The 108,127-nt window shown below is 71.9% G+C and carries 97 protein-coding genes, 2 tRNA genes and 1 riboswitch; of the genes, 39 read left to right on the top strand and 60 right to left on the bottom strand.

Features of this window, described 5'->3' with window-relative positions; translation table 11 throughout:
- Positions 1–94 precede the first annotated feature (94 nt).
- Positions 95–1,354 carry a hypothetical protein gene (locus ACZ4MF_RS17335; RefSeq protein WP_467492820.1) on the bottom strand — a complete coding sequence of 420 codons (1,260 nt, stop codon included), beginning with the start codon at positions 1,352–1,354 and terminating at the stop codon, positions 95–97.
- Positions 1,355–1,775: 421 nt separating this feature from the next.
- On the opposite strand from ACZ4MF_RS17335, the gene ACZ4MF_RS17330 reads away from it, so the two are divergent.
- Positions 1,776–3,032 carry an SLC13 family permease gene (locus ACZ4MF_RS17330; RefSeq protein WP_467492835.1) on the top strand — a complete coding sequence of 419 codons (1,257 nt, stop codon included), beginning with the start codon at positions 1,776–1,778 and terminating at the stop codon, positions 3,030–3,032.
- A gap of 301 nt (positions 3,033–3,333) precedes the next feature.
- Here ACZ4MF_RS17330 and ACZ4MF_RS17325 read toward each other — a convergent pair whose 3' ends face one another.
- Together ACZ4MF_RS17325 and ACZ4MF_RS17320 are read right to left on the bottom strand one after the other, a co-directional pair.
- Positions 3,334–3,573, bottom strand: a complete 240-nt coding sequence (locus ACZ4MF_RS17325) for a hypothetical protein (RefSeq protein ID WP_467492819.1) — start codon at positions 3,571–3,573, stop codon at positions 3,334–3,336.
- A 17-nt stretch (positions 3,574–3,590) separates the two neighbouring features.
- Positions 3,591–4,745: an inorganic phosphate transporter gene (locus ACZ4MF_RS17320; protein WP_362818601.1), complete on the bottom strand. Its 1,155-nt coding sequence runs from the start codon at positions 4,743–4,745 to the stop codon at positions 3,591–3,593.
- Positions 4,746–4,902: 157 nt separating this feature from the next.
- On the opposite strand from ACZ4MF_RS17320, the gene ACZ4MF_RS17315 reads away from it, so the two are divergent.
- From ACZ4MF_RS17315 to ACZ4MF_RS17305, 3 genes are all read left to right on the top strand, one after another.
- Positions 4,903–5,304 carry a helix-turn-helix transcriptional regulator gene (locus tag ACZ4MF_RS17315; RefSeq protein ID WP_071384220.1) on the top strand — a complete coding sequence of 134 codons (402 nt, stop codon included), beginning with the start codon at positions 4,903–4,905 and terminating at the stop codon, positions 5,302–5,304.
- A gap of 65 nt (positions 5,305–5,369) precedes the next feature.
- Positions 5,370–5,786, top strand: a complete 417-nt coding sequence (locus ACZ4MF_RS17310; protein ID WP_071376507.1) for a VOC family protein — start codon at positions 5,370–5,372, stop codon at positions 5,784–5,786.
- 89 nt (positions 5,787–5,875) lie between these two features.
- Complete coding sequence (locus tag ACZ4MF_RS17305; protein WP_467492818.1) at positions 5,876–6,637, top strand: VOC family protein; 762 nt, start codon at positions 5,876–5,878, stop codon at positions 6,635–6,637.
- A 256-nt stretch (positions 6,638–6,893) separates the two neighbouring features.
- On the opposite strand, the gene ACZ4MF_RS17300 is transcribed toward ACZ4MF_RS17305, so the two are convergent.
- The 3 genes from ACZ4MF_RS17300 to ACZ4MF_RS17290 all read right to left on the bottom strand — a co-directional run bounded on the left by ACZ4MF_RS17300 (position 6,894) and on the right by ACZ4MF_RS17290 (position 10,187).
- A complete protein-coding gene (locus ACZ4MF_RS17300; RefSeq protein WP_467492817.1) occupies positions 6,894–7,226 on the bottom strand; it encodes a DUF952 domain-containing protein in 333 nt (110 codons plus the stop codon).
- Between the two features lie 248 nt (positions 7,227–7,474).
- Positions 7,475–8,668 (bottom strand): family 2 encapsulin nanocompartment cargo protein polyprenyl transferase, encoded by a 1,194-nt coding sequence (locus ACZ4MF_RS17295; protein ID WP_467492816.1) that lies wholly within the window; start codon positions 8,666–8,668, stop codon positions 7,475–7,477.
- Between the two features lie 112 nt (positions 8,669–8,780).
- Complete coding sequence (locus tag ACZ4MF_RS17290) at positions 8,781–10,187, bottom strand: family 2B encapsulin nanocompartment shell protein (RefSeq protein ID WP_467492815.1); 1,407 nt, start codon at positions 10,185–10,187, stop codon at positions 8,781–8,783.
- A 194-nt stretch (positions 10,188–10,381) separates the two neighbouring features.
- Between ACZ4MF_RS17290 and ACZ4MF_RS17285 the strand changes: the two genes are divergently transcribed.
- Positions 10,382–10,975: an N-acetylmuramoyl-L-alanine amidase gene (locus tag ACZ4MF_RS17285; protein ID WP_467492814.1), complete on the top strand. Its 594-nt coding sequence runs from the start codon at positions 10,382–10,384 to the stop codon at positions 10,973–10,975.
- Between the two features lie 41 nt (positions 10,976–11,016).
- Positions 11,017–11,916, top strand: a complete 900-nt coding sequence (locus tag ACZ4MF_RS17280) for a 1-aminocyclopropane-1-carboxylate deaminase/D-cysteine desulfhydrase (RefSeq protein ID WP_467492813.1) — start codon at positions 11,017–11,019, stop codon at positions 11,914–11,916.
- On the opposite strand, the gene ACZ4MF_RS17275 is transcribed toward ACZ4MF_RS17280, so the two are convergent.
- Positions 11,913–13,508, bottom strand: a complete 1,596-nt coding sequence (locus ACZ4MF_RS17275; RefSeq protein ID WP_467492812.1) for a Na+/H+ antiporter — start codon at positions 13,506–13,508, stop codon at positions 11,913–11,915. The two genes, ACZ4MF_RS17280 and ACZ4MF_RS17275, sit on opposite strands and share 4 nt — an antisense overlap.
- 61 nt (positions 13,509–13,569) lie before the next feature.
- Here ACZ4MF_RS17275 and ACZ4MF_RS17270 point away from each other — a divergent pair, with 61 nt between their 5' ends.
- The 3 genes from ACZ4MF_RS17270 (at position 13,570) to ACZ4MF_RS17260 (ending at position 15,639) form a co-directional block, all read left to right on the top strand.
- The gene (locus ACZ4MF_RS17270; RefSeq protein ID WP_356028922.1) at positions 13,570–13,830 is read left to right on the top strand and encodes a UBP-type zinc finger domain-containing protein; all 261 of its coding nucleotides are present in this window, start codon (positions 13,570–13,572) and stop codon (positions 13,828–13,830) included.
- A gap of 262 nt (positions 13,831–14,092) precedes the next feature.
- Positions 14,093–14,509, top strand: coding sequence for an ATP-binding protein (locus tag ACZ4MF_RS17265; RefSeq protein ID WP_031163342.1), 417 nt, complete (start codon positions 14,093–14,095; stop codon positions 14,507–14,509).
- Positions 14,510–14,529: 20 nt separating this feature from the next.
- Positions 14,530–15,639 carry an RNA polymerase sigma factor SigF gene (locus ACZ4MF_RS17260; protein ID WP_467492811.1) on the top strand — a complete coding sequence of 370 codons (1,110 nt, stop codon included), beginning with the start codon at positions 14,530–14,532 and terminating at the stop codon, positions 15,637–15,639.
- Positions 15,640–15,667: 28 nt separating this feature from the next.
- Here ACZ4MF_RS17260 and ACZ4MF_RS17255 read toward each other — a convergent pair whose 3' ends face one another.
- Entirely contained in the window at positions 15,668–16,123 is a 456-nt protein-coding gene (locus ACZ4MF_RS17255) for a hypothetical protein (RefSeq protein WP_467492810.1), read from the bottom strand.
- A gap of 140 nt (positions 16,124–16,263) precedes the next feature.
- Between ACZ4MF_RS17255 and ACZ4MF_RS17250 the strand changes: the two genes are divergently transcribed.
- Together ACZ4MF_RS17250 and ACZ4MF_RS17245 are read left to right on the top strand one after the other, a co-directional pair.
- Positions 16,264–17,232 carry a diacylglycerol/lipid kinase family protein gene (locus ACZ4MF_RS17250; RefSeq protein ID WP_467492809.1) on the top strand — a complete coding sequence of 323 codons (969 nt, stop codon included), beginning with the start codon at positions 16,264–16,266 and terminating at the stop codon, positions 17,230–17,232.
- A 320-nt stretch (positions 17,233–17,552) separates the two neighbouring features.
- Complete coding sequence (locus ACZ4MF_RS17245) at positions 17,553–17,810, top strand: WhiB family transcriptional regulator (protein ID WP_003992873.1); 258 nt, start codon at positions 17,553–17,555, stop codon at positions 17,808–17,810.
- A gap of 196 nt (positions 17,811–18,006) precedes the next feature.
- On the opposite strand, the gene ACZ4MF_RS17240 is transcribed toward ACZ4MF_RS17245, so the two are convergent.
- Positions 18,007–19,473 carry a sensor histidine kinase gene (locus ACZ4MF_RS17240; RefSeq protein WP_356029123.1) on the bottom strand — a complete coding sequence of 489 codons (1,467 nt, stop codon included), beginning with the start codon at positions 19,471–19,473 and terminating at the stop codon, positions 18,007–18,009.
- A 360-nt stretch (positions 19,474–19,833) separates the two neighbouring features.
- Entirely contained in the window at positions 19,834–20,463 is a 630-nt protein-coding gene (locus tag ACZ4MF_RS17235) for a TetR/AcrR family transcriptional regulator (RefSeq protein WP_467492808.1), read from the bottom strand.
- A gap of 203 nt (positions 20,464–20,666) precedes the next feature.
- On the opposite strand from ACZ4MF_RS17235, the gene nagB reads away from it, so the two are divergent.
- The 6 genes from nagB to ACZ4MF_RS17205 all read left to right on the top strand — a co-directional run bounded on the left by nagB (position 20,667) and on the right by ACZ4MF_RS17205 (position 28,276).
- On the top strand, positions 20,667–21,452 hold the full coding sequence (nagB, locus tag ACZ4MF_RS17230; RefSeq protein WP_467492807.1) for a glucosamine-6-phosphate deaminase: 786 nt from the start codon (positions 20,667–20,669) through the stop codon (positions 21,450–21,452).
- 164 nt (positions 21,453–21,616) lie between these two features.
- A complete protein-coding gene (locus tag ACZ4MF_RS17225; RefSeq protein ID WP_467492806.1) occupies positions 21,617–22,381 on the top strand; it encodes a GntR family transcriptional regulator in 765 nt (254 codons plus the stop codon).
- A 140-nt stretch (positions 22,382–22,521) separates the two neighbouring features.
- Positions 22,522–22,785: a DUF3311 domain-containing protein gene (locus ACZ4MF_RS17220; RefSeq protein ID WP_356028936.1), complete on the top strand. Its 264-nt coding sequence runs from the start codon at positions 22,522–22,524 to the stop codon at positions 22,783–22,785.
- On the top strand, positions 22,782–24,398 hold the full coding sequence (gene mctP / locus ACZ4MF_RS17215; protein WP_467492805.1) for a monocarboxylate uptake permease MctP: 1,617 nt from the start codon (positions 22,782–22,784) through the stop codon (positions 24,396–24,398). The genes ACZ4MF_RS17220 and mctP overlap by 4 nt, the downstream gene beginning before the upstream one ends.
- A 150-nt stretch (positions 24,399–24,548) precedes the next feature.
- Positions 24,549–24,708, top strand: a riboswitch (cobalamin riboswitch).
- A gap of 125 nt (positions 24,709–24,833) precedes the next feature.
- Positions 24,834–27,203 carry a ribonucleoside-diphosphate reductase subunit alpha gene (locus ACZ4MF_RS17210; protein ID WP_467492804.1) on the top strand — a complete coding sequence of 790 codons (2,370 nt, stop codon included), beginning with the start codon at positions 24,834–24,836 and terminating at the stop codon, positions 27,201–27,203.
- Between the two features lie 116 nt (positions 27,204–27,319).
- Positions 27,320–28,276: a ribonucleotide-diphosphate reductase subunit beta gene (locus ACZ4MF_RS17205; RefSeq protein ID WP_467492834.1), complete on the top strand. Its 957-nt coding sequence runs from the start codon at positions 27,320–27,322 to the stop codon at positions 28,274–28,276.
- Here ACZ4MF_RS17205 and ACZ4MF_RS17200 read toward each other — a convergent pair.
- A complete protein-coding gene (locus ACZ4MF_RS17200) occupies positions 28,189–28,431 on the bottom strand; it encodes a hypothetical protein (protein WP_467492803.1) in 243 nt (80 codons plus the stop codon). The genes ACZ4MF_RS17205 and ACZ4MF_RS17200 overlap by 88 nt on opposite strands.
- Positions 28,432–28,536: 105 nt before the next feature.
- On the opposite strand from ACZ4MF_RS17200, the gene ACZ4MF_RS17195 reads away from it, so the two are divergent.
- Entirely contained in the window at positions 28,537–29,499 is a 963-nt protein-coding gene (locus ACZ4MF_RS17195; protein ID WP_467492802.1) for a GlxA family transcriptional regulator, read from the top strand.
- Between the two features lie 32 nt (positions 29,500–29,531).
- On the opposite strand, the gene ACZ4MF_RS17190 is transcribed toward ACZ4MF_RS17195, so the two are convergent.
- The 10 genes from ACZ4MF_RS17190 to ACZ4MF_RS17145 all read right to left on the bottom strand — a co-directional run bounded on the left by ACZ4MF_RS17190 (position 29,532) and on the right by ACZ4MF_RS17145 (position 39,480).
- The gene (locus ACZ4MF_RS17190; protein ID WP_467492801.1) at positions 29,532–30,902 is read right to left on the bottom strand and encodes a bifunctional albaflavenone monooxygenase/terpene synthase; all 1,371 of its coding nucleotides are present in this window, start codon (positions 30,900–30,902) and stop codon (positions 29,532–29,534) included.
- The gene (gene cyc1, locus ACZ4MF_RS17185) at positions 30,899–31,999 is read right to left on the bottom strand and encodes an epi-isozizaene synthase (RefSeq protein ID WP_467492800.1); all 1,101 of its coding nucleotides are present in this window, start codon (positions 31,997–31,999) and stop codon (positions 30,899–30,901) included. The genes ACZ4MF_RS17190 and cyc1 overlap by 4 nt, the downstream gene beginning before the upstream one ends.
- A 289-nt stretch (positions 32,000–32,288) precedes the next feature.
- Positions 32,289–32,939: a peptide deformylase gene (gene def, locus ACZ4MF_RS17180; protein WP_467492799.1), complete on the bottom strand. Its 651-nt coding sequence runs from the start codon at positions 32,937–32,939 to the stop codon at positions 32,289–32,291.
- A 73-nt stretch (positions 32,940–33,012) separates the two neighbouring features.
- Positions 33,013–33,993: a hypothetical protein gene (locus ACZ4MF_RS17175; RefSeq protein WP_467492798.1), complete on the bottom strand. Its 981-nt coding sequence runs from the start codon at positions 33,991–33,993 to the stop codon at positions 33,013–33,015.
- 100 nt (positions 33,994–34,093) lie between these two features.
- On the bottom strand, positions 34,094–35,386 hold the full coding sequence (locus ACZ4MF_RS17170; RefSeq protein WP_467492797.1) for an HD-GYP domain-containing protein: 1,293 nt from the start codon (positions 35,384–35,386) through the stop codon (positions 34,094–34,096).
- Positions 35,383–36,678: an HD-GYP domain-containing protein gene (locus ACZ4MF_RS17165; RefSeq protein WP_467492796.1), complete on the bottom strand. Its 1,296-nt coding sequence runs from the start codon at positions 36,676–36,678 to the stop codon at positions 35,383–35,385. Before ACZ4MF_RS17165 ends, ACZ4MF_RS17170 begins: the two co-directional genes overlap by 4 nt.
- A 107-nt stretch (positions 36,679–36,785) precedes the next feature.
- Positions 36,786–37,088, bottom strand: a complete 303-nt coding sequence (gene rsrA, locus ACZ4MF_RS17160; protein WP_467492795.1) for a mycothiol system anti-sigma-R factor — start codon at positions 37,086–37,088, stop codon at positions 36,786–36,788.
- Positions 37,085–37,780, bottom strand: a complete 696-nt coding sequence (gene sigR, locus ACZ4MF_RS17155) for an RNA polymerase sigma factor SigR (RefSeq protein WP_467492833.1) — start codon at positions 37,778–37,780, stop codon at positions 37,085–37,087. The genes rsrA and sigR overlap by 4 nt, the downstream gene beginning before the upstream one ends.
- A gap of 256 nt (positions 37,781–38,036) precedes the next feature.
- A complete protein-coding gene (locus ACZ4MF_RS17150; protein WP_467492794.1) occupies positions 38,037–38,663 on the bottom strand; it encodes an alpha/beta hydrolase family protein in 627 nt (208 codons plus the stop codon).
- 1 nt (position 38,664) lies between these two features.
- Positions 38,665–39,480, bottom strand: coding sequence for an SOS response-associated peptidase (locus ACZ4MF_RS17145; RefSeq protein WP_356028965.1), 816 nt, complete (start codon positions 39,478–39,480; stop codon positions 38,665–38,667).
- A 50-nt stretch (positions 39,481–39,530) separates the two neighbouring features.
- Between ACZ4MF_RS17145 and ACZ4MF_RS17140 the strand changes: the two genes are divergently transcribed.
- From ACZ4MF_RS17140 to ACZ4MF_RS17125, 4 genes are all read left to right on the top strand, one after another.
- Positions 39,531–40,253: a M50 family metallopeptidase gene (locus ACZ4MF_RS17140; protein ID WP_467492793.1), complete on the top strand. Its 723-nt coding sequence runs from the start codon at positions 39,531–39,533 to the stop codon at positions 40,251–40,253.
- A 29-nt stretch (positions 40,254–40,282) separates the two neighbouring features.
- Complete coding sequence (aroA, locus tag ACZ4MF_RS17135; RefSeq protein WP_467492792.1) at positions 40,283–41,599, top strand: 3-phosphoshikimate 1-carboxyvinyltransferase; 1,317 nt, start codon at positions 40,283–40,285, stop codon at positions 41,597–41,599.
- An 11-nt stretch (positions 41,600–41,610) separates the two neighbouring features.
- Entirely contained in the window at positions 41,611–42,621 is a 1,011-nt protein-coding gene (gene rsgA / locus ACZ4MF_RS17130) for a ribosome small subunit-dependent GTPase A (RefSeq protein ID WP_467492791.1), read from the top strand.
- An 84-nt stretch (positions 42,622–42,705) separates the two neighbouring features.
- On the top strand, positions 42,706–43,029 hold the full coding sequence (locus ACZ4MF_RS17125; protein ID WP_356028973.1) for a DMT family transporter: 324 nt from the start codon (positions 42,706–42,708) through the stop codon (positions 43,027–43,029).
- Here ACZ4MF_RS17125 and ACZ4MF_RS17120 read toward each other — a convergent pair.
- Complete coding sequence (locus ACZ4MF_RS17120) at positions 43,026–43,688, bottom strand: TetR/AcrR family transcriptional regulator (protein WP_467492790.1); 663 nt, start codon at positions 43,686–43,688, stop codon at positions 43,026–43,028. The genes ACZ4MF_RS17125 and ACZ4MF_RS17120 overlap by 4 nt on opposite strands.
- A 234-nt stretch (positions 43,689–43,922) precedes the next feature.
- On the opposite strand from ACZ4MF_RS17120, the gene hisN reads away from it, so the two are divergent.
- Both hisN and ACZ4MF_RS17110 read left to right on the top strand, forming a co-directional pair.
- Positions 43,923–44,723, top strand: coding sequence for a histidinol-phosphatase (gene hisN, locus ACZ4MF_RS17115; RefSeq protein ID WP_467492789.1), 801 nt, complete (start codon positions 43,923–43,925; stop codon positions 44,721–44,723).
- Between the two features lie 140 nt (positions 44,724–44,863).
- The gene (locus ACZ4MF_RS17110; RefSeq protein ID WP_356028979.1) at positions 44,864–45,259 is read left to right on the top strand and encodes a CBS domain-containing protein; all 396 of its coding nucleotides are present in this window, start codon (positions 44,864–44,866) and stop codon (positions 45,257–45,259) included.
- A gap of 129 nt (positions 45,260–45,388) precedes the next feature.
- On the opposite strand, the gene ACZ4MF_RS17105 is transcribed toward ACZ4MF_RS17110, so the two are convergent.
- Complete coding sequence (locus tag ACZ4MF_RS17105; protein ID WP_467492788.1) at positions 45,389–46,840, bottom strand: catalase; 1,452 nt, start codon at positions 46,838–46,840, stop codon at positions 45,389–45,391.
- A gap of 145 nt (positions 46,841–46,985) precedes the next feature.
- On the opposite strand from ACZ4MF_RS17105, the gene ACZ4MF_RS17100 reads away from it, so the two are divergent.
- A complete protein-coding gene (locus ACZ4MF_RS17100; RefSeq protein ID WP_031224898.1) occupies positions 46,986–47,402 on the top strand; it encodes a Fur family transcriptional regulator in 417 nt (138 codons plus the stop codon).
- Positions 47,403–47,515: 113 nt separating this feature from the next.
- Here the strand turns inward: ACZ4MF_RS17100 and ACZ4MF_RS17095 are convergent.
- The 4 genes from ACZ4MF_RS17095 to ACZ4MF_RS17080 form a co-directional block, all read right to left on the bottom strand.
- Positions 47,516–47,589, bottom strand: a tRNA-Met gene (locus ACZ4MF_RS17095).
- 76 nt (positions 47,590–47,665) lie between these two features.
- Positions 47,666–49,486, bottom strand: a complete 1,821-nt coding sequence (locus tag ACZ4MF_RS17090) for a tetratricopeptide repeat protein (RefSeq protein ID WP_467492787.1) — start codon at positions 49,484–49,486, stop codon at positions 47,666–47,668.
- 203 nt (positions 49,487–49,689) lie between these two features.
- Positions 49,690–49,763 (bottom strand) — tRNA-Met (locus tag ACZ4MF_RS17085).
- 41 nt (positions 49,764–49,804) lie between these two features.
- On the bottom strand, positions 49,805–52,693 hold the full coding sequence (locus ACZ4MF_RS17080) for a UPF0182 family membrane protein (protein WP_467492832.1): 2,889 nt from the start codon (positions 52,691–52,693) through the stop codon (positions 49,805–49,807).
- Between the two features lie 167 nt (positions 52,694–52,860).
- Between ACZ4MF_RS17080 and ACZ4MF_RS17075 the strand changes: the two genes are divergently transcribed.
- Positions 52,861–53,406: a PPA1309 family protein gene (locus tag ACZ4MF_RS17075; RefSeq protein WP_467492786.1), complete on the top strand. Its 546-nt coding sequence runs from the start codon at positions 52,861–52,863 to the stop codon at positions 53,404–53,406.
- Positions 53,407–53,481: 75 nt separating this feature from the next.
- On the opposite strand, the gene ACZ4MF_RS17070 is transcribed toward ACZ4MF_RS17075, so the two are convergent.
- The 4 genes from ACZ4MF_RS17070 to ACZ4MF_RS17055 form a co-directional block, all read right to left on the bottom strand.
- Positions 53,482–54,579: a YlbL family protein gene (locus tag ACZ4MF_RS17070; RefSeq protein ID WP_467492785.1), complete on the bottom strand. Its 1,098-nt coding sequence runs from the start codon at positions 54,577–54,579 to the stop codon at positions 53,482–53,484.
- 51 nt (positions 54,580–54,630) lie between these two features.
- Positions 54,631–54,804 (bottom strand): hypothetical protein, encoded by a 174-nt coding sequence (locus ACZ4MF_RS17065; RefSeq protein ID WP_177235520.1) that lies wholly within the window; start codon positions 54,802–54,804, stop codon positions 54,631–54,633.
- 147 nt (positions 54,805–54,951) lie between these two features.
- On the bottom strand, positions 54,952–55,410 hold the full coding sequence (locus ACZ4MF_RS17060; protein WP_467492784.1) for a molybdenum cofactor biosynthesis protein MoaE: 459 nt from the start codon (positions 55,408–55,410) through the stop codon (positions 54,952–54,954).
- A 111-nt stretch (positions 55,411–55,521) separates the two neighbouring features.
- Positions 55,522–56,643 carry an SDR family oxidoreductase gene (locus ACZ4MF_RS17055; protein WP_467492783.1) on the bottom strand — a complete coding sequence of 374 codons (1,122 nt, stop codon included), beginning with the start codon at positions 56,641–56,643 and terminating at the stop codon, positions 55,522–55,524.
- Positions 56,644–56,835: 192 nt separating this feature from the next.
- Here ACZ4MF_RS17055 and ACZ4MF_RS17050 point away from each other — a divergent pair, with 192 nt between their 5' ends.
- A complete protein-coding gene (locus ACZ4MF_RS17050; RefSeq protein ID WP_467492782.1) occupies positions 56,836–58,251 on the top strand; it encodes a zinc-dependent metalloprotease in 1,416 nt (471 codons plus the stop codon).
- Entirely contained in the window at positions 58,248–58,763 is a 516-nt protein-coding gene (locus ACZ4MF_RS17045; protein ID WP_467492781.1) for an NUDIX hydrolase, read from the top strand. Before ACZ4MF_RS17050 ends, ACZ4MF_RS17045 begins: the two co-directional genes overlap by 4 nt.
- A gap of 44 nt (positions 58,764–58,807) precedes the next feature.
- On the opposite strand, the gene ACZ4MF_RS17040 is transcribed toward ACZ4MF_RS17045, so the two are convergent.
- The 4 genes from ACZ4MF_RS17040 to ACZ4MF_RS17025 all read right to left on the bottom strand — a co-directional run bounded on the left by ACZ4MF_RS17040 (position 58,808) and on the right by ACZ4MF_RS17025 (position 62,771).
- Entirely contained in the window at positions 58,808–59,563 is a 756-nt protein-coding gene (locus ACZ4MF_RS17040; protein WP_467492780.1) for an AIM24 family protein, read from the bottom strand.
- Positions 59,564–59,580: 17 nt separating this feature from the next.
- Entirely contained in the window at positions 59,581–60,261 is a 681-nt protein-coding gene (locus ACZ4MF_RS17035) for an AIM24 family protein (protein WP_467492779.1), read from the bottom strand.
- An 11-nt stretch (positions 60,262–60,272) separates the two neighbouring features.
- The gene (locus tag ACZ4MF_RS17030; RefSeq protein ID WP_467492778.1) at positions 60,273–62,045 is read right to left on the bottom strand and encodes a TerD family protein; all 1,773 of its coding nucleotides are present in this window, start codon (positions 62,043–62,045) and stop codon (positions 60,273–60,275) included.
- Between the two features lie 129 nt (positions 62,046–62,174).
- Positions 62,175–62,771 carry a M48 metallopeptidase family protein gene (locus tag ACZ4MF_RS17025; protein ID WP_467492777.1) on the bottom strand — a complete coding sequence of 199 codons (597 nt, stop codon included), beginning with the start codon at positions 62,769–62,771 and terminating at the stop codon, positions 62,175–62,177.
- Between the two features lie 367 nt (positions 62,772–63,138).
- Between ACZ4MF_RS17025 and ACZ4MF_RS17020 the strand changes: the two genes are divergently transcribed.
- Both ACZ4MF_RS17020 and ACZ4MF_RS17015 read left to right on the top strand, forming a co-directional pair.
- The gene (locus ACZ4MF_RS17020; protein ID WP_467492776.1) at positions 63,139–64,365 is read left to right on the top strand and encodes a TOMM precursor leader peptide-binding protein; all 1,227 of its coding nucleotides are present in this window, start codon (positions 63,139–63,141) and stop codon (positions 64,363–64,365) included.
- Positions 64,358–65,740 carry an ABC1 kinase family protein gene (locus tag ACZ4MF_RS17015; RefSeq protein ID WP_467492775.1) on the top strand — a complete coding sequence of 461 codons (1,383 nt, stop codon included), beginning with the start codon at positions 64,358–64,360 and terminating at the stop codon, positions 65,738–65,740. The genes ACZ4MF_RS17020 and ACZ4MF_RS17015 overlap by 8 nt, the downstream gene beginning before the upstream one ends.
- An 82-nt stretch (positions 65,741–65,822) precedes the next feature.
- On the opposite strand, the gene ACZ4MF_RS17010 is transcribed toward ACZ4MF_RS17015, so the two are convergent.
- The 5 genes from ACZ4MF_RS17010 to ACZ4MF_RS16990 all read right to left on the bottom strand — a co-directional run bounded on the left by ACZ4MF_RS17010 (position 65,823) and on the right by ACZ4MF_RS16990 (position 69,765).
- A complete protein-coding gene (locus ACZ4MF_RS17010; RefSeq protein ID WP_467492774.1) occupies positions 65,823–66,035 on the bottom strand; it encodes a hypothetical protein in 213 nt (70 codons plus the stop codon).
- A 138-nt stretch (positions 66,036–66,173) separates the two neighbouring features.
- The gene (locus tag ACZ4MF_RS17005) at positions 66,174–66,497 is read right to left on the bottom strand and encodes a hypothetical protein (RefSeq protein ID WP_071376555.1); all 324 of its coding nucleotides are present in this window, start codon (positions 66,495–66,497) and stop codon (positions 66,174–66,176) included.
- Positions 66,494–66,862, bottom strand: coding sequence for a WhiB family transcriptional regulator (locus ACZ4MF_RS17000; protein ID WP_053664703.1), 369 nt, complete (start codon positions 66,860–66,862; stop codon positions 66,494–66,496). The genes ACZ4MF_RS17005 and ACZ4MF_RS17000 overlap by 4 nt, the downstream gene beginning before the upstream one ends.
- A 172-nt stretch (positions 66,863–67,034) precedes the next feature.
- Positions 67,035–67,349, bottom strand: coding sequence for a hypothetical protein (locus ACZ4MF_RS16995; RefSeq protein ID WP_467492773.1), 315 nt, complete (start codon positions 67,347–67,349; stop codon positions 67,035–67,037).
- A gap of 163 nt (positions 67,350–67,512) precedes the next feature.
- Positions 67,513–69,765 carry an ATP-dependent DNA helicase UvrD2 gene (locus ACZ4MF_RS16990; RefSeq protein WP_467492772.1) on the bottom strand — a complete coding sequence of 751 codons (2,253 nt, stop codon included), beginning with the start codon at positions 69,763–69,765 and terminating at the stop codon, positions 67,513–67,515.
- 146 nt (positions 69,766–69,911) lie between these two features.
- On the opposite strand from ACZ4MF_RS16990, the gene ACZ4MF_RS16985 reads away from it, so the two are divergent.
- Positions 69,912–70,154 carry a mycoredoxin gene (locus tag ACZ4MF_RS16985; RefSeq protein WP_071376557.1) on the top strand — a complete coding sequence of 81 codons (243 nt, stop codon included), beginning with the start codon at positions 69,912–69,914 and terminating at the stop codon, positions 70,152–70,154.
- A 48-nt stretch (positions 70,155–70,202) separates the two neighbouring features.
- On the opposite strand, the gene ACZ4MF_RS16980 is transcribed toward ACZ4MF_RS16985, so the two are convergent.
- From ACZ4MF_RS16980 to ACZ4MF_RS16955, 6 genes are all read right to left on the bottom strand, one after another.
- Entirely contained in the window at positions 70,203–70,817 is a 615-nt protein-coding gene (locus ACZ4MF_RS16980; protein WP_467492771.1) for a class I SAM-dependent methyltransferase, read from the bottom strand.
- Positions 70,818–70,829: 12 nt separating this feature from the next.
- The gene (gene nudC, locus ACZ4MF_RS16975; RefSeq protein ID WP_467492770.1) at positions 70,830–71,774 is read right to left on the bottom strand and encodes an NAD(+) diphosphatase; all 945 of its coding nucleotides are present in this window, start codon (positions 71,772–71,774) and stop codon (positions 70,830–70,832) included.
- A 67-nt stretch (positions 71,775–71,841) separates the two neighbouring features.
- The gene (locus ACZ4MF_RS16970) at positions 71,842–73,245 is read right to left on the bottom strand and encodes a dipeptidase (RefSeq protein WP_467492769.1); all 1,404 of its coding nucleotides are present in this window, start codon (positions 73,243–73,245) and stop codon (positions 71,842–71,844) included.
- Between the two features lie 47 nt (positions 73,246–73,292).
- A complete protein-coding gene (locus ACZ4MF_RS16965; RefSeq protein ID WP_467492768.1) occupies positions 73,293–76,889 on the bottom strand; it encodes an ATP-dependent DNA helicase in 3,597 nt (1,198 codons plus the stop codon).
- 114 nt (positions 76,890–77,003) lie between these two features.
- Positions 77,004–80,375 carry an ATP-dependent helicase gene (locus ACZ4MF_RS16960; protein WP_467492767.1) on the bottom strand — a complete coding sequence of 1,124 codons (3,372 nt, stop codon included), beginning with the start codon at positions 80,373–80,375 and terminating at the stop codon, positions 77,004–77,006.
- Positions 80,376–80,632: 257 nt separating this feature from the next.
- Positions 80,633–81,019: an MGMT family protein gene (locus ACZ4MF_RS16955; RefSeq protein ID WP_467492766.1), complete on the bottom strand. Its 387-nt coding sequence runs from the start codon at positions 81,017–81,019 to the stop codon at positions 80,633–80,635.
- Positions 81,020–81,204: 185 nt separating this feature from the next.
- Here ACZ4MF_RS16955 and ACZ4MF_RS16950 point away from each other — a divergent pair, with 185 nt between their 5' ends.
- The 3 genes from ACZ4MF_RS16950 (at position 81,205) to ACZ4MF_RS16940 (ending at position 87,268) form a co-directional block, all read left to right on the top strand.
- Positions 81,205–84,069 (top strand): lysylphosphatidylglycerol synthase transmembrane domain-containing protein, encoded by a 2,865-nt coding sequence (locus ACZ4MF_RS16950; protein WP_467492765.1) that lies wholly within the window; start codon positions 81,205–81,207, stop codon positions 84,067–84,069.
- 73 nt (positions 84,070–84,142) lie between these two features.
- On the top strand, positions 84,143–85,687 hold the full coding sequence (locus ACZ4MF_RS16945; RefSeq protein WP_467492764.1) for an alpha/beta hydrolase: 1,545 nt from the start codon (positions 84,143–84,145) through the stop codon (positions 85,685–85,687).
- A 132-nt stretch (positions 85,688–85,819) separates the two neighbouring features.
- Complete coding sequence (locus tag ACZ4MF_RS16940; protein ID WP_467492763.1) at positions 85,820–87,268, top strand: alpha/beta fold hydrolase; 1,449 nt, start codon at positions 85,820–85,822, stop codon at positions 87,266–87,268.
- A 17-nt stretch (positions 87,269–87,285) separates the two neighbouring features.
- Here the strand turns inward: ACZ4MF_RS16940 and ACZ4MF_RS16935 are convergent, their stop codons facing one another.
- From ACZ4MF_RS16935 to ACZ4MF_RS16875, 13 genes are all read right to left on the bottom strand, one after another.
- Positions 87,286–87,945, bottom strand: a complete 660-nt coding sequence (locus ACZ4MF_RS16935) for an NADPH-dependent FMN reductase (protein WP_467492762.1) — start codon at positions 87,943–87,945, stop codon at positions 87,286–87,288.
- A 216-nt stretch (positions 87,946–88,161) separates the two neighbouring features.
- Complete coding sequence (gene moeZ / locus ACZ4MF_RS16930; RefSeq protein WP_071372914.1) at positions 88,162–89,340, bottom strand: adenylyltransferase/sulfurtransferase MoeZ; 1,179 nt, start codon at positions 89,338–89,340, stop codon at positions 88,162–88,164.
- A gap of 63 nt (positions 89,341–89,403) precedes the next feature.
- Positions 89,404–90,153 (bottom strand): spherulation-specific family 4 protein, encoded by a 750-nt coding sequence (locus tag ACZ4MF_RS16925; RefSeq protein ID WP_467492761.1) that lies wholly within the window; start codon positions 90,151–90,153, stop codon positions 89,404–89,406.
- Positions 90,141–91,100, bottom strand: a complete 960-nt coding sequence (locus ACZ4MF_RS16920; RefSeq protein WP_356029036.1) for an NAD-dependent epimerase/dehydratase family protein — start codon at positions 91,098–91,100, stop codon at positions 90,141–90,143. Before ACZ4MF_RS16920 ends, ACZ4MF_RS16925 begins: the two co-directional genes overlap by 13 nt.
- 198 nt (positions 91,101–91,298) lie before the next feature.
- Positions 91,299–92,687, bottom strand: a complete 1,389-nt coding sequence (locus ACZ4MF_RS16915; RefSeq protein ID WP_467492760.1) for a hypothetical protein — start codon at positions 92,685–92,687, stop codon at positions 91,299–91,301.
- The gene (locus ACZ4MF_RS16910; RefSeq protein ID WP_467492759.1) at positions 92,678–94,417 is read right to left on the bottom strand and encodes a DUF3492 domain-containing protein; all 1,740 of its coding nucleotides are present in this window, start codon (positions 94,415–94,417) and stop codon (positions 92,678–92,680) included. Before ACZ4MF_RS16910 ends, ACZ4MF_RS16915 begins: the two co-directional genes overlap by 10 nt.
- 201 nt (positions 94,418–94,618) lie before the next feature.
- Entirely contained in the window at positions 94,619–96,211 is a 1,593-nt protein-coding gene (locus ACZ4MF_RS16905; RefSeq protein ID WP_467492758.1) for a dipeptide ABC transporter ATP-binding protein, read from the bottom strand.
- A complete protein-coding gene (locus ACZ4MF_RS16900) occupies positions 96,208–97,206 on the bottom strand; it encodes an ABC transporter permease (RefSeq protein ID WP_467492757.1) in 999 nt (332 codons plus the stop codon). The genes ACZ4MF_RS16905 and ACZ4MF_RS16900 overlap by 4 nt, the downstream gene beginning before the upstream one ends.
- Positions 97,203–98,261, bottom strand: coding sequence for an ABC transporter permease (locus ACZ4MF_RS16895; protein ID WP_467492756.1), 1,059 nt, complete (start codon positions 98,259–98,261; stop codon positions 97,203–97,205). The genes ACZ4MF_RS16900 and ACZ4MF_RS16895 overlap by 4 nt, the downstream gene beginning before the upstream one ends.
- 4 nt (positions 98,262–98,265) lie before the next feature.
- The gene (locus ACZ4MF_RS16890; protein WP_467492755.1) at positions 98,266–99,984 is read right to left on the bottom strand and encodes an ABC transporter substrate-binding protein; all 1,719 of its coding nucleotides are present in this window, start codon (positions 99,982–99,984) and stop codon (positions 98,266–98,268) included.
- A gap of 191 nt (positions 99,985–100,175) precedes the next feature.
- Positions 100,176–100,271 (bottom strand): Ms4533A family Cys-rich leader peptide, encoded by a 96-nt coding sequence (locus ACZ4MF_RS16885; protein ID WP_467492754.1) that lies wholly within the window; start codon positions 100,269–100,271, stop codon positions 100,176–100,178.
- A 56-nt stretch (positions 100,272–100,327) separates the two neighbouring features.
- Complete coding sequence (locus ACZ4MF_RS16880; protein ID WP_467492753.1) at positions 100,328–101,803, bottom strand: DUF3152 domain-containing protein; 1,476 nt, start codon at positions 101,801–101,803, stop codon at positions 100,328–100,330.
- A 7-nt stretch (positions 101,804–101,810) separates the two neighbouring features.
- The gene (locus ACZ4MF_RS16875; protein WP_467492752.1) at positions 101,811–102,854 is read right to left on the bottom strand and encodes an alpha/beta fold hydrolase; all 1,044 of its coding nucleotides are present in this window, start codon (positions 102,852–102,854) and stop codon (positions 101,811–101,813) included.
- A 169-nt stretch (positions 102,855–103,023) separates the two neighbouring features.
- Between ACZ4MF_RS16875 and ACZ4MF_RS16870 the strand changes: the two genes are divergently transcribed.
- The 4 genes from ACZ4MF_RS16870 to ACZ4MF_RS16855 all read left to right on the top strand — a co-directional run bounded on the left by ACZ4MF_RS16870 (position 103,024) and on the right by ACZ4MF_RS16855 (position 104,848).
- Complete coding sequence (locus ACZ4MF_RS16870; RefSeq protein WP_467492751.1) at positions 103,024–103,248, top strand: hypothetical protein; 225 nt, start codon at positions 103,024–103,026, stop codon at positions 103,246–103,248.
- A gap of 156 nt (positions 103,249–103,404) precedes the next feature.
- Positions 103,405–104,046, top strand: coding sequence for a TetR/AcrR family transcriptional regulator (locus tag ACZ4MF_RS16865; protein ID WP_071372924.1), 642 nt, complete (start codon positions 103,405–103,407; stop codon positions 104,044–104,046).
- 134 nt (positions 104,047–104,180) lie between these two features.
- Positions 104,181–104,405 carry a DUF3107 domain-containing protein gene (locus ACZ4MF_RS16860; protein WP_071372925.1) on the top strand — a complete coding sequence of 75 codons (225 nt, stop codon included), beginning with the start codon at positions 104,181–104,183 and terminating at the stop codon, positions 104,403–104,405.
- 176 nt (positions 104,406–104,581) lie between these two features.
- Positions 104,582–104,848 (top strand): hypothetical protein, encoded by a 267-nt coding sequence (locus tag ACZ4MF_RS16855; RefSeq protein WP_467492750.1) that lies wholly within the window; start codon positions 104,582–104,584, stop codon positions 104,846–104,848.
- Positions 104,849–104,943: 95 nt separating this feature from the next.
- Here the strand turns inward: ACZ4MF_RS16855 and ACZ4MF_RS16850 are convergent, their stop codons facing one another.
- The gene (locus ACZ4MF_RS16850) at positions 104,944–105,681 is read right to left on the bottom strand and encodes a ferritin-like fold-containing protein (protein WP_356029060.1); all 738 of its coding nucleotides are present in this window, start codon (positions 105,679–105,681) and stop codon (positions 104,944–104,946) included.
- Between the two features lie 505 nt (positions 105,682–106,186).
- Between ACZ4MF_RS16850 and ACZ4MF_RS16845 the strand changes: the two genes are divergently transcribed.
- Positions 106,187–108,127, top strand: a 1,941-nt coding sequence (locus ACZ4MF_RS16845) for a DEAD/DEAH box helicase (RefSeq protein ID WP_467492749.1), incomplete at its 3' end; no start/stop codon positions are given.

Below are 108,127 nucleotides of genomic sequence, written 5' to 3'. Positions count from 1 at the left end.
TGCGCATCCGTGAGCTCATGTCGCCGCACCATGAAGCGCACCTGCCCAGCCGAAGAGCTGATCCACCAAACCAGCAAGAGCCATCAGAAACGGCCTAAGGCGTCGCCGTGGCCTGTTCGGTGGTCAGGCGGGCCCGCCAGTCACGGACGTAGTCATGGGAGATGGAGGCCAGGCGGGCTATCTCCGCGTCGTCGCGGCCGTCGGCCCACGCCAGTATCCGGGTCACGGTGCGGTTCCGCGCGGCGCGGAAGTCCCTGAGCATGCTTTCGAGACGTTCGACCTCCTCGCCTTCGTAGACAAGTTGCCGGTCGACGGAGGCCCGTTCGTCGGCGCGCAACCGCTGCAGATAGGCGGACAGGCCCGTCAGGACCAACCCCTCCTCGTGCGCGGCGCTCTGGAAGCGTTCGGCCAAGGCCGCCAGCACACAGTCCGGCACATCGGCGAGCGTGGCGCCGGGGGGCTTGGCCGCCTCCCAGGTGCCCCTGCCGGCCTCTGTTGTCTCCAGCCAGGTGCGGGCCTCCGTCGGGGAACGGTCGCCGCACGCCCGGGCGCGATAGGCGTACAGGGCGGCGCGGTGGCCGTAGAAGGTGAAACCGTCCTCGATCTGCCGGTCGGCGGGGCGGCACATCCGCCCCGGGACACCGCCGTAGCCCGAGTCGGGCCGGTAGTCGGCGTAAGCCTCCAGTTCCGCGTCGGTGGCCACTCCCCAGGACGGGTCGCACAGGTCGGGGTTGCTCGCGAGGAACGCGCCGACCTCGACCCGCCACGCTGGGACCGGGCTCATCCGGAGCCTGGGCCAGACGACCGCTCCGGAGGGAGCGAAGGTGTAGGTGGCGGCCTGCTCGATGTCGTCCCAGGCGGTGGCGGCCTCGGCGGACCACTCCAGTTCGCCGGCCGGTCCCGTACGGTGTATCGAGTCCACGAGCCGCTGTACGGCGGGGAGTATGCGCAACGCGAGCGCATGCAACTCCTCGGCGGTGAAGAAGCGCCAGGAGTAGCCGCGCTGCCCGTCGTGCGCAAGGTGGGTCAGCAGGTACACGAGAACGCCGGGGGCCGGCAGCGTCCCGTCGCCGAGTGCGCTGCGCGGGACACCGGGGAGCTGGCGCTTCAGGTCCTCGCGCGAGGCCCGCCAGTCGACGTCCCCGAACCAGACCGCACCGCTCTGCGCGTCGATGGCCAACCATTGGTGGTATCCCACGCCCGGGCCGTACCGCTCCTCTTGCTGCTCGGCGTCTTCGTCGTGCCAGACGTATTCGGCGGGGGGCGGGTTCAGCTCCACGGCCACGAAGCCGTCCTCCGGGCGGTAGCCGGTGAGGATGCGGGCCGTGATCGGTGCGCTGTCGGCGGCGGTCATGAGGGGTTTTCCTCTCGGTGGAACAGCAACCGCCGCAAACCGTAGTGCGCCCGTCGACCATTAGTTCAATTTCCAGTCATTTACGCCTGGCCCGACACGGCGGGCGGGCACCGCCGGGGCCTCGGTGTCACGCGAGGTTTACGCGCATGCAAGTGGCCACCAGGTTGGCCATATTTCACATGACCTCCACGTTTTGCTCACTTCACGGGATGCTTCCGCAGCCCGCCCTCGATCGATTCGAAGGCATGTCAGGCGCATACGGCCACATTGAACACCGGGCGCCAGGTCGGACCCGCTAGTTTAATATTCTACTACTTGCCAGGGGTGCGGCACGCTCCCCACGAACGCGACGTGCTCGACGCCAGCCGCCGCCGACCCGGCGCGACCTTTCACCACCGGCATCGCCCGAAAGGCTCTGACCCTGAACACCGCACTCGCAGAAGCCTTCTCTGTCGCCCTGCTCCTGGTGGTGCCGGCCTGCGCGGTGATCCGGCCGTGGGGGTGGCCGGAGGCGATCGTGGCCGTCCCTGCCGCCGGAGTGGTCATCGCCACGGGTGCGATCTCCCTCGACCATGCGGCGGCCGAGGTCATCCGACTGGGCCCGGTGATCGGCTTCCTCGCGGCCGTCCTGGTCCTGGCCCAGCTCTGCGACGACGAGGGCCTCTTCCACGCCTGCGGTGCCTGGATGGCCCGCAGAGCGGCCGGCCGCCCCCGTCGCCTGCTGGTGCTGGTGTTCGTGGTCGCCTCGTTGATCACCGCGGTGCTCAGCCTGGACGCCACGGTGGTGCTGCTGACCCCGGTCGTGTTCGCCACCGCCGCGCGACTGGGCGCCCGCGCCAAACCGCACGTGTACGCCTGCACCCACCTGTCCAACACCGCCTCGCTGCTGCTGCCCGTCTCCAACCTCACCAACCTCCTGGCGTTCGCCGCCAGCGGCTTGAGCCTCACCCGCTTCGCCGCTCTGATGGCACTGCCCTGGCTGGTCGCCATCGGTGCCGAGTACATGGTCATCCGCCGCTTCTTCGCCACCGACCTGGACGTCGGCGCCCAGCCCCCGCCCACCGACGAAGCCCGCGAACTGCCGCTGTTCGCCCTGGTGACGGTGGCGGGCACCCTTGCAGGCTTCGTCCTGACCTCGGCGGTCGGCATCAACCCGGCCTGGGCGGCAGCTGCGGGCGCGGCCGTTCTGGCGGCCCGCGCGCTGGCCCGGCGCCGCACCACGCCCACCGCGATCGTCCGGTCCGCTGCCCTGCCGTTCTGCGCCTTCGTCCTGGCCCTGGGCATCGTGGTCCGGGCCGTGGTCGACAACGGACTCGCCGACGCACTGGGCCACCTGGTACCCGGCGGCACAAGCCTTCCGGCCCTCCTCGCCATCGCGGCGCTGGCAGCCGTACTGGCCAACATCATCAACAACCTGCCCGCCGTCCTGGTCCTGCTCCCTCTGACCGCCCCCGCCGGCCCGGGCGCCGTCCTGGCCGTCCTCCTCGGCGTCAACATCGGCCCGAACCTCACCTACGCCGGCTCGCTGGCCACCCTGCTGTGGCGAAGGATCGTGCGCGAACACGACACCGACGTGGCCCTGGGCGAGTTCACCCGACTCGGCCTGCTCGCCGCACCGGCCACCTTGCTGCTCGCGGTGGTGGCACTGTGGACCTCACTCCAAGCGATCGGAGGCTGAACACCGTCCCCGGCGACGTCGAGCGCCTCGCGCAGCCGGCCGAGCGCGCCGGCGCCCGCCGTGGCCTCGGCGTAGATCGCGGTCGGTCGGCCTCGTGCCGGGCGCGACAGGCGGCCGGGCGGCAGTGCAGGGCGCGTGGTGGCTGCCGCTCCGCCATGCCAGGGGCCCCTTCGGGCGGACGGCGGGCACGCGGCGCTCGGCCTCGGCGAGGGCGCAGACCTTGCGGGCCCCACTTTCCTCGTCCCGCATGCCAAGGGCCCGGCCGTTCCCGCGGCCGGGCCCCTCGGACGTACGCACCGACTCAGTGGAACTGCGGCACGATCAGATAGATCCCGTACGCCACCACCGCCGCGCAGGCGAGGAAGCACAGGCCTGCCTGGGCGCGGCCGTCCGCGCCGCCGGTGCCGTCGTCCGCGGCGTCGCGCGCGGCGTCGGCGCGGGACAGGCCGAGGACACCGAAGGTGAAGACGACGACCACGGCGACCGTGACGCCGAGGCTGACCGCGGCCACGCGGCCGAGGGCGGACCAGTCGACATGCATGAGGGACTCCCGGGGGTTCAGGCGGCCGTGCCGACCTTGGTCGGGGCCGAGGTGCGAAGGGTGACCTCGTGGTGGTCGTTGACGTTGTCGGCGCGCACCGGGTTGCGGCGGGACGCGGCGACGATGACCCCGGCGAGGGCCAGGGCGACCAGCGCGATCACGGCCGTACCGACGTTGCCGCCGTGCTTGACGACGCTCGCCGCGAGGCCGCCGACCAGCGCCGCCGCGGGCAGCGTGATCAGCCAGGCCAGCACCATGCGGCCGGCCACGCCCCAGCGGACCTCCGCGAGCCTGCGGCCCAGGCCCGCGCCGAGGATGCTGCCGGAGGCGACCTGCGTGGTGGACAGCGCGAAGCCGAGGTGGGCGGAGGTGAGGATCACCGCCGTGGACGCGGTCTCGGCGGCGAAGCCCTGCGGGGACTGGATCTCCGCGAGGCCCTTGCCCATGGTGCGGATGATCCGCCAGCCGCCCAGGTAGGTGCCGAGGCCGATGGCCACGCCGGCCGAGCCGATCACCCACACCGGCGGGCCCGCCTCATGGCCGAGCGCGCCCGCCGAGATCAGGGTCAGCGTGATCACGCCCATGGTCTTCTGCGCGTCGTTCGTGCCGTGGGCGAGCGAGACCAGGGAGGCGGAGGCGATCTGGCCGAGCCGGAAGCCCTTCGTCACCGAGTCCTGGCGGGCGCGGGCGCTGAGCCTGTAGGCGAGGTAGGTGGCGACCAGCGCCGCCACACCGGCCACGACCGGGGAGACCACCGCGGGGAGGAGCACCTTCTCGACAACCTTGTCGAGGTGCACGCCGTGGGAGCCCGCGCCGACCCAGACCGCGCCGATCAGTCCGCCGAAGAGGGCGTGGGAGGAACTGGAGGGGAGTCCGGCGAGCCAGGTCACCAGGTTCCACAGGATCGCCCCGACCAGCCCCGCGAAGATCATCGCCGGGCTGACCAGTGTGTCGTCCACGATCCCGCCGGAGATCGTCTTCGCGACCTCGGTGGACAGGAAGGCCCCGACGATGTTGAGGACCCCGCTGACCAGGACCGCTGTACGCGGTTTGAGCGCACCGGTGGCGATGGAGGTGGCCATCGCGTTCGCGGTGTCGTGGAATCCGTTCGTGAAGTCGAACGCCAGAGCCGTGACGATGACGACCGCCACGAGGAACGTGATGTGGTCCATTCCGCAAGGCTGGCAAGGGCAGGCCAATGCACGGAGAACTGAAGGCGAACGGCGTGTCGAAGACGGGGGACTCTGTTGTGTGCTCGTGTGCGGAAACGTCGGATCTCCCGGTGTCGGTGCCCTGTGCCACGCTGTGAACGCGACCGAGGAGGCACGGATGACCGTCCTGGAGGACCTCAGACGGCTGCGCCGCGTGCGCGACCGGATGGACCGTGAGTACGCCGAGCCGCTCGACATGACCGAGCTGGCCCGGGGCGCCCACATGTCCCCGGGCCACTTCCAGCGCAGCTTCCGCAAGGCCTTCGGCGAGACGCCGTACAGCTATCTGATGACCCGCAGGATCGAGCGGGCCAAGGCACTGCTGCGCCGGGGCGACCTCACGGTGACCGAGGTGTGCCTCGCCGTGGGCTGTACGTCGCTCGGCTCCTTCAGCTCCCGCTTCACCGAGCTGGTCGGGGAGACACCGAGCGCCTACCGCGCCCGGGACCACGAGGAGAGCGCGGTGATCCCGTCCTGCGTGGCCCGTACGTTCACCCGCCCGCGCCGCAGACCCTACTGACCCCGGCTCCCTGCGCCCCGTACCAAACTCGCGCGCCCGCACCCGGGCGGGCCTAGCGTGAGGTCATGGACGTGAAACTCAAGCAGTGCTTCATCTCGGTGGACGACCACGACAAGGCGCTCGCCTTCTACCGCGACGTGCTCGGCCTGGAGGTCCGTAACGACGTGGGCTTCGAGGGCATGCGCTGGGTGACGCTGGGCTCGCCGCTCCAGCCGGACGTCGAGATCGTGCTGGAGCCGCCGGGCGCGAACCCGGACGCCTCCCCCGCCGACCGGCAGGCGATGGCCGAACTGCTCGCCAAGGGCATGCTCCGGGGCGTCATCTTCACGACCGAGGACTGCGACGCCCTGTACGAGCGGGTGCGCGAGTCCGGCGCCGACGTGCTGCAGGAGCCGACGGACCAGCCGTACGGCGTACGCGACTGCGCCTTCCGTGACCCGGCGGGCAACCAGCTGCGCTTCCTCCAGCGGCCCGCGGAGTAGCGGCCGGCGGCGGGCACGGCAGCGGGTGTGGCAGCAGGTGTGGCGAAAGCCCGGCGACGGCGCGGGAGTTCGCCCCTACACTCCGGAGCGTGATCATTCGCTGGTCGTACGCCTTCGCCGACCGCCCCGCCGGCCGACTGCCCGAGGCCCTTGCCTTCTGGACCTCGGTCACCGGCACCCGGCCGTCCGAACCCCGGGGCGAGCGGGGCGAGGTCCTGGCCCTGCTGCCCGACCCGGCCACCGGGGCGGACGCGTGCGTGAAGCTCCAGGGGGTGACCGAGGGGGACGGCGGCGCCCATCTCGGCCTGTGCGTGGAGGACGTGCGGGAGTCGGCCGGGGCAGCCCGCGCCCTCGGTGCCGACCCGGTCGCGGACCACGGCGACCGGGTCGTACTGCGCTCCCCCGCCGGGCAGTTGTTCTGCCTGGTGCCCTGGCACGGCGAGGCGGTACGGCCACCCGTGGTGGCGGGCAGCCGGCTGGATCAGGTCTGCCTCGACATCCCGCCGTCCGCGTACGCCGCCGAGTCGGACTTCTGGGCCGCGCTCACGGGCTGGGAGCGGCTGACGGGTTCCCGGCCGGAGTTCGAGGCGCTGCGGCCGCCGGCGGGACTGCCCGTGCGGATCCTGCTCCAGCGGCTCGACTCCGAGCGACCGGCCGCCGCCCATCTCGACCTCGCCTGTACGGACATCCCCGCGGTCCGTGCCCGGCACGAGGAGCTGGGAGCCGTCCCGGTGGCACACGGCCCGCACTGGTCGGTGATGCGCGATCCGGCCGGCGGCGTCTACTGCCTGACCGGCCGCGACCCCGAGACGGGCGGCCTGCCGGCCGCTCGGCGGGACGACGTCGCGTAGAGGCGGATGACCGCGGCGTGCCCGGACGCGGCGGCCCGGTCGGGCGGCGGACCCGGCGGGCACACGGCCTCGCCGTCCGCCGGGCCCGCGTGCTCGCCGGGCCCGGCGCGGGCGAGGCACCGGGTTCTGCCGGCTGCACGGCCCACGGGGCCGGGCGTCCTCCTGGAGTGCGAGCGCGAGGCCTCCGCCCACGGCGACGGCGGCCGCCCAGACCGCCACCGCCCGGCGCCACCGCCGGCGCGCGCCCCCGCACCGCTCACCCCCAGGGCTCCACCTCCACCACCGCGCCGACGGGCAGCGGCCCGTACACGTGCGGGAACTCCTCGCCGTTCGGCTCCATCGCCTCGTACTTCACCGGCACGCCGACCAGGGCCGGGTCCACGACGAGCACGACCAGCTCGTCCGGGCCGTCGTAGTCGCCGTAGAGGAAGGCGGCGATGCGCGGGAGCTGTTCGCGCGTGGAGAAGTGGATGAAGCCCTCTTCCTGGAGGGTACGGCCGCGCGTGGACACCTCGTAGCTGCCGCGCTCGCGGGCCGCCTCCCACAGGGAGCGTTCGGTGATGTGGAGGATGGGGGGCAGTTTCGGCATGCGTTCACGGTACGTCGCCGGCGCTCCGGAGCCATGACGTTTTCCGTCGCCCCGCGCACAGCGGCGGGCCCCGCACACTGTGGGGATGTGCGGGGACCGCCTCAACCGGAGCCCCGGCCGCCGTACGGGGTCAGGAGCCGCACGGCGACCGGGGTCCGGGGTCCTTCCGACCGCCGCCGCAGGGGCGAGACCGGCCACGACGGCGCCGCAGACGCCCGCCGGCGCATCGCGGATCCCCCGGCCGGGCGCTACGCGCTGCGCCGGGTCACGAACTCGGCGAGCGCCAGCAGACCTTCCGCCTCCGGGGCGGGGACCGCGCGGGCCAGCTCCTGCACGGCGCGGGCCATCCGGTCGGCCGCCTCGGCCTGCGCCCAGTCCCGGCCGCCGGCCCGCTCCACGGCCAGCGCCGTCCGCGCGACGCCGTCGGCGTCCCCGGTGACATACGGCGTGGCGTACAGCCCGGCCAGCTCGGCCGCCGCCTCCGTACCGGACGCGAGCGCCGCCACCACCGGCAGCGACTTCTTGCGGGCGGCGAGGTCCGCCCCGGCCGGCTTCCCGGTGCGCCGCGGGTCACCCCATATGCCGATGACGTCGTCGATCAGCTGGAAGGCGAGCCCGGCCTGGCGGCCGAAGCCGTCCAGCGCGGCCACCTCCTGGGGTCCGGCGCCCGCGTACAGCGCGCCGAGGGCGCAGGCGCAGCCCAGCAGCGCCCCGGTCTTCGACTCGGCCATGGCCAGCACCTCGTCGAGGGTGACCTCGTCCGGGGCGCGGTGTTCCAGGTCCGTGTCGGTGTGCTCCCCGGCGCACAGCTCCACCACGCAGTTCGCGAGCCGGGCCGCGGCCGCGGCGCCGGCCGGGTGCGGGTCCTCGGCGAGCAGCCGCAGGGCCAGGGCCAGCAGGGCGTCCCCGGCGAGGATCGCGTCGGTGTCGCCGAACACCGTCCAGGCCGTGGGGCGGTGCCGGCGGGAGGTGTCGCGGTCCATCACGTCGTCGTGCAACAGCGTGAAGTTGTGGACCAGTTCGACCGCCACCGCCGCCGGGACGGACGCCGTACGGGCCGCCGGGCCGCCGAGGGCGGCGGCCGCTGCCAGGACGAGCGCGGGCCTTATGGCCTTGCCGCCGCCCGCCGCCGCCGGGCTGCCGTCGGCGTGCTGCCAGCCGAAGTGGTAGAGGGCGATGCGGCGCAGGGAGCCGGGCAGCGACTCAAGCGCCGCACGCAGCCCCGGGTCGACCACGGCCCTGGTGCGCTCCAGCAGCGCCGCCGCCTCGTGGCCCTCCGCACCGTCGGCCGGACCGCGGTCGCCGTTCTCCGTCCTGCCCTGCCCGCTCTGGCCGCGCTGTGCGTTCTGCGTGTCCTGCGTGTTCCCCCGGGTATCCCCCGCCGTGCCCGGGTGGGGCACGGCGGGGGAGCGCTCTTCGGTCTCCGTCATGAACTCGGCCATGTCTTCCCCTCGCCAGGTCCCCGGACGCCGGCCTCTCCGGACCGGCCGGACACGTGTGCCGAGGGTCTACCCGCCCGGGCGGCCGAGAACACGGCTCCGAAGTGCGGAAACGTCACCCCCACCGGCCGATCTCGACGTTCTCCAGCACACCGAGCGCGTCCGGCACCAGCACGGCGGCCGAGTAGTAGGCCGTCACCAGGTAGTTGATGACGGCCTGTTCGTTGATGCCCATGAACCGCACCGACAGGCTCGGCTCGATCTCGTCCGGGATGCCCGACTGCCGCAGGCCGATGACGCCCTGCTCGTCCTCGCCGGTACGCATCGCGATGATCGACGTGGTGCGCTGCTCGGTGACCGGGATCTTGTTGCACGGGTAGATCGGCACACCGCGCCAGGTCGGGATGCGGTTGCCGTTGACCTCGACGCTCTCGGGAACCAGGCCCCGCTTGTTCAGCTCGCGCCCGAACGCGGCGATCGCGCGCGGGTGGGCGAGGAACAGCTTGGTGCTGCGGCGGCGGCTGAGCAACTCGTCCATGTCGTCCGGGCTGGGCACGCCGTCGTGCGGCTGGATCCGCTGGTCGTACTCGCAGTTGTTGAGCAGGCCGAAGTCGCGGTTGTTGATCAGCTCGTGCTCCTGGCGCTCCTTGAGCGCCTCGACCGTGAGCCGCAACTGCTGCTCGGTCTGGTTCATCGGCTGGTTGTACAGATCGGCCACGCGCGTGTGGATGCGCAGCACGGTCTGGGCGATGCTCAGCTCGTACTCGCGCGGGCGCGGCTCGTAGTCGACGAAGGTGTGCGGGATGTCGGGCTCGCCGGTGTGGCCGGCCGCCAGCTCGACCTCCTTCTCGCCGTACTTGTTGGTCCGCTGCTCGGGCACCGCGCGCAGCTGCTCCAGGTGCCCGCGCAGGCTGTCCGAGCGCTCCGCGACCTGCTCGAAGTCCTGGCGGCTGAGGATCAGCACCGTGGTGGGAGTGGCCGCGCGGACGGTGAACTCCCAGATGGCGTCCGGGTCCAGCAGCGCCGCCTCGCCGAAGTAGGCGCCGTCGGCGAGGACTCCGAGGACGGCGTCGTCGCCGTAGGGGCCGGTGCCGACCTTCTCGACCCTGCCGTGCGCCAGCAGGTACACCTCGTTGGTCGGGTTGCCGAAGTCGGCGATGACCTCGCCGGGGGCGAAGTCGCGCTGGCGGCAGCGCCGGGCCAGCTCCGACAGCACCCCCTCGTCGTCGTACGCGCGCAGGGCCGGCAGCTCGCCCAGTTCGGCCGGGATGACCTCGACCTGGTCACCCGTCTTCACGAAGGTGATGCGGCCGTCGCCGACGGTGTACGCCAGGCGCCGGTTGACGCGGTACGTGCCGCCCTTCAGGTCCACCCACGGGAGCGTGCGCAGCAGCCAGCGGGAGCTGATCTCCTGCATCTGCGGAACGGACTTGGTGGTGGTGGCCAGGTTCCGCGCGGCCGCCGTCCCGAGGGACTGCTGCGGCTTGCCCTCTTCCGTGCGGACCTCTTCGCCTACCGACATAAGGAAATGTCCTCCCATGTATGGCTGGTGCCGGATCGCACGGGCACCGGTCTCGGGACCGAGCCTTCCATCACGGAACGTGCCGTCGCCATTACCCGAAAGAGCGGGATTGGATCATCGGACGGCTGGGCATGAAAGGGGACCTTGTACAGCACACGGGCCCTTTCTGCACGACGGAGCGAAGAGGAGGCGGCATGGCCCCACCCATGTCCGCGAGCACGTTTCTGGACGTTCTGCGCGCCGAGGGCGTCACGGTCGTCGAGGTCGGCGACTGGCGGCACCACCATCGCAACCACAAGGGTCCCTGGGGGCCGGTGCACGGCGTGATGATCCACCACACGGTGACCCGGGGCAGCGCGGCCACGGTGCGGCTCTGCCGGGACGGCTACCGGTCGCTGCCGGGCCCGCTGTGCCACGGCGTGATCACCAAGGACGGCACGGTGCACCTGGTCGGCCACGGCCGCGCCGACCACGCCGGGCTCGGCGACGACGGCGTACTGCGCGCGGTGATCGCCGAGCAGGCGCTGCCGCCGGACAGCCAGGCGGACACCGACGGCAACCGGCACTTCTACGGCTTCGAGTGCGAGAACCTCGGCGACGGCGCGGACCCGTGGCCGGACGTCCAGCTGGAGGCGATCACGCGCGTGGCCGCGGCGGTGTGCCGGCGGCACGGCTGGACGGAGCGTTCGGTCATCGGGCACCTGGAGTGGCAGCCGGGGAAGGTGGACCCGCGGGGCTTCACGATGGAGTGGCTGCGGGGGCGGGTCGGGGGGCGGCTGAAGGGGTAGCGCCGTGGCGGCCGGGCGCCCGCGCCGGGCGACAATGAAGTGTGACCGGCCCCGACTCCCTCGCGCCCCGCCTTCCCTCCCCTCTCCACGAGGTGCGGGACGAGCGGTTCGAGCGGCACGGCCTGCGCCTGCTGCTCAAACGGGACGATCTCATCCACCCGGAGCTGATCGGCAACAAGTGGCGCAAGCTGGTGCCGAACATCGCGGCGGCGGGCGGGCGGCCGCTGGTCACCTTCGGCGGGGCCTGGTCCAACCATCTGCGGGCCACCGCCGCCGCGGGCCGCCTGCTCGGGATACCGACCACGGGCGTGGTCCGCGGCGAGGAACTGGCCGGGCACCCGCTCAACCCGTCCCTGGCCCGGTGCGCGGCCCACGGCATGAGGCTGCACTTCGTCGACAGATCGACGTATCGCCGCAAGGCCGAGCCGGAGACCCTGGCCGCGATCCTGCGCGCGGTCGGCGCCGAGTCGGCGTACGTCGTCCCCGAGGGCGGCAGCAACAGCGTGGCCGTGCACGGCTGCCGGGCCCTCGGCGAGGAACTGCGCGGGCGCGCGGACGTCGTGGCCGTCGCCTGCGGCACCGGTGGCACCCTCGCGGGACTCGCCGCGGGACTCGCCCCCGGGCAGCGCGCGCTCGGCGTGCCCGTCCTCAGGGGCGGCTTCCTGGAGGGCGACACCGAGGCACTGCAGGAACGTGTCTTCGGCGGCCGCACCGGCGACTGGTCCCTCGACGAGCGCTTCCATTTCGGCGGGTACGCGCGTACGACCCCCGAACTGCACGCGTTCGCCCGGGACTTCGAGGACCGCCACGGACTGCCCGTCGAACGTCTCTATGTCGCCAAGTTGCTCTACGCCCTTGTCGCCCGCGCGGAAGAGGGTGCCCACGCGCGCGGGACCACGATCGCCGCCGTCGTCACCGGACGGCCGTTCCCGGAGGGCTAACCCGCCTCCCGGTAGGCCGCCGCCTCCTCCAGGTCCAGGCGTCTGAGCAGCGCGCGCAGCATCTCGTCGTCGATGTAGCGGTGGTCGCGGAGCTTGACGAAGACCTCGCGCTCGGCGCTGATCATCTCGCGCGAGAGGCGACGGTAGGTGTCGTCCACGGACTCGCCGGTGACGGGGTTGGTCTGGCCGAGGCGCTCCCAGACGGCGTTGCGGCGGCGCTCCAGGACCGTGCGCAGGCGGTCGGCGAGCGGCGGCGGCAGGGCGTTGCGCTCGTCGTCGAGGAGGTCGTCGAGGCGCCGCTCGGCTGCCCGGGAGGCCTGCGCCTGGGCGTTGGCCTCGGCGAGCGTCTCGGCCTGCCGGTCGCGGCCGGGGAACCTCATCAGGCGGATCAGCGGCGCGAGCGTCAGCCCCTGCACGACCAGCGTGCCGATGACCGTGGTGAAGGTCAGGAAGAGGATCAGGTTCCGCTGCGGGAAGGGGGCGCCGCCGTGCACCGTGAGCGGGATCGAGAACGCGATGGCCAGGGACACCACACCGCGCATGGCGGCCCACGACGTGACGACCGGCCCCCGCCAGCCGGGGCTCTCCTCGCGTGCGCGGATGCGGTGGGACAGCGCGCGGGGCAGCAGGGCCGCCGGGAACACCCACACGAACCGGGCCGCGACGACCACGGCGAAGACCGCGATCGCGTACCAGGCCGCGTCGGTCCCCCGATAGGCGCCGAGCCCCCGGAGAACGGTCGGCAGCTGCAGGCCGATCAGCGCGAAGACCGCCGACTCCAGCAGGAAGGCGACCATCCGCCACACCGCGTCCTCCTGGAGCCGGGTGGCGAAGTCGACCTCCCACGCGCGGTGCCCGAGATAGACCGCGACCACCACGACCGCGAGCACGCCGGAGCCGTGCAGCTGCTCGGCCACGCCGTAGGCGACGAACGGGATCAGCAGCGAGAGGGTGTTCTGGAGCAGCGCTTCCTTCAAGCGGGTGCGCAGCCAGTGGATCGGCACCATGAGCACCAGTCCGACGAGCACACCGCCGACGGCGGCCCGCAGGAACTCCCCGATGCCGCCCGACCAGGTGGCACCCTCGCCGACGGCCGCGGCGAGGGCCACCTTGTAGGCGGTGATCGCGGTGGCGTCGTTGAGCAGGGACTCGCCCTGGAGGATGGTGGTGATCCGGGACGGCAGCCCGACCCGGCGCGCGATGGCCGCGGCCGCGACGGCGTCGGTCGGCGCGACGACGGCGCCGAGCACCAGCGCGGCGGGCAGCGGCAGTCCGGGGACGACGAGGTAGGCGGCCCAGCCGACGGCGAAGGTCGCGAAGAGCACGTACCCGATCGACAGCAGCCCCACGGGCCGCATCTGGGCCCGCAGGTCGAGGTACGAGCTCTCGGTGCCCTCCTTGTACAGCAGCGGGGGGAGCACCAGCGGCAGGACGACCTCGGGGTCCAGCGTGTAGTGCGGGATCCCGGGCACGTACGAGATCGCCAGGCCCACCGCGACCAGCAGCAGGGGTGCCGGCACCGGTGTGCGCCGGGCGGCCCCCGCGATGCCCGCACTGCCCGCCACCAGCAACAGCAGCGGCATCACGTCCATGATCCTCGCCCGCCCTCGTTTTCCGCGCGGTCACCCGCACACCCGTCGTAATCTGGCAATCATGAAACAGTGCACGCACGCCGACGCGCTGCCGCACCCGGAACCGGAGCCGCTCGCCCCGACCTGTCCGGAGTGTCTGCGGGACGGCACACACCCGGTGCAGCTGCGGTTGTGTCTCACCTGCGGTCACGTCGGCTGCTGCGACTCCTCGCCGGGGCAGCACGCGACCGGACACCACCAGGAGTCCGGCCACCCGGTCATGCGGACCTTCGAGCCCGGCGAGGACTGGCGGTGGTGCTTCGTGGACCACATCCTCGTGTGACACTGCATGCGGTGGCGGCCGCACGACGGTTCGAGCGTCGGACGCCTGGGTACGTCAACCCGGCGCGCGCTCTTCCCATTTGGGCCCGCAAACCCTCTAGACACGGAGCGTATCCACAGCTTTACTGTGAGTGACGCCAGGGGGTTGGGGTCCCCGGGACAGGACTGTTCGGAGCGCGATAGCGTCACCGCGGAACCACGTACGCGTTACCCCGGGGGGCGACCCTCGGCCCCGTAGAGCTTGTACCACCATGGAGGTGAGGGTGTCCCAGATCGCAGGCGAGCCCACGGCGAATCAGGACTTCGTGGAAGTCCGGCTGCCGGCCGCGGGTGCCTACCTGTCGGTGCTGCGGACGGCCACGGCCGGTCTCGCGGCCCGCTTGGACTTCACCCTGGACGAGATCGAGGACCTGCGCATCGCCGTGGACGAGGCCTGCGCGATCCTGCTCCAACAGGCCGTGCCCGGCTCCGTGCTCAGCTGTGTCTTCCGGCTCGTCGACGACTCGCTGGAGGTCACGGTCGCGGCGCCGACCACGGATGGTCACGCCCCCTCGCGGGACACCTTCGCCTGGACCGTGCTGTCGGCCCTCGCGGGCAAGGTCTCGTCCGCCGTCGACGAGGACAAGACCGTGTCGATCAGCCTCTACAAACAGCGTGGCGCGGGCCCCGGCCCGGCGTGAGGAAGAACGGGGACGGTCCGGTGCGGGACGAAGAGCGCGGCACACGGGAGCTGCCGGCCGGGGACGGGGGTGCCCCCTGGCCGAGCACGGGCGGCATGTCCGGGGAACCTCCTCGGGACGGTTCGCGGCGCATGGCGGACGGCATCGACGGCATCCCCGAGCAGGCCAGACCACACCCGGTGGACGACTCCGCACGGCCCGCCGGTGCCGGTGCCGTGCGGGACGCGGCGCCGGCGGGATCCGGCGCCGACTCCGCCGTCCACGGGGGGGCGAGGGCTCGGGGAAGGGCTACGGGCGGGACGATGAGCGAGCACGAGCGATACGCCGGGGACGCCGCGCCGGGCGCGGAGGCCGTGCAGGCCGTCCAGCACGGCCCCCAGGACCGCAGCGGGGCGCGGGCGCTCTTCGTCGAGCTGCGCAAGCTGAACGCGGGCAGCCCGGAGTACGCGGAGCTGCGCAACCAACTGGTCCGTATGCATCTGCCGCTCGTGGAGCACCTGGCACGCCGCTTCCGCAACCGCGGCGAGCCTTTGGACGACCTCACCCAGGTCGCCACGATCGGCCTGATCAAGTCCGTCGACCGGTTCGACCCGGAGCGCGGCGTGGAGTTCTCCACGTACGCCACCCCGACCGTCGTCGGCGAGATCAAGCGGCACTTCCGCGACAAGGGCTGGGCGGTGCGCGTGCCGCGCCGGCTCCAGGAGCTGCGCCTCGCGCTGACCACGGCGACGGCCGAGCTGTCCCAGCTGCACGGCCGCTCCCCCACGGTCCACGAGCTGGCCGAGAAGCTCGCCATTTCGGAGGAGGAGGTCCTGGAGGGCCTGGAGTCCGCGAACGCGTACTCCACGCTGTCCCTGGACGTCCCCGACACGGACGACGAGTCCCCGGCGGTCGCGGACACCCTCGGCGCCGAGGACGAGGCGCTGGAGGGGGTGGAGTACCGCGAGTCCCTCAAGCCGCTGCTGGAGGACCTGCCGCCGCGCGAGAAGCGCATCCTGCTGCTGCGCTTCTTCGGGAACATGACGCAGTCGCAGATCGCACAGGAGGTCGGCATCTCCCAGATGCACGTCTCCCGGCTGCTGGCCCGCACGCTGGCCCAGCTGCGGGAGAAGCTCCTCGTGGAGGAGTGAGCCCGAGGAGTGAGCCCCGGGCAGTCGGCTATTCGCTCCGGCCCGGTCCCCTGATGCCGAGGGCCCGGGTCGTGGCGGGGTTGACGAGCAGGACCAGCGCCGCGACGGCGACGACCGCGAGGGCGATGCCGGCCGGGATGGCCATGCTGTCGGCCTTGAGCAGGCTGTAGGCCACCGGAAGCGCCATCAGCTGTGTGATCACCGCCGGGCCCCGGCTCCAGCCGCGCCGCAGCAGCAGACCGCGCGCGGCGAGCAGCGGCAGCAGCGCGAGCACGACGAGGGTGATCCCCAGGGAGATCCCCTGCTGCCGATCGGAGGCGTCGCCGGAGATCCCGAGGACGACCATCCAGAGGCCGCCGGCCACCAGGGCGACGCCCTCCAGCGCGGCGAGCACGGCAGCGTAGGTCAGCCGGCTCGGACGCGGTCCGGCGACGGCTTCGGTGGTGTCCGCGGCTTCCTCGGCGGCTTTCTGCTCACTGCTCACCCCAGCAGGGTAGCCGTCTCCCCGCCGGCGCCCTCCCGCCGCCCCGGAGGTCCGGGAGTGTCAGGACTCACGCCTTCCTCTCTTACCCGATCCCTACCTCGGCGTCCGCCGGGTACCACCCAGTAGGTACGCTGCCATCCATGCGTGCACTTCTCGTGGTCAATCCGGCGGCAACCACCACCAGCGCACGCAGGCGTGACGTTTTGATCCACGCGCTGGCCAGCGAGGTGAAGCTGGAGGCGGTCACCACCGAGTACCGCGGGCACGCGCGCGACCTCGGCCGGCAGGCGGCGGACAGCGACGACATCGACCTCGTGGTGGCCCTCGGCGGCGACGGCACGGTCAACGAGGTGGTCAACGGCCTCCTGCACGACGGCCCCGACCTGGACCGTCTGCCCGGCTTCGCCGTGGTGCCCGGCGGCTCCACGAACGTGTTCGCCCGCGCCCTCGGTCTGCCCAACGATCCCGTCGAGGCCACCGGCGCCCTGCTGGACGCGCTGCGCGAGCGGCGGGAGCGGGTCGTCGGGCTCGGGCTGACCTCGGGCACGCCCGGCACCGAGGACGAGGCGGTCCCGGACCGCTGGTTCACCTTCAACGCGGGACTCGGCTTCGACGCGGGCGTGGTCGGCCGGGTCGAGCAGCAGCGCGAACGCGGCAAGACCTCGACCCACGGGCTCTACGTCCGCCAGGTGGTCCGGCAGTACCTCGGCGAGCCGAGCCGCCGGCACGGCTTGATCACGCTCGAACGCGCCGGCGAGGACCCGATCGCCGAACTCGTCGTCGCCATAGTGTCGAACACGGCCCCATGGACGTATCTCGGCAATCGCCCGATGTACACGTCACCTAAGGCCTCGTTCGACACCGGCCTCGATGTGCTCGGTCTCAGCCGCCTGTCGGCGGCCTCGGTTGCCCGGTATGGCACCCAGTTGCTCACTTCGTCCCCCGAGCGCGGACCCCATGGCAGGCACGCCCACTCACTGCACGATCTGGACCAGTTCACCTTGCATTCGAAGGCTCCTCTGCCCTTGCAGATGGACGGCGACCACCTTGGGCTGCGTACGAGCGTGACGTTCACAGGCGTACGCCGTGCACTGCGTGTGATTGTGTGAGCGGAACGGGCCAAAGTCCTTTCACTCGAACGTTTAGGCCAGGATCCACCCCATGGAAGTACGGCTGTGACCTAGTCGACACCGAGGAATCAAAAAAAACTTTCCGGAAGGGGTTGTATCCGTCGCCGAGGTTTGCGAGTCTCTACGTGTCGATCGGGACGGCCCGCAACACCGGCCTCCGCTGATCAACAGAACCCCTCCTCAAACCCAGGACCACGCCGGGGAGATCTCGGCGGTCGGCCCTTCACTTGTTGAGGGATTCGTGAAAGCGTTCACATTCACAAGCAACGTGCATGTAATACCAAGGAGAGGTAGCAGCCATGGACTGGCGTCACAACGCCGTTTGCCGCGAGGAAGACCCCGAGCTCTTCTTCCCCATCGGCAACACCGGTCCTGCGCTGCTGCAGATCGAGGAAGCCAAGGCCGTCTGCCGTCGCTGCCCGGTGATCGAGCAGTGTCTGCAGTGGGCGCTCGAGTCCGGTCAGGACTCCGGCGTCTGGGGTGGTCTCAGCGAGGACGAGCGCCGCGCCATGAAGCGCCGCGCCGCCCGCAACCGGGCTCGTCAGGCCTCCGCCTGACCTACCCACCCCTGCTGACAGCCTGAGCTTGGCGGCGCGCACACCACGTGCGCATCTCCCGCCCCCGAGCCGCAGCGCGCAGTATCCCCCGATGCGCTTAGCAATGACGCAGAGCAGCAACGAGCACAAGCCTCGGACCACTACCGGTCCGGGGCTTTTTGCTGTGGCCGACTCCCTTTGCGGGCAGGGCCGTCGGCTACTTCTGCGACCGCACCGGAAGGTCGAGGATCACCCGGGTGCCCCGCTCCGGCGCCGGGACCATGTCGAACGAGCCGCCCAACTCGCCCTCCACCAGCGTCCGTACGATCTGCAGGCCGAGGTTGCCCGAGCGGTGCGGGTCGAAGCCCTCGGGCAGGCCGACGCCGTCGTCCTGGACCGTGACCAGGAGCCGAGCCTCCTTCGTCGTACCGCCGCGGACCGCGGAGACCTCGACCGTGCCGGTGTCGCCCTCGCGGAAGCCGTGCTCCAGGGCGTTCTGGAGGACCTCGGTGAGGACCATGGACAGCGGGGTGGCGACCTCGGCGTCGAGGATCCCGAAGCATCCGGTGCGCCGGCCGGTCACCTTGCCCGGCGAGATCTCGGCGACCATCGCCAGCACCCGGTCGGCGATGTCGTCGAACTCCACGCGCTCGTCCAGGTTCTGGGACAGCGTCTCGTGCACGATCGCGATGGAGCCGACCCGGCGCACGGCCTCCTCCAGGGCCTCCCGGCCGCGCTCGGACTCGATCCGCCGCGCCTGGAGGCGCAGCAGGGCGGCGACCGTCTGGAGGTTGTTCTTCACCCGGTGGTGGATCTCCCGGATGGTGGCGTCCTTGGTGATCAATTCGCGTTCGCGGCGCCGCAGTTCGGTGACGTCCCGGCACAGCACCAGCGAGCCGATCCGGGTGCCCTTGGGCTTGAGCGGGATCGCCCGGAACTGGATCGCCCCGTCGTGGGCCTCGATCTCGAACTCGCGCGGTGCCCAGCCGCTCGCGAGCTTGACCAGCGCCTCGTCCACCGGGCCGCGGGTCGGGGCGAGTTCGGCGGTGGTCTGTCCGAGGTGGTGGCCGACCAGGTCGGCGGCGAGCCCGAGCCGGTGGTAGGCGGACAGGGCGTTCGGGGAGGCGTACTGGACGATCCCGTCCGCGTCGAGCCGGATCAGTCCGTCGCCGGCGCGCGGCGAGGCGTCCATGTCGACCTGCTGGTCCGGGAAGGGGAACGATCCTGCGGCGATCATCTGCGCGAGGTCCGAGGCGCTCTGGAGATAGGTGAGCTCCAGCCGGCTCGGGGTGCGGACGGTGAGCAGGTTCGTGTTGCGGGCGATCACGCCGAGCACGCGGCCCTCGCGTCGTACGGGGATGGACTCGACCCGTACGGGGACCTCTTCGCGCCACTCCGGGTCGCCCTCGCGCACGATCCGGCCCTCGTCCAGGGCCGCGTCCAGCATGGGCCGGCGGCCGCGTGGGACGAGGTGGCCGACCATGTCGTCCTGGTAGGAGGTGGGACCGGTGTTCGGGCGCATCTGGGCGACCGAGACGTACCGGGTGCCGTCCCGGGTGGGGACCCACAGGACCAGGTCGGCGAAGGACAGGTCGGAGAGCAGTTGCCACTCCGAGACCAGCAGGTGCAGCCACTCCAGGTCGGAGTCGTCGAGGGCGGTGTGCTGGCGGACCAGTTCGTTCATGGAGGGCACGTCTGTGAGCGTACTCGCACGCGCGAAGGTGGCCGAAAACACCCGCGGGCCGCGGCGCCTGGAAGGGACCCTCAACCCTCCCGGCACCGCAGCCCGGAGCATCATCGGCCGCGGGGTGTGCGGTCCCGGCCGGCCGAAGGTCGAGGAGCCGGGGCAGTCAGGGCAGAGAGCGCCGGTTCCTCGATCCGCCCTCCTGTGCGGGGAAGGCGGAGGCTTTTGTGTTCTCTTGGAATTGTGGACTAGACCACAAGGATGTGTCCATGGTCTTGTCGGCACGCACGAGCGATGGCACTCGATACACACACCTGATGGCACTCGATGCCACGCAGCACGCAGCCTAGCCCGCCGGGCTCAGTCTTGGGGCCAGATGGTCATGGCAATTTCCGCGAGAGCTTCCAGTTCCTCCCGGCTCGCCCCGTCGCGCGCCTGCTGGGACATGCCCTGGATCATCGCGCCGGTGTGCCGGGCGAGGGCGGCGGCGTCGGTGCCGGCCGGGAGCACCCCCGCCGCGACGTCCGCCCGGATCCGGGAGGCCAGGGCCGCGACGCCGGCATTGCGCCGCTCGCGCAGCAGCCGCTCCACCTCGGGGCTGGTGCAGTTGGTCGCGGCGTGCACGACCAGACAGCCGAAGGGGTGGGCGGGGTCGGTGTACTCGGTGGCGGCCTCGCGCAGCGTGCGGGCGACGGCGCCGCGGGCGGTGGGCTCCTCGGCGAGCGCGCGGTCGCCGAAGCCGCCGTGCGTGTCCGTGTAGACGCGGACGACCTCCTCAAACAGGCTCCGCTTGTCGCCGAAGGCCGCGTAGAGACTCGGCGCCCCGATGCCCATGGTCCGGGTGAGATCGGAGACCGAGGTGGCCTCGTACCCGTGCTCCCAGAAGGCCATGAGCGCCTTCTCCAGCGCGGCGTCCCGGTCGAAGGAGCGCGGCCGACCGCGCGTCCTGCCGTCGCCCGCCTGCGCTTTCGTGTCGCGACCCGTCACCATGACAGGCATTTTATAGCGGTCCCTAGAAAATTGACCCCGCCGTCAGGGCACGCACGGAGCGCCGTGACGCCCCACCCGAACGTTCCCCGGAGCTTCCGCCCCCCTTTCCCACACCGTCGAACGGCGATTCTGTTAGATTGGTCTAAACCACATAGAGGCGCACAGAGCCCACTTCGAGCCCACTTCAGAACGGCAGGCCCAGCGTGGAAGTTGTCATCGTTCCGGACGCCGCGGCGGGCGGCGAGCTGATCGCCGAGGCCATGACGCAGCTGCTGCGACGCAAGCCCGACGCCCTGCTCGGCGTGGCCACCGGCTCCACCCCGCTGCCCATCTACCAGGCGCTGACCGCGAAGGTGCGCTCCGGCGCCGTGGACGCCTCGCGGGCGCGGATCGCCCAGCTCGACGAGTACGTGGGGCTGCCCGCCGAGCACCCCGAGTCCTACCGCTCGGTGCTGCGCCGCGAGGTGCTGGAGCCGCTCGGCATCGGCATGGACGCGTTCCTCGGCCCCGACGGCACCGCCGAGGACGTCCAGACGGCGTGCGAGGAGTACGACCGCGCGCTCGCCACGGCCGGCGGGGTGGACCTCCAGCTGCTCGGCATCGGCACCGACGGGCACATCGGCTTCAACGAGCCGTGCTCCTCGCTCGCCTCGCGCACCCGGATCAAGACCCTGACCGAGCAGACCCGGGTCGACAACGCCCGCTTCTTCGACGGCGACATCGGCCAGGTCCCCCAGCACGTCATGACCCAGGGCATCGGCACCATCCTGGAGGCCCGGCACCTGGTGCTGCTCGCGACGGGCGAGGGCAAGGCGGACGCGGTGGCCGCGACCGTCGAGGGCCCGGTCGCCGCGGTCTGCCCGGCCTCCGCGCTCCAGCTGCACGCGCACGCGACGGTGGTGGTCGACGAGGCGGCCGCGTCCAAGCTGAAGCTCGCCGACTACTTCCGCCACACCTACGCCAACAAGCCGGACTGGCAGGGGATCTAGCGGCAGGGCCGGGTGATGGACTAGACCAACCAGGGGTGCGACGGTATACAGAGGAGATCGCGGGGCGTGCGGGTGGACTCCGGACACAAGAAGCCGTGCCACGATGTGAGCCGTGGCCGATGTCAGTCGGTCGCTTTCGGCATCCGGAGCCGGGAAGGCAGGGCATGAGCACCGACGTGAGCAGTGCGGAGAACGAGACCGGCAGCACCGTCCGTACGGCACGCGTGCCCAAGTACTACCGCTTGAAGAAGCACCTGCTCGACATGACGCAGACGCAGGCGCCGGGCACTCCCGTCCCGCCCGAGCGCACACTGGCGGCCGAGTTCGACACCTCCCGCACGACCGTCCGCCAGGCCCTCCAGGAGCTGGTCGTCGAGGGCCGGCTGGAGCGGATCCAGGGCAAGGGCACCTTCGTCGCCAAGCCCAAGGTCTCCCAGGCGCTCCAGCTCACCTCCTACACCGAGGACATGCGCGCCCAGGGCCTGGAGCCGACCTCGCAGCTGCTGGACGTCGGGTACATCACGGCGGACGACCGGCTCGCCGGGCTGCTGGACATCACGGCCGGCGGGCGCGTGCTGCGCATCGAGCGGCTGCGCATGGCCAACGGCGAGCCGATGGCGATCGAGACCACGCATCTGAGCGCCAAGCGCTTCCCGGCCCTGCGCCGCTCCCTGGCGAAGTACACCTCGCTCTACACCGCGCTCGCCGAGGTCTACGACGTCCACCTCGCCGAGGCCGAGGAGACCATCGAGACCTCCCTGGCCACCCCGCGCGAGGCGGGCCTGCTCGGCACCGACGTGGGCCTGCCGATGCTGATGCTCTCCCGCCACTCCCTGGACCGCGAGGGCAAGCCGGTGGAGTGGGTGCGCTCGGTGTACCGCGGGGACCGCTACAAGTTCGTCGCGCGGCTGAAGCGGCCCGTCGAGTAACTCCCGCCGGGGGCGGGGCCGGTGGGCGTCGCCGAATCGATATACCGATATGCGGACGAGGTCTTCCACTGCCGTGACACCGTCACCTAGATTGCCTGCGCATTACACAGGTGATCAGCGAGGGGACGGAGATCCGTGGCATGTCCGAAGCACCAGAAGTGAGACCACCGGTGGTGACACCGGTCCGCGTGATCATCGGCGTGTGCCTCGTCGCACCCTTCGTGGCGATGCTGTGGGTCGGCTCGTACGCCAAGACCGACCCCACGTTCATCGGCATCCCCTTCTTCTACTGGTACCAGATGCTCTGGGTGCTGATCTCCACGGCGCTCACGATGACGGCGTACAAGCTGTGGCAGCGTGACCAGCGCGCCCGTGCCGCCCAGAAGGGAGGTGCGGCGCAGTGAAGAACGGCGTCAACGGCGTCGCGCTCGGCGTCTTCATCTTCTTCTTCCTGGCCGTCACGGTCATGGGCTTCCTCGCCGCCCGCTGGCGCAGGGCCGAGAACGAGCACTCGCTGGACGAATGGGGCCTGGGCGGGCGGTCGTTCGGCACCTGGATCACCTGGTTCCTGCTCGGCGGTGACCTGTACACGGCGTACACCTTCGTCGCCGTACCGGCGGCGATCTACGCGGCGGGCGCGTCCGGCTTCTTCGCGGTGCCGTACACGATCCTCGTCTACCCGCTGATCTTCACGTTCCTGCCCCGCCTGTGGTCGGTGTCCCACAAGCACGGCTATGTGACGACCTCGGACTTCGTGCGCGGCCGGTTCGGCTCCAAGGGTCTGTCGCTGGCGGTGGCGCTGACCGGCATCCTCGCGACGATGCCGTACATCGCGCTCCAGCTCGTCGGCATCCAGGCCGTGCTGGACGTGATGGGCGTCGGCGGGGACAGCAGCGGCAACTGGTTCGTCCGGGACCTGCCGTTGCTGATCGCCTTCGGTGTGCTCGCCGCGTACACGTACTCGTCCGGGCTGCGCGCGCCCGCCCTGATCGCGTTCGTCAAGGACGGCCTGATCTACCTCGTCATCGCGGTGGCGATCATCTACATCCCGATCAAGCTGGGCGGCTTCGACGACATCTTCGCCAAGGCCGGTCATGCGTTCAGCCAGGTCAGTCCGGCGACGGGCAAGCCGCGCGGTGCGCTCGCGCCCCCGGAGGCGGGCCAGTGGACGTACGCAACGCTGGCCCTCGGCTCGGCCCTCGCCCTGTTCATGTACCCGCACTCGATCACCGCGACCCTGTCGTCCAAGAGCCGTGAGGTGATCCGCCGCAACACCACGATCCTGCCGCTGTACTCCCTGATGCTCGGCCTGCTCGCCCTGCTGGGCTTCATGGCGATCGCGGCCGGAGTCAAGGTCACCAACGGGCAGTTGGCGATCCCGCAGCTGTTCGAGGACATGTTCCCGAGCTGGTTCGCGGGCGTGGCCTTCGCCGCCATCGGCATCGGCGCACTCGTGCCCGCGGCCATCATGTCGATCGCGGCGGCGAACCTCTTCACCCGCAACATCTACCGGGACTTCATCAAGCCGGACGCCACGCCGAAGCAGGAGGCCCAGGTCTCCAAGCTGGTCTCCCTGCTGGTGAAGGTCGGCGCCCTGGTCTTCGTCCTCACCATGGACAAGACGGTCGCCATCAACTTCCAGCTGCTGGGCGGTATCTGGATCCTGCAGACCTTCCCGGCCCTGGTCGGCGGCCTGTTCACCCGCTGGTTCCACCGCTGGGCGCTGCTCGCCGGCTGGGCGGTCGGCATGGTCTACGGCACGGTCGCCGCGTACGGGGTCGCCTCGCCGACCCAGAAGCACTTCGGCGGCTCGGCGAAGGAGATCCCCGGCATCGGCGAGATCGGCTACATCGGCATGACGGCGTTCGTCCTGAACGTCGTCGTCACCGTGGTCCTGACGCTGGTTCTGCGTGCGCTGAAGGCCCCCGAGGGCGTGGACGAGACCCGCCCGGAGGACTACACGGCGGACGCGGGCGACCCGGGCGTCGAGACGGAGCTGGCGGGCGCCGCTCACTGAGGCACACCCGTACACCCTGAAGCACGTCGTACACCGGACACATCCCGCAGCGGGCCGCCGACATCGAGCATGACGGCGGCCCGTTCCGCATGTCCCCCGTCATACACAAGTTGACGCTCTGAAGCCAGCGCGACACACAACAGACACAACATCTGGGGGTGTCACGGCAGCCCGGCACTAGATGTATGCTCATCCTCGCTGTCGTCGCAGGGGAATCCGGTGCGAATCCGGAACTGTCCCGCAACGGTGTACTTGTGCGTATCCGCGCGCAGGAGTCAGTCCGAGGACCTGCCGGCAGCACGCGCCCGGCCGTCCGGCCCGGGTGCCTTCCGACGTCCGGGCCTCGTGGAATGGGCCGGTGGACGCGACGCGTGCGCGCTCGTGGCTGCCCCTGCCCTCCACAAGGCCCCCGTGCCGAGCGAGGGAGAGCCCCACGTGACCATCGCGCCCGCAGATCCGGCTTCAGCAGGCGGCCTGGACACCGACGGTCCCGGTGCCGCGCTGCTGCGTACCCTGACCGAGCTGACCGCCGACCTCCCCGACGCCGACCCCGGCCGAGTCGCCGCCGCCGCGTTGCGCGGCCGGTCCGCCCGGTCCGACGAGACGGAGTTGCGCGAACTGGCCACGGAGGCCGCCGCCGGGCTCATCTCCGAGGACCCCGCCTACTCGCGGCTGGCCGCCCGGCTGCTGACCCTCGCCATCCGCGCCGAGGCCGCCTCGCAGGGTGTGACGTCCTTCACCGAGTCCGTGGCCGTCGGCCACCGCGAGGGCCTCATCGCCGACCGCACCGCCGCGTTCGCGCGGCTGCACGCGGCCCGCCTCGACGCCCTGGTCGACGCGCACGCCGACGACCGCTTCGGCTACTTCGGCCTGCGCACCCTGCACAGCCGCTACCTGCTGCGCCACCCGATCACCCGCCGGGTCATCGAGACCCCCCAGCACTTCATGCTCCGGGTCGCGAGCGGCCTGGCCGAGGACGACAGCGTGCGCGCGCTGGACGAAGTCGCCGCGCTCTACGGGCTCATGAGCCGCCTCGACTACCTGCCCTCCTCCCCCACGCTCTTCAACTCCGGCACGCGCCACCCCCAGATGTCGTCCTGCTACCTCCTCGACTCCCCGCTGGACGAGCTGGACTCCATCTACGACCGCTACCACCAGGTGGCCCGGCTCTCGAAGCACGCCGGCGGCATCGGGCTGTCGTACTCCCGCATCCGCAGCCGCGGTTCACTGATCCGCGGTACCAACGGGCACTCCAACGGCATCGTGCCGTTCCTGAAGACGCTGGACGCCTCGGTGGCCGCCGTGAACCAGGGCGGCCGGCGCAAGGGCGCGGCCGCGGTCTACCTGGAGACCTGGCACTCCGACATCGAGGAGTTCCTGGAGCTGCGGGACAACACCGGTGAGGACGCCCGGCGTACGCACAACCTGAACCTCGCGCACTGGATCCCGGACGAGTTCATGCGCCGGGTCAACGCGGACGCCTCCTGGTCGCTGTTCTCCCCCGCCGACGTGCCGGAGCTGGTGGACCTGTGGGGCGAGGAGTTCGACGCCGCGTACCGCAAGGCCGAGCAGGCGGGCCTCGCGAAGAAGACCATCCCGGCCCGTGAGCTGTACGGCCGCATGATGCGCACCCTCGCGCAGACCGGCAACGGCTGGATGACCTTCAAGGACGCCGCCAACCGCACCGCCAACCAGACGGCCCTGCCGGGTCACGTGGTCCACTCCTCCAACCTCTGCACGGAGATCCTGGAGGTCACGGACGACGGCGAGACGGCGGTCTGCAACCTCGGTTCGGTGAACCTGGGTGCCTTTGTCGACACGGCGAGCGGTGACATCGACTGGGAGCGGCTGGACGAGACCGTCCGCACGGCCGTGACCTTCCTCGACCGGGTCGTGGACATCAACTTCTACCCGACCGAGCAGGCGGGCCGCTCCAACGCCAAGTGGCGTCCGGTCGGTCTCGGCGCGATGGGCCTCCAGGACGTCTTCTTCAAGCTGCGCCTGCCCTTCGACTCCGCCGAGGCCAGGGCCCTCTCGACGCGGATCGCCGAGCGGATCATGCTCGCCGCGTACGAGGCCTCCGCCGACCTCGCCGAGCGCAACGGCCCGCTGCCGGCCTGGGAGAAGACCCGTACGGCCCAGGGCGTGCTGCACCCGGACCACTACGACGCCGAGCTGACCTGGCCGGAGCGCTGGGACGCGCTGCGCGAGCGGATCGCCGGCGTCGGCCTGCGCAACTCGCTGCTCCTCGCGATCGCCCCGACGGCCACCATCGCCTCCATCGCCGGGGTGTACGAGTGCATCGAGCCGCAGGTGTCGAACCTGTTCAAGCGCGAGACGCTGTCGGGTGAGTTCCTCCAGGTCAACTCCTACCTGGTGCAGGACTTGAAGAACCTGGGCGTGTGGGACTCCCGCACCCGTGAGGCGCTGCGCGACTCGAACGGCTCGGTGCAGGACTTCGCGTGGATCCCCGAGGAGGTGCGCGCGCTGTACCGCACCGCGTGGGAGATCCCGCAGCGCGGTCTGATCGACATGGCGGCGGCCCGCACCCCGTTCCTGGACCAGGCGCAGTCCCTGAACCTGTTCCTGGAGACGCCGACCATCGGCAAGCTCTCCTCGATGTACGCGTACGCGTGGAAGTCGGGCCTGAAGACGACGTACTACCTGCGCTCCCGCCCGGCGACCCGGATCGCCCGCGCGGCCCAGGCGCAACCCCAGAAGACCATCCCCGCCCAGCAGATCGCCGACCCCGACGCCGTCGCCTGCTCCCTGGAAAACCCCGAGTCCTGCGAGGCCTGCCAGTAATGACCACTCCCGCCCACCCGTCGCCCGACCACCACCCCTCAACGACGGCGCTCCGCGCCGCCACCTCCCGATTCCAGAACCTGCTCGACCCGGGCTTCGAGCTGACTCTGCGTCCGATGCGCTACCCCGACTTCTACGAGCGCTACCGGGACGCGATCAAGAACACCTGGACCGTGGAGGAGGTCGACCTCCACTCGGACGTCGCCGACCTCGCGAAGCTGACGCCCGAGGAGCAGCACCTCATCGGCCGGCTGGTGGCCTTCTTCGCGACGGGCGACTCGATCGTCGCGAACAACCTGGTGCTGACGCTGTACAAGCACATCAACTCCCCCGAGGCGCGGCTCTACCTGAGCCGTCAGCTCTTCGAGGAGGCCGTGCACGTCCAGTTCTATCTGACGCTGCTGGACACCTACCTGCCCCACCCGGACGACCGGGCGGCGGCCTTCGCGGCCGTCGAGAACATCCCCTCCATCCGCGAGAAGGCGCAGTTCTGCTTCACGTGGATCAACGAGGTGGAGAAGCTGGAGCGGCTGGAGTCGAAGGCCGACCGCCGGCGCTTCCTGCTGAACCTGATCTGCTTCGCCGCGTGCATCGAGGGGCTGTTCTTCTACGGCGCCTTCGCGTACGTCTACTGGTTCCGCAGCCGGGGTCTGCTGCACGGCCTCGCCACGGGCACCAACTGGGTGTTCCGCGACGAGACCATGCACATGTCCTTCGCCTTCGACGTGGTCGACACCGTCCGCAAGGAGGAGCCGGACCTCTTCGACGACCAGCTCCAGCAGCAGGTCACCGACATGCTGAGGGAGGCGGTCGAGGCCGAGCTGCAGTTCGCCCGCGACCTGTGCGGTGACGGCCTGCCGGGCATGAACACCGAGTCGATGCGCCAGTACCTGGAGTGCGTCGCCGACCAGCGCCTCACGCGCCTCGGCTTCGCCCCGGTGTACGGCTCGGAGAACCCCTTCTCCTTCATGGAGCTCCAGGGCGTTCAGGAGCTGACGAACTTCTTCGAGCGCCGCCCGTCGGCGTACCAGGTCGCGGTGGAGGGCACCGTCGACCTGGACGAGGACTTCTGAGCCTCCCGCCGCGTGCGACCCCCCTGGGCCTGCCCGAGCTGTCGGTCGATGCGCCACTCGCGCACCGCGCCGATCGCGGAGGGCAGGACCAGGAGGAGCAGGATGCCGAGGGTGGCGACCATTCCGATCAGGCCTTGAATCTGGTTTCCGGTCATGCACACCACTGTCGTCCCGGACGCTCCTGACCGGCAGTGGCAGGACTGCCGTAGACCTTCGAATTACTGCCACCATTTTCCGCACCGGCGAGGCACACTGGCAGCATGCTGAAGAACGTGGCCGCCGTGCTGCTGGACGGGGTGCACCCCTTCGAGCTGGGCGTCGTGTGCGAGGTGTTCGGCATCGACCGCAGCGACGAGGGACTGCCCGTCTACGACTTCGCGGTCGTCTCCGCCGAGGGGCCGACGCTCGACACCCACTGCGGGTTCACCGTGTCCACGCCGTACGGGCTGGAGCGGCTGGAGGAGGCCGACCTCGTCGCCGTACCGGCCGGGACCGCCTATGCCGAGCGGGAGTATCCCGAGGAGCTGCTGGCGGCGCTGCGCCGGGCCGTCGGGCGCGGCGCCCGGGTGCTGAGCGTGTGTTCCGGGGTGTTCCTGCTGGCCGCGGCGGGGCTGCTGGACGACCGGCGGTGCGCGGTGCACTGGCATCACGCCGAGCAGCTCGCCCGGCGCTATCCGCGGATCGCCGTCGAGCAGGACGTGCTGTACGTGGACGAGGATCCGGTGATCACCTCCGCCGGTACGGCCGCGGGGATCGACGCCTGTCTGCACATCGTGCGCAAGGAGCAGGGCCCCGAGGTCGCCAACAAGATCGCCCGGCGGATGGTCGTACCCCCGCACCGGGACGGCGGGCAGGCCCAGTACATCGAGCGGCCGCTGCCGAAGGGCGCGTGCGACACCGTCGGCGAGGTGCTGGTGTGGATGGAGGAGCACCTCGACGTGGAGGTGACCGTGGAGCAGCTCGCGGCCCGCGCGCACATGTCGCCGCGCACCTTCGCCCGCCGCTTCCAGCAGGAGACCGGGACCACGCCGTACCGGTGGATCCTGCGCCAACGGGTGCTGCGCGCCCAGGAGTTGCTGGAGGGCACCGACGAGACCGTGGACGCGATCGCCTGGCGCACCGGGTTCGGCACGGCGGCGGCGCTGCGCCACCAGTTCGTGCGGGCGCTCGGCACCACGCCGAACGCGTACCGGCGCACGTTCCGCGGCCCTCACGCCGCGTGAGCGCACGCCGGTATCAGGACGTACCCGTCACCTCACCACTCCACGGGTTTCAGCAGCAGGTCGTGCGGGCGCAGCGTGATGCCCACGCGGGTGGTGTCGTTCGACCCCGTGACCTGCTCGAAGCGGTACTTCGCCGAGATCGCCGCCGTGATGAGGGTCAGCTGGGTCATGGAGAAGTGGTCGCTCGGGCACTTGCGGTTGCCCGTGCTGAACGGGCTCATGGCGTGCTTCGGGACCTCCTTGGCCCGCTCCGGCAGCCACCGGTCGGGGTCGAAGTCGAGGTGGCGGTCGTAGGAGCGGGCGTCGCGCTGGATCGCGTAGGGGCTGTAGACGATGTCCGCCCCGGCCGGAATGCGATAGCCCCCGAGTGACGTTTCGGTCACCGCCCGCCGCGTCAATATCCAAACGGCCGGCCTGAGCCGCATCGCCTCGACGACGACATTGTTGGTGTGGGTGAGTGAGCGGACGTGCTCGAATGCGACGGGTCGGCCGCCGGTCACGGTTTCGACCTCGGTCCGTACCTTCTCGGCGTGTTCCGGGTGTTCCGCGAGGACTTGGAGCAGCCACATGATCGTGGACGCGACTGTTTCGCTGCCCGGGGTGAGTATCGCGACGACCTGGTCGTGGATCTCCTGTTCCCCGATGGGGTCGCCATTGTCGTCCTTCGCTTCCAGCAATGCCGTCAGCAAATCGTCCGGCCTTTGACCACTTGCCCTCCGCTCGGCGACGATCTCGTCCACGAGGAGATGCAAATCGGCCAAGGCCCGGTTGAATTCGCGGTTGGCCGGAAGCGGCAGCCGGTAGAGCGGTCCAAGCGGGACGACCATCCTGCGGTACATGCCGCGGAAGACGGTGGCCAGGTCGTTGCTGAGCCGCTCGGCGCGCTCGTCCATGTACTCGCCGCGCAGCAGGCAGCGGGCGGCGATGCGGACGGCGACGCGGAAGGACTCGGAGGTGCACTCGACGGTCCGGCCGGGCCGCCAGCGCTCGGTCAGCGCGTGCGCCTCCTCCTCCATGATCGGCCCGTAGTCGGGGATGGCGTCCAGCCGGAAGGCGGGCTGGATGGTGCGCCGCTGGCGCCGGTGCGTGGGGCCGTTGGCGGTGGCCACGCCCTCCTTGCCGAGCAGCCCTTCGAGGGACTCCCACAGCGGACCGTCGATCTTGAAGTCGGGGCTGAGCGCGAGGGCGCCGGTGAGCGCCGGTGTGGTGACGGCGTACACCGTCTTGGGACCGAGCTTCAGGCGCACGACGTCACCGTGCTCGCGCAGGCCCGCCATGAAGGCGAGCGGGTCGCGGACGAGCTTCAGGCCGTGCCCGAGACCCGGTACGGCGCCGCCCGCCAGGGGCGCCTCGCGCGGTTCGGTCGTCTCGGAGGCCACCGGCCTCACCGACTCGACGGTCATTTCTCACCTGCCGTTTCGTTCGTCACGTACGGGGGCGTGGACCGGTCGTCCCAGCTGTCGACCATGTACCGGCCGGACTCGTGGTGGAACCAGTAGACGGAGCTGAACCAGTTCCGCATATTGCCGACACAGGCCCGCACCGCGGTGCTCAGTTCCTTGCCACCGGCACTTAATCCGGGGGCAGTGCCGTCGGCAATTGCGTCGGCGAAGCGCAGCGCCTCCTGTTCAGCCTCCAGGAATTCCTTGATGCATTCCTCGACGCGCCGCCTGACCTCATCCACGGCTTCTTCGAGAGTCAGTCCCTCATGGGTGATGAGACTGATTCCGAGATTGTGGACCTCATCTCCCGCTATTTCTTTCGGCAGCGAGCACAGGTCGTTGTACCAGGCGGCGAATTCCTGGGTCAGCAGCGCGGCCCGGCGATAGGCCGGGTTTTTCCGCACACCGTCCGGGAGTTCGCATCCGGCGCTGGGTTCGAGCAGATCCGTCCATATCCAGTGGGCGAAGGTGTGCCGGCGCAGGGCGAGGTATTCCTCGACGCCGGGTATGTATCCCTCGGTGCGGTTGCGGAATTCACGGTCGTAGGCCTCGATCACCGCGTGGAAGTGCCGGGCGAACCGCTGGTTCCAGGTGCGCGGCAGGAAGCCGTACAGCCGCTGGACGCTGTCCGCGAACCCCGAGACCAGCGGGTCCGGGTGGTGCAGATGATGCCTGGGCGCGTCGAGGGCCGTGTGCAGGCGGTTCCTCAGCCGCCGCCAGTCGCCCGCCCGGCCGTGCACGATGTCGCGGTCATGGCGGTCGTCCCAGACGAAGAACCACGCGCTGTAGTCGGCGATGGCTTGCAGGACCTGGTCGGAGGCGTTCACGTAGAAGCCCGCCATCAGGTCGGTGTAGCACAGTCCATCGGCATATTCCTGCACCTTGCCCGCGGGCATGAGCCGCTTTTCGAGCAGCCACAGGCGGGTCTTCTCCTGAAGCCGCGGCCAATACGGATGCAGTTGCCGGGGAAAGGCGGACTCGATCACCGGGAGTGCCAGTGAGGGTGGCACGACGACCGCCGTAGGTGTCGCTGTGGTGCTGTGTGGGAAAGCTTGCACGAACAAACCCCTCTCAGCCGCCAGGAGCGCACGCCCCTCCTGTCATGCCGGGCGTGCGCCGTTGCGTATCCCCGCAGTTCCCATTCAGCACCACAACTGACCGCCATGGGAACGGATTTGCTCCACTCACTACCCCAAGGTGCCGAGAATCCCCCCATCTATGACTGATTAGGGATCACCGGAGAGCCGTAAGCGATCGGTTGTGCGACGCACGGATGAGCGAAGTCGGTCATACGAAGGGCGCCCGGCCGGGAGTGATCCCGACCGGGCGCCCGAGGACCCGCGCCTGCTAGTCGTTGGCGACGACCGGGTAGCGTGGCTCGTTCTCGGCCATCTGCCGCATGACGTCCTTGCGCTCCCGCTTGGACAGCCGGTCGATGTAGAGGTAGCCGTAGAGGTGGTCGGTCTCGTGCTGCAAACAGCGTGCGAAGTAGCCGGTGCCACGGACCTTGATCGCGTTGCCCGCGACGTCCTGGCCGGTCACCTCGGCGTAGTCCGGACGCGCGAGCGGCGCGTACGCACCCGGCACGGACAGGCAGCCCTCGTTGTTGTCGTCCAGCAGGCGCTTCTCGGCGGGCAGCTCGACCAGCTTGGGGTTGCAGACCACGCCGACGTGCCGGTTGCCCTCGTCGTCCTGGCAGTCGTAGACGAAGACCTTCAGGTCGACACCGATCTGGTTGGCGGCCAGGCCCACGCCCTCGGCGGTGCGCTGACTGGCGAACATGTCGGCGGCGAGCTGCGCCAGCTCCGCGCCGAACTCGGTGACGTCCCGGCACTCCTTGTGCAGCACCGGGTTGCCGACGACCGTGATCGGCCGCGAGGTGCCGCGCTCACGCCAGGCCTTCTCGCGCTCCTCGCAGTCCTCCGTGTCGACGACGTACCCCTCGTCGCCGACGGGGAGCACGCCCGCGTGCTGCTGATCGGTGTCCTGCTGCGCCATGACCGACGTATGCCTTCCTGCAAAACCTTCAAAAGAGTCGAGTACAGCCTAAAGGCGACAGCTCACCGGCCGCTCAGCAAACCTCTTCCAGGTCCCGCCAGTCCCGCGAGTCCGGGCTGTCGGCGACCCACCCGTCCAGCAGCCCCCGGACCAGCGAAGCCGGCGCGGCCACCCCGCACTCCCGCTCCGGCACCCACAGCTGCCCGTCCGTGCGGTGCCCCAGCGGGCCGGGATGACCGGGCTCGCTGTGGTCGTGCGGATCCAGGTGCTCCCCTTCGCCCTCGTCCGACGGCATCCGCGACTCCGAGCACATCCGGCACAGCAGCCGCACCGAGGAGGACCAGTCCTCCGCCGCGAACCCCGCGTCGGCGGCCAGCTGCTCCAGCGCGTCCCGGTCCGCCTCCGTGGCCGCCTCCAGCAGGACCACCCAGGTCGGCACGGGTGAGGGTGCCCACAGCTCGATCTCGTCGAAGACCGGGTAGGAGTGGCCGGCGGACGTCGTGCGCTCGCCGTGCGGGACGCCGTCGTGCAGCACGACCTCGCCCCAGCGCCGACCGGACGAGGGGAGCGGGATGGAGAGGACCTCGACGCGGGCCGGATCCAGCCGGCGGCCCCACACGACCTCGGCCTCGCCCTCCGGGGAGAGCCGTACGGCCGCGCTGCCCAGCTCCATGCCGACCGGTTCCGCGGCCACGGTGGCTCCGCCGGGCACCTTCAGCCCGTACGCCTGCCAGGCGCGGCGGGCCAGCGGCCAGTCCTGGAGAGCGGTCGCGGCGATGCCGACGTTCCACCAGTCCGGTGCTCCGGTCTCCCGGTCGAGCAGGGCGACGGCGCGCAGTCCGGCCGCGCGGGCCTGCTCCCAGTCGTGCCGGAACTTGTGCAGCAGGGCGAGGTTGAACCAGGACTCCGACAGCCAGGGTTCCAGGTCGGCGGCCCGTGTCAGCAGTTCGCCCGCGTCCTCGTAGCGGCCGTCGCCGATGAGCGTGAACGCGCGGTCGGTGGCCTGCCGCCAGGAGGCGGAGGGCCGGTGCCGTCCCTTGCCGAAGATCCTCACGATTCCCGCCTGCCAGTTCCAGTTCCGCACAGTGGGCTGGCTTGTGCCCCCGGACACCCTCTCCCTCGCATCCAACCACGTGCGATGGGGAAGGCGCTCATTACCCATGGGTTACCCAGCCGCGCACGGGGTCAGACAGTGCCGTACGTCTCCCGTCGTCCCGCGCCGGAGCGGTCTCCCGCCAGCCGTGCGGTCGGGCCAGCACCCGGGCGAGGGACTCGACGACCTCGGGGGCGTAGTCCCCCGAGGCGGCGAGCCGCAGCTCCTCCAGCGCCCGCAGGGGGCCCTCGGGGCCGGCGTCCCGGGACTTCTCCTCGTAGGCGTTCACGGCCCGGACGATGCGCGCCGCGAGGGGCTGTTCCCGGCAGGGGTCGGCCTGCCGCTCGACCACGACGGCGACCGCCGCGTCCACGCCGGTCTGCCGGACGACGGCCCCGCCCAGCAGCGCGATGCGCCGCTGCTCCTCGGGCGGCAGTGCGGCGGTGGCGCCGGCCGGGACCGGGTCGACGAGGCTGAGCTGGCCGATGTCGTGCATCAGGGCCGCGTACTCCAGAACGGTCAGTTCGCCCTCGGCCATCCCGAGGTCGCGGCCGACGGCGAGGCCGAGCGCGGCGACCCGGCGGGCGTGGCCCGCGGGAGTGCAGCCGGCGATCTCGGTGGCGCGGGCGAGGGAGGCGATGGTCTGCCGGTAGGTGGCCCGCACGGCCGCGTAGCGGCGGACGGAGAGCTGGGTGAGCAGCAGGGGAAGACAGAAGACGGGCAGCGCCCACAGTCCGACCACGGCGACCGCGAGCGCCATCACGGCGCCGGTGGCGCCCACGGCGGAGCCGATGCCGAGCAGCCCGCGCAGTTGCTCGCGCAGCAGCGGGCCGAACGGCCAGCGGGTGCGGCCGTGGCCGAGGGCGGCGGCGAGCACGGCGTCGCACAGGCCGGTCAGGCAGAGCAGGGCGATCAGCAGCAGGGCGTAGACGGGACCGGCCCAGGACGCGAACAGGCCCTGGTCGTACAGGGGTTGGAAGCAGACGGCGGCGAAGCCCACGGTCAGGACGCGGCGGGCGAGATGGTCGAGGGTGGGGGTGCGGCCGGACCAGATGTGGGGGACGGCGCCGAGCACGGCCGCGACCAGGACGACGGTGACGACCTGGGCGGCGCGATGTGCGGTGGGCCGGCCTGCGTCGGCGCCGAGCAGGGCGTACGCCAGGGAACCGGCGGCGGCGAGCGGCGCGGCCTGGCGGGCCTGCGAGTCGCTCCACCGGTTCAGCTCGCCGACGGCTATGAGCACCCCGAAGGCGAGCGCGATCCCCCGGTCCGTGAGGCCGGTGCCCAGCGTGACGGCGAGGGACGCGGCCGCGGTGAGGGCGGCCGCGCCGTGGATCAGCCGCAGGGCGGTCACCGGAGCGTCCCCCCGCCGGCCACCGCCCGCACCGGCGTGTGCGCCTCGTCGGCGGTGACCGCGGGATGCCAGCCGTGCCGGCGCAGGGCGCGGATCAGCGCGCCGACCATCCGGGGGTCGAACTGGGCGCCCGCGCAGCGCTCCAGCTCGACGAGGGCCGTCTCGACGGGCCGGGCCCGGCTGTAGGAGCGGGTGGAGGTCATCGCGTCGAAGGCGTCGGCGACGGCGACGACCCGGGCGGCCTCGGGGATCCGGTCGCCGGCCAGGCCGTACGGATAGCCGCTGCCGTCGAGGCGTTCGTGGTGGTGCAGGATCGCGGCGCGGGCCTCGCCGAGGAAGGAGATCCCGCGGACCATCTCGTGGCCGTACTCGGGGTGCAGTTCGATGACGCGGCGTTCCTCGGGGGTCAGCGGGCCCTCCTTGCGCAGCAGACGGGTGGGGACGCCGAGCTTGCCGACGTCGTGCAGGATGCCGGCGAAGCGCAGCACCTCGATGCGCTCGTCGTCCATGCCGAGTTCGCGGGCGATCAGCACCGAGGCCTGGCCGACGCGTTCGCTGTGGCCGCGGGTGTAGCCGTCCTTGATGTCGACGGCCTGCACGAGGGCGCGGATGGTGGCCTGGTGGGCGGCGCGTTCGCGGTGGTACTGGGCGAAGACCCACCAGGAGACGTACATCGGCAGCAGTACGAGCAGTGCGGCGACCGGGCCGTACGGGCTGCGCCACAGCACGGCCATCATCAGTCCGGCGAGCCCCTGCACGGCGACCGGCGCGAGCGAGCGCGACAGCAGCCCGCGCCAGGCCCGGCGCAGCGGCACCCGCTCGGCGACGACCAGGATGCCGCCGTCGAGGACGGTCAGGATCACGCAGAAGGCGAGGACGGCGGCGCCGGCGGGCAGCAGCGCGTAGGGGAAGTCGGAGGTGACGACGGCGTCCCGGCCGCCGAGCGTCCAGTGCACCGTGGCGGCGCCCCACACGGCGAGCGCGGGCTGCGCGGCACGCCACACCCGCCGCGGCAGGGCGGGCCGCTGCTCGACCGGGCAGAGCAGGGCGGCGGGCAGCGGCACGAGCGCGGCGGCCGGTGGCGGCAGCAGGAACGCGGCGGCGAGCAGGACGGGGTGGAAGGTGCCGCCGAGGCGGCGCCGTACGACGTACTCGCAGCCGGCGTAGAGCGCGGAGAGCAGGGCGAGCGCCCACCAGGGCGTGCGTACCGTCGGCAGGGGCAGCAGGCAGAGCAGTACCAGCACGGCGACGGCGGCCACGTAGCCGCGTGCTCTCGCTGGAACCGCCTCCATCGCGCCCCTCCCCGACCACGCCTGCCCCAGGCTGGAGCCTAGGGCGGGAACGAGGGGCAGGGGGCTTATGACCTGAGGATTAGCACGTTCGGGTGATGACCGGGAGGTCAGCTCTCCGGGGTGGCGGCGGTGACGTCGTGCTCCGGCACGGTGTGGCCGGAGCGGATCAGGTCGATCCGCCCCATGACCTTGGCACGCAGGTCGGCGGGCACGTCGTCATGCCCGCAGCACCGCTTGACCAGCTTCTTCACGGCCTGCTCCAGGCCGTACTTCTCCAGGCACGGAGAGCATTCCTCGAAGTGGTGCTGGAACTTGTCGCGGTCGACGTCCGGCATCTCGCTGTCGAGGAACTCATACAGGTGGTCGAGGACCTCACTGCAGTCCGTCTCGTGCGGATCTCCGCAGCTCATGAGCCCGAACCTTTCGCTTCGTTCGACTCTCCGGCGCCCGCCGGGACCAGCCCGCGCTCGCGCGCGTAGTCCTCCAGCATGCCGCGCAGCTGACGGCGGCCCCGGTGCAGCCGGGACATCACCGTACCGATGGGTGTCCCCATGATGTCCGCGATCTCCTTGTACGCAAAGCCCTCGACGTCCGCGAGATAGACGGCGATGCGGAACTCCTCGGGGATCGCCTGCAGCGCTTCCTTCACGTCCGAGTCGGGCAGGTGGTCGAGCGCCTGCGACTCGGCGGAGCGCAGACCCGTCGACATGTGCGACTCGGCGCGGGCGAGCTGCCAGTCCTCGATCTCCTCCGCCGCCGAGCGCTGCGGCTCGCGCTGCTTCTTGCGGTAGGAGTTGATGAACGTGTTGGTGAGGATCCGGTACAGCCACGCCTTGAGGTTGGTGCCCTCGCGGAACTGGTGGAAGGACGCGTACGCCTTCGCGTACGTCTCCTGCACCAGGTCCTCGGCGTCGGCCGGGTTGCGTGTCATGCGCAGCGCGGCCGAGTACATCTGGTCGAGGAATTCGAGCGCGTCCCGCTCGAAGCGCGCGCTGCGCTGCGTGCTGGACTCGGAGGTCTCCTCCGCGCTCACGCCCCGGCCCTCGGGCTGCTCCGCCTGGCCGTTGTCGGTCCCTGCGTCGGTACCGGTGACCGGACCCACCTCCTCAAGATCCCGGGCGGGACCGAGACCGGTCCCACTCGTTTCGGAGGATAGAACACGACCCGTGCCCGCCGCCGCTCGAATAGGAGCGGTCTTGGCCGCCGGCAGCACCGTCCAGTCCAGGTCAGTGCTGCTGCTGCGGGCCGGGCAGATGGTCGAACCCATGCGGCGGACTCCCTCTCCTGCGACGTCGGTGCCGAGGCCTCAGCACTTCTGTCCGCCACAACAGTGGCCGGTCGCGAGTCATTCCCTGCCGTCACCCGAGTGACGCGGCCCACTCCACGACACCGCCGGTGATGATCTCCAGAGCCCGCTCCTGCGTGATGTCGGCGCGCGCCGGGACCGCGAACCCGTGATCGCCGTACGCCACCTCGATCAGCTCGTACGGACCCTCCGGGAACTCCGCCGGCCGGCCGAAGGGGTCGTTGCCGCCCTGGACGACGAGCGTGGGCACCCCGGTGCCGAGCAGTTCCTGCGCACGGGACTTCTCGGGCCTGCCCGGCGGGTGCAGCGGGAAGCTCAGCGCGAGCACGGCGTGCGCGCCCAGCTCGCCCGCCGTGCGGCAGGCGACCCGCGCCCCGGCACTGCGCCCGCCGGAGATCACCGGCAGTTCCATCCCGGCGAGTGCGGGCCAGATGCCGCGCCACCCGGCGTCCAGCGTCCTCGGCGCGGGCGCGACCTTCTTGCCCGCGACCCGCCAGGGCTGCTCCACGAGGGCCACGGTCACCCCGTGCGCGGGCAGGGCCCGGGCGAGCGCCTGGAGGTCCCGGGCCTCGATGCCCCCGCCGGCGCCGTGGCTCGCGGCGAGGACGAGCCGGGGTTTCTTCGCCTTGTGCCAGGTGATGCGTGCGGTCCCGGCGTCGGTCTCGACAATCTCGATCACGCTAGAAGAGTGTGCCCTCTTCCGGCGCCTCAAGCTCCTTCAGCAGCTCCGGGCCGTTGTTGCGGACGTTGCTGACGGCCGTGGAGACCGGGTAGGCGCGCATGAGGCCGGGCGGGGGCGGGGCGAGCAGCTCGCGCAGGGCGTCGGGGTCGGTGCGGGCCGGGTCGAGCCAGGCGTCCCAGCGGTCCGGGGTGAGCATCAGCGGCATCCGGGGGTGGATCTCGGCGAGCGTGCCCGGGCCGTCCGCCGGTGCCACGGCCAGCGGGGTCCGCTCGGCCTCCGTGGTGATCACCGAGCAGGTCGCCCACCAGGCCTGCGGGTGGTCGTCGGGCAGCGTGCGGTCGCGCCAGAACTCGTACAGCCCGGCCATCGCGAACACCGAGCCGTCGGCGGGCAGCACGAAGTACGGCTGTTTGCGCGGCCGCTTCTTCTTCCCCTCGACCTCCAGGTCGCGCTCGTCCTTCCCGGTGACCCACTCGTAGTAGCCGTCGGCGGGCAGGATGCAGCGCCGGGCGGCGAAGGCGCGGCGGTAGGAGGGCTTCTCGTGCACGGTCTCCGCGCGCGCGTTGATCATCCGGGCGCCGCCCTCGGGCGTCCTGGCCCAGGACGGCACCAGTCCCCACTTCAGCCGACGCAGCTGGCGAACCGGACGCGGGGAGTCCGCGTCTTTCAGAGGACGGTCGAGGACGGCGTAGACCTCCTTGGTCGGAGCCACGTTGTAGTCCGGCTCCAGGGTCTCCTCCGGCTGCCACTTCTCGATCTCAAAGACTCCTGCGAGATCCTCGGGCCTACGACTCGATGCATACCGTCCGCACATACATGTCACACTGCCAGACTCCGCACGACGACAGGGAGCCACTCGGACCTATGGACAGCCTCGCCGTCACCTCGCTGGCCGGTCTCTGGGACCGGCTCTCCGGGACCCAGTCCGACCCCGGCCTGTGGGTGGTGATCGCCACGCTCGCCGCCGCGCTCGCCGTCGTCGTCCCGCACCCGGTGTGGCGCATATCGCGCAACGCGGTCACCATCGCGCACGAGGGCGGCCACGGCCTGGTCGCCCTGCTCACCGGGCGGCAGCTCACGGGCATCCGGCTGCACTCCGACACCAGCGGCCTCACGGTCAGCCGGGGCAAGCCGTACGGACCGGGCATGATCCTGACGGCCGCGGCGGGGTACACGGCCCCCTCCCTGCTGGGCCTGGGCGGCGCCGCGCTGCTGTCCTCCGGCCGCATCACGCTGCTCCTCTGGCTGGCGACGGCCCTGCTGCTCGTGATGCTGGTGATGATCCGCAACGCCTACGGCGTGCTGACCGTGGTCCTGGCCGGCGGTGCCTTCGTGCTGGTGTCCTGGCTGGCGGACGCCCGGGTGCAGGCCGCCTTCGCGTACGCGGTGGTGTGGTTCCTGCTGCTCGGCGGGGTCCGCCCGCCCTTCGAACTCCAGGCGAAGCGCTTCCGGGGCGGCGCCGGCGACTCGGACGCGGACCAGCTGTCCCGGCTGACGCACGTCCCGGCGGGACTGTGGCTGTTCCTGTTCCACGCGGTGTCGCTGTGCTCGCTGCTCGGCGGCGGGCGCTGGCTGCTGGAGGGCTGACCGCCGCCCCATCCTTATAAAGTGGGCCCATGGCCCCGAACACCGCCCTTCCCGCACTCTGGCCCGCCCCGCACGCGAGCGGAGCCGTCGACGCGACGGTCCACGTGCCGGGGTCCAAGTCGGTCACCAACCGCGCCCTCGTCCTCGCCGCCCTCGCCTCCGAGCCCGGCTGGCTGCGCCGCCCGCTGCGCTCCCGCGACACCCTGCTGATGGCCGGCGCCCTGCGGGCCATGGGCGTGGAGATCGAGGAAGGGGTCGGCCCCGACGGCACCGGCGAGGCCTGGCGGGTGGTGCCGAGCGGCCTGCGCGGCCCGGCGACCGTCGACGTCGGCAACGCCGGCACGGTGATGCGTTTCCTGCCGCCGGTCGCCGCGCTGGCCGACGGCCCGATCCGGTTCGACGGCGACCCCCGCTCGTACGAGCGCCCCCTGAACGGTGTGATCGACGCGCTGCGCGTGCTCGGCGCCCGGATCGACGACGACGGCCGGGGCGCGCTGCCGCTGACCGTGCACGGCGGCGGGGCGCTGGACGGCGGCCCGGTGTCGATCGACGCGTCGTCCTCCTCCCAGTTCGTTTCGGCCCTGCTGCTCTCCGGCCCGCGCTTCAACCAGGGCGTCGAGGTCCGCCACACGGGAAGCACGCTCCCGTCCATGCCGCACATCCGGATGACCGTCGACATGCTGCGCGCGGTCGGCGCCCAGGTGGACACCCCGGAGTCCGGCGGCGAGCCGAACGTGTGGCGGGTGACGCCGGGCGCGCTGCTCGGCCGGGACCTGACGGTCGAGCCGGACCTGTCCAACGCCCAGCCGTTCCTCGCTGCCGCGCTGGTGACCGGCGGCACGGTGACGATCCCCGACTGGCCGGAGCGGACCACGCAGCCCGGCGACCGGCTGCGGGAGATCTTCACCGAGATGGGCGGTTCCTGTGAACTCACCGACTACGGGCTGGTGTTCACCGGTTCGGGTGTCATCCACGGTATCGACGTGGACCTCGGCGACGTCGGCGAGCTGACCCCCGGCATCGCGGCGGTGGCCGCCCTCGCCGACTCCCCCTCCACCCTGCGGGGCGTGGCCCATCTGCGGCTGCACGAGACGGACCGGCTGGCCGCGCTCACCAAGGAGATCAACGAACTCGGCGGTGACGTCACGGAGACGGCCGACGGTCTGCACATCCGCCCGCGCCCGCTGCACGGCGGCACCTTCCACACCTACGAGGACCACCGCATGGCGACCGCCGGCGCGATCCTCGGCCTCGCGGTCGAGGGCGTGCGGATCGAGAACGTGGCGACGACGGCCAAGACCCTGCCGGACTTCCCCGAGCTGTGGACCGGGATGCTCGGGCAGTAGGGACAGACGCCATGCGCCGCTACGGCAAGCACACCGACGAGGACGACATCCGCACCCGTCCCAACCGCAAGGGCAACCGGCCGCGGACCCACATCCGGCCCAAGCACGAGGACGCGGCCGAGGGCATGGTCCTCACCGTCGACCGGGGGCGGCTGACCTGTCTGGTCGAGGGCCGTCCGGTCATGGCGATGAAGGCCCGCGAACTGGGCCGCAAGGCCGCCGTGGTGGGCGACCGGGTCGCGCTGGTCGGCGACCTGTCCGGCAGGAAGGACACGCTCGCCCGGATCGTCCGCATCGAGGAGCGCGCCTCGGTGCTGCGCCGCACGGCCGACGACGACGATCCCTACGAGCGGGTGGTCGTCGCCAACGCCCACCAGCTGGCGATCGTCACGGCGCTCGCCGACCCGGAGCCCCGCCCCCGGCTGATCGACCGCTGCCTGGTGGCCGCGTTCGACGCCGGTCTGGAGCCCCTGCTGGTGATGACGAAGTCGGACCTGGCCCCGCCGGACAGGCTGCTGGAGCTCTACGGCGACCTCGACATCCCGTACGTCGTCACGAGCCGCGAGGAGCTGGAGAACGGGGACGCGGCGGACCGGGTGCGCACGCATCTGGACGGCCGGATCACCGCGTTCGTCGGCCACTCCGGCGTCGGCAAGACGACCCTCGTCAACGCGCTCGTCCCCCAGGACCGGCGGCGTACGACGGGACACGTCAACGCCGTGACGGGCCGGGGCCGGCACACCACGACCTCGGCGCTGGCACTGCCGCTCAGCGATGACGAGGGGTGGGTCATCGACACCCCGGGCGTGCGCTCCTTCGGCCTCGCGCACATCGACCCCTTCCGCGTCATCCACGCCTTCCCGGACCTCGAACCCGGTACGGAGGGCTGCCCGCGCGCGTGCAGCCACGACGAGCCGGACTGCGCGCTGGACGCCTGGGTCGAGGAGGGTCACGCGGATCCGGCACGGCTGTACTCGCTGCGCCGGCTGCTGGCCACCCGGGAGCGCCGGGAAGGCGACTGACCACCACGTTGTTTGGCCGGATGAGAGGCCGGTAAGTGCATACTCGCACCGAACCGGTGAGCCGGATCAACGGGAGGACGGCGCATGGCGTGGCTGCTGGTGGTCGTGGCCGGGATGCTGGAGACCGGTTTCGCGGTGTGCCTGAAGCTCTCACACGGATTCACCCGCCTGTGGCCGACGATCGCCTTCGCCTGCTTCGCGCTGGGCAGCTTCGGTCTGCTGACCCTGTCCCTGAAGAAGCTCGACGTCGGCCCCGCGTACGCGGTGTGGACGGGGATCGGCGCGGCGGGCACGGCGATCTACGGCATGGTCTTCCTCGGCGACCTGGTGTCCACGCTGAAGATCGTGTCGATCAGCTTCGTCATCATCGGGGTCATCGGGCTCCAGCTGTCGGGCTCGGCACACTAGACCCCGGCGTCGAACCCCCTTGATCCGTACGGCAGTCCGGCCGCCCACACCCGCTGGACCGCCTGCTGCGGAACCACCGCGCGGACCAGTTCCGCGACGCCGCCCTCCCCCGGCGGGGCCGCGACGCAGGACAGGGCGAGGCGGACGACCAGTTCGCAGGGGTGGGCCAGTTCGGCGGTGTCGAGGGGGCCGGCGGCGGGTCCGGCCAGGGCGGTGGCCGCGCGGTCGCGCACGATCCGGACGAGGTCGCGGGGCGTCGGCAGCGGCCCGTCCGCGCGGCGCTGTGCGGGCACCGTGGAGGAGGACGGTACGGCGGCGAGCGGCGGGGCGGGCAGCCGCTCGCTCCAGCAGCCGGTGAGCATGGCGCGTACCAGCGCGTTCTCCCGCGCGGCGGAGCTGGTCCACTCGGCGACGGCGGTGAGCCGCTCGCGGGGTTCGGCGGAGCCGGCGAGGGCCCGCTCGACACCGGCGAGGTAGCGGTCGGCCGCCCGCCGCACCAGAGCCCGGGCGAGGCCGTCCTTGCTGCCGAACTCGTTGTACAGGGTCTGCCGGGACACCCCGGCCGTCGCGGCCACGTCGACCATCCGCACCGCGGACCACGGCCGGCGCGCGAGCGCCGTGAAAGCGGCGTCCAGCAAGGACTCCCGGGCAGCAGGCATCGTCGCCTCCCTGGGCCAGACCAGTTCTGCGCCCAGAGTTGACGCGGCCGCAGGCACTGTCAAGGGGGCGCGGGCGCGGACCGCGCGCCGGGCCGCGCGGCGGTGGCCCTGGCGCCGACCGGGTGCGAGCGAGCGCGCCGTCCGGATGGAAACGACCGTGTCGACCGGGTGGGAACGGCCGGACCCGCCGCGCCCCGCTGGCCCCAGCCCGACCCCGGCAGATACGGTTCCCCCATGCCGGACTACCTCGATGACCTGCGCCTCGCCCACGTTCTCGCGGACGCCGCAGACGCCATCGCCATGGACCGTTTCAAGGCTCTCGATCTGAAGGTGGAGACGAAGCCGGACATGACGCCGGTGAGCGAGGCGGACAAGGCGGCGGAGGAGCTCATCCGCGGCCAGCTGCAACGCGCCCGCCCGCGGGACGCGGTCCTCGGCGAGGAGTACGGGATCGAGGGCAGCGGGCCCCGCCGCTGGGTGATCGACCCGATCGACGGCACCAAGAACTACGTCCGCGGCGTCCCCGTCTGGGCCACGCTCATCTCCCTGATGGAGGCGGGCGAGGGCGGCTACCAGCCCGTCGTCGGCGTCGTCTCCGCCCCCGCCCTCAGCCGCCGCTGGTGGGCCGCGAAGGACCACGGCGCCTTCACCGGCCGCAACCTCACCGCGGCCTCCCGCATCCACGTCTCCGGCGTCGGCAAGCTCGCGGACGCCTCCTTCGCGTACTCCTCCCTGTCCGGCTGGGAGGAGCAGCGCCGCCTCGGCGGCTTCCTGGACCTCACCCGCCAGGTGTGGCGCACGCGCGCGTACGGCGATTTCTGGCCCTACATGATGGTCGCCGAGGGCGCCGTCGACATGTGCGCCGAGCCCGAGCTGTCCCTGTGGGACATGGCCGCCACCGCGATCGTCGTCACGGAGGCCGGCGGCATGTTCACGGGCCTCGACGGCCACCCGGGGCCGCACAGCGGAAACGCGGCAGCGTCCAACGGCCTGCTCCACGACGAGCTGCTGCGGTATCTCAACCCGCGCGGCTGACAGCGAGGGAGAGCGCGCACGCCTTCAACTGACCTCGCGCACCCCCTTGTTGACCCTCCCTTTACCTGTCACTCTGACTCCACCCCCATTTGTGAACTTGTGAATCTCTTCTCGTGAGATTCCTAGGAGGTGGACCATCCATGCTCGTCCGCGATGCCATGAGCACGGTGATCCTCACCGTCGGCCCCGCCCACACCCTTCGCCAGGCGGCCACCCTGATGTCCGCCCGCCGCACCGGCGCCGCCGTGGTCCTCGACCCGGACTCCGGCGGCATCGGCGTCCTGACCGAACGTGACATCCTCAACTCCGTCGGCCTCGGCCAGAACCCGGACACGGAACGCGCCCACGCCCACACCACCACCGACGTCGTCTTCGCCGCCCCCACCTGGTCACTCCAGGAAGCCGCCCACGCCATGACCCGCGGCGGCTTCCGGCACCTGATCGTCCTCGACCGGGGCGAGGTGGCCGGGATCGTCTCCGTCCGCGACATCATCCGCTGCTGGCTCCCGGCCCGCGCGCCCGCACCGGCACTCTGAGCACGCGCGACGGGGGCATGCGAAACGGGCCGGACCCCGAGCACCGTGGGGTCCGGCCCGCCTGGGAGTACCCCAGGTCTTCAAGGCACCGGGGGGCAGCACCGACCGTGCCACCGGCTCGTGCGCGCCTCAGCCGCGCAGCGCGCGCACCGCCGCCTCCAGCCGCTTGCCGAAGTCGGTGTCGGCCTGTGCGAAGTTGCCGACCGCCCGCTCGGCGATGTCCTCGCGCGAGACCGGCGCGATCGCGGCCGCGAGGTTCGCCACCAGGCGCTCCTTCTCCTCCTGCGACATCAGCCGGTAGAGGTCGCCCGCCTGTACGAAGTCGTCGTCCTCGGCGTGCGCCGGGGTCGGGTGGCCGCCGGTGGGGCCGTCGACGGAGGTGGGCTCCCACAGCGCACGGCCGGTCTGCCGCGGCCCGCCGAAGCTGTTCGGCTCGTAGTTCTTCGCGCCGCCGTGCCGGCCGTCGTAGAGGAGGCCGTCCCGGGAGTTGGTGCGCGCCTCGGTAGCATGCGGCCGGTTCACCGGCAGGTGGTCGGCGTTGATGCCGACGCGGTAGCGGTGCGCGTCGCCGTACGCGAACAGGCGGCCCTGGAGCATCTTGTCGGGCGAGGGGCCGATGCCCGGCACGAAGTGCGCGGGGCTGAAGATCGACTGCTCGACCTCGGCGAAGACGTTCCGCGGATTGCGGTTCAGCTCCAGCCGGCCGATCTCGATGACCGGATAGTCCGCGTGCGGCCACACCTTGGTCAGGTCGAACGGGTTGAAGCGGTACGTCGCCGCGTCCGCCGCCGGCATGATCTGCACGCCCACGGTCCAGCTCGGGAACTCCCCGCGCTCGATCGCCTCGCGCAGATCGCGCTGGTGGGAGTCGGGGTCCGTGCCCGCGAGCACCGCGGCCTCACCGGCGGTGAGGTTCTTGATCCCCTGGTCGGTCTTGAAGTGGTACTTGACCCAGAAGACCTCGCCCGCCTCGTTGCTCCACTGGTAGGTGTGCGAGCCGAAGCCGTCCATGTGCCGGTACGACGCCGGGATGCCGCGGTCGCCGAACAGCCAGGTCACCTGGTGGGTCGCCTCGGGGCTGAGCCCCCAGAAGTCCCAGACGTTGTCGGCCTCCTGGCTGCCCGTGTACGGGTCGCGCTTCTGGGTGTGGATGAAGTCCGGGAACTTGATCGCGTCCCGGATGAAGAACACCGGCGTGTTGTTGCCGACGAGGTCGTAGTTGCCCTCCTCGGTGTAGAACTTCAGCGCGAAGCCGCGCGGGTCGCGGACGGCGTCCGCGGCACCGAGGTTTCCGGCCACGGTCGAGAAGCGCAGGAAGGTCTCGGTCTCCTTGCCGACCTCGGAGAGGAAGGCGGCCCGCGTGTACGGCGTGACGTCCGCCGTGACCGTGAAGGTGCCGTACGCACCCGCACCGCGCGCGTGCACCACGCGCTCGGGGATGCGCTCCCGGTTGAAGTGGGCGAGCTTCTCCAGCAGGAGCTGGTCCTGGACCAGGACCGGCCCGCCGACGCCGGCCGTCTCGCTGTTCTGGTTGTCGGCGACCGGGGCACCGGCCTCCGTGGTGAGCGGTCCCTGCGTCACGTGCGCCTCCTGCGTCATTTCTGAACAGTCCTGTCCTGTGGCCAAAGTCGTTCTCGATCCTACATTGGACTAGATCTAAGTCAAACAGTGTTCCAATCTCACACCTATTCCCGTCCTGGTCCGCCTTCCTGTTAGGCTGGTGGCCATGAGCGACCTTCTGGAACGGCTGCGTGGACGCGGATGGCGGATGACCGCGCAGCGACGCGTGGTGGCCGAGGTCCTGGACGGTGAGCACGTCCACCTGACGGCCGACGAGGTCCATGCGCGCGCTGTCGCGAAGCTGCCGGAGATCTCCCGGGCGACCGTCTACAACACCCTGGGTGAGCTGGTCTCCCTCGGCGAGGTGCTGGAAGTCGCGACGGACAAGCGCGCGAAGCGGTACGACCCGAACGCGCACCGCCCGCACCACCACCTGGTCTGCGCCCGCTGCGGCGCGATCCGCGACGTCCACCCGACGGGCAACCCGCTCGCCGACCTCCCCGACACGGAGCGCTTCGGCTTCACGGTGTCGGACGTCGAGGTGACGTACCGAGGGCTGTGCCCGGACTGCGCGGGCGCGTGACCGAGGGGGCGACCGAGGGGGCTTGAGCCCCCTCTTTTTTTCTTCCGAACGCGCCTGCCGCAAACGCACCTGGGGCCGGAATCCATTTCTGGATTCCGGCCCCAGGCCTTCAGTAGCGGGGACAGGATTTGAACCTGCGACCTCTGGGTTATGAGCCCAGCGAGCTACCGAGCTGCTCCACCCCGCGTCGGTGAACACGACATTACGTGAGGGAGGTCCACGGACGCAAATCCGTTTCCCCGGACGTGGCCGGGGTCACGTGTTCACGCCGAGAGCTCTTCGCGCAGCGCGTCCCGCAGCCGCCCCGCCCGCTCCGCCACCTCGGCCGGCCCCAGCGCCACCGCGCGGTCCGCCCAGCGCTGCCCCTCCGCCAGCTCGCCCCGACGCGCGTAGACGAGGGCCAGCCGGAGCGCCGCCCGGCCGTGCCCGGCGTCGGCGGCACGGGTCCACCACACCGCCGCCTCCGGCTCGCTGCCCTCCCGGGCCAGCAGCAGCCCCAGGTTGAAGGCGCCGTTGCGCGAGCCGGCCTCCGCCGCCTCCCGGTACCACCGCGCCGCCTCGACGACGTCACCCCGCGCGGCGGCCAGCATGCCGACCCGCACCTGGGCGCGCCGGTGCCCCTGCGTGGCCGCGCGCTCGTACCACTCCTCGCACTCGGTCTTCTCGTGCACGATCTCGCCCAGCTCGTGCGCCGGCTCCGGCGGCCGGCGCGCGTCGAGCAGCGTGGCCAGCCGGTACGCCGCCTCCGCGCTGCCGCCGCCCGCCGCGCACCGCAGATGCCGTTCGGCCTCCTGCTCGTCGCCCTCGCGCAGCCGGGCGATCCCGACCTGGAGCGCGGCCTCGGTGTGCCCGGCGGCGGCCGCCCGCTCGTACCAGCGCAGCGCCGTCTCCGCGTCCGGTCCGGTGCCGCGCCCGGCGTAGAGGATGCCGAGGTTGAACGCGGCGTCCACGCTGCCCGCCTCGGCGGCCTTGGAGAACCACGGCTCGGCGCCGGTGGTGTCGCTGCCCTGGAGCAGCAGGATGGCGAGCGCGTTCGCCGCCTCCCGGTGCCCGGCGTAGGCGGCCCGCCGGTACCACTGCTCGGCCTGCGCGGTGCGCCCCTGCTCGGCGCAGAGCAGCCCGAGGTTGTACGCGCCGTTGTCGTCGCCCGCGTCGAGCGCCGCCCGGTACCAGCGCTCGGCGGTCTGTGTCTCGCCCCGCTCGGCGTGCAGCGCGCCGAGCGCGTTGGCCGCGTTGCCGTCGCCGTCCTGGGCGGCGCGCAGCCACCACACGGCCGCGCTCTCGGTGTCCCCGGCGTCGCGCAGCAGGAAGCCCAGCGCGCAGGCGGCGCGGGCCTCGCCGTCCTTGGCCGAGGTCAGGTACCAGCGCCCGGCCTCCTTCAGTTCGCCCCGCTTCTCCAGGATCGCCCCGAGGTGCAGCGCGGCCCGGCGGTGACCGCGCGCGGCGGCCTGCCGGTACCACTGCTCGGCCTCCGTGACAGCGTTGTCGGGCCCGGTCCCCTCCTCCGGGCCCGAGGAGCGGTCGAGGGCGCGGGCCAGCCGGTACGCCGCCTCGCGGTGCCCGCGCTCGGCGGCGGCGCGCATCCAGTGCTCCGCGCCGACGTCCCCGCGGTGCTCCAGCAGGTCGGCGAGCGCGTAGGCGCCGAGGGCGTGGCCCTGCTCGGCGGACTGGCGCAGCCAGTACTCGGCGGCGGGCTCGTCGCCGCGCTCGCGGTGGTAGCGGCCGAGCGCGTGCGCGGCGGCGGCGGAGCCGGCCACGGCGGCGATGCGCCACCAGCCGGCGGCGTCCTCGGGGTAGCCGCGCTGGTGCAGCAGAACGCCGAGGTTGTTGGCGGCGGCGCGGTCGCCGGCCGCGGTGGCGGCCCGCAGCCGGGGTTCGGCTCCGTCGAGGTCGCCGCGGCGCAGCAGGATGGCTCCGAGGACGCTCGCGGCCTCGGCGTCGCCGCTCTGCGCGGCGAGGCCGAGGCGTACCTCCTCGGCGGCGTCCCCCATGTCGGTCACGTCGTCGCGGGTCGGCTCCTCACCGGGAGGCTGCACAAATCGCCCTGACTCGAACAGAGTTGCCTTGTCCCCCATAACGTCCATCGTCGCACCACCATCAACCCGGGTACACCCGGTATACCGCAGCCCGTGAGGTCACTTCAGCGTTTTGTCGACATGCCCACAGGACGACAAGTCAAACACACACCCCTCAACTCCTCACGGCGGCGCGGCCGTACCTCCTGCCCGTATGTGAGTTCGCACACCACGAAGGCCCGGATCCCTTGGGATCCGGGCCTTCGATGCAGTAGCGGGGACAGGATTTGAACCTGCGACCTCTGGGTTATGAGCCCAGCGAGCTACCGAGCTGCTCCACCCCGCGCCGTTGCTGGTCAACCGTACCACGGCGCGGGACGGTGTTGATCAAGTCCCCTTCTTGCTTCCCGCCTTGGCCTGCGCGTCCTCGGCCCGCTTCAGCGCGGCCTTCAGGTCCTTCTGGGCCTTGTCGTACGCGGTCCAGTCCGGGCCGCCGGACTGCTGGAGGGCCTGCTGGCCCGCGTCGAACGCCTTCTGGGCGTCGTCCAGGGCCTGTTGGACGGTCGGGTTCTTGGACGAGGGCGGGTTGGCGGTGCCGGTGTCGGGTGGTGGGGTGGTCGAACCCTGCACCCCGAACACCTTGTTGAGCGCCTGGTCGAGGGTGTTCTCGAACGCGGTGTTGCCGTTGTAGCTGACCAGCACCTTGCCCATCAGGGGGTACTTCAGCTTGCTGCCGCCCAGGATGTAGACCGGTTCCGCGTACAGCAGTCCGCCGTCGAGCGGCACGGTGAGCAGGTTGCCGTACTCGACCTTGGAATGCCCTCGGGTGAGCAGACTGATCGTCTCCGCGATGTCCGAGCGGGAGTTGAACAGGCTCTGCACCTGTTTGGGACCGTCGGCCGTCGTGCTGGTCGGCAGTTTCAGGATTCTGATCTTGCCGTAGTCGTCGGTGCCCGGATCGGAGTCGACGGCCATGAACGCGCTGAGGTTGTCGCGTCCGTTGGGCGTGAACGTCGTCGTCAGCGAGAACGACCGCTTGCTCTGGTCCGGCATCTTCATGCTCAGGTAGTACGGCGGCACCGCGCTGCCCGAGTCGTTGGTCGGGTCGTCGGGCACCTGCCATACCTCGCTGCCGGTGAGGAACGTCTGCGCGTCCGTCACGTGGTAGCGGGTGAGCAGCTCGCGCTGGACCTTGAACAGGTCCTGCGGATAGCGCAGATGGGCCATCAGGTCCCCGGAGATGGCCTGCTTCGGCTGCACCGTGCCGGGGAAGGCCTTCATCCAGGTCTTCAGCACCGGATCCTGGGTGTCCCACTGGTAGAGCTTGACCTCGCCGGTGTACGCGTCGACGGTCGCCTTGACCGAGTTGCGGATGTAGTTGACCTGGTTCTGCTGGGCCACCACCGCGCGGTTGTTGTTGGTGGCGGTCAGCGAGTCGGCCGTCGTGTCGCCGAGGGTCGTACGGGAGGAGTACGGGTAGCCGTTCGACGTCGTGTAGGCGTCGACGATCCACTGGATGCGGTGGTTGACGACCGCCGGGTAGGCGTCGCCGTCGATGGTCAGCCACGGGGCGACCGCCTCGACGCGGTCCTTGGGCGTGCGGTTGTACAGGATGCGCGAGCCCTTGCCGATGGCGCCCGAGTAGAGGATCTGCGGGTCGTTGAACGCCACCGCGTACGCGGCCCGGTTGAGCGGGTTGTCGAGGTTGACCCCGCTCTTGCCGGTGTAGCTGGTGGTCTTCTCGTCGCCGTTGTCCGCCGAGTAGTCGACCTCCTTCTGCGGTCCGCCGACGATGGAGTACGTGGTGGTCTTCTCGCCGTAGTAGACGCGCTGCTCGTACGTCCCCAGGTCGCCCTTGGACGGCAGGTCGGACTCGGTGAAGACCGGCTGGCCCTGGTCGTCGGCCTCGGTGCCCTTGGCGGCGACCACGCCGTAGCCGTGCGTGTAGCGGAAGTGGTCGTTGATCCAGTTGTTCTTCGGGATGCCGTCCAGGTTCAGCTCGCGCAGGCCGATGACCGTGTCCTGCTCCTTGCCGTCCTTGTCCTTGTACCGGTCGACGTCCAGGTTGGTCGGGAAGGCGTAGTAGTTCTTCATCTGCTGCGCCTGCTGGAACGTCGGCGAGACGATGTTCGGGTCCATGATGCGGATGCTCGCCGCGGCATCGGCGTCGCTGCGCAGCCTGGTCTTGTCCGGGGCGTCGGACTTGCCGTCGTACTCGGTGACCTTGGTGTCGTCGATGCCGTACGCCTCGCGGGTCGCCTTGAGGTTCTTCTGGACGTACGGGGCTTCCTTGGCCTGCTCGTTGGGCTGGACCTGGAACTTCTGCACGATCGCGGGGTACAGCCCGCCGATCAGGATCGCCGACAGCACCATCAGGCCGAAGCCGATGACCGGGAGCTGCCAGGTGCGCCGCCACAGGGTGGCGAAGAACAGCAGCGCGCAGATGACCGCGATGCAGAACAGGATGGTCTTGGCCGGCAGATAGGCGTTGGCGTCGACGTAGCGCAGACCGGTCCAGTTGCCCGTGGCCTTGAAGTCGCTGGACTTGACGGCCAGGCCGTACCGGTCGAGCCAGTAGGCGACCGCCTTGAGGGCGACGAAGAGGCCGAGCAGCACCGAGAGATGGCCGGTCGCGGCGGCGGTGGCACGGGCGCCCGGGCTGGTCAGGCGCAGCCCGCCGTACAGGTAGTGCGTGAGCGCGGCCGCGATCAGGCTCAGGACGGCGGCGGCGAAGCCGAAGCCCAGCAGGAAGCGGTACCAGGGCAGGTCGAAGGCGTAGAAGGAGACGTCGAGGTGGAACTGCGGGTCCTTCTGGTGGAAGGGCACGCCGTTGACCCACATCAGCCACAGCCGCCACTGGCCGGCCGCGGAGGCGCCCGCGATCAGCCCGACGAGCGCGGTGACGGCGAGCAGCAGCCACTTCTTGTACGGCGCGATGCCCATGCGGTAGCGGTCGAGGCTCTGCTGCTCCATGGACATGGCGCTCAGCGGGGGCCGCAGCCGGTGCGCGATCCAGATGTTGACCCCGACGGCGACCGCCATCAGCAGACCGAAGACGAAGAACAGCCCGATCTTGGTCCACAGCGTGGTCGTGAACACCGACGAGTAGTGCACCGACCGGTACCAGAGCCAGTCCGTCCAGAAGCCCGCGAACATGGTGAACGCCATGCCGAGGACGGCCAGGACGCCCAGTGTCATGAGCAGGGTCCGTGCCCCCCGGGACGGGCGGCCCGCTCTGATCCGTGGCCCCGACGGGCCTCCGCCGCGGTCCGGCATCTGGAAAGCCAAGGTGCGCACCTCGAAGTCGCTGTCGATCCGTCAGTCAGGCCCTCGTGATCGCGGACCCGCCGTGGCCCCCCGTGATCGCGGACCCACACCTATGCAACTTACTCAGCGTTTGCTCGGTTCCCGATTCCGGCCATGAACGAGGCAGGATTGTGACCATGTCCAACACTCCCATGGCAGCGAGCCCGCTCACCCGGGCCGTACTCGAGATCGACGAGTACGTCTCCGGCCTCGGCTGGGACCAGCCCGCTCGCCTCTTCGCCCTTGTCGACACCGCACGGCTGCGGGCTCAGGAACCCTCGCTCGCGGCCCAGCTGGGCCTCGACGCGGACGAGCCCGAGACCACCGGTCTCACCCCGATCGAGCAGGACGAGCTTCCGTCCGGCAAGCCACTCGACGACTTCCTCGGCACCATCGCCTGGCCCGACGCGGTCGCCGGCTGCGCGCTGACGGTGGAGCGCCTGATGCTGCCGCCGTCCGCCGAGGCGCAGGTCCCGCAGAACCTGAGCGAGGCCAAGCTGGCCAAGTGGGTCGCGCAGCACCCCGAGCGCCAGGAGGTCCGGATGACGGTCGCGGTGCTGCGCGACGGCACCCGCGACTCGGCCATCCGGCTGCGCGAGAAGGACTCCCCGACGGAGGTGCTCACCGGCCCGGACCTGGTGCCCGGCCTGGCGGAGGCACTGAGGGCCACGTTCGAGGACTGATCTCTTCCCGGTACGGCGACGGGCGATGGGGGCGCTCCCGCCGCACGGGGCGCCCCCAGCCGTGTCGCGTCCCGGTCAGCCCTTGGTGGTGCACGTGGGCAGTGCGCCGGTGTTCCCGCTGCGGATGTCCTTGAGCGCGCCGAGCGCGTCGCCGATGGTCTTCACCTTGACCAGGGTGAGCCCGCCCGGGGTGTCCTTGGCGGCGGCCGCGCAGTTGTCGGCGGGCGTCAGGAAGTACTGGGCGCCCTTGTCGCGGGCGCCGATGGTCTTCATCTCGATGCCGCCGATCGGGCCGACCGTGCCGTTGTCGTCGATCGTCCCGGTGCCGGCGACGAACTTGCCGCCCGTGAGGTCGCCCGGGGTGAGCTTGTCGTAGATCCCGAGGGCGAACATCAGACCGGCGCTGGGGCCGCCGACGTCGGCGAGCTTGATGTCGATGGTGAAGGGGAAGGTGTGGTCGGTCCCGGCGGAGATGCCGACGACGGCCCGCTTCGGCCCGCTGTCGTCGGACGCCTTCGTAGTGAGGGCGACGTCCCGGGTCGCGGTCGCCGTCTTGTGCGCCTTCTCCGCGGCGGCCTGCTCCTTGGCGGGGACGACGGTGAAGACGACGTTCTGCCCGGCCTTGTGCCTGGTGACGAGCTTGGCGACGTCGGACGGCTGCTTGACCGCCGTGCCGTCGACGGCCTTGATCACGTCTCCGGCGTGCAGTCTGCCCTCGGCCGGGGAGTCCTTGAGGACGGTGGAGACGATCACCCAGGACTTCACCGGGATGCCCAGCTCCTTCAGGGCGGCGACCTTGGCGCTCTCCTGGGACTGGCTGAACTCCTCGGCGTTCTGCTGCGAGGACTGCTCCTCCGTGGTGCCGGCCGGGTAGAGCGTGTCGTGCGGGACGATCTTGGTGTCGGGGTCGAGCCAGCCGTAGACGGCCTCCACCAGGTTCATCCGGAAGTCCGCGCTGGTGACCCGGACCGTGGTCATGTTCAGGTGCCCGCCGGCCTGGTACGTCCTGTGCCCGGTGATCTGCAGCACCGGCTCGCCGTCGTGGTTCCCCAGCGTGTTCACGGTCGGGCCGGGAGACATCTCCGCGTACGGCACGGGGATGAGCACTCCCGCGCACAGGAGCGCGATCAGCATCAGGGTGGAGGCGAGCATCGTCGCGGTGCGGCGTGGCATGGCACGACAGTACGTGACGCCTCTGTCAGCGGCCCGTCAGGGCCACCCTCGTCAGGCCCCGCCCGCGCCCGGGTGGGACTTCTCCATGGCCGCGCGGAACCGTGCGTATCCGTCCAGCTCGGGCCCGTCACCGCGCACCTTGCGGGTCCGATTGGCCCAGCTGCCCCAGAGGCCGCCACCGATCGCGGCCAGAAGCGGAATCAGCAGCCAGACAAGCGCCCCCATGCCGACCTCCCAACGCGATGTGCGTCCGCAACTGACTGATCAGCAGATTAACCATCCGCACCGACAACGCTCACGCCAGGGGGGCGGTTACGCAACCGGAGGGACAGAAGTGCTCCAGGTGACGGACAACGGCGGGGAGCGGCGGCGCTACGCGCCGACCCATTCGTCCGTGCCGTCCGAAAAGCTCTGGTGCTTCCAGATCGGCACCTCGTGCTTGAGGTCGTCGATCAGCTTGCGGCAGGCCTCGAAGGCCTCCGCGCGGTGCGGACAGGAGACGCCGACGACCACGGCGAGATCCCCGACGCGCAGGTCCCCGACCCTGTGCACGGCGGCCAGCGCCCGTACCGGATACCCGGCGACGACCTTCTCGGCGATCCGCCGCATCTCGGCCTCGGCACTGGGATGGCACGAGTACCCGAGCGCGTCCACGTCGGCGCCCCCGTCGTGGTTGCGTACGGTGCCCACGAACAGCACGAGACCCCCGGCCGCGTCGTCCCCGACGGCCCGGAACACCTCGTCCACGGAGAGCGCGGTCTCCCGGACGCCGATCAGCTTGATGGGATCCTGCGCCGTCCGCTCACCGGGATGCTCGTTCGCGTGTGCCATGCACCCCATGGTGCCGCACGCCTGTGACAACGAGGAATACGAGATTCACCAGGCACACGCGTGCATGCCTTTGGATTCTTCTACAGGCCTGGATTCTTCTACAGGCCCGCCCTAGACCCGCCGTCTGGCCTTGCGGGCCCGCCGTACGACGGCGGCGGCGCCCAGCAGCGCGACCGTCGCCCCCGCGGCACCCGCGGCCGTGGCGTCCTTGCGGCCGAGCCGGCGCCCGGCCACGGTGTGCCGTCCGGCGGCCTCCTCCAGCAGCTCCGCGAGGACGTCCTCGTTGGTCCACTGCGGCCGCCACCCGGCGTCGTGCAGCCGGCTGCCGCTGACCACCCACGGGTACATCGTGTACGCGAGATCCCCGGCCGGGGACGGCGTGAGCCCGATCCGGTGCAGCCGGGCCGCGGCGCCGAGCGCGACCGCCGACGGCAGCTCCATCCGCCGGATCCCGCTCAGCTCCTCGACCTCCTCCTGCTCCAGCCATCCGTCGCAGCCGACGGCCAGCTCCCCGTCGACCTTCTCCAGGACGGCGTACTCCAGCGCGCTGCACAGGTCCTCGACGTGGCAGAACTGCCACGCGGGCCGCGATCCGGCGACGACGAGCAGCCGCGGCGACTCGAAGTACCGGGTCAGTGCCGTGTCCGTACCCCCGACCAGTACGGCGGGCCGTACGACGGTGACGTTGAGCCCCGGGTGCGCGCGGGGCGCGCGCCGGGCCAGCCGCTCGATCTCCAACAGGTCGCCGACCCCGGTGGCCTCGGCGGTCGCGCGCAGCTCCGCGTCCTCCGACAGGGGCAGCTCGTTGTCCGGCAGGGCGCCGTAGACCATGGCCGAGGTGCACAGCACCACCCGGTGCACGCCGGCGGCCGCCGCGGCCGTGAGGACGGTCTGTGTCCCCCGGACGTTGTAAGCCGAGCGCGCCGCCGGATCGGTCTCCAGGTCGAGGTCGAGCGCGAGGTGGACGACGACGTCGGCGCCGCGCAGCTTGTCGGCGATGGCGGGATCGCGGACGTCGAGGATGTGCCACTCGGCGCCGGCGCACTCCCCGCGCCGCTCGTCGATGGCGACGACCTGTTTGATCTCCCGGGAGGCGGCCAGCCGCTCGGTGAGCAGGGCGCCGACCCCGCCGGCGGCACCGGTGACCGCGACGACGGGCCCGCGCACGGCGGCGGCCGCGGACCGGGTTGACGGGTTTCGCGCTGCGCGAACCTGCGGATCTGGGGAACTCACCGGGCGTCTCCAGCGGTTGTCTTCAGTACGAGCGCGAGTGACGCGTACGTACCAGGTGTATCCATCCTGCCGCAGGCCTTCCGTGGGCGAAGCACCGAGGCCCGATCGGGTCCGGGTGTCTACGCTGGGTGGTGTTGTCGGGCAGCCGCGCCACCGGAGACAGACCGGTGGCCTTACCAGCCGAGGAATCCCGTGAGTGACACCCCATTCGGTTTCGGCCTTCCGCCGGAGGAGCCGGAAGACGGCGACGAGGGCAAGAAGAAGGACCAGCAGAGCGGTGGTGGGCAGGGACCGGCCAACCCGTTCGGCTTCGGCGGCCTGCCCGGAGCCGGAGGCTTGGGCGGCCCGGGCGCCGACAATCCGCTCGCAGCGATGTTCGGGTCCCTGAACCCCACCGACCTGGGCGCCGCGTTCCAGCAGCTGGGCCAGATGCTCTCCTACGAGGGCGGCCCGGTGAACTGGGACATGGCCAAGCAGATCGCCCGCCAGACGGTCGCCCAGGGCACCCCGGACGGCACCAAGGACGCCAGCGTCGGCGCGGCCGAGCGCAAGGCCGTCGAGGAGGCCATCCGCCTGGCCGACCTGTGGCTGGACGACGCGACGTCCCTGCCGTCGGGCTCCGCCGCGGCGGTGGCCTGGTCCCGCGCGGAGTGGGTCGAGGCGACGCTGCCCGCATGGCAGGAGCTGGTCGACCCGGTCGCCGAGCGGGTCGGCGCGGCGATGGGCGACGTCCTGCCGGAGGAGATGCAGGCCATGGCGGGCCCGCTGATCGGCATGATGCGCTCGATGGGCGGCGCCATGTTCGGCACGCAGATCGGCCAGGCCGTCGGCGTGCTCGCGGGCGAGGTCGTCGGCTCGACCGACATCGGCCTGCCGCTCGGCCCGGCCGGCAAGGCCGCGCTGCTCCCGGCCAACGTGGAGGCCTTCGGCAAGGACCTCGGCGTGCCGCAGGAGGAGGTGCGGCTCTACCTGGCCCTGCGCGAGGCGGCCCACCAGCGCCTGTTCGCGCACGTGCCGTGGCTGCGCTCGCACCTGTTCGGCGCGGTCGACGGCTACGCGCGCGGGATCAAGGTCGACACGGCCAAGCTGGAGGACGTGGTCGGCCAGTTCGACCCGCAGAACCCCGAGCAGCTGCAGGACGCCCTCCAGCAGGGCATGTTCCAGCCGGAGGACACGCCGGAGCAGAAGGCCGCCCTGGCCCGTCTGGAGACGGCTCTGGCGCTCGTCGAGGGCTGGGTGGACGCGGTGGTCCACGCGGCCGCGAAGCCGCGTCTGTCGTCCGCCGACGCCCTGCGCGAGACCCTGCGCCGGCGCCGCGCGACCGGTGGCCCGGCGGAGCAGACGTTCGCCACGCTGATCGGTCTGGAGCTGCGCCCGCGCCGGCTGCGCGACGCCTCCCGCCTGTGGGCCTCGCTCACGGACGCGCGCGGGGTCGACGGCCGCGACGGCCTGTGGGCCCACCCGGACATGCTGCCGACGGCGAGCGACCTGGACGACCCGGACGGCTTCGTGCACCGCGAGCAGCTGGACTTCTCCGAGCTGGACAAGATGCTCGGCGAGGCGGCCGACAAGCCGGACCTGCACAAGAAGGACGACGACACCGAGTGACCCTGTACGACGACGCGGTCCTCGTGCTGAAGGCGTACGAGGGCCGGGAAGGCCTGCGCCAGACCTATCTGGACCATCTGGCGGCCCATCCCGACGGCATGTGGAAGTCCTGCGCGGCCGGGCACATCACGGCGAGTGCGCTGGTGATCGACCCCGAGCGCGGCCGGGTGCTGCTCACACTCCACAAGAAGCTGCGGATGTGGCTCCAGATGGGCGGCCACTGCGAGCCGGAGGACACCTCGCTGCGGGCGGCGGCGCTGCGTGAGGCGACCGAGGAGTCCGGCATCGCCGGGCTGACACTGCTGCCTGGCGGCCCGGTCCGCCTGGACCGCCACCACACGCCCTGTGCCTGGCACCTGGACGTCCAGTACGCCGCCGTAGCCCCGGACGGGGCCGTGGAGGCGATCAGCGACGAGTCGCTGGACCTGCGCTGGTTCGCGTACGACGAAGTGGCCGACGTGGCGGACGAGTCGGTCAGGCGACTGGTGGAGGCGACCCGCGCCAGGCTCTGACCGTGTAAGGGGTGACTGCCCTCGCAGTCACCCCTTACCGGCAGCTAGCTCCAGACGTTGCCCTGGTTCTGCCCGCGCGCGCCCTGCTGGCCCATGCCGAACTGGGCGGCGATACCGCCGCCGATCACCGCGTTCTGCGGCGGCAGCAGCTCGCTGGGCTGGACGAGTGCGAAACCGGAGCCCATGAAGCTCAGCTCCCAGCCCTCGCCCGTGTTGCCGCGCCGGCGCCAGACCCCGGACGAGTGCGTCTGGGCCTGCATCTGCACGCGCAGCCCGGCGGACCAGGCGACGATCGCGTCCGCGTCGCAGTTGACGTACCGGTCGGGCGTGACCTGCATCAGCAGCGGCGAGCCCGAGGTCATCAGGGCGACCTTGCCGTGCCCGGTGATGTTCAGCTGGTACTTCCCGGAGCCGGAGATGCCGTAGAGGCTGTCGACGGCGACGACCTCGTAGTGCAGCGAGGAGTCCATGGCGAGGACGTAGGAGCTGTCGACGGTCAGCCCGTCCTGCTCGATGTCCATGATGTGCACGTGCTGCGCGAGGTTGGCGAGGTAGACCGTGCCCTGTCCGTGACAGCGCATCAGGTCCAGGCCCTCGCCGGTGTACGCACGCGCGCGTGCCTGGTTGTTGCTCTGGTACTCCGCGTCGAACTCCATCAGTCCCTGATAGGCGACCATCGTGCCCTTGCGGGCGAGGATGTCGTCGTGGCCCTCCAGGGTGACGCGGAGCAGTTGCGCGTTCTGGCGGCTCCAGCGCTCCTGGGTCTGGACGTCGTTGTGCGCGAAAAGCGGGCTCTGCATGACGTTCTGGCTCCCCCTCAGCCCCGGATCCGGAGGCGGTCGGTGCTGTCCTCGCTGGGCTGGACGACGACGATGCCCTGGCCGGAGAAGGCCATCTGGTAGGCCTCGCCGCTGCCCCGGCCGATCAGCGACTGCGCCTTGAAGCTGCGCTTGCCCTTCACCTTCAGGTTCGGCGACCAGGCCACGAGCGCGTCGGGGTCGACGTACGTCTCGTCCTCGCCGCCGCCGCAGTCGACGACGATGGGCGTGCCCCGGGAGGTCAGCGCGACCCAGCCCTGCCCGGAGATCTTCGTGTTCCACAGCCCCTGGCCGGCGAACTTGGCCAGCCCCTTGACCCGTTCCACGCCCCAGCTCAGGTGGGCGTCGAAGGCCAGGAGATTGGTGGCGTTGACGGAGATGCCGTCGCCATTGAGGTTGATGACGACGACGTTCGCGCCGTAGTCGGCGAGGTAGAGCAGTCCGTCGCCGGTGCACTTCATCAGGGGCGCGCCCTCGCCGGTGATCCAGTCGCGGGCCATCTGGCGGACGGCCGGCGGGTTCGGCTCGTACTGGACGAAGCCTTCGTAGGCGACCATCGACCCCACGCGCGCGAGGAGGTCGTTTCCGGTCTGCATGGCGACCTTCAGCATGTGATGGCCGTGGTTCTCCATGCGGGCGGTGACGGGGGCGGGGGCGTAGCCCGCGAGCGGCTGGTTCATGACGGGCTCCCTCAGACCTCGTACGGCTGGACGACGATGAAGTTGCCGGGCGCGCCCCGGAACTGGAGGTTGACGCTCTCTCCCGTGTCGCCCGGGTAGGCGTTGCGGCGCAGGCGGACCTGGCTGGAGACGATCACCTGTGAGGCGGCCGACCAGGCGACGACGGCGTTGCAGTCGGCGAAGGTGGTCGGCGTGACGGGCAGCACGACGGGCGTGCCGTGCGTCTTGACGACGAGCGTCCCGGTGCCCTGGAACTGCATGGTGAACAGCGCGCCGCCAGGGATGCCGTGGCCCTCGATGCGGCGGACCTCGTAGCTCAGGGTCTCGTCGAAGGCGAGGACGTTCTCGGCGGACACGCAGATCGCGTCGCCCTGGAGCTCGACGGGGTGCAGCTGGGTGGCGTTCTCGGCGAGGAACACCTGGCCCTGGCCGGTGCAGCGCATCAGCTGCATCTCCTGGCCGGTGGCGTGGCCGACGATCCGCCCGGCGAATCCGGCGCCCTTGTAGCTGAAGTCGACCTTGCCCTGGTAGAGCACCATGCTGCCCTGCCGGGCCAGCACGGGCTGCCCGCCCATGCCGAGGTCGACGCGGACGAGCTTCTTGTTCTGGAGCGTCCAGCGCTGCCCGGTGGGCGTCTCCTTGAACGTCTGGAGCGCTGCCGAGACACCGGCACCGCCCTGCGGGGCGCCCTGCGGCACCCCGTACCCGGCGGGCTGCAGGCCGGGACCCTGCCCGTAGGGCTGCCGGCCGTAGCCGGGGGGCACTTGGGCGGCCGGCGGGGCGCCGTAGGGGGGCGGCTGCTGGCCGTATCCCGGGGGCATCGGCGCGCCGGGCTGACCGCCGTACGACGGCTGCTGCGGCGGCTGGCCGTAGGGCGCGGGGGCCGGGGCGGGCGGCGGGACCGTGCCGGCGGCGGGCGGGCTCAGCGGGGCGATGACCGTCGGCGCACCGTGCACGTTCGGCACGGGTGCGGGGCCCGGGGCCGGGGTGTGGCCGGGCGGGGTGTGACCGGGCTGCGGGGCGAAGCCCTGCGGGGGCGTGCTTCCGGCGGGCGGGGCGTACCCCTGCGGCGGGGTGCTTCCGGCGTGCGGGGCGAAGCCCTGGGCGGCGGGCTGCGGCGCGGGGGCCGGGGCGGGTGCGGGCGCCGGAGCGGGCGCCTGGGCAGGGGCGGACGCCGGGACGGCGAAGGCGGGCGGGGCGAAGCCGGGGGCGGCGCCCGTCTGCGGCTGCTGCTGGGGGGCGTCGGGTGTCTCGTCCTCCAGCACCTCGCCGCCGAAGTTCTTCAGCAGCGCCTCCAGTCCGCCGTCGAAACCCTGCCCGACGGCGGCGAACCGCCACACGTCCTTGAGGTAGACGTCACCGAGCATCACGGCCCGCTCGGTGGAGAACTCCGCCCCGTTGAACGAGTACCGCGCGACCTCCTCGCCGCCCGCCACGATGCGCAGGTAACCGGGGGCGACCTGGGACATCTGCCCGGCACCGTCGATGGTCGCCGTGAAGGACAGCTTGCGGATGTGCGACGGGATCCGGTCCAGGGTGACCCGGAACGACTCCGTGTCGCCCGCCTGGGCCCCCAGCAACTGGAGGGACTCCTCCGGGGACTTCGGCTGGTTGAAGAAGATGAAGTACCGGTCGTCCGAGAGGCGCTCGTCGCCGTCCAGGCCGAAGCAGCTGATGTCGAAGTTCAGTCCGGGCGCGGAGATCTGCACGCCTACGTACAGGTCCGTGCCCGCCGTGAGATCACTGATCCTGGCCTTGTGGCCGCGTTGGAATTCCCTGGCCATGCGCTACGACCGTCCCCCATCCCGAATGTGAGTGCGTCGCGCCAGGCTAACGGCAAAGTCCGACAACGCACGCAGCCGGTACAGAGCCGGTACACAACCGCACCCGGGGGCGCACGAACGGCGCCGGGCTCACTCCTCGCGCGCGCCGGGGACGTGCGGCAACCGTTCGGCGGCCACGACACCTTCGAGATAGCCGCGGGCCCGCTCGGTGCGCGGATAGGCTTCCAAGAGCCTCCAGAAGTCCGGCCCGTGACCGGGCACCAGCAGATGCGCCAGCTCGTGGCAGAGGACGTAGTCGATGACGTAGTCGGGCATCCCCTGGAGCCGGTGCGAGAGCCGGATGCTGCCCTCGGCCGGCGTGCACGAACCCCAGCGCGTGTTCTGGTTGGTGACCCAGCGCACGGAGGCGGGACGCGCGCGGCCGTCGAAGTACTGCGCCGACAGCCGCTCGGCGCGCTCGGCCAGCTCGGCGTCGCCGAGGACGCGTTTGCTCTCCTGGGCGGCGAGTTTGTCGAGCATGACGGTGACCCAGCGCTGCTCCTCCGCCTTCGACATCCGGGCGGGGATCAGCACGACGGTGCGATCGCCCTCGCGGTACGCGGAGACCGTCCGGCGGCGCCGGCTACTTCTGCGGACCTCGATCGCGCTCGCCCCCGAGCCGCTGGGCGGCTGGCTCGTCGTGCTGCGCTGTGGCGTTCCGGCGCGGTGCAGTGGGTCGGCGGGCACGCCCCGACGTTACCCGGTGGGCCCGGGCAAAGTCCCGGCTCCGGGACGGTTCGATGCCGATCCCCCACCAAGCGTGGGATTCCTATGATTCCTACGACTGATCCGCACATCCGGTTTACACGGCTCCACTCGACCGATACACACGGCCCCGGCCGTCCCGTTTCCCCGCTATATGCGCCCCGCTTACCCGCTTCACCCCGTCGACTTATACGACAAATACCCCTGCCCTGTGGATAACTCCCGACGCCGGACCGGCAGGCGCGGCATGCTGGCAGACGTCGGCGGGGCATGACCGGCTCCACCGGCGTCATGGGCCTTCCCGGGTGCCCCGGAAGGCCGGGGATGCTTCCACGGACGGGGGTCAGACATGCATCCGGTGATGAAGCCCGCGCTGCGGCGCGGCTGGCGCGATCGCGACACCGTGCAGTTCGGGATGACCGCGGCGCACGCGCAGACGCTGGGGCCCATGGACCCGGCGACACGCGGCTTCCTCGATCTGCTCAACGGCACCCGCGGGCTGCCCCTGCTGCGCGAGGAGGGCCGCCGCATAGAGCTGCCGGCCGGCCGGGTCGACACCCTGCTGGAACGGCTCACGCACGCGGGCCTCGTCGACGACGCGCGCGGCGGCGGACCGGCCGCGGACGCCCTGCGCGAGCGCGACGACGTCCTGCAACGGCTGCGCCCCGACCTCACCTCGCTCTCTTTGACCACGGCCGAACCGGGCGGCGCGCTCGCCCGGCTCGCCGCCCGCCGCGCCCTCGGCGTACGGGTGGAGGGCGCGGGCCGGGTCGGCGCCCTGCTGGCGTCGGTGCTCTCCGGCGCCGGCGTCGGCGAGATCGACGTGCGCGACACCGGCCGCGTGGAGCCCTGGGACGTGGCCCCGGGCGGGCTGCCCGCCGACTCGATCGGCGATCGCCGGCAAGCGGCCGCGCAAGCCGCCGTCCGCCGCGCGGCACCGGACCGCCCGCGCCGCCACGCCCACTCCCCCGGAACGGCCGCCCGGGACCCCGGACTTTCCCTCGTGATCCTCACCCCCCGGGACGACGTGGGCGTGCACGCACCCGACCCGGTCGCCGCCGAACCGCTCATGGCCTGCGGAACCCCGCATCTGTACGCCGGTGTCGTGGAGGGCACGGGAGTCGTCGGCCCGCTCGTCCTGCCCGGGGAGACAGGCTGCGCCCGCTGCCTGCACTTCGAGCGCTCCGACCGGGATCCGGCCTGGCCCCGGCTGATCGCCCAGTGGCGCTCCGCACGGGCCCGCCGGATCGGGGCCTGCGATCTGACACTGGCCACGGCGGTCGCCGGACTGGCCGCGGCACACGCGCTGTCCTTCCTCGACGGACACCCGCCCGCCTCCGCCGGAGCCCGCTGGGAGGTGTCGCTGCCCGGCCTGCACTGGTCCGCGCGGCCCGTCCGCCCGCATCCGGCATGCGGCTGCGCCGCCGCGGAGAAGGGTACGGAGAAAACCAGGGGGGAGCACTCCTCAACCGAAGGGAAGCCGCGCGCGACAATGGCGGTGCAACGGCTGTCGACGCAGCGGCGACGCGAAGCGGGCGCGGCGCGGCCGACTGGGACTTGGAGGGCGCATGTCTGATCTTCCCCGGAAGGCGGTCACCCGAACCGCCAAGCTCGCCGCGCTCCCGCTCGGCTTCGCCGGCCGGGCGACCTGGGGGCTGGGCAAACGGATCGTGGGCGAGTCCGCGGAGATCGTCGGCAGGGAGCTGCAACAGCGCACGGCGGAGCAGCTGTTCAAGGTGCTCGGCGAGCTGAAGGGCGGCGCGATGAAGTTCGGGCAGGCCCTGTCCGTCTTCGAGTCCGCGCTGCCCGAGGAGGTCGCCGGCCCCTACCGCGCGGCCCTGACCAAGCTCCAGGAGGCGGCCCCGCCGATGCCGACCCGCACGGTGCACGCCGTGCTGGAGGAGCGGCTGGGCCCGGACTGGCGGGAGCTGTTCGAGGAGTTCGAGGACAAGCCGGCCGCCGCGGCCTCCATCGGTCAGGTGCACCGGGCGGTGTGGCACGACGGCCGCGAGGTGGCCGTCAAGGTCCAGTATCCCGGCGCCGGCGAGGCCCTGGTCTCCGACCTGGGCCAACTGAGCCGCTTTGCCCGCCTGTTGGGCCCCCTCATCCCCGGCATGGACATCAAGCCGCTCATCGCGGAGCTGAAGGACCGTGTCTCCGAGGAACTGGACTACGCGTTGGAGGCCCAGGCCCAGGCCGTGCACGCGGAGGAGTTCGCCGACGACCCGGACGTGGTGGTCCCGGCGGTGGTGCACCAGTGCGAGCAGGTCCTGGTCACGGAGTGGATCGACGGGATCCCCCTGTCGGAGATCATCACGGACGGCACCGAGCAGCAACGCGACCGGGCCGGGCAGCTCCTGGCCCGCTTCCTGTTCTCGGGCCCGGCCCGCACCGGCCTGCTGCACGCGGACCCGCATCCGGGCAACTTCCGTCTGCTGCCCGGCGGCCCCCGCGGCGAGGACGACTGGTGCCTCGGCGTCCTGGACTTCGGCACGGTCGACCGGCTGCCCGGCGGCCTGCCCACACCGATCGGCGTCTCGCTCCGGCTGACCCTGGACGGCGACGCCGAGACGGTCTACGAACTCCTCTGCGAGGAGGGCTTCGTGAAGGAGTCCATAGAGCTGGACCCCGACGCCGTGCTCGACTACCTGCTGCCGATCATCGAACCCGCCCGCGTCGATTCCTTCACGTTCACCCGCGCCTGGATGCGCAGCCAGGCCGCCCGCATCGCCGACCCCCGCTCCCCCGCCTACCAACTGGGCAAGCGCCTCAACCTGCCGCCGTCCTACCTGCTGATCCACCGGGTGACCCTGAGCACCATCGGCGTCCTGTGCCAGTTGGGCGCGACAGTACGGCTGCGCGAGGAACTGGAGGGATGGCTGCCGGGGTTCGTCGAGGAGGACATGCCGGACGAGGACCTGCCCGAGGAGGAACCGGCGGCGGAGGCCTGATCCGGCATGCGCTGAAGACGGGGGACGGGGGGGAGAGGGGGGAGGGGAGGGCGGGGGGAGGGGAGGGCCCCGAAGGACAGACTCACCACCAGGAGGAATCCAGCCGCCCCTCGATCGCTCTGAGGTTCTCCCGGGAGCAGGCGTCGCAGAAGTACCGGCGGGTGCCGCTCTCCACGGAGCAGGTCCAGGTGGCCGGCGGGGGGCCGTCGGCCGGGGCGCCGCAGCGGGCGCACACGAGCACGCGGCGCTCCGGAGTGGAGCCGCCCTGATCACCGTCTCCGGGAGGACTCTTCACCTGGTGACGATAACTCCGCACCGGTCGATCGTCGCGCACAACGCACCGCGGGGGCCGGTCCGTTCGGCCGGACCGGCCCCCGCGTGGAAGTCTTCGCCTCCCCGGACCGGGGAGGCCACCGCTTCTCAGGTGTGATCGTTACTGCATGACGGCCATGGCGAGCGCACGGCGGGCGCGGAGCGAGGCACGCTCCGCCCGGCGCTGCATCCGCTGGGCGACCACCAGGCGCAGGGCCCGGCGCTCTCTCCCGGCGTCGTCGAGGCGCTCGTGCATATGCGCACGAGCCAGGGCTTCTTGCATGAGTTGCATCTCACGGTTCCTGTTCTGGCGCGCTTCGGTCGCGCCGGTGGTGGTGAAGTCTGTGGTCGCGGAGCCTGCGGGCTCGCTGGTGGACGGCTTCATCGGGGCCTGCTTCTTGGGGTCGTGCGTGAGGGGGCGATCGATCGTTCCTGCGGTGTTCATGCCGTGACCGGGTTCTTCCGCGGGCGACCACGCGGCCGCTTCCGGGCGACGACGACACCCTGGACGAACAGCTCGCCGCCCCAGACGCCCCAGGGCTCGCGCCGCTCCTTGGCACCGGCGAGGCAGGCCTCGATCAGCGGGCAGGTGCGGCACAGGGACTTGGCGTACTCGACATCCGCCGGCGACTCGGCGAAGAAGACCTCCGGGTCGTAGGAGCGGCAGGGGACGGGTACGCCGAGGTTCTCGATGGCGTCGTCGAGCGCGGTGAGCGCGGTGAGGGGGATCAAGGTGGAGTCCTCCGTGAGGCCGGGCGGGGGGATCGTTTGCGAAGGCGGTACGGACGGGGCGTGCGCTTCGAGTTGCACGGTTGGTCTTCCTCGTCTGGTCGTTCCGGCCGGTTGACCGGGTGTCGGCTGGTACCGGGTTCTTTTCTGCCCGAGGCCCCTTCGGCTCCGTTCTCCCGCTTGAGGGAAAACAGAAGGGCCGCGGATCCCGGATGGGGTTCCGCGGCCCTGAAGGCGCCGACCTGATCGGCGATCAGGCTGGATCACTCCAGGGTTTAGGCCCGCGGGAGGCCCACATCTGGTGGTGCTGCGTCGTCTGCTTCCGGAATCCGGCACCGGCTGCCGCAAAGGCATAGGCATGTGCCTTTGCCGCTACCGCTTCCAGTGCCTTGGTCGGTCGCTCATTGCGCTCGCGGGTGGAAAGACCCGTGAGAGCAAGGGAGGACGCCGGACGGACGGCACGGATGCCGGACAGACCGGTGCCCTGGTTCGAGGCGCCGAGCATGCACGTGGAGACGGTCGAGCGATCGGTCAGTTTGGCCGTGCTGGTGGTGTTGATGCTGATCACTGGACTCGCCTCCTCTCGGCGTCTTGGGGACTGGGGTGAGCCAGTCCGTTCGGATATGCAAGTACATCACGGAGGCGGGCCTTCGAGAAGGCCGCGGCTTCCGTGCCTAGAACCTATGGGGATTGCCGGGGCATGCGCAAACTATTTTTTCGACGAGTTCGTATCAGTCGTCCCTGTCGCCTTCGTTGATGTCCTGACCTGCACAGATGGCCAGAACTTCGTCCCCGTAGCTGCGTAGCTTGCGGCTGAGGACGCCGGGGATGCGGGAGAGTTCGGCGGAGTTCTCCGGCCGTGCCTCGGCGATGGCCACGAGGGTGCGGTCGGTGAAGACGCAGAAGTCCGGCTGTCCGCTGCGCTCGGCCTGGACCGTCCGCCACTCGCGGAGGCGTTCGTAGAGGCCCTGGTCCATGTCCGAGGGGCACTCCTCGCAGCGCATCAGCTTCATCTCGCCCGCGTCGGTGAGCGTCCGCCCGCAGACCCGGCAGCGCGCGGGGCTGCGCTGGACGCGCCGGGGTACGGCGGGGATGTCGCGGCCGGTGCCGCGTTCGACGCCCGCGCCGGTTGCGGTGCCGGCGCGGCCGGCCGTGCGGGTGGTGCCGGGGCGCAGGCCGTCGAGGAAGCGGCTGGCTCTGCGGTTGGGGCGCCCGCCCGGCGAGCGGGACAGAGCCCAGGAGACGTGGAGCCGTTCCCGCGCGCGGGTGACGCCGACGTAGAGGAGCCGGCGTTCCTCCTCGATCTGTTCGTCGGTCTTGGCGTAGGTGATGGGCAGCATGCCTTCGGCGACGCCGACCAGGAAGACGACGTCCCATTCCAGCCCCTTGGCGGCGTGCAGGGACGCGAGGGTGACGCCCTGGATGGTGGGGGCGTGCTGGGCGTTCGCCCGCTCGTCCAGTTCAGTCACGAAGTCGGCGAGGGTGGCTTTCGGGTTGCCGGCCGCGAGGTCGTGGGCGAGGTTGACGAGGGCGGCCAGGGACTCCCAGCGCTCTCTGACGGCGCCGGAGCCGGTCGGCGGCTCGCTGGTCCAGCCTTCGCCGGAGAGCACGGCACGCACCTGGGAGGGCAGGTCGACGGCGTCGTCCAGGAGGGAGTCGTTGCCGCCGAAGCGGGCCGCGCCGCGCAGGGCGATGCCGGCCTTGCGGATCTCGGGGCGGTCGAAGAAGCGCTCGGCGCCGCGCAGTTGGTAGGGCACGCCGGCGTCGGCGAGGGCCTGCTCGTAGGTCTCGGACTGGGCGTTCGTACGGAACAGGACGGCGATCTCGGCGGCGGGGACGCCGGCGTCGATCAGCTCGCGGATGCGGTGGGCGGCGCCCTCGGCCTCGGCGGGCTCGTCGGTGTATTCGGTGTGGACGGGTTCGGGGCCGGGGGCGCGCTGGGAGACCAGTTCCAGTCGGTGGTCGGCGGCGCGGCCGTGGGCCTGGGCGAGCAGGCCGTTGGCGAGGCGGACGACCTGGGGCGAGGAGCGGTAGTCACGGACCAGCTTCACGACGGTGGCGCCCGGGTGCTTGGTCCGGAAGTCCAGGAGGTGGTCCGGGGTTGCTCCCGTGAACGAGTAGATGGTCTGGCTGGCGTCGCCGACCACGCACAGGTTGTCCCGGTCGCCGAGCCACAGCTCCAGCAGCCGCTGCTGGAGCGGGCTGACGTCCTGGTATTCGTCGACGACGAAGTGCTGGTACTGCGTGCGGACCTGTTCGGCGATGTCGTGCCGGTCCTGGAGGATGGCGACGGTCAGCAGCAGGACGTCTTCGAAGTCGATCACCGCGCGGTCGCGTTTGAGGTTCTCGTAGGCCGCGTAGAGGTGGGCTATCTCGGCGGGCGCGCGGGGGGTCTCGCGGCCGGCCTTCGCGGCCGCGTACGGGTAGTCGGCGGGGACGGTCTGGGTGACCTTGGACCATTCGATCTCGGCGGTCACGTCGCGCAGTTCGCCTCGGTCGAGCCGGGTGCCGCAGGCGGCGGCCGCGTCGGCGACGAGCTGGATCTTGCGGTCGACCAGCCGGGGCATGCCGCCACCGATCGCTTTCGGCCAGAAGTACTGGAGCTGGCGCAGCGCTGCGGAGTGGAAGGTGCGGGCCTGGACGCCGTGGGCGCCGAGCTGGCGCAGCCGGCCGCGCATCTCTCCGGCGGCGCGGTTGGTGAAGGTGACGGCGAGCACGGTGGAGGGTTGCAGGATGCCGGCGCGCACTCCGTAGGCGATGCGGTGGGTGATCGCCCGGGTTTTGCCCGTGCCCGCTCCGGCCAGGACGCACACCGGGCCGCGCAGGGCGGTGGCCACCGCGCGCTGCTCGGGGTCGAGCCCTTCGAGCACCGCGTCGGCAGAGTCCGGTACCTGCGGGAAGAGGGGGGAGTGCGTTGCTGCTGTCACACCGCAATGCTGCCAGGTCGCCCGGGGCTGCCGCGGCGGTTGTCCACAGGCGGGCATCCTTCGTCGTACTAATGCGGCAGGCGTCACAGCGGCCTGTGGACAACCGGGTGAGATGGGGCATACCCCGGGCGGGAATGGCGGGCCTTTCGCGTACGTTCTCCAGCGGACGACGTTTTCCGAGCTGCCTGAGGAGCGCGAGAGACATGCAGGGCACTGTGACGATGTACAGCACGACTTGGTGCGGCTACTGCCAGCGGCTGAAGAAGCAGCTGGAGCGGGAGGGCATCGCCTACACCGAGATCAACATCGAGCAGGACCCGGAGTCCGCGGCGTTCGTGGAGAAGGCGAACGGCGGCAACCAGACGGTCCCGACCGTGCTCTTCGGCGACGGCAGCACGCTGACGAACCCGTCGCTGGCCCAGGTGAAGCAGAAGATCGGCGCGTGAGGTTCCGCGGGTTTTCCGCGGTGGCCACGGCAGGGCGGCCTCTGAGAGTCAGGGGCCGCCCTGCCGCGTCTTGTCCCAGACCGCGATGTAGCGCCACAGCAGCCGGCGCCGGTAGCGGCAGCCGGGCAGCAGGCGGTGGGCGGCCGCGCGGACCTCGCTCCAGTGCATGCGCGGGTCTTCCATGGGCATCGCCGCCGGGCCGCGCTTGCCGCCGTGCACGCGCGCGCGGGCGAGGCTGGCGGGCAGTCCGCAGCCGCTGATCGCCCGGTCGAGCAGGGTCTCGTTGCGGGCCAGCCCGACGACGACGAGTCGGCCGCCGGGCGCGACCAGCCGGGTCAGGGCACCGATGGCGTCGTCGAACCGGGTGTGGTGCACGACCGCGACCGCGCTGACGAACGCGTAGGCGCCCTGGGGCAGGGCGGTGCTGTCCAGGTAGTCGGCCTGTACGAAGGTGACGTTCCCGGGCTGTCGGGCGCGGGCCTGCCGGATCATCTCCGGCGAGCGGTCCACGCCCGTCACCGTCCGGGCTCGGGTGGCGAGCTTGCGCGCCAGGAGGCCGTCTCCGCAGCCCACGTCCAGGGCCGTGCGGCAGCCGCCGGGGACGGCTGCCAGCACGGCCCGGTGGTAGTGGACGTTGTGGTTCCAGTACGGATCGCCGGCCACCGGGAGGCGGCCTCAGACGAAGCTGCGGGTCGGCAGTGGCTTGCCGTACCACATCTCGATGAGGCGGGCCGCGATGGAGATGCCGTAGGGCGGCATGACCTCGCCGGCCTCGAAGGCGTCGTGCAGTTCCTCGCGGGAGAACCAGCGGGCCTCGTGGATCTCGTCCCCGTCGACGTCGATGTCGATGGACGTGGCGCGGGCCATGAAGCCGAGCATCAGGCTGGAGGGGAAGGGCCAGGGCTGGCTGGCCACGTACTCCACGGAGCCGATGGTGACGCCCACTTCCTCGGACACCTCGCGGCACACCGCCTGCTCGATGGACTCGCCGGGCTCGACGAAGCCGGCGAGTGTGGAGAAGCGGCCCTCGGGCCAGTGGACCTGGCGGCCGAGCAGGATGCGGTCGTCCGCGTCGGTCACGGCCATGATCACGGCCGGGTCGGTGCGCGGGTAGTGCTCGGCGCCGCAGGCCTGGCAGCGGCGGATGTGGCCGGCGGCGGCGATCACCGTGCGCTCGCCGCAGCGGGAGCAGAAGCGGTGGGTGCGCTGCCAGTTCTCCAGGCCGACGGCGTGCACCATGAGTCCGGCGTCGCGCGGCGACAGGAGCAGGCCCGCCTCGCGCAGGCCGGCGGGGCGCGCCGCCTGGTCGATGCGGCCGGGCAGGGCGTCCTTCTGGAGTGCGAAGTAGCTGACGCCGTCCTCGTCGATGCCGAGGAAGTAGCGGTGGGCCTCGGTGAGCGGGGCCTCGAAGGACGGTGTCATGACGAGTTCGGTCCGGCCGTCCGGGGTCTCGTCGATGAGCACCTGGCCGCCGGAGACCACGAAGCAGCGGGTCGTGGGGTGGCTCCACGCCGCCGCGAGCCAGGCTTCGTCGAGCCGGTGGTGGGCGGCGCGGTCGATGCCGCTCGGGGCGGTCAGCGAGATGGGTCGGTCGGCTGTGTCGTCGGTCCAGGTGGTCACGGGTGCTTCCAACTCCCCCAGTACAGCGGTTCGTTCGGCGGGCGGTTCGGCGGGACGTACGGTGCGGTCAGGGCGTGGGTCGCCAGTTCTCGGCCAGGTCACCCCACAGGTAGGCGCTGGTCTCGACGCCCTTGAGGAGGAGGTCGAGCTCGACCTTCTCGTCGGGGGCGTGCCAGCCGTCGGAGGGGACGGAGATGCCCAGGAAGAGCACGGGGGCGCCGAGGACTTCCTGGAGGTCGGCAGCGGGCCCGGAGCCGCCCTCGCGTGTGAAGCGGACCGGTGTCTCGAAGGCGCGGCTCATGGCGCGCACCACGGATTGCAGGGCGGGGTGGTCGAGCGGGGTCAGGCACGGGCGCGTGGCCGAGCCGAAGTCGATCTCCCAGCGGATTCCGGCGGGCACCTGCTCGGCTGCCCAGGCGTGCACGACCTTCTCGATGTGCTCGGGCTCCTGGCCCGCGACCATCCGGAACGACAGCTTCACCATGGCCGCGGACGGAATGATCGTCTTGCTGCCCGGGCCCTGGTAGCCACCGCCGATGCCGTTGACCTCGGCCGTCGGGCGAGCCCAGATCCGCTCCAGGGTGGTGTGCCCGGCCTCGCCGTGGGTGGCGCGGGACCTGGCGGTGTGCAGCCAGCGCTCCTCGTCGAAGGGCAGCAGGGCGAACAGCTCGCGCTCGCGGTCGGTCAGCTCGACGACGCCGTCGTAGAAGCCGGGGATCGCCACGCGTGCGTGCTCGTCGTGCAGCGCGGCGACCAGGCGCGCGAGCGCGGTCGCCGGGTTGGGTACGGCGCCGCCGAAGGAGCCGGAGTGGATGTCCTGGTCGGGGCCGTACAGGCGGATCTCGCACTCGGCGAGGCCGCGCATGCCCGTGCACACGGTCGGGGTGTCCTCGGACCACATGCCGGTGTCGGAGACGATCACGGCGTCGGCGGTGAGCCGGCCGGCGCGCTGTTCCACCAGGGCCCGGAAGTGCGGGGAGCCGGACTCCTCCTCGCCCTCGATGAGCAGCTTCAGGTTGACCGCGGGGGCGGTGCGGCCGGTGGCGGCGAGGTGGGCGCGGACGCCGAGTGTGTGGAAGAACACCTGACCCTTGTCGTCGGCGGCACCGCGCGCGTAGAGCCGGTTTCCGCGGACGACCGGTTCGAAGGGGTCGCTGTCCCAGCCGTCCTCGCGGGCGGCGGGCTGCACGTCGTGGTGGCCGTAGACGAGCACGGTGGGGGCCTCTGGGTCGCCCGAGGGCCACTCGGCGAAGACGGCCGGGGCGCCGGGGGTCGGCCAGACCTCGACGGTCGGGAAGCCGGTCTCCCCGAGTTTCGCGGCGAGCCAGTCGGCGCTGCGCCGTACATCGGGCGCGTGGTGGGGCTGGGCCGACACGGAGGGGATGCGCAGCCATGCGGCGAGGTCGTCGAGGAAGGCGGCGCGGTGTTGCTCGATGTACGTGCGGACGGCGCTGTCCGGGGTCTGGCTCATGCTCACGAGCCTATCGGCCCGCACCGACATCCTCGGCGGGCGGTTCGTCACACTCGATCCGGCTCCCGGTCCGCCTCCCCCGCGGCCGTGCGGCCTGCTTCCTGGTCACCCGTGAGCAGCCGCTCCAGCGCGGCCCGGTCCGGCAGGCCCGCGGGGCGTACGACCTCGCCGCTGCGCACGTACAGGAAGGCGGCCGTGACCGCCTCGGGCGGCACGCCCTGCTGCTCGGCCCAGGCCAGCCGGTACACGGCGAGCTGGAGCGGGTCCGCCGCGCGGGTGCGGCTGGTCTTCCAGTCGACGATCTCGTACGTCGCCTCGTCGCCGTCGCCGTTCTTGTAGACGGCGTCGATCCGGCCGCGTACGACGCGGCCGGCCAGGGTGAACTGGAAGGGGGCCTCGACGCGGTACGGGGTGCGCCGGGCGTAGGCGCTGCGTTCGAAGGCCTCCTTCAGGGCCTGGAGGTCCTGTTCGTCGGCGATCTCGGCGTCGCTGCCGGGCAGCTCGTCCGGTTCGAGCAGGGGCAGTGTCAGCTCTTCGAAGCGGGCCTCGACCCAGGCGTGGAACCGGGTGCCCCGGCGCGCGGCCGGTTGCGGGGGGCGCGGCATGGGGCGCGCGAGCTCCTGCGCGAGCCCGTCAGGGTCCTCGGCCAGGAGCATCAGCTGGGACGCGGTCAGCGTGACGGGCAGGGGGACGTCCGTGACGGTCCGGCGGGCGCGCAGCAGCTCGCCGGTGAGGGCGTCCAGGTCACGGTCCCAGGAGGCGACGGCGCGGGCCTCCTCCGGGGTGAGGCGCGGGTGCGGCTCGGCGGGGCGGGGGTGGTGCGGCGGGGCGGGGGCCTGGTGGGGGACGGCGGGCCGGGCGGTGTCCCGGGTGCCCGGGCCGACGGGGTCGTCCGTGCCCTCCAGGGGTGCGGAATCCGGTGGGACGTCCGTGTCGTACGGCGGCTCCTCGTCGCCGAAGGGGTCCGCGTCGTAGTCGCCGAAGGGGGTCTCGTCGTAGTCGTGGGGGAGGTCCGCCTCGTGCTCGTCGTACGGCTCGTCCCCGTAGGGGTCCTCGTCCGGGGGCGTGGGCCACTGCGGGTCGTCGAAGGCGGCGGGGTCGTGGGCGGCCGACGGGCGGCCGGTGTCCCGGACGGTGAGGGCGTCCAGGTGGGCGAGGACGGTCTCGGCGGCCGCGCGGCGGCGGGTCAGGGCGGCGTCGTCCAGCGGCAGCGGCCACGCCTGGTCGGCACTCGCCGCGTGCAGGGCCGGGTTCTGCTCGTCCTCGGCGGGCTCGTCCGCCCACTGCTCGATCTCGCCGTGTCCGGCGGCGCAGTGGTCGTACAGGGCCTGGAGGAAGCCGGACGGGCCGCGCGGCTTCTTCTGGCTGGGGCCCCACCAGTGGCCGGAGCCGAGCAGGAGGGAGCGGGGGCGGGTGAAGGTGACGTAGCCGAGGCGGAGCTCCTCGGTGTGCTGGTGGTCTTTCATGGCCTCGTGGAAGGCCTTCATGCCGCGCGAGTCCCAGCTGTCCGCGTCGGGCAGGGTGTCGGCGTCGCCGCGCAGGGCGTGCGGCACCACCTTGGCCTGCGCCGTCCACTTCTCGCGCCCCTGTGCGCTCGGGAACGTGCCCTCGACCAGTCCCGGGACGGCCACGACGTCCCACTCCAGGCCCTTGGACTTGTGGGCGGTGAGCACCTTGACGGTGTTCTCGCCGCCGGGCAGGGCGTTGTCGAGGCCTTTCTCGTACTGCGCGGCGGTGCGCAGGAAGCCGAGGAAGGCGAGCAGGGTCGCCTCGCCGTCGCTCGCCGCGAAGGAGGCGGCGATGTCGAGGAAGTTGGACAGGGTCTCGCGGCGGCGGGCGGCCAGGGCGTGCGGTGACGCCGACAGCTCCACCTCCAGTCCGGTGACGGCGAGGACGCGGTGCAGGACGTCCATCAGCGGGTCGGACAGGGAGCGGCGCAGGTCGCGCAGCTCGGCCGCGAGGCGGGCGAAGCGCACGCGCGCGTCCGCGGAGAACGGCAGCGCGTCGTCGAGGCCGTCGTCGAAGGCGCCCTCCGCCGGCGTCTCCAGGAAGGTGTCGAGGGCGTCGGCGAGCGATATCACCTCGGACGGGTCGACCCCCTCGACGGCCGCGGCGAGCCGGCGGTCCGGGTCGTCGAAGTCGCCGACGCGCGCGTGGGCGACCAGCAGCCGGGCGCGTCGGCCCAGCAGGGCGAGGTCGCGGGGGCCGATGCGCCAGCGCGGGCCGGTCAGCAGGCGCACCAGGGAGGCGTTGGCGCCGGGGTCCTGGAGCACCTCGCAGACGGCGACGAGGTCGGCGACCTCGGGCAGGTGCAGCAGTCCGGACAGGCCGACGACCTCGACGGGGATGTCGCGGGCCACGAGCGCGCCCTGGATCTCGGCGAAGTCGGTCGCCGTACGGCACAGGACGGCGATCTCGCCGGGAGCGGTGTCCGTGCGCACGAGGTGGGCGATCGAGTCGGCGAGCCAGTCGATCTCCTCGGCATGGGTGCGCAGCAGGGCGCAGCGGACCGTGCCGTCGCGCTCCGCGCCGGGGGCGGGGCGCAGGGCCTCCACACCCGCGTGCAGGGCGCGCAGGGGCTCGGCGAGGCCGTTGGCGAGGTCGAGGAGGCGGCCGCCGCTGCGGCGGTTCTCGCTGAGCGCCTGCCGGGTCGCGGGGCGGCCGTCGGCCCGGGCGAAGTGCGCGGGGAAGTCGTCGAGGTTGGCGACGGAGGCGCCGCGCCAGCCGTAGATGGCCTGGCAGGGGTCGCCGACCGCGGTGACCGGGTGGCCGGTGCCGCCGCCGAACAGGCCCGCCAGCAGGACGCGCTGGGCCACGGAGGTGTCCTGGTACTCGTCCAGGAGCACCACGCGGAACTCCTCGCGCAGGAGGCGGCCCACCTCGGGCACGCGCGCGAGGCGGGCCGACAGGGCGATCTGGTCACCGAAGTCGAGCAGGTCGCGTGCGCGTTTGGCGGCCCGGTAGCGCTGCACGAGGTCGGCGAGTTCCCGGCGGGCGGCGGCGGTCTCGGGGACCTTGCGCAGGTCGGCGTTGGTGAGCTTGGCGCTGCGCAGGGTGTGCAGCAGGCCGGCGTCCCAGGCGCGCAGTTCCTCGGGGTCGACGAGGTGTTCGGCGAGTTCGGAGTCGAGGGCGAGCAGGTCGCTGACGAGGTCGGCGAAGGAGCGGGTCAGGGCGGGGTAGGGGCCGGGGGCCTCGCGCAGCACGCGCGCGGCGAGCTGGTAGCGGGTGGCGTCGGCGAGCAGCCGGGAGGCGGGCTCCAGGCCGATGCGCAGGCCGTGGTCGGTCAGCAGCCGGCCGGCGAAGGCGTGGTACGTCGAGATCACCGGCTCGCCCGGCGGGTTGTCCGGATCGATGACATCGGGGTCGGTGACGCCGGCCCTGACCAGTGCCTTGCGGACGCGTTCGGCAAGCTCGCCGGCGGCCTTGTTGGTGAAGGTCAGGCCGAGGACCTGTTCGGGGGCGACCTGTCCGGTGCCGACCAGCCAGACCACGCGCGCGGCCATCACGGTGGTCTTGCCCGACCCGGCTCCGGCCACGATCACCTGCGGGGCGGGCGGCGCGGTGATGCAGGCCGTCTGCTCCGGGGTGAACGGGATGCCGAGGAGCTCCTTGAGCTGTTCGGGATCGGTGATACGGGCGGGCATGTCGCAAAAGGCTAGCGGCGCCCACTGACAGTCGAGCGCGGATCAGCCCTGCGGGGCGAAAGAGACGCAGGTCAGCGCATGTGGTGCCGTCCGTCACTCCCGCCCTGGCCAAGCTCACTCGACCACGTGCCGCCCCTCGGGCCGGGCGCTGCACGAGGCGCGGAACGCGCAGTGCGTGCAGTGCTGGCCGGTGCTCGGTGCGAACCGCTCGTCGAGGACCTTTCCGGCGGCGGTGGCCAGCAGCTCGCCGACCCACTCCCCCGACAGCGGCTCCTGGCTCTGTGTCCTGGGCAGGCTGTCGCCGCCGTCGCGCTTGGCGGCGCCCTGCCTCAGGTGCACCAGTTCGGCGCCGCCCGGTTCGGGACGTACGCCGTCGAAGGCCTCGTCGACGGCGCCTTCGCGCACGGCGAGCTGGTAGACGGCGAGCTGGGGGTGGCGGGCCACCTCGGCGGCGCTGGGCGCCTGTTTGCCGGTCTTGAAGTCCACCACGTACGCGCGTCCCTCGCCGTCCGCCTCCACGCGGTCCATCTGGCCGCGGATGCGGACCTCGTAGTCGCCTGCTCGGAGGGTGACGTCGAAGTCCTGCTCGCTCGCCACAGGGATGCGGCCGGTGCGGTCCAGGACGTGCCAGTTCAGGAAGCGTTCGAGTGCCACGCGCGCGTTGTCCTTCTCCTGCCTCGACTTCCACGGCGCGTCGAAGGCGAGCGCGTTCCACACCGAGTCCAGGCGCTCCATGAGGACGTCGAGGTCGGCCGGGGTACGGCCGGAGGCGACCTCGTCGGCGAGGACGTGGACGACGTTCCCGAAGCCCTGGGCGGTGGTGGCGGGCGCGTCGGCCTTCACCTCGCGCCCCAGGAACCACTGGAGCGCGCAGGTGTTGGCGAGCTGGTCGAGGGCGCTGCCGGAGAGCACGACCGGCTGGTCGCGGTGGCGCAGCGGCAGCTTGCTCTCCGTCGGGTCGTACATGCCCCACCAGCGGTAGGGGTGCGCGGAGGGCACCAGGGGGCGGCTGTCCTCGTCGGCGAGGGCGGCGAGCCGGGCCAGGCGGCGGGCGGCGGCCTCCCGCAGCGGGGCGGACGCGCGCGGGTCGACGGTGGTGGCGCGCAGTTCGGCGACGAGCGCGGCGACGGACAGCGGGCGACGCGGCCGGCCGGTGACGTCCCGGGGCTCGACGCCGAGTTCGGCCAGGAACCGGGACGGCTGGTCGCCGTCGTCGGCCGGTGTCTTCACGGCGGTCACGACCAGACGCTCACGCGCACGCGTGGCGGCGACGTAGAACAGCCGGCGCTCCTCGGCGAGCAGGGCGCCCGGCGTCAGCGGTTCGGCGAGTCCGTCGCGGCCGATGCGGTCGGCCTCCAGGAGGGAGCCGCGGCGGCGCAGGTCGGGCCACAGGCCCTCCTGGACACCCGCGACGACGACCAGGCGCCACTCCAGGCCCTTGGCGCGGTGAGCGGTCATCAGGCGGACGGCGTCGGGGCGCACGGCGCGGCGCGCGAGCGTGTCGGCGGCGATGTCCTCGGCCTCGATCTCCTCCAGGAAGTTCAGCGTGCCACGTCCCCCGGTGCGCTCCTCCGCGCGCGCGGCGGTGGCGAACAGCGCGCACACGGCGTCCAGGTCGCGGTCGGCGTTGCGGCCGGCCGCTCCGCCGCGCCGGGCGGCCCGTTCCAGGCGGGCGGGCCAGGGCGTGCCCGCCCACAGGTCCCACAGCGCCTCCTCGGCCGTACCGCCGCCCGCGAGGCGCTCGCGGGCCTTGCGCAGCAGCGCGCCGAGGCGCTGCGCCCCGCGCGCGTACGCCGGGTCGTGCACGGCCAGGCGTTCGGGCTCGGCGAGTGCCCGCGCGAGAAGTTCGTCGGACGGCGGCGGGAGCGCGTTGCCGGCCGCGCGCTCCTCCTCGCGCAGCGCGCGCCCGAGCCGGCGCAGATCGGCCGCGTCCATGCCGGCGAGGGGGGAGGTGAGCAGGGTGAGAGCGGTTTCGGTGTCGAGCCAGGAGGTGTCCGCGGCCGGCGTACCCATGTCCTCGCCGCCTTCGACGCCTTCGGTGGCGGCGTCTGGGGCGGCTTCTTCGATGACTTCTCCGGTGGCCTCGCGGCGGCCGGCCTCCGCCGTGGCCACCGCGCGCAGAGCCGTCAGCAGGGGTGACACCGCCGGCTCGTGCCGCAGGGGCAGATCGTCGCCGTCGATGTCCAGCGGTACGCCGGCCGCGGTCAGGGCGCGGCGGAGCGTCGGGAGGCGGGATCCGGCCCGTACGAGGACGGCCATGTCGCTCCAGCGGACGCCGTCCTCCAGGTGCGCGCGGCGCAGGACGTCCGCGATGTTGTCCATTTCTGTACCGGCCGTGGGGTACGTGTAGACCTCGACGCGGCCCCCGTCCCGTACGGCGGCCGGTTCGCGGTGGGCGCGCACCTTGTCGGCGGCCAGCCGGGTCAGCGGCATGCGCTGGGTGATCAGACGGGTGGCGGCCAGCAGTGCGGCGCCGAAGCGGCGGGAGGTGCGCAGCACCTCGACGGGGGCGGGGCGGCCGTCCACGCGCGCGAAGGCCGCCGGGAAGTCGAGGATGCCGTTCACGTCGGCACCCCGGAAGGCGTAGATCGACTGGTCGGGGTCGCCGAAGGCGACCAGGGTGCGTCCGCCGCCGGCCAGGGCGTGCAGGAGCCGTACCTGGGCGGGGTCGGTGTCCTGGTACTCGTCCACGTACACGGCGTCGTACCGGGCGGCGAGTCGCGTGGCGTTCTCGGGGCGCCCGGCGAGCAGGACCGCGCGGTGGACCAGTTCTGCGTAGTCGATCACGCCCTGCATGTCGAGCACGTCCAGGTACTCGGCGAGGAACGCGGCCGCCGCGCGCCAGTCGGGGCGGCCGATACGGCGGGCGAAGGCGTCCAGGGCGTCGGGGCCGAGGCCCAGCTCACGGCTGCGGGCGAGGACGGCGCGGACCTCGTCGGCGAAGCCGCGCGTGGTCAGGCAGGCGCGCAGTTCGTCGGGCCAGCGCACGTGCGTGAGCCCGAGCCGCTCCAGGTCGGGCTGTCCGGCGAGCAGCTCCCGCACGGCGACGTCCTGCTCGGGGCCGGAGAGCAGGCGCAGCGGCTCGGCGAACAGCTCGCTGTCCTGGTGGCCGCGCACCAGGGCGTAGCAGTACGAGTGGAACGTGGTGGCCCGGGGCGCGCGGGCGGCGCCCATGCGCAGGGCCATGCGGTCGCGCAGCTCGACGGCGGCCTTGCGGCTGAACGTCAGCACCAGGATGCGTTCCGGGTCGGCGCCGCGGGCGATCCGCGCGGCGACGGACTCGACCAGTGTGGTGGTCTTGCCGGTGCCTGGGCCGGCGAGGACGAGCAGCGGTCCGCAGCGGTGGTCAACCACGGCACGCTGTGTCGCGTCCAGACGAGGGGGATCCGCAGCGGCGGGAGGGGTACGGACCAGCCGGTAAGCGCCACGGCTCCCCTGCCGCACCTGGGGGTGCGGCAGGCGTCCGGTGGAGGAAGAGGAGCTCACGTGGCTGGCCGGTCCTGGTGGTCGTGCTGATGGGCGGGCGGTCACGCGCGCGAGGCGGCGACCACGGTGTGCGGGGGACGGGTGCAGCCGACGCTACGCCGCCGCTCCGGACGGAAGCAGGGCTTCCGCTTCATCCCTCGCGGCGCTCGCGCCACGCGCGTCCCACACCTCACGAACGTACGTCATGCCACGGACGTCCCCCTGTCCCCCGTACGGGCCACAGGCTCTCCCCTGGAGCAATCCGATGGCGGAAGCTGTCAGGTGTGACCCTCAGCGCCCGCCCCGCCGTCCCACCGGGCCCGCCGCATGTCGAGCCGCGGCAGATGTCCCTCGGTGCTTCTGCCCGCCTCTCTCAGCGGCGTGCCCTCCGCGCGGTAGTGGCCGAGGGCACGCAGCTCGTGTCCCGGCAGCAGCACGCCGTCGGCACGGACGACCCGCCACCACGGCACCACGCCTCCGTAGAGGGACATCACCCGGCCGACCTGGCGCGGTCCCCCCTCCTCGAGCCACTCGGCGACATCGCCGTACGTCATCACGCGGCCCGGCGGGATCCGCTCGGCGACCTCGAGGACCCGCTCGGCGTACTCCGGCAGTGCGTCCGCGTACCCCTCGCGGGTGTCCTCGGCAGGGCTCTGCTCGCTCATTCGCCCCATCCTGCCGCACTCCACCGACAGCGCGGCGCGGACGGCGGGATCGGCCCTCTCGCCCCTGGACGGCGCTTCGGGCAGACTGTGCGCCCGCGCATCCGCACCCTGATGCCCCCGCGGGTCGGTGGGGCATGCCACCATCGTGCGGGCGGTGACCGGTGATACGAGACCAAGAAGAGACCATGAAACAGCAGGGCGTGCACCCCGAAGGCGGGGCGGGCACCCCTGACGCCGCCGCGCGCCCAGGCGCCGCCGGCGCGGGCAAGAGCGACGGCACGCACCAGGAAGACACCGGTCCACACACGGACGACGCCACGCGTGCGCGTGGGAATGACGCCGCGGCCCGAAAGGGCGACGGCACGCAGGCGCGCGGAGACGACCATCACGACAGCGAGGGGGCGCACGTCCTGGAGAACACGCCCCCCGACCACGGTCCGGGCGCCGACGGCGAACAGCACGCCGGCGAGGTGGAGGGTGACGAACCGCTGCTCCCCGCGCGCGTGCACCGCCCGTCCGATCTCATGCGGCTTCTGGTCGGCGTGCTGGCCATCGCTGTGCTGCTCGCGATCGCCGCGTTCGCGCACGGCACCACCTCGGGCCTCGAACAGGACATCAACAAGGGCACCGGGCAGGCCCCCGACCTGCTGATCAGGTTCGCGGGGCTGGCGTCCAGCATCGCGATCCTGCTGGTCCCGGTCGCCTTCGCGATCGAGCGGCTGATCAAACGCGACGGACTGCGCATCGCCGACGGCGTCCTCGCCGCCGTCCTCGCCCACGGAGTGACCCTCGCGACCGACCTGTGGGTCGCGAGAGGCGCCCCGGACTCGATCCAGGAGGCGCTCACCCAGCCCTCGCCGGGCGATCTGCACGCCCTGACCGACCCCGTGCACGGCTATCTGGCACCCGTCATCGCCTACATGACGGCCGTCGGGATGTCCCGCAGACCCCGATGGCGCTCGGTGCTGTGGATCGTCCTGCTGCTCGACGCGTTCTCGATGCTGGTCACCGGCTACACGACCCCGTTCTCGATCATCCTGACGGTGCTGATCGGCTGGACCGTCGCCTACGGCACGCTCTACGCGGTCGGCTCCCCCAACGTCCGCCCCACCGGCCAGACCCTGATGGCGGGCCTGAGGCACGTCGGCTTCCACCCCGTCGCCGCGGCCCGCGAGGAGGCCGTGGAGAGCGAGAACGGCGACCGCGGCCGGCGCTACTTCGTCACCCTGGAGGACGGCCCGCCGCTGGACGTCACGGTCGTCGACCGGGAACAGCAGGCACAGGGCTTCTTCTACCGGGTGTGGCGCAATCTGACCCTGCGCGGTTTCGCCACCCGTTCCAGCCTCCAGTCACTGCGGCAGGCGCTGGAGCAGGAGGCCCTGCTGGCGTACGCGGCGATCGCGGCCGGCGCCAACGCGCCCAAGCTGATCGCCACCTCCGAACTCGGCCCCGACGCCGTCATGCTCGTCTACGAGCACACCGGCGGGCGCACACTCGACTCGCTGACCGACGCGGAGATCACCGACGACCTGCTGCGCCACACCTGGCACCAGGTGCAGGCGCTGCAGTCCCGGCGCATCGCGCACCGCAGGCTCGCAGGTGACGCGGTTCTGGTGGATCGTTCCGGCACGGTGATCCTCACCGAACTGCGCGGCGGCGAGATCGCGGCCGGCGAACTGCTCCTGCGCATGGACGTGGCCCAGCTGGTCACCACCCTCGCTCTGCGGGTGGGCGCCGAGCGAGCGGTGGCCTCGGCGGTCGGGGTGCTCGGCCCGGACGCGGTCGCCGACTGTCTGCCCCTGCTCCAGCCGATCGCCCTGACACGCTCCACGCGCGCGACGCTGCGCAAACTGGCCCGGGAGCGCGCCCAGCGCGAGCGCGACGCCGTGCTGGAGGCATCCCGGCAGACCAGGCCGACCCGGCCGGAGGAAGCCGGGGAAGACGGCACCAAGGCCCTCGAAAAGGCCGACAAGAAGGCCGCACGCGCGCAGGCACGGGCCGAGAAGCGGGCCATCGACGAGGCGCTCGAAGAAGCGCGTGAAGAGGATCTGCTCACGCAGATCCGTCACGAGGTGCTGCGGATCAGGCCGCAGGCACCGGTGGAGCCGGCCCGGCTGGAGCGGGTGCGGCCGCGCACCCTGATCAGTTTCATCGCGGGCGCCATCGGCGCGTACTTCCTGCTGACGCAGCTCACACACATCGAGTTCGGGCCGCTCGTCGCAGGCGCCCAGTGGGGCTGGGTCGCGGCGGCCGTGCTGTTCGCGGCGCTCAGTTACGTCGCGGCGGCGATGCAGTTGCTCGGGTTCGTGCCGGAGCGGGTGCCCTTCCTGCGGGCCGTGGCGGCCCAGGTGGCCGGCTCCTTCGTGAAGATCGTGGCACCGGCGGCGGTCGGCGGTGTTGCCCTCAACACGCGGTATCTCCAGCGCGCGGGGATCCGGCCGGGGCTCGCGGTGGCGAGCGTGGGCGCGTCGCAGCTGGCCGGGCTCGGCGCTCACATCCTGATGCTGCTGTCCTTCGGCTATCTCACCGGCACCGAGAAGACGCCGTCCCTGTCGCCGTCCCGCACGGTCATCGCGGGGCTGCTGACGGTCGCGGTGCTGGTACTGGTGGTGACGTCGGTGCCGTTCCTGCGGAAATTCGTCGTCACGCGCGTGAGGTCGCTGTTCGCGGGCGTCGTGCCCCGCATGCTCGACGTGCTCCAGCGGCCGCAGAAGCTGATCACCGGCATCGGCGGCATCCTGCTGCTGACGTTCTGCTTCGTGATGTGCCTGGACGCCTCCATCCGGGCGTTCGGCGGCAGTACGGCCTCGCTCAGCATCGCCAGCGTCGCCGTGGTCTTCCTCGCAGGCAACGCGCTCGGTTCCGCCGCGCCCACTCCGGGCGGTGTGGGCGCCGTGGAGGCGACCCTCACGGTCGGTCTGATCGCCGTCGGACTGCCCAAGGAGGTCGCCGCCCCGGCGGTCCTGCTGTACCGCCTGCTGACGCTGTGGCTGCCGGTGCTGCCGGGCTGGCTGGCGTTCAACCACCTGAGCCGCAAGGGCGCCTTGTAAGGGAGCGGGGTGCGGGTACCTCGTACGGCCCGCGTCCCGCGCGCGTGGGCGTACCCGCCCCCAGGATGGTTACATGGCGAACCCCTCCCGGCTGCGCTGCGCCGCCCTGACCACCACCGCCGTGTTGCTGGCCGCATCGCTGGCAGGATGCGGCGACGGCGCCGAGGACGGGGATCTCACGGCGCAGAAGCTGCACTGGAAGGACTGCCCGGCTCCGTCCGAGGCCGAGGGCGGCGGCAGCGCCCCGTCCCCGCTGCCGAACGGCGCCGCATGGCAGTGCGCCACCATGCGGGCGCCCCTTGACTGGGGCAAGCCGAAGGGCGACACGATCAGCATCGCCCTGATCCGCGCCAGGGCGACCGGCCCGGAGAGCAAGCGGATCGGCTCGCTCGTGTTCAACTTCGGCGGACCCGGCGGCAGCGGGGTCAGCACGCTGCCCGCGTTCGGCTCGGACTACGACGTCCTGCGCACCCGCTACGACCTGGTGAGCTTCGACCCGCGCGGGGTCGGCCGCAGCGCGCCGGTGAAGTGCGAGAGCAACGCCCAGCTGGACGTGTTCTTCCAGCAGGACTCGACGCCCGACAACAGCGCCGAGCGCGCCCAGTTGGTGAACCGCACCAAGCAGTTCAACGCGGCCTGCGAGAAGAACTCCAGGAAGGTCCTGCCGCACGTGGCGACCACGGACGCGGCCCGCGACATGGACCTGATGCGCCAGGTCCTGGGCGACGACAAGCTGCACTACTTCGGCATCTCCTACGGCACCGAACTCGGCGGCGTGTACGCCCACTTGTTCCCCAGGAACGTCGGCCGGGCCGTCTTCGACGGCGTCGTCGACCCCACACAGAACCCCGAACAGAGCGCGCTCGGACAGGCCGAGGGCTTCCAGCTCGCGCTCGACAACTTCGCCGAGGACTGCACGTCGAAGAGCACGCAGTGCCCGATCGGCGACACCCCGGAGGACGTGAAGAACCGCATCGCGAAACTCCTCAACGACCTGGAGAAGAGGCCGATCTCCGGCGACCCGCCGCGCCGGCTCACCCAGACCGCCGCGACGAACGGCATCGCACAGTCCCTGTACTCCAAGGACTTCTGGGAGTACCTGACCGAGGGGCTGGAGGCGGCCTACGAGGGCGACGGCCGGATCCTCATGCTGCTGTCCGACTCGATGAACGGCCGCAGTGAGAACGGCGAGTACAGCAACATCACCGCGGCCAACACCGCGATCAACTGCGCCGACGAGAGGCCGCGGTACAGCGCGGACTTCGTCCAGCAGAGGCTGCCCGAATTCCGCGCCGCCTCCCCGCTGTTCGGGGACTTCCTGGCCTGGGGCATGATCAGCTGCACCGACTGGGCCGTGCCCGGCGCCGCCGACCATCCCGACGTCAGCGCGCACGGGTCGGCGCCCATCCTCGTCGTCGGCAACACCGGCGACCCGGCCACCCCGTACGAGGGCGCGAGGAAGATGGCCGAGGCGCTCGGCAGTGGCGTCGCCGTCGAGCTGACGTACAAGGGCCAGGGGCACGGCGCGTACGACAGCAAGGACAAGTGTGTGCAGAGCAAGGTGAACGACTACCTGCTGAACGGCACGGTGCCGAACGCCGGGGCGGTCTGCTCCTGAGACACCCTCAGCCACCCAAAACTGCAGGTCAAAGGGTTATCCACAGGCCGAAACGCGTTCGGCTCGGGGCGCCTACCATGGCCTGAACACCCGGCGCGGCACGACGCGTCGGACCTGTGAGGGGGGGTGCGCATGAGGCGATTCCTGCGCTGGACGGCCGTCGCGGCCGCGGTGCTGCTGGTGGCCGGCTGCGGGTCCGGCGGGGGCGGACACGCGGACGAGGGCAAGGGGGCGGACGCGGCTTCCCCGTCGGCGTCGGGTGACGCGGCATCGGGGTCCACACCTCCGGAGCCGAAGCTGCCGCCCTCCCTCACCTCCCAGCATCTCGACTGGCGCCGCTGCAAGGCCTCCGGGGGCTTAGCGGCACCCGGCGACGAGTGGCGGTGCGCGACGCTCAAGGTGCCGCTGGACTGGTCCGAGCAGGACGGGGCGACGATCGGCCTCTCACTGATCCGCGCCAAGGCGACCGGCGGCGACCGTATCGGCTCGCCGCTGTTCGACTTCGGCGGGCCGGGCGGCTCGGGAGCGCAGACGATGCCCTCCTGCGCCGCCACCGTCTCCGCCCTGCGCGAGCACGACGACCTGGTGAGCTGGGACCGGCGCGGTGTCGGCGCCGGCGAGGGTGTCCGCTGCCGTGACGACCGGCGGATCACGGCCGCCGAGTTCGTGGACGCCACGCCCGACACCCCACGGGAGGAACTGGCGTACCTCCAGGACGCCGCCGACTTCGCCAAGGGCTGCCGGAAGGCGGCCGGCCCGCTGCTGGCCCACGTATCCTCCACCGACGCCGCCCGCGACATGGACCTGATGCGCCAGGTCCTGGGCGACGACAAGCTGCACTGCTTCGGCATCTCCCACGGCACCGAACTCGGCGGCGTGTACGCCCACTTGTTCCCGCGGCGAGTGGGGCGGCTGATCCTCGACACGGTGGTCGACCCGACCGCGGACGCGGTGGGTCACGCCGAGAACCAGGCCCGCGGATTCCAGCGGGCACTGGACGACTACCTGAAGTCCACCGGGCAGGATCCCGCACAGGGCTCCCGGAAGATCGCCGCCCCGCAGAAGCGGATCGACGCGAAGCCGCTGCCGACGTCCTCCGGTCAAAAGCTGACCCAGACGCTCGCGACCACCGGCATCATCGTGCCGCTGTACAGCGAGGCCGGCCGGCCGAGGCTGACCGGCGCGCTCGACGCGGCGCAGCGGGGCGACGGTTCACCACTGCCGGCGCTCGCGGACAGCTACAACGAGCGGGTCTCGTCGGGGCACTACGGCACCACGACCCAGTCCCAGCGGGTCATATCGTGCCTGGACGAGAACGAGCGCCCGACGTTCGCCGAGACGAAGGGCAGACTGGCGCGCTTCGAGCGGATCTCGCCGGTGTTCGGGGACTTCCTGGGCTGGGACACGGCGGGCTGGTGCCATGCCTGGCCGGTACCGGGCCAGTTCACCACCCCGCAGGTCAGCGCCCCGGGTGCGGCACCGATCCTGCTGGTCGGCAACGGCAGCGACTGCGTCGACCCGACGGTGAACGCCTACCTATTGAAAGGAACGGTGCCGATGGACGGGACGGTCTGCTCCTGACGTTTCCGGTTGCTCCGTCACTTCTCGGCCCGCTGGGTGATGGCCGCCTCGGTACGGTCTCCCAGGAACTCGTACCAACGACGTTCGAGGCAGACGTAGCGCACGTCCGCTTCGACGAGGCTGAGGAAACCCGACACCGTCTCGGTGAGGCGTTGTTGCAGCCCCGGGTCGGCCAGCGTTCCGTCTTCGGCGAAGGCCTGGTAGCTGTCGGCCAGGCTGAACATGTCCGGGTAGACGCGGGTGCCCAGGTGCTCCAGCGGAACCCTCAGGGCCCACAGCCCGCGGTTGCCGCCGACCAGCGACGGCGAGGCGGAGACGAGCAGCGCGTGCTTGGTCTTGAACGGCTGCGGCCGGACACGCGAGACCCAGTCGATCGCGTTCTTCAGCACTCCCGGCACGGACGCGTTGTACTCCGGCGAGGAGATGACGAAGGCGTCGCTCTGTTCGAGCCGGTCGCGCAGGGCGAGGGCGCCGTGGGGCAGCCCCTCACCGGCCTCCGTGTCGCCGTCGTACAGGGGCATGTCGAAGTCGCGCATGGTGGCGAGGTCGACGGCGGCACCGGTGTCGGAGATCAGCCGGGCCACGAGAGAGGCGAGGCGGGCGTTGGTCGAATCGCCCCGCAGAGCCGCGCCGAAGACCAGGAAGCGCAGCGGGCCGGGAAGCGTGTCCGTGGGCATGGGTCCGTCCTTCCGTCGCGGGCAAGCGCCTCCAGGCGAGCGCCCCACCGACCAGTGTGGTTCCCCGGCCGACGTCACGCGACAGGGCCGCGAACCGACGGGCCCGAGCCGGCCGGGACGATGGCCGACGCCGACCGGCAACGACGGAAGCCCACGGCATCCGATCCGGTCAGAGCCGTGGGCTTCGTCCGTCCCACCGGTCAGCGGGGCTGTCGGTCAGTAGACCGGCTTGTTCGGTTCGATCTGGTTGACCCAGCCGATGACGCCGCCGCCCACGTGGACGGCGTCGGCGAAGCCCGCGGACTTCAGGACGGCGAGAACTTCCGCACTGCGGACACCCGTCTTGCAGTGCAGGACGATCTTCTTGTCCTGCGGGAGATCCTGCAGAGCGGCGCCCATGAGGAACTCGTTCTTGGGGATCAGCTTGGCGCCAGGGATGGAGACGATCTCGTACTCGTTCGGCTCGCGGACGTCGATGATCTCGATGTTCTCGCCGTCGTCGATCCACTCCTTGAGCTGCTTCGGAGTGATCGTCGAGCCGGCGGCCGCCTCCTGGGCCTCCTCGGACACGACGCCGCAGAAGGCCTCGTAGTCGATGAGCTCGGTGACGGTCGGGTTTTCGCCGCAGACCGCGCAGTTCGGGTCCTTGCGAACCTTGACCTGACGGTACGTCATCTCCAGGGCGTCGTAGATCATCAGGCGGCCGACCAGGGGCTCGCCGATGCCCGCGAGCAGCTTGATGGCCTCGTTGACCTGGATGGAGCCGATGGACGCGCACAGCACGCCCAGGACGCCGCCCTCGGCACAGGAGGGGACCATGCCGGGGGGCGGGGGCTCCGGGTAGAGGCAGCGGTAGCAGGGGCCGTGCTCGGACCAGAAGACGGAGGCCTGACCGTCGAAGCGGTAGATCGAGCCCCACACGTACGGCTTGTTCAGCAGCACGCACGCGTCGTTGACGAGGTAGCGGGTCGCGAAGTTGTCCGTGCCGTCGACGATCAGGTCGTACTGGCTGAAGATGTCCATCACGTTCTCGGCTTCGAGCCGCTCTTCGTGAAGGATCACGTTCACGTACGGGTTGATGCCCTTGACGCTGTCACGGGCGGACTCGGCCTTGGAGCGGCCGATGTCGGACTGGCTGTGGATGATCTGGCGCTGCAGGTTCGACTCGTCGACCTCGTCGAACTCCACGATGCCCAGGGTGCCCACACCCGCGGCGGCCAGGTACATCAGCGCGGGCGAGCCCAGGCCGCCGGCGCCGACACACAGCACCTTGGCGTTCTTCAGCCGCTTCTGCCCGTCCATGCCCACGTCGGGGATGATCAGGTGGCGGGAGTACCGGCGGACCTCGTCTACGGTGAGCTCAGCGGCTGGCTCAACCAGGGGTGGCAACGACACGGGGACTCCGTTGGTCGGTCAAACAGTACGGTTGTTCTTCCCGTAACACTGCCACGGCCTTTTTCATTCCGAGACACCTGTTCCGATACGCGAGACGATGTCGTCCCAGTAGCCGGGCATCGCCTCCCACGGATCGCTGCGGCCGCCGCGGTCCGTGCGGTCGGTGAAGTAGATCGTCGCGGCCCCCTGCCAGCGGGCGATGCGCAGCGCCTCGTCCAGGTGGCCCAGGGGGACGCTGTGCACGAAGTGGCAGAAGCGGTCCGGCGGATAGTCGGCGGTCCACTCGGCGACCTGCGACCAGCGGTAGTCGGACCAGGGGCCGGAGAAGGTCACCAACTGGTCGGCGTTCTCCGCGTAGCCGGGGTAGGGGTGGCGGCGGTGACCGAGGACGATGTGGGCGGTGTCACTGATCGCCCGCAGCGTGGTGACCGCCCGTCGGACCTCGGGGAGCGCCACGCGCTCGCTGGGGCAGCGGTCGAGCAGGAAGCCGTCGACGCGGTACCAGTCGAGGTGGCGGTGCGCGTCGCCGAGCACGTCGGCGAACGAACGGGCGCCATAGGTGAGGTCCAGATGGCCGAGGACACGGACCCCGGCGCCCCGGAGTCGGCCCGCGGCTTCCAGACAGTGCGGGTCGGGGCGGGTGCCCGGCCCCGCGGACACGTTGAGGACCACCCAGTCCAGCGGGATGCCCGGCCGGGCGAGCTCGGCCCACTGGGCGGGAGCGACGAGCGGATGGGCGTACCCCGGCACGCCGAGGGCGGTGCGCACGCCTGTGCTCGCGGCGCCCGCCGCGGCCGTGGTCAGATGCGGCATGCCGCCTCCATCCAGATGTCGGCCAGGGATTCTTCGAGATTGATGCGGGGGCGCCAGCCGAGCCGGTCCCGCGCGGTGCGCACGTCGGCCTGCTGCCAGCTGCCGCAGCCGTCCGGATACGGGTAGGCGACCGGAGCCGCGTGGTCGGAGTCGGCACGGGGATGGCCGATGGGACCGCGCAACGGGCCGGGCGGGGCGTCGAGTTCGTGCAGCGCACCGCCGTACCCGGCGACCCGGGCGAGGACCCCGGCGGCGTCGCGGAGGCGGATGGCGCGCCCGGAGCCGATGTTGATGACGCCCTGCGCCGCGGAGAGCGAGGCGGCGTGCACGGCGCGCGCGACGTCGCGTACGTCGACGAAGTCGCGCTGGACGCCGAGCCCGCCGAGTTTGAGTTCGCCGTCTCCGGACTGCATGGCGCGGCGCATGGCCTCGGCGAGCCGGCCCAGCGGGGAGCCGGCCGGGGTGCCGGGGCCGGCCGGGGAGAAGACGCGCAGTACGACGGCGTCCAGGCCCGAGCCGAGGACCAGTTCGGTCGCGGCGAGCTTGCTGACGCCGTACGGGCCGCCGGGGCGGGGCACGGCGTCCTCGGCCGTGGAGGAGCCGGGCTGGCTGGGGCCGTACTCCGAGCCGCAGCCGATCTGCACCAGCCGGGCGCCGCACCCGCTGCGGCGCAGGGCCTCGCAGACGGTGGCGACGGCGACGGTGTTGTGCCGGGTGAGTTCGCGGGCGCCGCCGCGGGTGGCGCCGGCGCAGTTGACGACGACACCGGGGTGGACCGCGTCGAGGAAGCGGGTGAGCGCGCCCGGGCTGCCGGTGGCGAGGTCGAAGCGGACGTCGGCGTCGTCGCCGCGGCCGAGCGCGGTGAGCTGGACGGCCGGGTCGGCGAGCAGGCGGTCGGCGACGAAGCGGCCGATGTAGCCGTTGGCTCCGATCAGCAGGACCCTCATCGGGCGCCTCCCGGGGTGTGCGCGCCGGTGGTACCGGCCGTGGCGATGGCACCGGTCGCCGCGGGTGCTCCGGCGGTTCCGGGGGCCCCAGACGCTCCGGACGCTCCGGGTCGGGAGGTGGTCATCTGGTCTTCTCCTTCGAAGGGATGGCGCGGGTGCCCGCGGCGGTGGGCCGTGGCGGAAGGTTCACTCGGGGGCTCAATCGGGAGCCCCCGTGGGCGCGTGGGCCGAGGCCCGTGTGAGGGTGCGGCCGGCGTGGAACAGCAGGGCCAGGGCCGCGGCGCCGCAGGCGAGGGCCGGGACGGCGGCCGGGCCGCAGGCGTTCACGAGGGCCCGGACCGGGGCCGCCAGGACGGCGCAGCCGGGCAGCCGGCCGACCAGCGGCAGGGCGAGGGCCGTCGCCTCGGCCGCGGCGGCGACGCCCAGCGCGAGGGCCGGGGCGCGTCGGTGACGGTGTACGGCGAGCAGGCGGGCGAGCAGCAGCAGGGCGCCCAGGGTGAGGGCCTGCGCGTAGGCCGCGGGCTGGCGCAGGACCGTGCCGCACAGCAGGAGCAGCGCGGTGAGCACGCCGAGGAAGAGCGTGAACGTGCCGAACAGCAGGGGCCGGGCGGTGGCCGTGAAGTCCTCCAGGCCCCGGCTGTCGGCCAGCCTGCGGCGGGCGCCCGCGCCGAGCAGGTGGGCGCACCAGGCCCCCGGGGCGCACGCCAGCGTGAGGGCCAGGGTGGGTGCCACGGCCGTGGGCCAGGGGGCGTCCGGGGCGCCGGTCGGGAGGGCGTCGGGGCCGCCGGTCAGGACGGCGCCCAGCAGCCCGTCGCCGAAGAGGACGTACCCGAGCAGCCAGACGGTCCACGCGCGCGTGGCGCTCATCGTGTGCCACGTGCGTGTGCCGGGCGGCCCCGCGAGCGGGCCGCGGCGCAGTACGGCGCGCGCGGCGAGGCAGAGGGCGAGGAACCCTGCGACGGCGACGAGGAGACGCGGGTGCCCGTGGGTGAGGCGCAGTCCGGCCGTGGTGGCCGCGCCCAGGACGCCCGGAAGCAGGGTGAGCAGCACCCAGTCGGCGCGGACGCGGGGTACGGGCAGGGGTGCGGCTCCGGGTGCCGCCTCGCCGCTGCTGCGCGGCACGCGCGCGTACAGTTCCTCGGCCAGCGAGAAGACGTCTCGGTGCCGGAAGCGGGCGGCGGTCCGGTCGGTGATGCCGTGTGCCTCCAGCCCGGCGGCGATCTCCAGCGGGTCCACGGCCCGCTCGCACAGCTCACGGTGCCGGTGCAGCAGGGCCTTCACCGGGTCGGCGGCGCCACGCCGGGGCGCCGGGCGCGCCGTCGAGGCGGCGGCGGATCCGCTCGCGGAGGACGCGGGCACGGGCACGGAGGGCACGGGCGCACGCGTGGGCTCCGACGTCGTGGACACGCGCGCGGAGGCCGTCGGCTCCTCCGGGGACGTCCTCGCGCTCCGGAGCCACTCCCCCGCCCCCGAGTCCCATGGTTCCGCGCCACTCGGCATGCCGGGCAGGTCCGTGCCGCTCGGTCCCTCGCCGGTGGGCCCGCCCCCGCCGCCGTAACCGTCGTCCTGTAGGTCGATCACGCCCATCCCGCCCCCTCCGCAGCCGCCAGTGGTGTCGCGCGTACCGGCGTGGTCGTGGCCCAGCCGGGGGTGGTCCGGGGCAGGGAGCGGGCCGTGGGGCCGGTCCAGCGGCCGGGGACGTGGGACTCGGCGGGGGCGGCGAACGGCAGTGGCTCGCCGGACGCGTCGAGAAGGACGCGGCGTACCGGGCAGTGCGAAACGATCTGCAGGTAAATGCCGTGAAATGCCGCGATGTTCTGCTCGACGGTGAACAGTTCGAGCGCGCGGGCGCGCGCGGCGGCGCCGAGGCGCACACGGCGTTCGGGGTCGCGCAGCAGTGCCACGCACGCTTCGGCGAGCGCCCGCGGATTGCGCGGGGGCACGACGAGCCCCGTGCCGCCGATGACCTCGACCACCGCGCCGACGTCCGTGGACACCGTGGCCCGGGCGCAGAGCATGGCCTCCACGAGGCTGATGGGGAAGCCCTCGATCACACTGGACAGCACGACGACCGCGCCGGCGGCGTACGCGTCGGGCAGGGCCGGGGCCTCGGGGCCGCCGATCTCCTCGAAGGAGACCGGATTGTCGCCGACGGCGTGCGCGCCCTCGGCCTCGTCCGGGAAGAGCTGGGCGGCGAGCGCCCGGCAGTGGCCGAGGTAGGCCGCGCCCTCGGGCCCGCAGGGCGCCCCGACGATCCTGAGCCGCGCCTTGGGCTCCTCCTTGCGGACCTCGGCGAAGGCGTGCAGCAGCGAGATCAGGTCCTTGGCCGGTTCGACGCGCCCGACCCAGACCAGGGTGTCCGGATCGGCGCGGTCGGTGGCCTCGCCGACCTCCGCGAAGCGGGTGGCGTCCATGCCGGGGTGGACCGTGCGGATCCTGGCCCGGTCGGCGCCGCACCGTTCCTGCCAGCGGCGGGCGTGGGCGTTGCCGGGGGTGAGGATCTCGGCGCGACGGTAGACCTCGGCGGCGAGCCGGCCGTGGAAGGCGCCGAGGAGCGCGCGTACGGCGGGGGCGGCGGCGTCGGGGCCGAGGCCGAGGTAGTGCGAGCGGAGCTGCACGCCGTACTCCGTGACGAGCAGTGGTACGCCGCAGAAGTGCCGGGCGAGCAGGCCGGGCAGGGCGGCGGGGCCGCCGGCGGTGGCGTGGCAGAGGTCCACCGCGCCGAGACCGTCGTCGCCGTACCAGTCGAGAGTGAGGGGGCGCAGGGCGCGTTCGAGGTGCGCGGTGACGGTGAGCAGATCGGGAACGCGCGCCTGGCGCGCCGTGCGCAGGGCGCCGGGGGCGCGGCAGGCGCGTTCCAGGGCGCGTACGGCGGTGTCGGAGCGTAGGGCCCCGACCAGGCCGCCCTCCTCTCGGGCGAGTTCGGCGAGCCCGTACAGCGCACTGCCGAAACGGTCCGCCAGATCGGCGGACGTGCCCGCGGATTCACCGGACCCGGCCCCGGACGGACCGTCGGGTCCCGGGGCGGCTCCGGCGCACACGGCCCCGACCAGGTCCCCATAGCACTCGGCGAAGCGCCGACGCGCGCGCCGCCCGTGGGTGGCCGCGTCGTCGGCCGTCCACAGCGGCGCCGTACGCACCCTGCCCACCTGCGGCGGGAGCGGGACCCAGCCCTCGTCCTCCTGCTGCCGGCTGCGGCTGAGCGCGTAGAGGTCGAACTCGTGCTGTTCGAGCCCGCGTACGAGCCGGTCGCACCAGAGTCCGGCGTCACCGCTCACATACGGATAGCCACCCTCCGTAACCAGTCCGATGCGCACGTGTGCACCCCCGATCTCCCGTCTCGGGAGCCGCCGTTGTCCCGGCGGCTCGCAGCGGGACGAACGTAAGGGGACAAGGCGGTGGCGCGACGGACGGTTGTCCATCGCGCCACCAAAAGGGGTGAACGGTCGTAACTTTCGCGTGCGGGTAGCGTTCTGTCGCGCTAAGGACTCAGTGCGTCATCACCCGTGCACGAAACGTTACGCCGCGGCCGGTTCGCGGCGGGCCGCGCGCCGCTGGGCCGCCAGTTCCGGGTCGAGCGCGGGTACGGCCGCCAGGAGTTGCCGGGTGTACGGCTCGCGCGGGTTGTCGTACACCTCGTCGGCGGGCCCGTACTCGACGACCCTGCCGCGGCGCATGACCGCGACCCGGTCGCTGACCTGCCGTACGACGGCGAGGTCGTGCGCGATGAAGACCAGCGCGAGGCCGAGTTCCCGCTGCAACGCGCCGAGCAGCTCGACCACCTGGGCCTGCGTGGTCACGTCGAGCGCGGAGACGGGCTCGTCGCAGACGATGACGCGCGGGTCGGCGGCGAGCGCCCGGGCGATGCCGATGCGCTGACGCTGGCCGCCGCTGAACTCGTGCGGGTAGCGGTCGCAGTGCGCCCTTTCGAGCCCCACGCGCTCCAGCAGTTCCGCCACGCGCCCCCGGATGCGCTCCTCATCCCGCTCGCCACGCGCGCGGAGCGGGTCGGCGATGGACGCGCCCACGCTGCGGCGGGGGTTGAGCGAGGAGACCGGGTCCTGGAAGACCATCTGGACGGCCGGGTTCACCGTGGTATGCGGACGGCCCTCGTAGCGGATCGCGCCGGCGGTCGGCTCCAGCAGCCCGACCAGCATCCGGCCGAGCGTCGTCTTGCCGCTGCCGCTCTCGCCGACCACGCCGAGGGTCTCGCCGCGGCGCACGGTCACCGAGACATCGTCCACGGCCGCCTGCGCCCGCTTGCCGCGCCCGAACTCGCGCCGCAGCCCGGTGGCCTCCAGCACGACCTCGTCGGTGGCCTCGGAGCCGGCGCGGCGCGCGCCCACGCGCGGGACGGCGTCGAGCAGTTCGCGCGTGTACGCCTGGACGGGCGCCGCGAGGACGGTGCCGACGGGACCGTGCTCGACGGCCCGGCCGCGGCGCATGACGAGGATGTCGTCCACGCTCTCGGCGGCGACACCCACGTCGTGCGTGACGAGCAGCAGGCCCATGCCGGTCTCCTCGCGCAGCGTGTGCAGCAGATCGAGGATCTGGGCCTGGACGGTGACGTCGAGGGCCGTGGTCGGCTCGTCGGCGATCAGCAGGTCCGGCTCGCAGGCGAGGGCCATGGCGATCAGGGCGCGCTGGCGCATGCCGCCGCTGAACTCGTGCGGACGGGACCGGGACCGGCGTGCCGCGTCCGGAATTCCCACCCGCTCCAGCACCTCGACGGCACGCGCGCGTGCGGCGCGTCGCGACACGCGCGTGTGCACGCGGTACACCTCGGCGATCTGGTCGCCGATGGCGTAGTACGGGTCGAGCGAGGACAGCGGGTCCTGGAAGACCATGGCGGCCTTCGCCCCGCGCAGCCGCCGCAACTCCTCGTCCGTGGCCTCCTGTACGTCCGTGCCGGCCACGCGGACCGACCCCGCGACCCGCGCCCCGGTGCCCCGGTGCAGGCCCAGCAGGGCGCCCGCAACCGTGGACTTGCCGGAACCGGACTCTCCGACGAGGGCCAGCGCGGCGCCCTTCGCCAGGCTGAAGGAGAGCCCGTCCACGGCCCGCAGCGAGCCGAACTCGACGGTCAGGTCCGTCACTTCCACCAGGCTCATGCGAGCACCACCCGTCGGTCGGCCACCGCGTACAGCACGTCCGCGACGGCATTGGCGAGCACCACGAAGAAACCGACGACCAGGACCATGCCGACGACCACCGGCAGGTCCACGACCTTCACCGCGTGCACCAGTTCCTGGCCGATGCCGGGCAGGCCGAACAGGGTCTCGGTGAGGACGGCGCCGCCGACGGCCGAGCCGAACGTCACCGCGTTGAGCGCGATGACGGACGCGGTCGCGCCGCGCAGTGCGTGCCGGGCGATCACCGCCCGCTCGCCGACGCCGTACGCGCGAAACGTGCGGATGTGGTCCTCGGCCAGCGTCTCCAGCATCGCCGCCCGGGTCAGCCGGGCGAATCCCGCCGCCTCGATGAGGGCGAGGGAGAGCCAGGGCAGCAGCAGGTTCCACGCCCACTGCTCCGGGTCGTCGGTGAAGTTCACGTACTCCGGGAAGGGCAGCAGCTGGAGCTGGCCGCAGACGACGACCATCAGCACCAGGCCGATGACGAACACGGGCGTGGCCGTGCCCGCCAGCGTGAGCGCGGTCAGGACACGCTCGCTGAGCCGGCCGCGCCGCCAGGCGGAGAGCACGCCGGTGCCGACGCCGAGCAGCAGCCAGATCACCATCGCGCCGAGCACCAGCGAGAAGCTCACCGGCAGCCTGGTCAGGATGATGTCGGTGACCTGCTGGTCGTTCTGGTACGACTCCCCGAGGCAGGGCGCCGCGCAGTGCTCCACGCCGGTGCCGGTCGAGAAGTCCTGGCCCGCGAGTATGCCCTGGAGGAAGTGCCAGTAGCGCACGTACAGCGGGTCGTCGAGGCGCAGTTGCTGGGCCACCTGGTGGACCTGCTCCGGGGAGCAGCGCGGGCCGCAGGTGATCTGGGCGACGTTGCCGGGGGTGACGTAGAAGACGACGTAGATGATCACCGAGAGCGCGAACAGGGTGACCACGGCGCCGATGACGCGGCGCAGGACGAATCCGGTGAGGCCGTTCATGCCCGGTCCTCCTTCTGCGCGGCGGCCGCGTTCGCCGTGTCCGGCGCCGGTACGGCCTTGTCCGCGCGGGCCTCCCGCCTGCGGCCGGTGCCGATACGCAGGCGCGAGGCCGCGCGCGGGTCGAGGGCGACACGCACGCCGTCGCCGAGGGCGGTCAGCGCGACCACGGTCACGAACAGGGCGGCGGCGGGCAGCAGCAGGTACTGCGGCGCGGCCTGGTACCAGACGTCGGCGGAGGTGAGCATCTGCCCCCAGGACGGCGTCGGCGGCTTCACGCCGACGCCGAGGAAGGACAGGGCCGCCTCGGCGCTGATGTTCAGCGGGATCAGCAGCGCCGCGTACGTGATGACGGGCGCGGCGAGGCCCGGGAGGAGTTCGCGTACGGCCGTGCGCCGGGTGCTCCAGCCGCTGAGCCGGGACGCGGCGACGTAGTCGAGGTTCTTCAGGGTGAGGGTCTGGGCGCGCACCATCTTCGCCGTGGTGCTCCAGCCGGAGACCAGGGAGATGATCAGCGCGACGAGGACGGGCCGCGGGAAGCCGTTCGGGACGATGGCGAGCAGCGCGAGCGCCATGATCATCAGCGGCATCGAGACGAAGATGTCCGTGATCCGGCTCAGGACCAGGTCGACCCAGCGGTTGCCGAGGCCTGAGGCCACGCCCATGGCGACGCCGAGGACGATCTGGAGCACGGTGGCGGCCAGCGCGACGCCCAGGGACACCTGCGCCCCGTAGACGAGCCGGGCGAACATGTCGCGTCCGGTCTGCGGTTCGACGCCCAGCCAGTGGTCGGCGCCGATGCCGCCGAGGGAGCCGATGGGCACGCCTCCGCGCGCGGAGTCGATCAGCGACGGGTGGTACGTGGTGGGGTCCTGGCCCTCCAGGGCGGTGAGCAGCGGCGCGGCGAGCGCGACCAGGACGAGCAGCGCGACGACGGCCGCCGCGACCAGGGCGGCGCGCTGCCCTCGCAGCCGCCGCCAGAACTGACGGGCCCCCGAGGCCGTCGGGACGGACGTGTCCGCCCCGACGGCCTCGGCGGCGACAAGTGCCTCGCTCACGGCGCTACTTCACCGCGACCTGGGAGATGTCGAGGACGCCGGTCCAGTCGCTGATGACGATGTTCTTGACGTCCTTGCCGTACAGGCGCTTGTAGACCGGGTGGAACAGCGGCACGACGAGGGCCTGCTCGCCGATCTTCTGGTCCAGCGCACCCCATCGCTTGGCGGCCGCGTCAAGGTCGGTCAACTTGTTGATCGCGTCAATCTCGGCATTGACCGACGTGTCGTTGAGCAGGCCCGTGTTGAAGTTCGCGCCGTCCTTGACGATCTGCCGGCCGTCGAAGATCGGGGCGAGGAAGGGACCGCCGGAGGGCCAGTCGGCACCCCAGTGGGCGAGGAAGAAGCCGGGCTCGGTCTTCACGCCGTGGATCGTGTCCCGGTAGTCGTTGTCCTCCCGGCCCTGCAGCTTGACCGTGATGCCGGCCTTCTTGAGCGCGTCCTGGATCGCAGTCGCGATCTCCGGGCTGGTCTCGAAGTCCTTGGCGTTGGAGTGGGTCAGCGTGATGGTGAGGCCGTTCTTGTAACCGGCCTGCGCGAGCAGTTCCTTGGCCTTGGCCGGGTTGCCGGACGCGCCCGCCGGGAACGGGTCGTACGGCGTGTAGCCGAAGGACTTCTGGTCGGGCAGGAAGGTGGTCGCGGACTCGGCCAGGGCGCTGCCGCCGGCCGCGTTGACGACCGAGGAGCGGTCGACGGCGTACGCGATCGCCTGGCGCACCTTGGGGTTGTCGAACGGCTTCACGGTCGGGTTGAACGCGATGTAGTTCGTGTAGCCGAAGTGGCCGGTGCCCACGCGCGCGGCGAGGTCCTTGTCGCCGCTGACCCTGGCCAGTTCGGCCGGGCCGAGGTTGGTGTCCGTGGTGACCGCGGCCGCGTCCGCCCCTTGGGACGCGGACAGCCGCTGGTTGATCACCGAGGAGTCGAGGCCGGAGCGGACGTCGATGGTGTCCGGGTAGGCCTTGCGCTGGTCGTCGACGGCCGTCGACCAGTAGGTGTTGCGTTCGAGGAGGACGTGCTCGCCGTCGTTCTCGTTCTTGACGACCTTGTACGGGCCGGACGAGACCGGGTGCTCCTCGTACTTGGTGCCGGTGTCCTTGCCCTTCGGCACCGGGGCGAACTGCGTCTGCGTGGCGAGGAACGGGAACTCGCCCTCGGGCTTGTCCAGATGGAAGACGATGGTCCGCGCGTCGGGCGTCTCGATCGCGGAGAGCCCCTTCTTGTCCTTGTACGGCCCCTGGTAGTCGGCCGCGCCGATCAGCCAGTCCCGCAGGTAGGGGGCGCCGCCGGACAGCTCGGGGGCGAAGGAGCGCTCGATGCCGTACTTGATGTCGGCCGAGGTGATCGGCGTGCCGTCCTCGTACTTCAGGCCCGTCTTCAGCGTGTACGTCCACACGGTCGCGTCCTTGCTGGGGCGCCCGGTGTCGGTGGCGAGGTCGGGGACGACCTTGGCACCGGCCTGGCCGTTCGCGCGGTTGCGGGTGGTGAGCGTGCGGAAGACCAGGGAGGGGACGTTGCCGCCGCCGGAGGTGTAGAGGCGGGCAGGGTCGAAGTCGGTCTGCGGCTGGGAGTTCAGGACCGTGAGCGTGCCGCCCTTGTGAGGCGTGGAGTCGCCACCGGAGCCCTTGGCATCGCTGTCCTTCGGGCCGCAGGCGGCGACGCCCGCTGCCACGACCAGGCTGACGGATGCCGCTGCCACGCGGCGCGCTATGACGGACGGTTGACGCATCGGAATGACGACCTCTCGGGGAACTGATCGGGCTCTGATCGAGGGTTTCTCGAAGAGTGAGACATGTGGACGAGGAGTGAGACGGCTGCGCGCAGACGTCGGCCCCGGCGTCGGGTCGTCGAAAAGCCCGCGACAGGGTCACGGACGGAAGAGGGAGAAGCGGTCGCGACGCGTACGCCGGGGAGGCGGCGTCAGCGACAGTGGATGTCGGCCACGCAGAGTGCGGTCACACCGAAGAGCGCCAGCTCGATGACGGCGCTCTCATGAACGGTGTGACGGGACCACATGCGCAGAAATATGAACGAACTTGCGACTCATGTCAATGTGACATGAGCAGCGCCCGTCAACTCCCGGGATAGGGCCAGGGGTTGGGCAGACAGTGGATTCCGTCATGATCCAGGAACTTGGTCTGCTGCTGCATGACGGGAGCGAGTTCGCCGTTCTTCTGGCACGTCACATGGCCATAGCCGAGCCGGTGACCGACCTCGTGATTGATCAACATCTGTCGATAGGGGTGAATTTTATCCCCGTATGTCGTGCTGCCCTGCGCCCACCTGTATGCATTGATCATCACTCGTTCGGTAGATGCCGAGTCGCAGGAGACGTTGTCCTCCGTGGTGTCCAGCCCGGACTTGGCACACCAGGCGGCGGTCGTGCCGGGGCTGGCCAGCGTGATCACGAAGTCGGGCTTGCCCGAGGAGATCCGCTCGAAGGTGCGGGCGCCGCCGTGGGCCCAACTGCGGCTGTCGTTCAGGGTCTTCTGCACGGCTTCGGCGAACAGGTTGCCGTCCAGCCCGAGCCCCTGCTCGACGTCGACGCGGTAGGTGTACTTGTGCCCGGTGCCCGGCGCCTTGTCGAACCCGGGTACGGCGTCGAACGTCCCCGAGGCCTTCAGCGTGGCACTGAGCGGGTACGTCCGGTCCATCGCCTGCTCGTACGTCAGCGCCACCGCGCTCGCCGAGGCGGAGGGCGCCGCCCCGCCCGGGGCGTGGGCGTCCTGATCCTGGTCGGCGGCCGACCGCGACTGCGTGGCGCCGTCGTCCGGCCGCCCCTCGGCCACCTGCCCGGCGACGATCACCGCGAGCACCGTGGTGACGGCGGCCGCCGCGACCCCGGTGAAGGCTCGCCCCTTGCCCCCGGAGCGCTGCGCGGGCAGCGCGACAGGGGGTGCGCCGCCGTCATGGGCCTCGGCCTCCACGGCGGTCACCGCGTCCGCCGGCGGCCCGCCGGTGGCGCGCGGCCCACGCGCGCGGGGCGCGAAGACGTCGACGTCCTCCAGGTCCGCACCGCCGGCTCCGGCGTCACGGAAGGCGTCCAGGTACTCCTGCCGAGGCCCGCCCTCCTGCCCCGCCCGCCGCTGCCGCGGAAGTACGGCGCCGGGACCACTGCCGGGACCGGGACCACCACCGGCACCGGCCCGCCCCGCGAACTCGCCCCAGCCGCCGCCCCGTTCCCGCTGTTCGGGATGCCCCCCGCGCGCGGGAGCCCCCTCCCGGAAACCGGGCACGCCGTGGGCAGGGGTGCCCTCGGGCAGCCGGGGAACGCCCCGCGCGGGCGTCCCGTCGGGAAGACGCGGCACACCGCGCACGGGCGTACCGTCGGGCAGCCGGGGCACCCCCTGGGCCGGTGTGCCGTCGGGAAACCGCGGCACTCCCTGCGCCGGCGTGCCGTCCGGCAGTCGCGGCGCCCCGCGCCCGGGCGTGAGCCGCTGCTCGGCCCGTTCCGCCCTCCCGGCGTTCTCCGAGTTCTCCGTGCGCCTCGCGGTAATGTCCGCGGCACCGGCCTTGGGGGCCGGTCCGCGGCGGCTGTGGCGTCCCACGCCGGCCTCAGCTCCCCGCGCCGTGGACGGTGACGTCGTCCCCGGCGGACGCGCGCGTGGCGGCCGTCCCCGAGGCGCCGCCGGCATGGCCGCCGTCGCCGTCGGTCTCGGCCAGGAGTTCCCGGAACGCCGTGGCCACCACCCCCGGGTACTCCATCATCGCCACGTGCCCGGCGTCCGGCAGGGACAGCAGGCGGGAGTCGCGGAAGGAGCGGGCGGCCTTGGCGGCCATGCGGAAGCCGACCAGCTGGTCGCGGCCGCCGTAGACCAGCAGGGTCGGCGCGAGCACACGCTCGGCCTGGCGCCACAGCCCGTGCTGCCCGCCGAGGGTGTAGGCGTCGACGATCCCGCGCGCGGAACGGGCCATCGCGTCCCAGAAGTACGGCAGTTGCAGCCGCCGCTCCAGCTCCTCGACGGCGTCCCGGAACGCCTCGGGCGACACCTGCGAGGGATCGCCGTAACAGAGCGCCATGACCCCGCGCACCCGCTGTTCGGCCGACCACTCCTTGGTCATCCGGGTGAACATCGCGGCGATGCCGGGCACGCCGAGCAGCGCGGTCGGCACCGCCGTGCGCTGGACGCGCAGCTCGGGCAGGGCGGGCGAGACGAGCGTGAGCGTACGGACGAGGTCGGGGCGTACGGCGGCCACGCGCGTGGTGACGGCACCGCCCAGCGAGTTGCCGACGAGGTGGACCGGGCCGCGACCGGCCGCGTCGAGATAGCGGATCACCGCGCGCGCGTGCCCCGTGACGGAGTAGTCGCCGTCGTCCGGGGGTGGGGAGTCGCCGAACCCGGGCAGGTCGAGCGCCTCGCTGTCGACGGCACCGTCCAGCTCGGCCATCAGCTGCGACCAGTTCTGCGAGGAACCGCCGAGCCCGTGGACGTACAGCGCGGGCGGCAGGTCCGCGCGCGCGGGAGGACGGGAACGGATCGACAGGGTGACACCGGGCAGCCCCACGGACCGCAGCCGCTCGCCCTCACCGACCCGTACGGGCGCGACCTTCGGAAGCACGCTTGCGGCCGACACGGACGGCGACTCGGTCGAAGACATGCGGCAATGTTACGAGGCGATCACGCCGAGGCTCGTGTGTTCGCCGTCACAGCGTGCGCCGCACGCGCGCGATGCGGCGTATGGCGTCCGGTTCCGCTCTCTCCTAGGCTCGTACCCAGGGCACCCGCGTGTGCTGCTTCCAGGGACGTTCGTAGGAAGGGAGCCCACCATGGCCTATGACCCCACCGAGCCCGACACGACCGACGAACCGGAGAGCGAGACGGCGGAGCTCGACGTCGAGGCCCCCGAGGTGGACGCCGCCGAACAGCACGCCGACCTCACGCCGGACCGCGACGACCCCCTGACGGAAGTGGACCCGGACCGGGCCGCGAACGTGGCCGATCAACTCGAACAGGCGCACGTGGTCCGAACCGACGAGGACGACTACCGCTGACCTCTGGCGGACTTCTGCCCCGTTCCAGAGGATGATCACGGCTTTCGCCACCGTCCGGTACATGAAATTCTGCGCTCGCACCGCGCACACCACGGTTACCGAAAAGTACGATGGCCGCGCGGCCGACACCGCATGTGGACGACTTTGGGAGGCGGCGTGACAGCCATCGAGCAAACTGAGGCGGCACGCCCGCGTGGCACCCGTCTGCCGCGCCGAGCCCGACGGAACCAGCTCCTGGGCGCCGCCCAGGAGGTTTTCGTCGCACAGGGCTACCACGCGGCCGCGATGGACGACATCGCCGAGCGGGCCGGAGTGAGCAAGCCGGTGCTCTACCAGCACTTCCCGGGCAAGCTCGACCTGTACCTCGCCCTGCTGGACCAGCACTGCGAGGCACTGATCCAGTCCGTGCGCACCGCGCTCGCGTCCACGACGGACAACAAGCAGCGCGTGCGCGCCACCATGGACGCCTATTTCGCGTACGTCGAGGACGACGGCGGCGCCTTCCGGCTGGTCTTCGAGTCGGACCTGACGAACGAGCCCGCCGTGCGCGAGCGCGTCGACAAGGTCACCAACGACTGCGCCGAGGCGATCTGCGAGGTCATCGCCGAGGACACGGGCCTGTCGCGCGCGGAGTCGATGCTGCTCGCCTCCGGCCTCGGCGGTCTGGCCCAGGTCGTGGCCCGCTCCTGGCTGCACAGCGACCGCAGCGTCCCGCGCGACCAGGCCGTACAGCTGCTGGCCTCGCTGGCCTGGCGGGGCATCGCCGGCTTCCCGCTGCACGGCACCGAACACCACTGACCGCCGATTGTTCCCGTCGGCTGTTCGCTGATGGCGTGCCGCCCCGCAGCGTGTACGTCCCCTCACCGGGCTAATGTGTGCTGCGTACGGCGCGGAAGATCGCGCACATCACTGACCGTCGGAGGGACATAGCCGTGGAGGTCAAGATCGGCGTGCAGTACGCGCCCCGCGAGATCGTTCTGGAGAGCGGTCAGAGCGTCGAGGAGGTCGAGCGCCTGGTGAACGACGCGCTGGCCGGAAAGACGCCCCTGCTGAGCCTTCAGGACGAGAAGGGCCGCAAGATCCTGGTGCCGGCGGACCGCCTGGCGTACGTGGAGATCGGCCAGCCCACCGTGCGCAAGGTGGGCTTCGGCGCCTAGTAGGCCGATGCAGTGAGAAGGGCCCGGCGGCAATTCGGCCGCCGGGCCCTTGCTCTGGGGGATTCGCACACAGGTCGGCCACAACTCCCGCACAGCGGAGGGTTGCAGTCCGCAGGTCACGGGTATGACGGGCTACGAGCGTCAAGGCGGAGACCGGCCATGGGAGGGACCCCGACATGATCTTGGAAGCACTCGCGTCCGCAGTGCTCGGTCTCGCCCTGGCCTGGGCGGCGGCACACCGCCTCTCCCACCGGCTCCCGGCCCGTCCGCTGGTGTTCTCGACGGGCGTCGCCGGAGCCCTGTTCGGCGACTTCGTCACCCACACCGCCCTCGGCCCCGGCACCGCCTGGCTGAGTCTGGTGGGCGCCGCCGTCATCTCGGCCGCCTCCCTGTCCCTGCTCCTGCGCCCGGCGGGCAGAATCCGCCGATCAGCGACGGCGTAGGGGTTCGGGGCCGCGCCCCGAAGGGGCGCGGGGAACTGCGCGACCGGCCCCAACGGACCCGCAGCCGCGCAACCCTCCGCACCCCCCCCAAGGCGTTACGCCGCGAGGCCCAGCGCCGCCATCCGCTTCGTGTGCGCCTCCGTGATCCGCGAGAACATCCTGCCGACCTCCGCGAGATCGAACCCGTCGGCGACCCCGCCCACGAGCATCGTCGACAGCGCGTCCCGGTCGGCGACCACCCGCTGGGACTGCGACAGCGCCTCTCCCATCAGCCGCCGCGCCCACAGCGCCAGCCGGCCGCCCACGCGCGGGTCGGCGTCGATGGCGGCCCGCACCTTCTCCACCGCGAACCCGGCGTGCCCGGTGTCGTCGAGGACGGCGAGGACCAGCTCGCGGGTGTCGGAGTCGAGCCTTGCTGCGACCTCCCGGTAGAAGTCGCTCGCGATCGAGTCGCCGACGTACGCCTTGACCAGGCCCTCCAGCCAGTCCGACGGCGCGGTCTGCCGGTGGAAGCCGTCCAGGGCCGCGACGAACGGGTCCATGGCGGCCGTCGGCTCCTCGCCGATCTCGGTCAGCCGGTCCCGCAGCCGCTCGAAGTGGTGGAACTCGGCCGAGGCCATCTTCGCCAGCTCCGCCTTGTCCGAGAGGGTCGGCGCCAGCTTGGCGTCCTCCGCGAGCCGCTCGAACGCCGCCAGCTCCCCGTACGCGAGCGCGCCGAGCAGATCCACGACGGCCGCGCGGTACTGCGGGTCGGCGGAGGCCTGCGCCCAGTCCTGGGCAGCGATGCCCGTGGGTGCGACGGAGTCCTTCTCAGGCTTGTCAGAGCTAGTCATGAGCCGCACAATAGCCCGCTCGCGCCACCCCGGAAGTGCCCGGCCGATCAGTGTGACCACGACTACGTGACCAAATCGGCCATCGCGTGTGCGTCAATCCGGGGTATGGTGGTAATGCGCCTGCTGAGTGCGTTGACAGTATTCGACGTGCTCCGACAGGTCGCACGCATGAGGATGCCCGGTCGGTGGCCCGATCGGCTCCGACCCGACAGCCCTCCCTGGCCGTACGGCTCAGTACGTACGACGACCGGAGGGACACCCTCAGCGGTACGAGCGCTAGAGCGTCGGCAGAGGTCCCGTGTCTTACGGCTTGCCCGAGTGGTTCGCCCGTACGGCTAGCCGACGTCCCCGGCACGGTCAGACATGACCCCCGCGCTCGCCTCGCACCGCACCACACAGAAGAGGCAGCACCCTGACTACGACGTTTCGTGAACTCGGAATCCTTCCCGAGACCGCCGAGGCCCTGGAAGCCGTCGGCATCATCAACCCCTTCCCCATCCAGGAGATGACGCTCCCCGTCGCCCTTTCCGGCACGGACGTCATCGGCCAGGCCAAGACCGGCACCGGCAAGACGCTGGGCTTCGGTCTCCCGCTCCTGGAGCGCGTCACCGTCCCCGCCGACGTCGAGGCCGGGCGCGCCGCCCCCGAGGCCCTCACCGAGGCCCCGCAGGCCCTCGTCGTCGTCCCCACGCGCGAGCTGTGCACCCAGGTCACCAACGACCTGCTGACGGCCGGCAAGGTCCGTAACGTGCGCGTGACGGCGATCTACGGCGGCCGGGCCTACGAGCCGCAGGTCGAGGCACTGAAGAAGGGCGTCGACGTGGTCGTCGGCACCCCGGGCCGGCTGCTCGACCTCGCGGGCCAGAAGAAGCTCGACCTGAAGCACATCAAGTCGCTGGTCCTCGACGAGGCCGACGAGATGCTCGACCTGGGCTTCCTGCCCGACGTCGAGAAGATCATCGACATGCTGCCGGCCAAGCGCCAGACCATGCTGTTCTCGGCCACCATGCCGGGCGCGGTCATCGGCCTGGCCCGCCGCTACATGTCCCGGCCCACGCACATCCGCGCCACCGCGCCGGACGACGAGGGCGCGACGGTCGCGAACATCAAGCAGTTCGTGTACCGCGGTCACTCCATGGACAAGCCGGAGATGATCGCCCGCATCCTGCAGGCCGAGGGCCGCGGACTGGCGATGATCTTCTGCCGTACGAAGCGCACGGCCGCCGACATCGCCGAGCAGTTGCAGCGCCGCGGGTTCGCCTCCGGCGCGGTCCACGGCGACCTCGGCCAGGGCGCCCGTGAGCAGGCGCTGCGCGCCTTCCGCAACGGCAAGGTCGACGTCCTGGTCTGCACCGACGTCGCCGCGCGCGGTATCGACGTCGAGGGCGTGACCCACGTCATCAACTACCAGTCCCCCGAGGACGAGAAGACGTACCTGCACCGCGTCGGCCGTACGGGCCGCGCGGGCGCCAAGGGTACGGCGATCACGTTCGTCGACTGGGACGACATCCCGCGCTGGCAGCTGATCAACAAGGCGCTGGAGCTGGACTTCAACGACCCGGTGGAGACGTACTCGACGTCCCCGCACCTGTTCTCCGACCTCGACATCCCGGCGGGCACGAAGGGCATCCTGCCGCGCTCGGAGCGGACGCGTGCCGGTCTGGACGCGGAGGAGCTGGAGGACCTGGGCGAGACCGGTGGCCGCGGTGCGCGCGGTCGCGGTGGCCGGGGTGACCGTGGTGACCGTGGTGACCGTGGTGAGCGCAACGGCCGTGGTGGCCGCGGCGGTTCGGACGCCGCTGCCGCCCCGGAGGCCGAGCGCGAGCGTCCGTCCCGTACGCCGCGTCGCCGCCGCCGTACCCGCGGTGGCACCCCGTTGGACGCCACGGGCAGCACCCCCGCCGCCACGACGGCGCCGGCCGCCGAGTCCGGCCCGACGGAGGAGGCCCAGACGGCGCCCCGCGCGCTGCGTCGCCGCCGCCGTACGCGCGGCGGAGCGGCGGGCCAGCCGGTGGCGGCCGCCGAGAGCCTGGCCGAGTCCGCCGTCGTGGCCGACGCGGTGACGGCTCCGGCCGCGCCGCAGGCCCCGGAAGCGGATGAGAAGCCGCGCCGCCGCCGGACCCGCAAGTCGGCGGAGCCGACGGTGCCGGCGCCTGCCGCCGAGCCCGTGGCCGAGACGCTCGTGGCGGTGACCGAGACCGTGTCCGCGTCCGAGCCGGTGACCGTGGAGACCCCGGAGGCCGAGGCCAAGCCGCGCCGCCGGACCCGCAAGACGGCTGCCGCGGAGCAGGCCGTCACCACGGCCGAGCCCGCCGAGACCGCGGCCGAGCCCGCGGCCAAGCCGCGCCGCACGCGGAAGACGGCCGCCGCCGCCGAGGCCGCGGTGGACACCGCCGAGGCCACGGAGACCAAGCCGCGCCGCACCCGCAAGACGGCAGCCGCCGCC

The organism is Streptomyces sp. NPDC025793 (assembly GCF_055558375.1).
Note: the sequence above shows the minus strand (reverse complement) of the source record. Positions and strands in the feature narration are given on the sequence as shown.

Coding starts and splice junctions, on each gene's coding strand:
- ACZ4MF_RS17300 (WP_467492817.1), bottom strand. CDS start 7,226: ATGCCGAAACTGCCCCCCATCCTCCACATCACCGAACGCTCCCTGTGG.
- ACZ4MF_RS16950 (WP_467492765.1), top strand. CDS start 81,205: ATGAAACAGCAGGGCGTGCACCCCGAAGGCGGGGCGGGCACCCCTGAC.
- ACZ4MF_RS16935 (WP_467492762.1), bottom strand. CDS start 87,945: ATGCCCACGGACACGCTTCCCGGCCCGCTGCGCTTCCTGGTCTTCGGC.
- ACZ4MF_RS17310 (WP_071376507.1), top strand. CDS start 5,370: ATGGACGTGAAACTCAAGCAGTGCTTCATCTCGGTGGACGACCACGAC.
- ACZ4MF_RS17295 (WP_467492816.1), bottom strand. CDS start 8,668: ATGGCCGAGTTCATGACGGAGACCGAAGAGCGCTCCCCCGCCGTGCCC.
- ACZ4MF_RS16905 (WP_467492758.1), bottom strand. CDS start 96,211: ATGAGCCTGGTGGAAGTGACGGACCTGACCGTCGAGTTCGGCTCGCTG.
- ACZ4MF_RS17195 (WP_467492802.1), top strand. CDS start 28,537: ATGCTGAAGAACGTGGCCGCCGTGCTGCTGGACGGGGTGCACCCCTTC.
- ACZ4MF_RS17270 (WP_356028922.1), top strand. CDS start 13,570: ATGAAACAGTGCACGCACGCCGACGCGCTGCCGCACCCGGAACCGGAG.
- ACZ4MF_RS16945 (WP_467492764.1), top strand. CDS start 84,143: ATGGCGAACCCCTCCCGGCTGCGCTGCGCCGCCCTGACCACCACCGCC.
- ACZ4MF_RS16850 (WP_356029060.1), bottom strand. CDS start 105,681: ATGACTAGCTCTGACAAGCCTGAGAAGGACTCCGTCGCACCCACGGGC.
- ACZ4MF_RS17020 (WP_467492776.1), top strand. CDS start 63,139: ATGCATCCGGTGATGAAGCCCGCGCTGCGGCGCGGCTGGCGCGATCGC.
- ACZ4MF_RS16900 (WP_467492757.1), bottom strand. CDS start 97,206: ATGAACGGCCTCACCGGATTCGTCCTGCGCCGCGTCATCGGCGCCGTG.
- ACZ4MF_RS16965 (WP_467492768.1), bottom strand. CDS start 76,889: ATGCCCGCCCGTATCACCGATCCCGAACAGCTCAAGGAGCTCCTCGGC.
- ACZ4MF_RS16925 (WP_467492761.1), bottom strand. CDS start 90,153: ATGCCGCATCTGACCACGGCCGCGGCGGGCGCCGCGAGCACAGGCGTG.
- hisN (WP_467492789.1), top strand. CDS start 43,923: ATGCCGGACTACCTCGATGACCTGCGCCTCGCCCACGTTCTCGCGGAC.
- ACZ4MF_RS17320 (WP_362818601.1), bottom strand. CDS start 4,745: ATGGACCACATCACGTTCCTCGTGGCGGTCGTCATCGTCACGGCTCTG.
- ACZ4MF_RS17100 (WP_031224898.1), top strand. CDS start 46,986: ATGAGCGACCTTCTGGAACGGCTGCGTGGACGCGGATGGCGGATGACC.
- ACZ4MF_RS17205 (WP_467492834.1), top strand. CDS start 27,320: ATGCGCTACCCCGACTTCTACGAGCGCTACCGGGACGCGATCAAGAAC.
- ACZ4MF_RS17080 (WP_467492832.1), bottom strand. CDS start 52,693: ATGCCGGACCGCGGCGGAGGCCCGTCGGGGCCACGGATCAGAGCGGGC.
- ACZ4MF_RS17065 (WP_177235520.1), bottom strand. CDS start 54,804: ATGGGGGCGCTTGTCTGGCTGCTGATTCCGCTTCTGGCCGCGATCGGT.
- ACZ4MF_RS17060 (WP_467492784.1), bottom strand. CDS start 55,410: ATGGCACACGCGAACGAGCATCCCGGTGAGCGGACGGCGCAGGATCCC.
- ACZ4MF_RS16970 (WP_467492769.1), bottom strand. CDS start 73,245: ATGAGCCAGACCCCGGACAGCGCCGTCCGCACGTACATCGAGCAACAC.
- ACZ4MF_RS17250 (WP_467492809.1), top strand. CDS start 16,264: ATGCGTGCACTTCTCGTGGTCAATCCGGCGGCAACCACCACCAGCGCA.
- ACZ4MF_RS17110 (WP_356028979.1), top strand. CDS start 44,864: ATGCTCGTCCGCGATGCCATGAGCACGGTGATCCTCACCGTCGGCCCC.
- ACZ4MF_RS16890 (WP_467492755.1), bottom strand. CDS start 99,984: ATGCGTCAACCGTCCGTCATAGCGCGCCGCGTGGCAGCGGCATCCGTC.
- ACZ4MF_RS16920 (WP_356029036.1), bottom strand. CDS start 91,100: ATGAGGGTCCTGCTGATCGGAGCCAACGGCTACATCGGCCGCTTCGTC.
- ACZ4MF_RS17070 (WP_467492785.1), bottom strand. CDS start 54,579: ATGCCACGCCGCACCGCGACGATGCTCGCCTCCACCCTGATGCTGATC.
- ACZ4MF_RS17290 (WP_467492815.1), bottom strand. CDS start 10,187: ATGTCGGTAGGCGAAGAGGTCCGCACGGAAGAGGGCAAGCCGCAGCAG.
- rsgA (WP_467492791.1), top strand. CDS start 41,611: ATGCGCCGCTACGGCAAGCACACCGACGAGGACGACATCCGCACCCGT.
- ACZ4MF_RS17140 (WP_467492793.1), top strand. CDS start 39,531: ATGGACAGCCTCGCCGTCACCTCGCTGGCCGGTCTCTGGGACCGGCTC.
- ACZ4MF_RS17090 (WP_467492787.1), bottom strand. CDS start 49,486: ATGGACGTTATGGGGGACAAGGCAACTCTGTTCGAGTCAGGGCGATTT.
- ACZ4MF_RS17125 (WP_356028973.1), top strand. CDS start 42,706: ATGGCGTGGCTGCTGGTGGTCGTGGCCGGGATGCTGGAGACCGGTTTC.
- ACZ4MF_RS17030 (WP_467492778.1), bottom strand. CDS start 62,045: ATGGCCAGGGAATTCCAACGCGGCCACAAGGCCAGGATCAGTGATCTC.
- rsrA (WP_467492795.1), bottom strand. CDS start 37,088: ATGAGCTGCGGAGATCCGCACGAGACGGACTGCAGTGAGGTCCTCGAC.
- ACZ4MF_RS17275 (WP_467492812.1), bottom strand. CDS start 13,508: ATGGACGTGATGCCGCTGCTGTTGCTGGTGGCGGGCAGTGCGGGCATC.
- ACZ4MF_RS17225 (WP_467492806.1), top strand. CDS start 21,617: ATGAGCACCGACGTGAGCAGTGCGGAGAACGAGACCGGCAGCACCGTC.
- ACZ4MF_RS17035 (WP_467492779.1), bottom strand. CDS start 60,261: ATGAACCAGCCGCTCGCGGGCTACGCCCCCGCCCCCGTCACCGCCCGC.
- ACZ4MF_RS17325 (WP_467492819.1), bottom strand. CDS start 3,573: ATGCATGTCGACTGGTCCGCCCTCGGCCGCGTGGCCGCGGTCAGCCTC.
- ACZ4MF_RS16915 (WP_467492760.1), bottom strand. CDS start 92,687: ATGGGCGTGATCGACCTACAGGACGACGGTTACGGCGGCGGGGGCGGG.
- ACZ4MF_RS16955 (WP_467492766.1), bottom strand. CDS start 81,019: ATGAGCGAGCAGAGCCCTGCCGAGGACACCCGCGAGGGGTACGCGGAC.
- ACZ4MF_RS17165 (WP_467492796.1), bottom strand. CDS start 36,678: ATGGAGGCGGTTCCAGCGAGAGCACGCGGCTACGTGGCCGCCGTCGCC.
- ACZ4MF_RS17005 (WP_071376555.1), bottom strand. CDS start 66,497: ATGAACACCGCAGGAACGATCGATCGCCCCCTCACGCACGACCCCAAG.
- ACZ4MF_RS17015 (WP_467492775.1), top strand. CDS start 64,358: ATGTCTGATCTTCCCCGGAAGGCGGTCACCCGAACCGCCAAGCTCGCC.
- ACZ4MF_RS16875 (WP_467492752.1), bottom strand. CDS start 102,854: ATGTCTTCGACCGAGTCGCCGTCCGTGTCGGCCGCAAGCGTGCTTCCG.
- ACZ4MF_RS16985 (WP_071376557.1), top strand. CDS start 69,912: ATGCAGGGCACTGTGACGATGTACAGCACGACTTGGTGCGGCTACTGC.
- ACZ4MF_RS17075 (WP_467492786.1), top strand. CDS start 52,861: ATGTCCAACACTCCCATGGCAGCGAGCCCGCTCACCCGGGCCGTACTC.
- ACZ4MF_RS16885 (WP_467492754.1), bottom strand. CDS start 100,271: ATGTGGTCCCGTCACACCGTTCATGAGAGCGCCGTCATCGAGCTGGCG.
- ACZ4MF_RS17240 (WP_356029123.1), bottom strand. CDS start 19,473: ATGAACGAACTGGTCCGCCAGCACACCGCCCTCGACGACTCCGACCTG.
- ACZ4MF_RS16870 (WP_467492751.1), top strand. CDS start 103,024: ATGGCCTATGACCCCACCGAGCCCGACACGACCGACGAACCGGAGAGC.
- ACZ4MF_RS17220 (WP_356028936.1), top strand. CDS start 22,522: ATGTCCGAAGCACCAGAAGTGAGACCACCGGTGGTGACACCGGTCCGC.
- ACZ4MF_RS16940 (WP_467492763.1), top strand. CDS start 85,820: ATGAGGCGATTCCTGCGCTGGACGGCCGTCGCGGCCGCGGTGCTGCTG.
- ACZ4MF_RS17315 (WP_071384220.1), top strand. CDS start 4,903: ATGACCGTCCTGGAGGACCTCAGACGGCTGCGCCGCGTGCGCGACCGG.
- ACZ4MF_RS17285 (WP_467492814.1), top strand. CDS start 10,382: ATGGCCCCACCCATGTCCGCGAGCACGTTTCTGGACGTTCTGCGCGCC.
- ACZ4MF_RS17200 (WP_467492803.1), bottom strand. CDS start 28,431: ATGACCGGAAACCAGATTCAAGGCCTGATCGGAATGGTCGCCACCCTC.
- def (WP_467492799.1), bottom strand. CDS start 32,939: ATGGCGCAGCAGGACACCGATCAGCAGCACGCGGGCGTGCTCCCCGTC.
- ACZ4MF_RS17145 (WP_356028965.1), bottom strand. CDS start 39,480: ATGTGCGGACGGTATGCATCGAGTCGTAGGCCCGAGGATCTCGCAGGA.
- ACZ4MF_RS17245 (WP_003992873.1), top strand. CDS start 17,553: ATGGACTGGCGTCACAACGCCGTTTGCCGCGAGGAAGACCCCGAGCTC.
- aroA (WP_467492792.1), top strand. CDS start 40,283: ATGGCCCCGAACACCGCCCTTCCCGCACTCTGGCCCGCCCCGCACGCG.
- ACZ4MF_RS17190 (WP_467492801.1), bottom strand. CDS start 30,902: ATGACCGTCGAGTCGGTGAGGCCGGTGGCCTCCGAGACGACCGAACCG.
- ACZ4MF_RS17040 (WP_467492780.1), bottom strand. CDS start 59,563: ATGCAGAGCCCGCTTTTCGCGCACAACGACGTCCAGACCCAGGAGCGC.
- ACZ4MF_RS16990 (WP_467492772.1), bottom strand. CDS start 69,765: ATGCCCGCCTGTGGACAACCGCCGCGGCAGCCCCGGGCGACCTGGCAG.
- ACZ4MF_RS17120 (WP_467492790.1), bottom strand. CDS start 43,688: ATGCCTGCTGCCCGGGAGTCCTTGCTGGACGCCGCTTTCACGGCGCTC.
- ACZ4MF_RS16855 (WP_467492750.1), top strand. CDS start 104,582: ATGATCTTGGAAGCACTCGCGTCCGCAGTGCTCGGTCTCGCCCTGGCC.
- ACZ4MF_RS17235 (WP_467492808.1), bottom strand. CDS start 20,463: ATGGTGACGGGTCGCGACACGAAAGCGCAGGCGGGCGACGGCAGGACG.
- ACZ4MF_RS17335 (WP_467492820.1), bottom strand. CDS start 1,354: ATGACCGCCGCCGACAGCGCACCGATCACGGCCCGCATCCTCACCGGC.